This window comes from Mesorhizobium sp. M0119 (assembly GCF_040322615.1).
Taxonomy (GTDB): domain Bacteria; phylum Pseudomonadota; class Alphaproteobacteria; order Rhizobiales; family Rhizobiaceae; genus Mesorhizobium.
Map to the genome: position 1 here is coordinate 54,126 of NZ_JAMYTU010000010.1, position 115,017 is coordinate 169,142.

103 protein-coding genes and 17 pseudogenes (2 of these 120 running past the window's edge) are annotated in these 115,017 nt (G+C 59.9%); 77 read left to right on the forward strand and 43 right to left on the reverse strand.

Translation table 11 applies throughout. The features are described from left to right. On the reverse strand, positions 1-690 hold the 5' portion of the coding sequence (locus tag NKJ40_RS12325) for a universal stress protein (protein WP_352452007.1). The gene continues 141 nt to the left of window position 1, outside the view; only the first 690 of its 831 coding nucleotides appear in the window; its start codon is at positions 688-690; the stop codon falls past the left edge of the window. Positions 691-1,158: 468 nt separating this feature from the next. On the opposite strand from NKJ40_RS12325, the pseudogene NKJ40_RS12330 reads away from it, so the two are divergent. From NKJ40_RS12330 to NKJ40_RS12345, 4 genes and pseudogenes are all read left to right on the forward strand, one after another. Beyond that, positions 1,159-1,341: pseudogene (locus tag NKJ40_RS12330) on the forward strand (helix-turn-helix domain-containing protein); the annotation flags it as partial. A 12-nt stretch (positions 1,342-1,353) separates the two neighbouring features. Then, entirely contained in the window at positions 1,354-1,887 is a 534-nt protein-coding gene (locus NKJ40_RS12335) for an IclR family transcriptional regulator (protein ID WP_352452075.1), read from the forward strand. Positions 1,888-2,074: 187 nt separating this feature from the next. Beyond that, positions 2,075-2,341, forward strand: a complete 267-nt coding sequence (locus tag NKJ40_RS12340; protein WP_352452008.1) for a hypothetical protein — start codon at positions 2,075-2,077, stop codon at positions 2,339-2,341. A gap of 151 nt (positions 2,342-2,492) precedes the next feature. Next, positions 2,493-2,969: a tetratricopeptide repeat protein gene (locus NKJ40_RS12345; protein WP_352466304.1), complete on the forward strand. Its 477-nt coding sequence runs from the start codon at positions 2,493-2,495 to the stop codon at positions 2,967-2,969. On the opposite strand, the gene NKJ40_RS12350 is transcribed toward NKJ40_RS12345, so the two are convergent. From NKJ40_RS12350 to NKJ40_RS12360, 3 genes are all read right to left on the reverse strand, one after another. Next, positions 2,907-3,338: a hypothetical protein gene (locus tag NKJ40_RS12350; protein ID WP_352452010.1), complete on the reverse strand. Its 432-nt coding sequence runs from the start codon at positions 3,336-3,338 to the stop codon at positions 2,907-2,909. The genes NKJ40_RS12345 and NKJ40_RS12350 overlap by 63 nt on opposite strands. A 48-nt stretch (positions 3,339-3,386) precedes the next feature. Beyond that, positions 3,387-3,596 carry a hypothetical protein gene (locus NKJ40_RS12355; protein WP_352466305.1) on the reverse strand — a complete coding sequence of 70 codons (210 nt, stop codon included), beginning with the start codon at positions 3,594-3,596 and terminating at the stop codon, positions 3,387-3,389. Positions 3,597-3,942: 346 nt separating this feature from the next. Beyond that, the gene (locus NKJ40_RS12360) at positions 3,943-5,289 is read right to left on the reverse strand and encodes a hemolysin family protein (RefSeq protein ID WP_352452012.1); all 1,347 of its coding nucleotides are present in this window, start codon (positions 5,287-5,289) and stop codon (positions 3,943-3,945) included. 416 nt (positions 5,290-5,705) lie between these two features. On the opposite strand from NKJ40_RS12360, the gene NKJ40_RS12365 reads away from it, so the two are divergent. From NKJ40_RS12365 to copD, 12 genes and pseudogenes are all read left to right on the forward strand, one after another. After that, the gene (locus tag NKJ40_RS12365) at positions 5,706-6,380 is read left to right on the forward strand and encodes a response regulator transcription factor (protein WP_023722098.1); all 675 of its coding nucleotides are present in this window, start codon (positions 5,706-5,708) and stop codon (positions 6,378-6,380) included. Next, complete coding sequence (locus tag NKJ40_RS12370; RefSeq protein ID WP_352466306.1) at positions 6,367-7,773, forward strand: sensor histidine kinase; 1,407 nt, start codon at positions 6,367-6,369, stop codon at positions 7,771-7,773. Before NKJ40_RS12365 ends, NKJ40_RS12370 begins: the two co-directional genes overlap by 14 nt. After that, positions 7,770-8,873, forward strand: a complete 1,104-nt coding sequence (locus tag NKJ40_RS12375; protein WP_352452015.1) for an ABC transporter substrate-binding protein — start codon at positions 7,770-7,772, stop codon at positions 8,871-8,873. The genes NKJ40_RS12370 and NKJ40_RS12375 overlap by 4 nt, the downstream gene beginning before the upstream one ends. Before the next feature lie 208 nt (positions 8,874-9,081). Continuing rightward, positions 9,082-10,185 carry an ABC transporter substrate-binding protein gene (locus tag NKJ40_RS12380; RefSeq protein ID WP_352452016.1) on the forward strand — a complete coding sequence of 368 codons (1,104 nt, stop codon included), beginning with the start codon at positions 9,082-9,084 and terminating at the stop codon, positions 10,183-10,185. A 120-nt stretch (positions 10,186-10,305) separates the two neighbouring features. Further along, on the forward strand, positions 10,306-11,976 hold the full coding sequence (locus tag NKJ40_RS12385; RefSeq protein ID WP_352452017.1) for an ABC transporter permease: 1,671 nt from the start codon (positions 10,306-10,308) through the stop codon (positions 11,974-11,976). Continuing rightward, positions 11,969-13,033, forward strand: a complete 1,065-nt coding sequence (locus NKJ40_RS12390) for an ABC transporter ATP-binding protein (protein WP_352466307.1) — start codon at positions 11,969-11,971, stop codon at positions 13,031-13,033. Before NKJ40_RS12385 ends, NKJ40_RS12390 begins: the two co-directional genes overlap by 8 nt. A gap of 333 nt (positions 13,034-13,366) precedes the next feature. Next, positions 13,367-14,374, forward strand: coding sequence for an AI-2E family transporter (locus tag NKJ40_RS12395; RefSeq protein ID WP_352466308.1), 1,008 nt, complete (start codon positions 13,367-13,369; stop codon positions 14,372-14,374). Positions 14,375-14,649: 275 nt separating this feature from the next. Continuing rightward, positions 14,650-15,685 (forward strand): annotated as a pseudogene (locus NKJ40_RS12400) (IS110 family RNA-guided transposase). A gap of 103 nt (positions 15,686-15,788) precedes the next feature. Next, positions 15,789-17,099 (forward strand): annotated as a pseudogene (locus tag NKJ40_RS12405) (ISNCY family transposase). 483 nt (positions 17,100-17,582) lie between these two features. After that, a complete protein-coding gene (locus tag NKJ40_RS12410; RefSeq protein WP_023722110.1) occupies positions 17,583-18,125 on the forward strand; it encodes a hypothetical protein in 543 nt (180 codons plus the stop codon). A gap of 277 nt (positions 18,126-18,402) precedes the next feature. Beyond that, a complete protein-coding gene (gene copC, locus NKJ40_RS12415; RefSeq protein WP_023722111.1) occupies positions 18,403-18,744 on the forward strand; it encodes a copper homeostasis periplasmic binding protein CopC in 342 nt (113 codons plus the stop codon). 2 nt (positions 18,745-18,746) lie between these two features. Further along, positions 18,747-19,604: a copper homeostasis membrane protein CopD gene (copD, locus tag NKJ40_RS12420; protein WP_023722112.1), complete on the forward strand. Its 858-nt coding sequence runs from the start codon at positions 18,747-18,749 to the stop codon at positions 19,602-19,604. 778 nt (positions 19,605-20,382) lie between these two features. Here copD and NKJ40_RS12425 read toward each other — a convergent pair. Continuing rightward, complete coding sequence (locus NKJ40_RS12425; RefSeq protein ID WP_352466309.1) at positions 20,383-20,562, reverse strand: hypothetical protein; 180 nt, start codon at positions 20,560-20,562, stop codon at positions 20,383-20,385. A gap of 359 nt (positions 20,563-20,921) precedes the next feature. On the opposite strand from NKJ40_RS12425, the gene NKJ40_RS12430 reads away from it, so the two are divergent. Together NKJ40_RS12430 and NKJ40_RS12435 are read left to right on the forward strand one after the other, a co-directional pair. Further along, positions 20,922-21,566 (forward strand): DUF1007 family protein, encoded by a 645-nt coding sequence (locus NKJ40_RS12430; protein WP_502896188.1) that lies wholly within the window; start codon positions 20,922-20,924, stop codon positions 21,564-21,566. 21 nt (positions 21,567-21,587) lie between these two features. Next, positions 21,588-22,301 carry a HoxN/HupN/NixA family nickel/cobalt transporter gene (locus NKJ40_RS12435; RefSeq protein WP_352466347.1) on the forward strand — a complete coding sequence of 238 codons (714 nt, stop codon included), beginning with the start codon at positions 21,588-21,590 and terminating at the stop codon, positions 22,299-22,301. 164 nt (positions 22,302-22,465) lie between these two features. On the opposite strand, the gene NKJ40_RS12440 is transcribed toward NKJ40_RS12435, so the two are convergent. The 3 genes from NKJ40_RS12440 to NKJ40_RS12450 are packed head-to-tail and all read right to left on the reverse strand — an operon-like array spanning position 22,466 to position 24,447. After that, positions 22,466-23,263 carry a hypothetical protein gene (locus NKJ40_RS12440; RefSeq protein ID WP_352466310.1) on the reverse strand — a complete coding sequence of 266 codons (798 nt, stop codon included), beginning with the start codon at positions 23,261-23,263 and terminating at the stop codon, positions 22,466-22,468. 11 nt (positions 23,264-23,274) lie between these two features. After that, positions 23,275-24,012 carry a HupE/UreJ family protein gene (locus tag NKJ40_RS12445; RefSeq protein WP_352466311.1) on the reverse strand — a complete coding sequence of 246 codons (738 nt, stop codon included), beginning with the start codon at positions 24,010-24,012 and terminating at the stop codon, positions 23,275-23,277. Between the two features lie 48 nt (positions 24,013-24,060). Beyond that, on the reverse strand, positions 24,061-24,447 hold the full coding sequence (locus NKJ40_RS12450; protein WP_352466312.1) for a hypothetical protein: 387 nt from the start codon (positions 24,445-24,447) through the stop codon (positions 24,061-24,063). A 105-nt stretch (positions 24,448-24,552) separates the two neighbouring features. Here NKJ40_RS12450 and NKJ40_RS12455 point away from each other — a divergent pair, with 105 nt between their 5' ends. The 8 genes and pseudogenes from NKJ40_RS12455 to NKJ40_RS12490 all read left to right on the forward strand — a co-directional run. Then, the gene (locus tag NKJ40_RS12455; protein ID WP_352466313.1) at positions 24,553-24,834 is read left to right on the forward strand and encodes a metal-sensing transcriptional repressor; all 282 of its coding nucleotides are present in this window, start codon (positions 24,553-24,555) and stop codon (positions 24,832-24,834) included. A gap of 8 nt (positions 24,835-24,842) precedes the next feature. Beyond that, on the forward strand, positions 24,843-26,180 hold the full coding sequence (locus NKJ40_RS12460; RefSeq protein ID WP_352466348.1) for a cation diffusion facilitator family transporter: 1,338 nt from the start codon (positions 24,843-24,845) through the stop codon (positions 26,178-26,180). A 67-nt stretch (positions 26,181-26,247) separates the two neighbouring features. Then, positions 26,248-27,570, forward strand: coding sequence for an MFS transporter (locus NKJ40_RS12465; RefSeq protein WP_352466314.1), 1,323 nt, complete (start codon positions 26,248-26,250; stop codon positions 27,568-27,570). Positions 27,571-27,579: 9 nt separating this feature from the next. Next, on the forward strand, positions 27,580-28,020 hold the full coding sequence (locus tag NKJ40_RS12470; RefSeq protein WP_352466315.1) for a YqaA family protein: 441 nt from the start codon (positions 27,580-27,582) through the stop codon (positions 28,018-28,020). Between the two features lie 160 nt (positions 28,021-28,180). Next, entirely contained in the window at positions 28,181-29,743 is a 1,563-nt protein-coding gene (locus tag NKJ40_RS12475) for an ABC transporter substrate-binding protein (protein ID WP_352466316.1), read from the forward strand. A 28-nt stretch (positions 29,744-29,771) separates the two neighbouring features. After that, complete coding sequence (locus NKJ40_RS12480; protein WP_352466317.1) at positions 29,772-30,713, forward strand: ABC transporter permease; 942 nt, start codon at positions 29,772-29,774, stop codon at positions 30,711-30,713. 4 nt (positions 30,714-30,717) lie between these two features. Beyond that, entirely contained in the window at positions 30,718-31,515 is a 798-nt protein-coding gene (locus tag NKJ40_RS12485) for an ABC transporter permease (protein ID WP_352466318.1), read from the forward strand. 37 nt (positions 31,516-31,552) lie between these two features. Next, positions 31,553-31,657, forward strand: a pseudogene (locus NKJ40_RS12490) (YqaA family protein); the annotation flags it as partial. A gap of 222 nt (positions 31,658-31,879) precedes the next feature. Here the strand turns inward: NKJ40_RS12490 and NKJ40_RS12495 are convergent. From NKJ40_RS12495 to NKJ40_RS12510, 4 genes are all read right to left on the reverse strand, one after another. After that, complete coding sequence (locus tag NKJ40_RS12495; protein ID WP_023722131.1) at positions 31,880-32,653, reverse strand: sulfite exporter TauE/SafE family protein; 774 nt, start codon at positions 32,651-32,653, stop codon at positions 31,880-31,882. Positions 32,654-32,869: 216 nt separating this feature from the next. Then, positions 32,870-33,757, reverse strand: coding sequence for a DUF1259 domain-containing protein (locus tag NKJ40_RS12500; protein WP_023722132.1), 888 nt, complete (start codon positions 33,755-33,757; stop codon positions 32,870-32,872). A 39-nt stretch (positions 33,758-33,796) separates the two neighbouring features. Further along, positions 33,797-34,024 carry a chromate resistance protein ChrB domain-containing protein gene (locus NKJ40_RS12505; protein ID WP_023722133.1) on the reverse strand — a complete coding sequence of 76 codons (228 nt, stop codon included), beginning with the start codon at positions 34,022-34,024 and terminating at the stop codon, positions 33,797-33,799. Continuing rightward, positions 34,021-34,266 carry a chromate resistance protein ChrB domain-containing protein gene (locus tag NKJ40_RS12510; protein WP_023722134.1) on the reverse strand — a complete coding sequence of 82 codons (246 nt, stop codon included), beginning with the start codon at positions 34,264-34,266 and terminating at the stop codon, positions 34,021-34,023. Before NKJ40_RS12510 ends, NKJ40_RS12505 begins: the two co-directional genes overlap by 4 nt. A 125-nt stretch (positions 34,267-34,391) precedes the next feature. Between NKJ40_RS12510 and NKJ40_RS12515 the strand changes: the two genes are divergently transcribed. The 3 genes from NKJ40_RS12515 to NKJ40_RS12525 all read left to right on the forward strand — a co-directional run bounded on the left by NKJ40_RS12515 (position 34,392) and on the right by NKJ40_RS12525 (position 38,171). Next, positions 34,392-35,369, forward strand: a complete 978-nt coding sequence (locus tag NKJ40_RS12515) for a chromate resistance protein ChrB domain-containing protein (protein ID WP_023722135.1) — start codon at positions 34,392-34,394, stop codon at positions 35,367-35,369. Positions 35,370-35,378: 9 nt separating this feature from the next. Beyond that, positions 35,379-36,788, forward strand: a complete 1,410-nt coding sequence (gene chrA / locus NKJ40_RS12520; protein ID WP_352466319.1) for a chromate efflux transporter — start codon at positions 35,379-35,381, stop codon at positions 36,786-36,788. Positions 36,789-36,869: 81 nt separating this feature from the next. Next, entirely contained in the window at positions 36,870-38,171 is a 1,302-nt protein-coding gene (locus NKJ40_RS12525; RefSeq protein ID WP_502896190.1) for an MFS transporter, read from the forward strand. Here NKJ40_RS12525 and NKJ40_RS12530 read toward each other — a convergent pair. Together NKJ40_RS12530 and NKJ40_RS12535 are read right to left on the reverse strand one after the other, a co-directional pair. Continuing rightward, positions 38,118-38,660, reverse strand: coding sequence for a hypothetical protein (locus NKJ40_RS12530; RefSeq protein WP_352466320.1), 543 nt, complete (start codon positions 38,658-38,660; stop codon positions 38,118-38,120). The genes NKJ40_RS12525 and NKJ40_RS12530 overlap by 54 nt on opposite strands. A gap of 359 nt (positions 38,661-39,019) precedes the next feature. Continuing rightward, entirely contained in the window at positions 39,020-40,090 is a 1,071-nt protein-coding gene (locus NKJ40_RS12535; protein ID WP_352466321.1) for an NAD/NADP octopine/nopaline dehydrogenase family protein, read from the reverse strand. A 209-nt stretch (positions 40,091-40,299) separates the two neighbouring features. Between NKJ40_RS12535 and NKJ40_RS12540 the strand changes: the two genes are divergently transcribed. From NKJ40_RS12540 to NKJ40_RS12575, 8 genes and pseudogenes are all read left to right on the forward strand, one after another. Next, positions 40,300-41,271: a LysR family transcriptional regulator gene (locus NKJ40_RS12540; RefSeq protein WP_352466322.1), complete on the forward strand. Its 972-nt coding sequence runs from the start codon at positions 40,300-40,302 to the stop codon at positions 41,269-41,271. Next, positions 41,268-42,737, forward strand: coding sequence for an NAD(P)-binding domain-containing protein (locus tag NKJ40_RS12545; RefSeq protein ID WP_352466323.1), 1,470 nt, complete (start codon positions 41,268-41,270; stop codon positions 42,735-42,737). The genes NKJ40_RS12540 and NKJ40_RS12545 overlap by 4 nt, the downstream gene beginning before the upstream one ends. A 94-nt stretch (positions 42,738-42,831) precedes the next feature. Continuing rightward, positions 42,832-43,071 (forward strand): hypothetical protein, encoded by a 240-nt coding sequence (locus NKJ40_RS12550; RefSeq protein WP_352466324.1) that lies wholly within the window; start codon positions 42,832-42,834, stop codon positions 43,069-43,071. Beyond that, a complete protein-coding gene (locus tag NKJ40_RS12555) occupies positions 43,068-43,631 on the forward strand; it encodes a peroxidase-related enzyme (RefSeq protein WP_352466325.1) in 564 nt (187 codons plus the stop codon). The genes NKJ40_RS12550 and NKJ40_RS12555 overlap by 4 nt, the downstream gene beginning before the upstream one ends. 55 nt (positions 43,632-43,686) lie before the next feature. Next, the gene (locus NKJ40_RS12560; RefSeq protein WP_031212966.1) at positions 43,687-44,427 is read left to right on the forward strand and encodes an amino acid ABC transporter ATP-binding protein; all 741 of its coding nucleotides are present in this window, start codon (positions 43,687-43,689) and stop codon (positions 44,425-44,427) included. 24 nt (positions 44,428-44,451) lie between these two features. Continuing rightward, positions 44,452-45,278: pseudogene (locus NKJ40_RS12565) on the forward strand (transporter substrate-binding domain-containing protein). Positions 45,279-45,337: 59 nt separating this feature from the next. Then, the gene (locus NKJ40_RS12570) at positions 45,338-46,054 is read left to right on the forward strand and encodes an amino acid ABC transporter permease (protein WP_031194726.1); all 717 of its coding nucleotides are present in this window, start codon (positions 45,338-45,340) and stop codon (positions 46,052-46,054) included. Between the two features lie 18 nt (positions 46,055-46,072). Continuing rightward, positions 46,073-46,765 carry an amino acid ABC transporter permease gene (locus NKJ40_RS12575; protein ID WP_352466326.1) on the forward strand — a complete coding sequence of 231 codons (693 nt, stop codon included), beginning with the start codon at positions 46,073-46,075 and terminating at the stop codon, positions 46,763-46,765. 185 nt (positions 46,766-46,950) lie between these two features. Here NKJ40_RS12575 and NKJ40_RS12580 read toward each other — a convergent pair whose 3' ends face one another. After that, a complete protein-coding gene (locus NKJ40_RS12580) occupies positions 46,951-47,433 on the reverse strand; it encodes an Lrp/AsnC family transcriptional regulator (protein WP_352466327.1) in 483 nt (160 codons plus the stop codon). A gap of 78 nt (positions 47,434-47,511) precedes the next feature. Here NKJ40_RS12580 and NKJ40_RS12585 point away from each other — a divergent pair. Together NKJ40_RS12585 and NKJ40_RS12590 are read left to right on the forward strand one after the other, a co-directional pair. Then, positions 47,512-49,032: pseudogene (locus tag NKJ40_RS12585) on the forward strand (aminotransferase class V-fold PLP-dependent enzyme). Beyond that, positions 49,019-49,875: pseudogene (locus tag NKJ40_RS12590) on the forward strand (MBL fold metallo-hydrolase); the annotation flags it as partial. The pseudogenes NKJ40_RS12585 and NKJ40_RS12590, both read left to right, overlap by 14 nt. A gap of 690 nt (positions 49,876-50,565) precedes the next feature. Here the strand turns inward: NKJ40_RS12590 and NKJ40_RS12595 are convergent. Then, positions 50,566-50,820, reverse strand: a pseudogene (locus NKJ40_RS12595) (IS5/IS1182 family transposase); the annotation flags it as partial. A 727-nt stretch (positions 50,821-51,547) separates the two neighbouring features. On the opposite strand from NKJ40_RS12595, the pseudogene NKJ40_RS12600 reads away from it, so the two are divergent. Continuing rightward, positions 51,548-51,813 (forward strand): annotated as a pseudogene (locus NKJ40_RS12600) (ABC transporter permease family protein); the annotation flags it as partial. Positions 51,814-52,191: 378 nt separating this feature from the next. Here the strand turns inward: NKJ40_RS12600 and NKJ40_RS12605 are convergent. After that, positions 52,192-53,067 (reverse strand): LysR family transcriptional regulator, encoded by an 876-nt coding sequence (locus tag NKJ40_RS12605; protein ID WP_031194727.1) that lies wholly within the window; start codon positions 53,065-53,067, stop codon positions 52,192-52,194. 135 nt (positions 53,068-53,202) lie between these two features. On the opposite strand from NKJ40_RS12605, the gene NKJ40_RS12610 reads away from it, so the two are divergent. From NKJ40_RS12610 to NKJ40_RS12665, 12 genes and pseudogenes are all read left to right on the forward strand, one after another. Then, positions 53,203-53,604 (forward strand): DoxX family protein, encoded by a 402-nt coding sequence (locus NKJ40_RS12610; RefSeq protein WP_023721570.1) that lies wholly within the window; start codon positions 53,203-53,205, stop codon positions 53,602-53,604. A 154-nt stretch (positions 53,605-53,758) separates the two neighbouring features. Further along, a pseudogene (locus NKJ40_RS12615) lies at positions 53,759-54,309 on the forward strand (isochorismatase family protein). 196 nt (positions 54,310-54,505) lie between these two features. Next, positions 54,506-55,083 (forward strand): annotated as a pseudogene (locus tag NKJ40_RS12620) (acetoacetate decarboxylase family protein). A gap of 13 nt (positions 55,084-55,096) precedes the next feature. Beyond that, positions 55,097-55,582 carry a cupin domain-containing protein gene (locus NKJ40_RS12625; protein ID WP_352466328.1) on the forward strand — a complete coding sequence of 162 codons (486 nt, stop codon included), beginning with the start codon at positions 55,097-55,099 and terminating at the stop codon, positions 55,580-55,582. 358 nt (positions 55,583-55,940) lie between these two features. Beyond that, positions 55,941-56,543 carry an FMN-dependent NADH-azoreductase gene (locus tag NKJ40_RS12630; protein WP_023721575.1) on the forward strand — a complete coding sequence of 201 codons (603 nt, stop codon included), beginning with the start codon at positions 55,941-55,943 and terminating at the stop codon, positions 56,541-56,543. Between the two features lie 25 nt (positions 56,544-56,568). Next, positions 56,569-57,495: a pirin family protein gene (locus tag NKJ40_RS12635; protein WP_023721576.1), complete on the forward strand. Its 927-nt coding sequence runs from the start codon at positions 56,569-56,571 to the stop codon at positions 57,493-57,495. Between the two features lie 22 nt (positions 57,496-57,517). After that, positions 57,518-58,600 (forward strand): LLM class flavin-dependent oxidoreductase, encoded by a 1,083-nt coding sequence (locus NKJ40_RS12640; RefSeq protein WP_023721577.1) that lies wholly within the window; start codon positions 57,518-57,520, stop codon positions 58,598-58,600. Next, positions 58,584-59,453: an SDR family NAD(P)-dependent oxidoreductase gene (locus NKJ40_RS12645; RefSeq protein ID WP_031194731.1), complete on the forward strand. Its 870-nt coding sequence runs from the start codon at positions 58,584-58,586 to the stop codon at positions 59,451-59,453. The genes NKJ40_RS12640 and NKJ40_RS12645 overlap by 17 nt, the downstream gene beginning before the upstream one ends. 42 nt (positions 59,454-59,495) lie before the next feature. Then, positions 59,496-59,954, forward strand: coding sequence for a nuclear transport factor 2 family protein (locus NKJ40_RS12650; protein WP_023721579.1), 459 nt, complete (start codon positions 59,496-59,498; stop codon positions 59,952-59,954). Positions 59,955-60,019: 65 nt separating this feature from the next. Further along, positions 60,020-60,613: an NADPH-dependent F420 reductase gene (locus NKJ40_RS12655; protein WP_023721580.1), complete on the forward strand. Its 594-nt coding sequence runs from the start codon at positions 60,020-60,022 to the stop codon at positions 60,611-60,613. Between the two features lie 48 nt (positions 60,614-60,661). Further along, entirely contained in the window at positions 60,662-61,066 is a 405-nt protein-coding gene (locus NKJ40_RS12660) for an ester cyclase (RefSeq protein WP_352466329.1), read from the forward strand. A 583-nt stretch (positions 61,067-61,649) separates the two neighbouring features. Further along, positions 61,650-62,846, forward strand: coding sequence for an ROK family transcriptional regulator (locus NKJ40_RS12665; RefSeq protein WP_352466330.1), 1,197 nt, complete (start codon positions 61,650-61,652; stop codon positions 62,844-62,846). A 24-nt stretch (positions 62,847-62,870) separates the two neighbouring features. Here the strand turns inward: NKJ40_RS12665 and NKJ40_RS12670 are convergent, their stop codons facing one another. Continuing rightward, positions 62,871-64,109, reverse strand: a complete 1,239-nt coding sequence (locus NKJ40_RS12670) for an ROK family transcriptional regulator (RefSeq protein ID WP_352466331.1) — start codon at positions 64,107-64,109, stop codon at positions 62,871-62,873. On the opposite strand from NKJ40_RS12670, the pseudogene NKJ40_RS12675 reads away from it, so the two are divergent. After that, positions 64,000-64,918, forward strand: a pseudogene (locus tag NKJ40_RS12675) (aminotransferase class III-fold pyridoxal phosphate-dependent enzyme); the annotation flags it as partial. The gene NKJ40_RS12670 and the pseudogene NKJ40_RS12675 sit on opposite strands and share 110 nt — an antisense overlap. On the opposite strand, the gene NKJ40_RS12680 reads toward NKJ40_RS12675, so the two are convergent. The 7 genes from NKJ40_RS12680 to NKJ40_RS12710 all read right to left on the reverse strand — a co-directional run bounded on the left by NKJ40_RS12680 (position 64,821) and on the right by NKJ40_RS12710 (position 70,465). Further along, positions 64,821-65,543 (reverse strand): hypothetical protein, encoded by a 723-nt coding sequence (locus NKJ40_RS12680; protein WP_352466332.1) that lies wholly within the window; start codon positions 65,541-65,543, stop codon positions 64,821-64,823. The pseudogene NKJ40_RS12675 and the gene NKJ40_RS12680 sit on opposite strands and share 98 nt — an antisense overlap. 337 nt (positions 65,544-65,880) lie before the next feature. Further along, a complete protein-coding gene (locus NKJ40_RS12685; RefSeq protein ID WP_023721587.1) occupies positions 65,881-66,405 on the reverse strand; it encodes a hypothetical protein in 525 nt (174 codons plus the stop codon). 202 nt (positions 66,406-66,607) lie between these two features. After that, positions 66,608-67,009 (reverse strand): adenosylmethionine decarboxylase, encoded by a 402-nt coding sequence (gene speD / locus NKJ40_RS12690; RefSeq protein WP_084642945.1) that lies wholly within the window; start codon positions 67,007-67,009, stop codon positions 66,608-66,610. Between the two features lie 88 nt (positions 67,010-67,097). After that, positions 67,098-67,997, reverse strand: a complete 900-nt coding sequence (locus NKJ40_RS12695) for a class I SAM-dependent methyltransferase (protein WP_352466333.1) — start codon at positions 67,995-67,997, stop codon at positions 67,098-67,100. Positions 67,998-68,033: 36 nt separating this feature from the next. Beyond that, the gene (locus tag NKJ40_RS12700) at positions 68,034-68,705 is read right to left on the reverse strand and encodes a class I SAM-dependent methyltransferase (RefSeq protein ID WP_352466334.1); all 672 of its coding nucleotides are present in this window, start codon (positions 68,703-68,705) and stop codon (positions 68,034-68,036) included. 10 nt (positions 68,706-68,715) lie between these two features. Continuing rightward, positions 68,716-69,840, reverse strand: a complete 1,125-nt coding sequence (locus NKJ40_RS12705; protein ID WP_352466335.1) for an NAD(P)-dependent oxidoreductase — start codon at positions 69,838-69,840, stop codon at positions 68,716-68,718. A 361-nt stretch (positions 69,841-70,201) separates the two neighbouring features. Next, on the reverse strand, positions 70,202-70,465 hold the full coding sequence (locus NKJ40_RS12710) for a hypothetical protein (RefSeq protein WP_031194737.1): 264 nt from the start codon (positions 70,463-70,465) through the stop codon (positions 70,202-70,204). Between the two features lie 343 nt (positions 70,466-70,808). Here NKJ40_RS12710 and metH point away from each other — a divergent pair, with 343 nt between their 5' ends. After that, a complete protein-coding gene (metH, locus tag NKJ40_RS12715) occupies positions 70,809-74,618 on the forward strand; it encodes a methionine synthase (RefSeq protein ID WP_352466336.1) in 3,810 nt (1,269 codons plus the stop codon). A gap of 313 nt (positions 74,619-74,931) precedes the next feature. Here the strand turns inward: metH and purU are convergent, their stop codons facing one another. The 6 genes from purU to NKJ40_RS12745 form a co-directional block, all read right to left on the reverse strand. Then, complete coding sequence (gene purU / locus NKJ40_RS12720) at positions 74,932-75,816, reverse strand: formyltetrahydrofolate deformylase (RefSeq protein WP_031194740.1); 885 nt, start codon at positions 75,814-75,816, stop codon at positions 74,932-74,934. 10 nt (positions 75,817-75,826) lie between these two features. Continuing rightward, the gene (gene folD / locus NKJ40_RS12725; protein ID WP_023721594.1) at positions 75,827-76,714 is read right to left on the reverse strand and encodes a bifunctional methylenetetrahydrofolate dehydrogenase/methenyltetrahydrofolate cyclohydrolase FolD; all 888 of its coding nucleotides are present in this window, start codon (positions 76,712-76,714) and stop codon (positions 75,827-75,829) included. 165 nt (positions 76,715-76,879) lie between these two features. Next, entirely contained in the window at positions 76,880-77,701 is an 822-nt protein-coding gene (locus tag NKJ40_RS12730; protein ID WP_023721595.1) for a 3-methyl-2-oxobutanoate hydroxymethyltransferase, read from the reverse strand. Between the two features lie 45 nt (positions 77,702-77,746). After that, positions 77,747-78,052 (reverse strand): putative quinol monooxygenase, encoded by a 306-nt coding sequence (locus NKJ40_RS12735; protein ID WP_023721596.1) that lies wholly within the window; start codon positions 78,050-78,052, stop codon positions 77,747-77,749. A gap of 12 nt (positions 78,053-78,064) precedes the next feature. Beyond that, positions 78,065-78,379 (reverse strand): MocE family 2Fe-2S type ferredoxin, encoded by a 315-nt coding sequence (locus NKJ40_RS12740; RefSeq protein ID WP_036245547.1) that lies wholly within the window; start codon positions 78,377-78,379, stop codon positions 78,065-78,067. A 37-nt stretch (positions 78,380-78,416) separates the two neighbouring features. Next, positions 78,417-79,427, reverse strand: coding sequence for a sterol desaturase family protein (locus NKJ40_RS12745; RefSeq protein WP_023721598.1), 1,011 nt, complete (start codon positions 79,425-79,427; stop codon positions 78,417-78,419). 339 nt (positions 79,428-79,766) lie between these two features. Here NKJ40_RS12745 and NKJ40_RS12750 point away from each other — a divergent pair, with 339 nt between their 5' ends. Both NKJ40_RS12750 and NKJ40_RS12755 read left to right on the forward strand, forming a co-directional pair. After that, entirely contained in the window at positions 79,767-81,005 is a 1,239-nt protein-coding gene (locus tag NKJ40_RS12750) for an ROK family transcriptional regulator (RefSeq protein WP_023721600.1), read from the forward strand. A gap of 13 nt (positions 81,006-81,018) precedes the next feature. Then, complete coding sequence (locus tag NKJ40_RS12755) at positions 81,019-82,200, forward strand: NAD(P)/FAD-dependent oxidoreductase (RefSeq protein ID WP_352466337.1); 1,182 nt, start codon at positions 81,019-81,021, stop codon at positions 82,198-82,200. A gap of 109 nt (positions 82,201-82,309) precedes the next feature. On the opposite strand, the gene NKJ40_RS12760 is transcribed toward NKJ40_RS12755, so the two are convergent. From NKJ40_RS12760 to NKJ40_RS12785, 6 genes are all read right to left on the reverse strand, one after another. After that, positions 82,310-83,293: a Gfo/Idh/MocA family protein gene (locus tag NKJ40_RS12760; RefSeq protein WP_023721602.1), complete on the reverse strand. Its 984-nt coding sequence runs from the start codon at positions 83,291-83,293 to the stop codon at positions 82,310-82,312. 70 nt (positions 83,294-83,363) lie between these two features. Beyond that, positions 83,364-84,428 carry an ABC transporter ATP-binding protein gene (locus NKJ40_RS12765; protein ID WP_352466338.1) on the reverse strand — a complete coding sequence of 355 codons (1,065 nt, stop codon included), beginning with the start codon at positions 84,426-84,428 and terminating at the stop codon, positions 83,364-83,366. A 2-nt stretch (positions 84,429-84,430) separates the two neighbouring features. Next, the gene (locus tag NKJ40_RS12770) at positions 84,431-84,763 is read right to left on the reverse strand and encodes a Clp protease/crotonase-like domain-containing protein (protein ID WP_031194746.1); all 333 of its coding nucleotides are present in this window, start codon (positions 84,761-84,763) and stop codon (positions 84,431-84,433) included. 1 nt (position 84,764) lies between these two features. Beyond that, positions 84,765-85,598, reverse strand: coding sequence for a carbohydrate ABC transporter permease (locus tag NKJ40_RS12775; protein ID WP_023721605.1), 834 nt, complete (start codon positions 85,596-85,598; stop codon positions 84,765-84,767). Beyond that, a complete protein-coding gene (locus tag NKJ40_RS12780) occupies positions 85,595-86,482 on the reverse strand; it encodes a carbohydrate ABC transporter permease (protein ID WP_031194747.1) in 888 nt (295 codons plus the stop codon). Before NKJ40_RS12780 ends, NKJ40_RS12775 begins: the two co-directional genes overlap by 4 nt. A gap of 66 nt (positions 86,483-86,548) precedes the next feature. After that, positions 86,549-87,778 (reverse strand): ABC transporter substrate-binding protein, encoded by a 1,230-nt coding sequence (locus NKJ40_RS12785; RefSeq protein ID WP_023721607.1) that lies wholly within the window; start codon positions 87,776-87,778, stop codon positions 86,549-86,551. 402 nt (positions 87,779-88,180) lie between these two features. Between NKJ40_RS12785 and NKJ40_RS12790 the strand changes: the two genes are divergently transcribed. From NKJ40_RS12790 to NKJ40_RS12825, 8 genes are all read left to right on the forward strand, one after another. Then, a complete protein-coding gene (locus NKJ40_RS12790; protein WP_023721608.1) occupies positions 88,181-89,227 on the forward strand; it encodes a LacI family DNA-binding transcriptional regulator in 1,047 nt (348 codons plus the stop codon). 153 nt (positions 89,228-89,380) lie between these two features. Beyond that, the gene (locus NKJ40_RS12795; RefSeq protein ID WP_023721609.1) at positions 89,381-90,994 is read left to right on the forward strand and encodes an acyl CoA:acetate/3-ketoacid CoA transferase; all 1,614 of its coding nucleotides are present in this window, start codon (positions 89,381-89,383) and stop codon (positions 90,992-90,994) included. After that, positions 90,987-91,721: an enoyl-CoA hydratase/isomerase family protein gene (locus tag NKJ40_RS12800; protein WP_023721610.1), complete on the forward strand. Its 735-nt coding sequence runs from the start codon at positions 90,987-90,989 to the stop codon at positions 91,719-91,721. Before NKJ40_RS12795 ends, NKJ40_RS12800 begins: the two co-directional genes overlap by 8 nt. Further along, positions 91,715-93,274, forward strand: a complete 1,560-nt coding sequence (locus NKJ40_RS12805; RefSeq protein ID WP_023721611.1) for an aldehyde dehydrogenase family protein — start codon at positions 91,715-91,717, stop codon at positions 93,272-93,274. Before NKJ40_RS12800 ends, NKJ40_RS12805 begins: the two co-directional genes overlap by 7 nt. After that, positions 93,271-93,969 carry an SDR family NAD(P)-dependent oxidoreductase gene (locus NKJ40_RS12810; protein WP_023721612.1) on the forward strand — a complete coding sequence of 233 codons (699 nt, stop codon included), beginning with the start codon at positions 93,271-93,273 and terminating at the stop codon, positions 93,967-93,969. The genes NKJ40_RS12805 and NKJ40_RS12810 overlap by 4 nt, the downstream gene beginning before the upstream one ends. A 13-nt stretch (positions 93,970-93,982) precedes the next feature. Next, positions 93,983-95,638 carry a GMC family oxidoreductase gene (locus NKJ40_RS12815; RefSeq protein WP_352466339.1) on the forward strand — a complete coding sequence of 552 codons (1,656 nt, stop codon included), beginning with the start codon at positions 93,983-93,985 and terminating at the stop codon, positions 95,636-95,638. Between the two features lie 203 nt (positions 95,639-95,841). Then, a complete protein-coding gene (locus NKJ40_RS12820; RefSeq protein ID WP_031194753.1) occupies positions 95,842-97,923 on the forward strand; it encodes an FAD-dependent oxidoreductase in 2,082 nt (693 codons plus the stop codon). 152 nt (positions 97,924-98,075) lie between these two features. Beyond that, a complete protein-coding gene (locus NKJ40_RS12825; RefSeq protein WP_245278698.1) occupies positions 98,076-98,966 on the forward strand; it encodes a sugar kinase in 891 nt (296 codons plus the stop codon). A gap of 1,240 nt (positions 98,967-100,206) precedes the next feature. Here NKJ40_RS12825 and NKJ40_RS12830 read toward each other — a convergent pair. The 3 genes and pseudogenes from NKJ40_RS12830 to NKJ40_RS12840 all read right to left on the reverse strand — a co-directional run. Continuing rightward, positions 100,207-100,401 (reverse strand): site-specific integrase, encoded by a 195-nt coding sequence (locus NKJ40_RS12830; RefSeq protein ID WP_023721618.1) that lies wholly within the window; start codon positions 100,399-100,401, stop codon positions 100,207-100,209. A 633-nt stretch (positions 100,402-101,034) separates the two neighbouring features. Beyond that, a complete protein-coding gene (gene wecB, locus NKJ40_RS12835) occupies positions 101,035-102,177 on the reverse strand; it encodes a non-hydrolyzing UDP-N-acetylglucosamine 2-epimerase (RefSeq protein ID WP_023721620.1) in 1,143 nt (380 codons plus the stop codon). Between the two features lie 473 nt (positions 102,178-102,650). Further along, a pseudogene (locus NKJ40_RS12840) lies at positions 102,651-103,116 on the reverse strand (IS6 family transposase); the annotation flags it as partial. 268 nt (positions 103,117-103,384) lie between these two features. Here NKJ40_RS12840 and NKJ40_RS12845 point away from each other — a divergent pair. The 4 genes and pseudogenes from NKJ40_RS12845 to NKJ40_RS12860 all read left to right on the forward strand — a co-directional run bounded on the left by NKJ40_RS12845 (position 103,385) and on the right by NKJ40_RS12860 (position 106,370). Then, positions 103,385-104,110, forward strand: coding sequence for an FkbM family methyltransferase (locus NKJ40_RS12845; RefSeq protein WP_023721622.1), 726 nt, complete (start codon positions 103,385-103,387; stop codon positions 104,108-104,110). 194 nt (positions 104,111-104,304) lie between these two features. Continuing rightward, positions 104,305-104,501: pseudogene (locus NKJ40_RS12850) on the forward strand (IS21 family transposase); the annotation flags it as partial. 450 nt (positions 104,502-104,951) lie between these two features. Beyond that, positions 104,952-105,581: pseudogene (locus NKJ40_RS12855) on the forward strand (TCP-1/cpn60 chaperonin family protein); the annotation flags it as partial. Positions 105,582-105,599: 18 nt separating this feature from the next. Then, positions 105,600-106,370 carry a GntR family transcriptional regulator gene (locus tag NKJ40_RS12860; RefSeq protein WP_352466340.1) on the forward strand — a complete coding sequence of 257 codons (771 nt, stop codon included), beginning with the start codon at positions 105,600-105,602 and terminating at the stop codon, positions 106,368-106,370. Between the two features lie 55 nt (positions 106,371-106,425). Here the strand turns inward: NKJ40_RS12860 and NKJ40_RS12865 are convergent. Continuing rightward, positions 106,426-107,066: pseudogene (locus NKJ40_RS12865) on the reverse strand (IS630 family transposase); the annotation flags it as partial. A gap of 12 nt (positions 107,067-107,078) precedes the next feature. Between NKJ40_RS12865 and NKJ40_RS12870 the strand changes: the two are divergent. Continuing rightward, on the forward strand, positions 107,079-107,687 hold the full coding sequence (locus NKJ40_RS12870; RefSeq protein WP_023721626.1) for a S46 family peptidase: 609 nt from the start codon (positions 107,079-107,081) through the stop codon (positions 107,685-107,687). 27 nt (positions 107,688-107,714) lie between these two features. Here the strand turns inward: NKJ40_RS12870 and NKJ40_RS12875 are convergent, their stop codons facing one another. Both NKJ40_RS12875 and NKJ40_RS12880 read right to left on the reverse strand, forming a co-directional pair. Next, a complete protein-coding gene (locus NKJ40_RS12875; protein ID WP_084642947.1) occupies positions 107,715-107,906 on the reverse strand; it encodes a hypothetical protein in 192 nt (63 codons plus the stop codon). Positions 107,907-108,017: 111 nt separating this feature from the next. Further along, positions 108,018-108,167 (reverse strand): hypothetical protein, encoded by a 150-nt coding sequence (locus tag NKJ40_RS12880; protein WP_023721628.1) that lies wholly within the window; start codon positions 108,165-108,167, stop codon positions 108,018-108,020. Positions 108,168-108,405: 238 nt separating this feature from the next. On the opposite strand from NKJ40_RS12880, the gene tnpA reads away from it, so the two are divergent. The 8 genes and pseudogenes from tnpA to NKJ40_RS31890 all read left to right on the forward strand — a co-directional run. Beyond that, complete coding sequence (gene tnpA / locus NKJ40_RS12885) at positions 108,406-108,759, forward strand: IS66-like element accessory protein TnpA (protein WP_352466341.1); 354 nt, start codon at positions 108,406-108,408, stop codon at positions 108,757-108,759. Between the two features lie 29 nt (positions 108,760-108,788). Next, on the forward strand, positions 108,789-109,103 hold the full coding sequence (gene tnpB, locus NKJ40_RS12890; RefSeq protein WP_352466342.1) for an IS66 family insertion sequence element accessory protein TnpB: 315 nt from the start codon (positions 108,789-108,791) through the stop codon (positions 109,101-109,103). A gap of 66 nt (positions 109,104-109,169) precedes the next feature. Beyond that, complete coding sequence (tnpC, locus tag NKJ40_RS12895) at positions 109,170-110,846, forward strand: IS66 family transposase (protein ID WP_352466343.1); 1,677 nt, start codon at positions 109,170-109,172, stop codon at positions 110,844-110,846. A gap of 2 nt (positions 110,847-110,848) precedes the next feature. Continuing rightward, the gene (locus NKJ40_RS12900) at positions 110,849-111,082 is read left to right on the forward strand and encodes a hypothetical protein (RefSeq protein WP_023778258.1); all 234 of its coding nucleotides are present in this window, start codon (positions 110,849-110,851) and stop codon (positions 111,080-111,082) included. A gap of 666 nt (positions 111,083-111,748) precedes the next feature. Next, positions 111,749-112,048 carry a Y4lK-related protein gene (locus tag NKJ40_RS12905; protein WP_023722911.1) on the forward strand — a complete coding sequence of 100 codons (300 nt, stop codon included), beginning with the start codon at positions 111,749-111,751 and terminating at the stop codon, positions 112,046-112,048. 479 nt (positions 112,049-112,527) lie between these two features. Further along, a pseudogene (locus tag NKJ40_RS12910) lies at positions 112,528-112,824 on the forward strand (nicotinate-nucleotide diphosphorylase); the annotation flags it as partial. 352 nt (positions 112,825-113,176) lie between these two features. Beyond that, entirely contained in the window at positions 113,177-113,371 is a 195-nt protein-coding gene (locus NKJ40_RS12915; protein WP_023722909.1) for a hypothetical protein, read from the forward strand. 451 nt (positions 113,372-113,822) lie between these two features. Continuing rightward, positions 113,823-115,017: the 5' portion of a peptidase M16 family protein gene (locus NKJ40_RS31890; RefSeq protein WP_502896266.1), read on the forward strand. It continues 14 nt past the right edge of the window; only the first 1,195 of its 1,209 coding nucleotides appear in the window; its start codon is at positions 113,823-113,825; the stop codon falls past the right edge of the window.

Below are 115,017 nucleotides of genomic sequence, written 5' to 3' on the forward strand. Positions count from 1 at the left end.
AAGCGTAACGCCAATGGGGCGATCTTCCGTATCGATTGAGACTCCCTCAGCGGGAAGGCCACGCATTCTCAGGCTTAAAGCAAGGCTTTCGCCAATATCGCGCAGCGGCTTTTCGATTGTCACCGTCAGTACGGTTATCTTTGCCGCACATTGCAGAAACTCATACGCGTCGGCAACGGCCCGGGCCGCAACGCGACTCCCATCCCAAGCGATGATAACATGATCGATTGCACCAACATTTGCGCTTTCCGGCAGAATTATGGTCGGTCGGCCCGAACCAAACAGAACCGCGTCAACGGTCATGCGCGCAGTCTGGTTATTTGGCTCCAACCCAATCAAAGCAAAATCGAAATAGCGTGACTTCACTGCCGCAACATCGCTGACAGATGCCGGCTGAACAGCAATCTCCTCGGTTGTCAGGGACGATCCGACACGTGCCGCTTCAGCTTTCAATGCCTCCAGCAAATCGAGCCCGTGCTTGCGGCTGGTCGCTTCTGTCTCCCGGATCATTTCGGGAAGGTTGATCAAGTATCTCGACACCGGGTTGGAAATACCCGGGATATCGACATTGATCGTTAATGCGTGAAGCGCCGCGCCAATGTGCTTGACCACCGCGATTGCGTTTAAGGCGATTTTGGTGGAATTCGCTTCCGGATACGTCACCAGAGGAAGTAAGGCAATCTTATTCATCAAACCTCAGCTCCATGATTTCGGCCGCTGTCGAGCGACCAATGGCCCAACGCGTGTTACACACCTCAAGCCTCCTAGTTCAGCCCGCCAAAATACTCAGACGACCGAGGTTCGCTATCGCCTACCTCGATATTCCAAGGCGATCTTGCGCCGCATCGATTCCGTCCTGAACGGTCGTGGCTATAATGGCAGGCATCGATGACGAGAAATGTCAACAAAGATTAGCCCGTTTGTTGCCATGAGCGCAGTGGCGCCCGCAAGCATTGTTTTGACAGTAGCGGCAGCCGAGGATGTGGCGGAAACTCCGCTGTTCACGATCCGCGCCGGGGACCATCGGGGTTTGACATCTGGAGATCCGCGTTCTGCGATCATCCTTCCTGAATCCGGATACCGGCCAAACCTGGATGCCTAGCGAAGCTGTAACGCAGCCTGCCGCAACCGACGCGCCAGTGTTGTGCTCCCTACATTATGTCCGGCAGGCTCCAAGCAGACACAAGAGCGGGAGGGGTTGAAGCTGTCGATCGCGCGCTTTCGATCCTCGGGTGCTTCACAGAGCGCGACGAAGGTTTAAGCTTGGCCGAGATTTCTTCTAGACCAGGCCTCTACAAAAGCACGATCCTTCGGTTAACGGAATCCCTTGTCCGGAGTGGCTACATTGTTCGCATGGCGGACAAGCGCTTTGCTGCCGGCCCTACGCCGATGATATTGGGCTCATTCTACCGTCGTCGTTTTAAGATGGAGGCCTTCGTTCGGCCTCTCCTTTTGAGCCTTGTTGAACGGGCGAATGAAAGCGCATCGTTTTTTCGAAAGGAGGGAAATCGCAGCATTTGCCTGTTTCGTGCAGACTGTCGCCATTTGATCCGGGATCAAATCCGAGAGGGCGATGTGCTTTCGCTTGACCATCATGCAGCTGGCCAAGTGCTTGCTCGGTTTAGTCTCGCTAAGCCTAGAATGCGAATAGCTCTTATGGCGAAGATTCCGTTTGTATCGCTCGGGGAGGGAGATTCTGAAACAGCGACGATGGCCGTACCGGTTTTTTCAGGCAGCGAGGGCTTGGCCGGAGCGCTGGCTGTTTCTGGACCGCTGACCAGATTTACACCGGAAAAGCTGGTCAACATGAGACCGCTTTTGCTGGAATTTGACGAACGCCTATGGACATCCCTTGCGAGTAGCCAATATTTACAAGCGCGCTCATAGAATGGTCGTCACTAGAGCGTGTGTGCCCAAGGGCACGGGAGCAGCAGTTGGGGCGGATTGTGGCCTTCTTGCCTTTGGAAGCGGTTAAGCGTGATGACAAGCGAGGCTCCAAATCGGCTACTCTGCTCGATTCATGGCAAGCGGCCCCGCCAAACATGATTGGAATCGACATCGGGCGCTTGAGGACATGACTGCCAGTGAGCGTCCGAGCAACAACGCGCACAATCAAAGCGATAGTGGCGATCTGATCCGCCGGGCGGTGGCTGCTTTCAATTCCGGTAATCACGACCAAGCGATGCATCTGTGCGCATTGGGCCTGGGGCAGCACCCGGGCGATCCAGCGCTTTGCCATCTTCTGGCGGCGTTCCTGTTCGCAAGGGCAGACATGCCGGGGGCTCGTGCGCGCGCATCGAAGCGAGCCTTGCCGTTCGCCCGGACAATGTGCCTGCCTTGATTCTGGCATGCAGGATTGCCCGGGCCGAAGGCAGGTTTGAAGCGGCGTTGCAACAGCTGGATCGCGCAGCCAAGCTATCATTGCAGGCGGAAATCCTCATCGAGCGAGCACGTACCCTTGATCAGGCAGGCGACGCCCCGGCCGCGCGCGAATGCTGGACACTTGTCTTGCAGCGGGATCCGAAATCCTAGGAGGCAGCGCGCGCCTCGGGCGCCTTGCCTGGCAACGCGGTGCGCCTGCCGAAGCGGAGGGCTTCCTCGAACGCGCTGTCGCCGGCGGTGGGCATCCGGCTGCGTGGTTTGACCTCGGGCTGGTGCGTCAGGACATGCGCAAGTTCGGCAGCGCCGCTCAAGCCTATCGGCGGGTGCTGAAGATGAGCCCGGACGCCCCGGAAGCTGCCGTCAATCTGGGTGTCGTCCTGCAGGAAGTCGGCGACCTCGACGGGGCCATGGCTGCGTATTCGATTGCCTACAGTCTGCGCCCATCCACGTTCGGCGTCATCGCCATGGCACTCACATCGGCGTCCAGCGGCCGGCTATGGCTTGATGAGGAAGCGCTGCGTCGCTCACTCGCTGGTGGAGCGTCCCCGCCTGGCGCGAAACCGCTTGCGGTACACACCGGGCGTTGACAGGACATCGGCGACCGTCTGCGCATACGATGCCTGCCGCTTTTCATCGAACACCTCGTATTCCAGCTGCGGCTCAACCCGTGGAACCGCAAAGCACTGCGCGACCGGGGTTCCTTTCCTGAGCAAGCCAGAAAACTCGGGCTCAGTCCAGACCGCCGGGAAATTAATGCCTCCATCGTTGAACCGGTCGGAATCCACCAGGCCCGTCACCAGCCTGAAGGGCAGATCGTCGCGATTGACCGGATGCGTCGCGAACAGCGACCAGCCGTCCTCGACCTGTATGGTCCAGAAGCTGTTGAATTTGAGGGCGGCCTGACCGGGAGTGGCAAACGGGCTGCCTGCGAGTTGCCCCGGCGTGTGGAAGCTCAAAGGCGCTCGGGGGTGGTTCCCGGTGACCGGGTCCGGAATCTGCCAGTCCTAGGAAAAGGTCCCTTTGTCGGCGATGACGTCGCACGGCAGGAGGATCATGAAGCCATAGGTCATCGCATCGATAACGGGCGGGCACTGCTTGAGCGTGCGAATGTCGCGGCCGTGGATCGCCGAAAAGGAAGTAGCGGGCATTGTGCGCAGCCAATCCGGCAACGCGCCGCGCGCGAGGATCGGGCGTGGCAAATGCTCGACCAACATTGGATCACATCGGAAAATGACACGCATCGTCGCCTCCCGGCATTGCGATACCACGATTGCCGATCACACTCCAAGCGGCGATAAGGCAAGGGCAATGCTCCGTTGACACTTTGGACAAGTTGGCGAGTTTTTTTAATACAGGCGAAACCCATCCGTCCGGTAGCCCAAGCCGTTCCAAAGGCCATCAGGGAAGGGAGCCACGCAGGCAACCAACTGTCGCGTCATCATGACTAACGGCAGAATCACCACCACGACTGCCGGGTTTGCGGGATAAAGGAAGGGCCCCGCCGAGCAACCACGCAAAAATGAAAATGACGACGCCTGTCTTGCAGGAATCCGGGCATTCTTACTCCGATGTTTCTTGCCGCCCCGTGGGAGAGTTCCTTCGTGCGAGCAGTTTGTCGATCCGCCGGCCATCCATGTCCACGATCTCGAAGTGCCAGCCGCCATAATCAAAATGTTCCCCGATCTCAGGCAGATGCCCTAGTCGAAACAGGGCAAATCCTGCGATCGTATGGAAGTCGCCTTCAGTTGGCCGTGCTCGAAAACCAAGGCGATCGAACGCGTCCTGGGCCGACATCATACCATCCACGAGAAGGGAGCCGTCTTCACGCTCGACGATATCCGGCTCTTCGCCTTCGATGTTGGGCAGGTCGCCGGCGATGGCTTCGAGCAAATCGGTCTGGGTAACAATTCCTTCCAGACTTCCGTACTCGTCGAGGACCATTGCTATGCGGACGGGCGCCTTCCTGAACTGCTCCAGCACTTTGAAAATCGGCGTTGATTCATGAACGACGAGCGGCTCACGGATGATCGCCATCGGATCGAGAACCTGCCCGTCAAGAACCTGGTCGAGCATGTCCTTCTTCAGAACCATGCCGAGCAGTTCATCGATACCGCCCTTGCCGACAAGGAGCTGCTCATGGCGGCAATCGCGGATCGTACGAAGAATCTCGGTTCGGTCATCATTCACGTCGATCCAGTCGATATCCGGCCGAGGCGTCATGATGTCACTGATGCGGCGCTCGCCGATATTGAAGACCCGCTCGACCATCTCCCGCTGCGCCTGCTGCAACAGCCCGCCTTCCTGACTGGCCGAGATCAGAAGCTTCAGCTCGTCTGGCGAGTGCAATGAATCCTCACCGGTTCCCGGGCGCAGGCCGCAGAGTCGCAGAACGAGGTTGCCGAGACCATTCAGCATTAGAATCGCCGGCCTGAGCAGAAAGAGGAACAGACCGAGCGGACGCACGACCCAGAGCGCAGTGTCTTCGCTGCGCTGGAGCGCCAGACTCTTTGGTGCGAGCTCGCCAAGCACGATGTGAAGCGCGGTGATGATGATGAAAGCGATCGCGACGGCGACAGTGTGTGAGCCCGCAGTCGCCAACGACCCGAGCAGCCCGATCAAGAGAGGCTCGACGAGATGCGCGAGAGCAGGTTCGCCGATCCAGCCGAGCGCGAGCGATGAAATGGTGATGCCGAGCTGGGTCGCCGCCAGATTGGCATCGAGATTGTCGACGGCCCGCTGGAGCGCTGCCGCGTTCAGCCGCCCAGCCGCAGCGAGTTCGGCAACTCGGCTTCGGCGCACGGCGACCAGGGAAAACTCGGCGGCGACAAAGAAGCCGTTTGCGGCCACGAGTAGGAGAACCGATAAGATACCAAGAATGTCGCTCAAACTGCCATCGCCTGTCGGCATGATATCCTCTTAATGACGCAATTGGATACGTCTCTGAAGCGCAAATGATGGCATTGCGCAATCGCTGTCAGCATCACGATCGCCAGAAGCATAATCCCCTGATGGCGATGGTGGTGCATCTACTAGCGACTGATCACGGTGCGGTCGAATACGTTGAATGCGGCAAAGTGCGTGGTCCAGCCGTGGCTTGCAGCGCGGGTCATGTACCGACGCGCCGCGTTCTTGGCGTGGATGCGCAGATCACATGAAGGCAGACGCCATCACGCAGCCCGTCGATAAAGCTCAAATGATTGGATAGCTTGAACTGCTGACGGTAACAGGGCTGAAGCCAACGCGTGATCTGCAGATGATGTCAAGCGCCTCTCCGCAAAGAGGTGACGCTTGATAGGCGGCTGCTTCCGTGCAAATGCTCCGGCATGCGAATTCTCCTCGTCGAAGACACGCGCGACGTTGGCGAGGCTATCAGCCGCCGCTTCGAAACGATCGGCCACGCAGTCGATTGGGAGACGGACGGCCGTGCTGCCGCAGAGATCCTCGATTTCACCTGCTACGATCTCGTCATCCTCGACGTCATGCTGCCCAGCCTCGACGGGTTCGAAATCGTTCGACGGCTCCGGCAGGCAAGGAATACGACCCCGGTTCTGATGTTGACGGCCCGTTCCGAGATAGAGGACCGCGTTGGCGCGCTTGATCTCGGCGCCGACGACTATCTGGTCAAACCGTTCGATTTCCGGGAATTGGAAGCGCGCGCCCGTGTTCTGCTCCGGCGGAAAAGCGGCGAGGCGACCAACATCGTACAGTGTGGCGATGTCGTGCTCGACCGCGGCAGCCGCTCAGTGCGAGTAGGCAGGCGCGAGGTGCAATTGAAACGACGCGAGATGACGTTGCTTGAGATACTGGCGTCGCGGCCAGGCCGCGTCTTCAGCAAAGATGAACTTATCGATCAGCTTTTCGGGTTTGACGAGCCGGCCAATCAGAACGCGATCGAACTTTATGTCGGGCGGCTGCGCAAGAAGCTGGAAGGCGCCAAGGCGCAGATCGTTACCGTGCGGGGCGTGGGATATCAGCTGGCTTCCGATGATACCGGCTGAGCCTTCCCTTTTCACGCGCCTGGCGGTCCGCATCTCGCTGGTGCTGGGCCTGGGTGCGGCTCTTCTGGTGAGTGCGGCGTCGTACTACGCACGTACCGCCGCCGATGACGCCTATGACCGGCTTCTGCTTGGTGCGGCCATCCAGATGGCAGACAGCCTTACGGTTGAATCCGGTTCGCTCATCATCAACCTGCCGGTATCAGCTTTTGAACTTCTGGGCCTCGCCAGCCGCGATCGCATCTTCTATCGCGTGATCGGCCCTTCCGGCGCGACGCTGACAGGTTATGCCGATCTGCAAACAGAAGTTGATCTGGCCGCAATACACGATGTCCCGGTATTGGAATCGGCGCATTATCGCGGCGAACCGGTTCGGATTGCGGTGGTGGCGCGCGCACTGTCCGATCCAGCCGTATCCGGTTGGGCGCATGTCATCGTTGGGCAGACCACGGAAGCCCGCCGCGCGCTCGCGGGTGAATTGACTCTCAGGGCGACCGTCCTCCTGGCGGTCATGAGCATATTGGCATTGGCTGGAGCGATGATTGCTATTCGCTATTCTCTGCAACCGGTCAAGCATCTCGGAGCGACGCTCCGCCGTCGCGATCCACAAGACCTGACGCCGGTAACGGTCGTCGTACCGAGAGAATTGCGGCCCTTCGTTACTTCCATCAATTATTTCATGAGTCGGCTCGACGAGCGCGTGAAACTCCTGCAGCGCTTCATCGCCGACGCGGCGCACCAGATCAGAACGCCGCTGACAGCGCTAACGGCGCAGCTCGATCTGTTGAGTCAAGCCAAGCTGGACAAGTCGAGCCGCCAGCATCTCGATCGCGTACAGCAGCGCGCCAGCGAACTTGCGCGCCTGACCAACCAGTTGCTCAGCCACGCCATGGTCATCCATCGTGCCGATTCCGTGCAGCTTCAGCCGCACGGTCTGGCAGATGTCGCACGGCGCGCTTTCCGTGCGGCGGTTCCGATAACTATCGATCCGGACATTATCGTCTCCTTCGAGGCGCCTGACGACGAGCCGGTCGTGCTTGCGGACGCCGTCAGCCTTCGCGAAGCGATCGTCAATATCATCGACAATGCCTTGCGTCATGGAGTGGTGTCGCGCCTTGAGGTCAGAGTACGCAGGGACGGTACGCGTGCCCATCTCGAGGTCGAAGATGACGGACCGGGCATTCCGCCGGGCGAGTGGGAGCGGGTCACGCAGCGCTTCGAAACGTCCAAATCTCATGACGGCAGCGCAGGTCTTGGTTTCGCCATCGCGTCGGAGGTTGCGGCGGCTCACGGTGGCGCGCTGACCTTTCGCGAGACAAGCAAGGATGGCGGGAAGGGCACGCAAGGGTTCACCGTCACCTTGACGTTGCCCATCGCCACGGAGAAGACCGGATGATAACGGGAACATTGCCGACATTCGGTTTGATGGCTGCCGTCCTCCTATGCATCGGTCACGCGGCAAGAGCTGCTGAAGGAAGCAGCGCATTTTTCCCTTCGTCTCAGCCGGAGAAGGACCGACTGTCGATCCACGCCGCGACCGATCTGGCGGCTATGGAACCACTGATCCGGGATTTTCAGTCCGTTTTCCCCAACGTGGCCGTCGAGTATGTTGAATATGTCACCAACGACTTGCAAAGGAGTGCCAGTGAAGCCTGTCGGACGGACGCGGTGCTGGGCGACATCTTGTTGTCTCCGTCGGTCGACCAACTCGTGAAGCTCGCCAATGACGGCTGCGCGGCGCCGCACGTGTCGGCCGAAACCGCGCATGTCGCCAATTGGGCAAACTGGCGCGACGAGGTATTCGGCTTTACCTACGAACCGGCCGTCTTCGTCTATAATGCCCGCCTCGTGCCGTCCGGCGACGTACCGCGCACCCACATCGAACTCGCCGATCTTCTCAGGCGGCGGATCGATTTTTATCGCGGACGGGTCGGAACGTTCGACATCCGACTTTCGGGCATCGGCTACCTATTGGCGTTCAGTGATGCGCGGCAGACGACGGCGGTCTACGGTCGGCTTCTGGAAAGCATGAGCCGAGCGGAAACTGTGGTGCGTTGTTGCACCGCGGAGACCCTTCAGGACGTTGCAAACGGGAGCCTGTATATAGGCTACAATATGATCGGGTCATATGCCTACGCCGCGGCCAGGGGCAATTCCGATTTGAGGGTCGTTGTCCCGCGGGACTATGCGCTGATACTCAGTCGTGGCGCGCTCATTCCGAAGACGGCGCCGAATATGGGCGTTGCCAAACGATTTCTCGACTACCTTCTGTCAGCCCGAGGACAGAAGGTTGCCAGGGATAGCGCCTTCTTCTTTGCCGAGAACGGGCAATTGCCTGAGGGAGCGGACGGCCCGGAAAAACTTGGGGAGTCTGGTATCGCGCGCGCCATACGCATCGGCCCTGCGTTACTTGCCGTACAGGACGAGGCGTTGCGCCGCCGCTTCATCGAGGATTGGAGCAAGTCCATGATCGATGCGCAGGGCCAGCGACCGTGACGCGTAGGATGCCGTCCCAAGATTTCAAAAATTCGGCAATACGTCGATGTGGCCGATCCGGCTGTCGTCGACAATCTGATCACGACCCATCGGGCCTAGTCGGCTGAGCAAACCTCGACATCGCCGTGACAGGTTGGTGACAGGTCAGGATGATACTCGCCTTTGTGCCTGGAGGAGTACGATTTAGGCGAACTTGGAGGAGACCCTAATGAAAAATCGTCTTGCGACGATGATGGCCGCGTTTTCGCTGTCAGCCGCTTTCGCGACGCTTGCCGCCGCTGCCGAGATCCCCGCCGGGTATCCGGACGACTACAAGGATCTGGTGGCCGCCGCCACCGCGGAAGGACACCTAAGCATCTATTCAACGACCGATGCGGCGCTGGTCCAGCCCTTGCTCAAGGACTTCGAAGCAGCGTTCCCCGGCATCGCCGTCGAATATTCCGACCTCAATTCCACCGAACTCTACAATCGCGTCATTGCCGAAACCGCTTCGGGCCAAGGCACGGCAGATGTCGCATGGTCTTCGGCTCCGGATCTGCAGATCAAACTTGCCTCAGACGGCTATGCGCAGGAATACAAATCCGTGGAGGCGGCCCACCTTCCGGCCTGGGCGTCCTACAAGGACATGGTCTATGGTACCACCGCCGACCCGGTGACTTTCGTCTACAACAAGCGTCTCGTGCCTGAAGGCGATGTTCCCGCAACCCACGCCGATCTTCTCAAGCTGATGACCGGGAAAACCGCAGAATATGATGGCAAGATCGCGTCCTACGATCCGGAAAAATCCGGTGTCGGCTTCTATTTCTACAACCAGGACGCCAAGAACTGGACCGATTCCTGGGCGCTTAACAAGGCTTTTGGCAAGGCCCATATCAAGCTCTACAGCTCCGCCGGCTCGATGATCGAGAAGGTCACGTCTGGCGAACATTCCATCGCCTATGGCATCTTCGGCTCATATGGCCTCGCCAAGCAGGCCAAGGACGAGAACCTCGGTGTGATAATCCCGAAGGACTATGTCCTGGTGACCACCCGCGCCACCGTCATTCCGGCGGAAGCCCAGGATCCCAATGCTGCGAAGCTATTCGTAGACTATCTGCTGTCGGCGCGCGCGCAGAAGCTGATCGCCGACGACATCAAGCTCTATGCCGTTCGTGATGACGTTGAAGGGGCAACCACGCTGGCGTCCATAAAGGCCGCCGCCGGTGAAAACGTTCACCCGATCGCGCTCGACGACGAGCTGCTCGAAGGTCTCGACGAGACGACACGGCTGGCGTTCCTCAACGAGTGGCAGAAAGCCATGAAGGGCGAGTAATCGCTTGATCGGGAGTGCCTCCACAGTCGGCTCTCTCACCCTTCTTGCTATTGAGAACCATCGGAACGGCGCGCTTGCGCTCTTGCTAGCGGACGGCCCCCGGCTTTGTTCGAGGCGATCATGCCCTTCCGTGTCTTTCGTGTCAGCACCAACCTCCTCGCCATCCTGGTGGTGCTGGCACCGGTCACCCTGATCATTTATCAGAGTTTTCTGTCCGCGCCTTTCTTCCAGAAAACCGCGCATCTGTCGCTGAACGCCTACAGCTTCATCCTCGCGGACGCGGATTTCTGGCTAGCGCTGACGACTTCGCTCAAGCTCGCGGTGGGCATGACGGTGATCGCAGTTCCGGTGGGAATCCTGCTGGCGTTCATCATCGTGCGCACCGACGTGCCGGGCAAGCGCTGGCTGGAGCCGATCATCCTGATCCCGGTTTTCATGTCGGCGGTGGTGCTGGCCTTCGGCTATGTGATGACACTGGGACCAGTCGGCTTCGTCTCGCTGGCGGTCAAGTCGATGATCGGCTACGTGCCCTGGAATGTCTATTCGGTGACATCGATCGCGATCATTGCCGGGCTCACCCATGTCCCACATGTCTATCTCTATGCATCGGCGGCGCTCCGCAACGTTGGCGCCGACCTCGAAGAGGCGGCACGCACCGCCGGCGCTGGCCCTTGGCGCGTCGCCGCCAGTGTGTCGCTGCCCATGGTGATGCCGGTGGTGCTCTATGCGGCGGTTCTGGTGTTCTTCCTCGGTTTCGAACTTTTCGGCCTGCCGCTGGTGCTTGGCGATCCGGAAGGCGTGCTGGTTCTCGCCACCTATCTCTACAAGCTCACCAACAAGCTCGGTGTTCCTTCCTATCAGTTGATGGCCGTAGTGGTGGTGGCGATCATCATGATCGCGCTGCCGCTGGTGGTGCTGCAGCGCTACATGCTGCGCAACGCCAGCCGCTATGTGTCCGTCAAAGGCAAGGGCAGTCGGCACAACCCCATCCGGCTGGGCGCTCTTCGCTGGCCGGCCTTCGCGCTTGTGGTGGCCTGGTTCGCGGCCACCGTGATCATACCGGTGGGCGGCGTCGCAATTCGTTCACTGGTGACAAGCTGGGGCGTCGGGGTGAATATCTTCCAGGTGCTGACGTTGGATCACTATCGCGATCTCGCTGACTATCCGAATGTCGTCAGCGCCATTGTCAACACGGTCGGCGTCGCGGTGGTCGGCGGCGCGGCTTCGATCGCGGCCTATACTGCCGTGGCACTCGCCGGTCATCGCTCGAGCGCACCCCTGACCAAAGTCGTCGACTACGTGGCCATGATACCGCGGGCGATGCCGGGCATTGTGGCTGGCCTCGCCATGCTGTGGATATTTCTGTTCTTCAAGCCGATCGCACCCCTGCGCGCCACGATGATCTCGGTATGGCTCGCCTACACCATTGTCTGGTTCGCCTATGGCATGCGGCTGATTTCCGGAACGCTCCTGCAGATCGGCAAGGAGCTCGAGGAAGCCGGCCGGTCAGTTGGTGCCAGCGAGGGCCAGGTTGCCAGGGACATCACCCTGCCGCTCATCCGCGGCGGCATGTTCTCGGCCTGGCTGTTGATCTTCCTGATCTTCGCCCGTGAATATTCGACGGGCGTCTATCTGCTCGGACCGGGAACCGAAGTGATCGGCTCGCTCATGGTTTCCCTTTGGGGCACCGGCGCGATCGATCTGGTCTCGGCTCTCGCCGTCATCAACACCGTCATCATCGTGACCGGTCTTGCCCTCGCGATGCGCTTTGGAGTCCGCCTCAATGACTGACATCGTCATAGACGGCCTGCGCCTCAGTTACGGCAACCTTGAAATCCTGAAAGGTGTGTCCTTCTCGGTCGAACCGGGTCAGATCGTCGCCTTGCTCGGCGCGTCCGGGTCCGGCAAGACGACGCTCTTGCGAGCGGTCGCCGGTCTGGAGACACCCAACAGCGGCAAGATACTGCTCGGTGACAAGCCGCTTTTCGATGCCGGGCAGAACATCAATCTGGCGCCGGAAACGCGCGGTCTCGGGCTGGTATTCCAGTCCTATGCGCTGTGGCCGCATCGGACGGTGTCCGAGAATGTGGGTTATCCCCTGAAGCTGCGCAAAGTATCCCAGGCAGATGTTGCGAGCCGCGTCCAGAAGGCTTTGGACAGCATCGGCCTCGGCAAACTGGGCGAGCGCTATCCGCATCAGCTCTCCGGCGGACAGCAGCAGCGCGTGGCGTTGGCCCGTGCGCTGGTCTACGAGCCGAACGTGATTCTGCTCGATGAGCCGCTCTCAAATCTGGACGCCAAGCTACGCGAAGAAGCGCGGATCTGGCTGCGCCGCCTCATCACCAATCTCGGGCTATCGGCGCTGTGCGTCACCCATGATCAGGTGGAAGCGATGGCGCTCGCCGACCGCATCCTGCTGCTCAACGGCGGCCAGATCGAACAGGACGGAACACCCAAGCAAATCTACAACAAGCCGGAGAGCCTGTTTGCAGCAGAGTTCATGGGTGCCAGCAATCGCCTTGACGGCGTGGTCACCGCCATCAACGGCAACCGTGCGGAAATTGTCGCCAACGGCATCCATCTTGTGGGCAGCGCCCAGCAGGAGCTGACCGTCGGCGCCAAAGTCACCGCACTCGTCCGGCTTGAGCGGGTGACGTGGTCCGGGGAGGACGGCCCTGGACGTATCGCCATGACCTGCGTCGAGAGCCTTTTCCTTGGCGATCGGCATGAAGTCATTTTCGAAAGCAATGACCTGACCATCCGGACCTATTCCCGGGACGCCCTTCCGTCCGGCCAATACTATGTCGAGTTCCCCTTCGAGGATCTGATGGTCTTCGCGGCGGAATGAACTTCGGCTTCACCACGAAGAGGATCATTCTTGCCAACGGCATAAACATCCTCGAGCGGCTGACCTGCCACGGGCAATTTCCTCCATCTGAGATTAAAGTCCGGCCTCGATTGAAGGGCGGACTGATGAAGAGAATGCGGTTTACGGAAGAGCTGATCATCGCGGTCCTGCGTGAGCATGAGGCGGGGCAAAAACGGGCGACCTGGCGCGCAAGCATGGGATCTGCGAGGCGGTTAGCCTTACACACGTGTTGAACGCGTGTTCGCTTGCGCATCACCGGGTATCAAAGCTAATGAAACCCGGAGAGGACTTGGCTGCTTCTGCAGGTGAAAAGTGCTGACTTTCTCATGGTTCTATCTCGCGTCGTGCCTGCTTGCGCTTATAGCGCTCGTCGCCGTTCTCGAACTCGGACTGCTTCCGGCACTGCTTTCGGGCCTTCTCGTGTTCAACATCGTTCATTTCGCCGCACCGATGCTCCATCGAATCGGCGTCTCCAACAGCCTGACGAAAAGCCTTGCGCTGACCTTGGTGGCATTGATCTTCACGCTCCTGATAGCCGCCGCTATCTTTAGCGGCATGTCGCAATTGACTGGCGGTTCGGAGAACGTCGTGACGCTCCTCAAGAAGATGGCCGAGATCATCGATACCGCGCGCGTCCATCTCCCGACCTGGGCGATGGCCTATTTTCCGTCGAACATCGAGGAACTGGAAGTCTTCGCGGCCCGGTGGCTCCGCGAACATGCCGGCCAGCTTCAACTCGTCGGGCGGGATGTCGGCGTCCTGGTGGTCCACATTGTCGTCGGCATGGTGATCGGCGGCTTGATCGCGGTGAGCTCGGCGGCGCCATCGCGCGAGCCCGGCCCACTGGCGGTCGCGCTGGCGGATCGTGTCAACATTCTGAGCAAGGCCTTTCGCAACATCGTGTTCTCGCAAATCCGGATTTCGGCGTTGAATACGTTTCTGACGGCGGTCTATCTCGTCGTTGTTCTGCCGTCCTTCGGCATCGATCTGCCATTCATCAGGACAATGATAGCGCTGACTTTCGTCACCGGCCTTCTGCCGGTCATCGGCAATCTGATCTCCAACACGGTGATCGTGGTTGTCAGCCTCAGCATCTCCTTCCTTGCAGCACTCGGCTCGCTTGCCTTTCTCATCATCATTCACAAGCTCGAATACTTCGTAAACGCCAAGATCATCGGTTCGCGGATCAATGCGCGTGCCTGGGAGCTTCTTCTGGCGATGGTTTTCATGGAAGCCTGGTTCGGTATGCCGGGTCTTGTCGCCGCGCCGATCTATTATGCCTATCTGAAGGCTGAACTGACGATGCGCGGGCTAATCTAGTTTCCGTCCATAAACGGCAAACGATTGATTCTGTTGGATGAATCGCGGCTTTGCGCGAGCAAGGCCCGGCGGTTTCAGGTATCTTGGATCATGCCACTGATTCCAAAGCCTTGCCACCGCCGGAGCCGACAATGCGCCAAGAACGCACCGTCCAAGATGGGGTATTCGGCTTGCGCCCCATCTTGGCGGAGCGGCATGGAGGTGCTGCGCTTCGAGCTGATGGTAGAACGTGGTCTGTCCGAAACAGCCACAAGCATCAGGAAAGGAAGCGCAGCATGAAACATTATGCAGGATTGGACGTCTCGGTGAAAGAGACGGCAGTGTGCATCGTCGACGAAACAGGCACGGTTTGCCGCGAGATGAAAGTTCCCAGCCATCCGGAGGATCTTGCGCGGGTGCTCAAGGATCCTGCCTGGAACTTTGAGCGGATCGGTCTTGAAGCCGGGCCCTTATCGCAATGGCTGTTCGAGGCCCTTGCCAAAGCCGGCCTGCCGTTGATCTGCATTGAGACGCGTCACACCAAGGCATTCCTGAAGGCGCAGGTGAACAAGACCGACCGCAATGACGCGCGCGGCATCGCACAGATGATGCGGGTCAACCTGTTCCGCCCGGTGCGTGAAGACCCTGACGAGCCAGAAGCGTCGGGCGTTGCTGACGGCGCGCAAGCTGCTGCAGGAAAAGGCGATTGCCATCGAGAACGACATCCGCGGGCTGCTGCGCAACTTCGGGCTCGAGGTCGGCATCGTCGGTACGGGCAAATTCGAGCAACGCATCCACGAACTGGTTGAAGGCATGCCTGATCTGGCCGAAATCGTCGAACCGCTTCTCGACGCTCGCGGCAAGCTGCGCCAGCACTTTGCCACCCTTCACCGCAAGCTTTTGGCGATCGTCCGGGATGAGGAAGTTTGCCGCCGACTGATGACGACACCAGGTGTAGGCCCGGTCGTGGCTCTGGCCTATACCACCACCATCGACATTCCGGCCCGCTTCCGCAATTCGAAAGCGGTCGGACCGGTTTTGGGTCTGACACCTGTGCTCCATGAGTCGGGCGAAAGCCGCCGGGTCGGCCGGATCTCGTTATGCGGTGACGATATGATGCGAACGCTGCTCTACGAAGCCGCGCAGGTCCTACTGACGCGCGTGACGAAGTGGTCCTGGCTGAAGGCCTGGGCGATGAACGTCGCCAAGCGGCGTGGTCGGCAGAGGGCCATCGTTGCGCTCGCCCGTAGACTAGCGGTGATCATGCATCGCATGTGGAGCGATGGCACACGGTTCCACTGGACAAAGGAAAGCACACCGGTCGCCGTCTGAACTGGGCCGTTAAGAAGGAGACAACAAAGTTCCACTTGCCGGTGGAAAAACGTCCTTCGCGGGACGAGGGATGAGGTGAGTTCGCTATGCTGGCGGTGCCAGCATATTCGATCTTTTCGCCACGCACGAGATCGGTCACGAGTTGAAGGCGATGTCGCAATGGCTGGATGAGCATCGCGACCTTCTTGGCTTGGTGGCGCGCGATTTGGTGCGGGTCGACGTCAAGGCCACCGGACGGCAGGGCCTGCCTGCCGAAGCGGTGTTGCGCTGCGCGATCCTCAAGCAATACCGGCAACTGAGCTACCAGGAGCTGGCGTTCCATCTTGAGGACTCCGCTTCGTTTCGCGCCTTTGCTCGCCTGCCTTTGTCATGGAGCCCGCACAAGTCGGTGCTGCAAAGGACCATCAGTGCGATCCGGTCCGAGACCTGGGAACAGGTCAATCGGGTACTGCTGTCGAGCGCTCGGCAGGCGAAGCTCGAAGATGGCGCAGTCGTGCGGCTGGACAGCACCGTGACCTCGGCACTCATGCACGAGCCGAGCGACAGCAGCCTGCTTTGGGATGCCGTGCGGGTCATGGTGCGCCTGCTGAAGCGGGCTGACGCCTTGGTCGGCGGTGCCGGCTCAGCATGGCGGATCATTGCCGCGCAGCCAAGAAGCGGGCTCGCAAGATCCAGTTCACGCGGGGTCGACCCAATCGGGTCCAACTCTACCGCGAGCTGATCGCAATCGCCCGTGCGACCTTGACTTATCTGGAGCAGGCGAGCGAGCGATTGGTAGTGGCGAGCACACCGTCCATCGCACTGTGGCAGCTCCAGGTCCGTCACTATCGGCCGCTGGTCGAACGCATCATCAGACAGAGCGAGCGGCGGGTATTGGCCGGCGAGCCGGTGTCGGCCGGCGAGAAGCTGGTCAGCCTGTTCGAAGAGCATGCCGATATCATCGTCAAAGGCAGCCGCGACACCGAGTATGGCCACAAGCTCAACCTGACCACCGGCAAGAGTGGAATGATCCTCGATCTGGTGATCGAGAAAGGCAACCCGGCCGACAGCGACCGATTGCTGCCGATGCTGGAGCGTCACATAGGCATTTGGGGTCAGGCGCCACGGCAGGCAGCAGCCGATGGTGGCTTCGCCACGCGCGACAACCCTGGCCACGGCGAAGGCGTGGGGCGTCTCCGACATGGCCTTCCACAAGAAAGCCGGCCTCAAGATCGAGGATATGGTCAGAAGCAAGTGGGTCTATCGCAAGCTGCGCAACTGTCGCGCCGGCATCGAAGCTGGCATCTCGTGCCTCAAACGCGCTTACGGCCTGGCGCGCTGCACTTGGCGCGGCCTTGATCACTTCAAAACCTACGTCTGGTCCTCGGTCGCGGCCTACAACCTCGTCCTCTTCACCCGCCTCAGGCCGACCTGATATCAGCTCGGCATCGCAGCCGTCCCGCCGGCAGAGCCGCCGGCAATGGCGTGCGTCCGATCGTTGCCAAGCACTGCATTTTGTCGATCATCAACTATTCCTGACCTGTCCATGCCCGTCAACGGCGCTTCCGGTCGGATCCAAGCGATTGCAAATGCTGCGAAATACCGGCGTTTATGGACGGAAACTAATCTAGGGTTAGGGCAGGTGGCGATTTGACGACGCAAGCAAGGTTGCTGGGAAACCGCGCAAATTTGGCCACTCGCTGAACAGCACCATCTTGGTTAGTGAACCCTCAGGAGTTTCGTGACCGATTTGAAGGCCCCCGTTTAATAGCACACCCCCTGCAAAGACATTAGACAGCGCTAAAACGTAAATTGTCCGGAGGCATGTAATCTGCTACTGCTTAATCACCGACAAACGGCTCTGGAAAGCCGTGCGTCGGACATCATGCACAAGATCAACTCAAACCGGAGAACGGCCATGAAACGGCTGCTGACGGTCGCTGCCCTTTTGGCGGCAGGCAGTTTGGTTACGATGCAAGGCGCAGCCGCCGACGACGCTGCGATGATCAAGAGCGCTGAATCTGCTGCACCCCCTGCCGTGGCAAGCGGCGCTGCGGTCTACGCCGCGGATGAAAAGGGCGCCATGCGCACCTTGCGCGAGGGCAAGAACGGCTTCTGGTGCATGCCGGACAGCCCGTCCACGCCCGGCCCGGACCCAATGTGCGGCGATGCCAACGCGATGGAATGGGCGATGGCATGGATGGAAAAGAAGGAGCCGCCCAAGGGCAAGGTCGGCTTCATGTACATGCTGTCCGGCGGTACCGATGGCAGCAACACCGATCCCTATGCGACGAAGCCCGAGGAAGGCAACAATTGGATAGAGACCGGCCCGCATGTGATGATCGTCAACGCAATGGACATGATGCAGGGCTATCCGACGGACCCCAAGCCTGACACATCCAAGCCCTATGTGATGTGGCCGGGCACTCCATACGCACATCTCATGATCCCGATTAAGTAGCTGAAATGGAGTCACGCGGGCGCAAACGCTTGTTTCGCCCGCGCTTGTCCTGATAATTACAAACGCTTGCGGCGTCCGTGACCTTCAATCGAGAGTCTCGGCGGTCGGTAGCGTGTTGGCCTGATCTCCCATCACTTTTCCGGCAAATGGAAAATTTCGTGACAGCTCGAACGGTGGCGGCCCTGCAACACCAACAAATTCGTATACTCGTCAGAAAGTGCATAGTCTTTGATGACCGTCGCCGCGGGAGGAGTTCGCGTTGAATCGGACTATCGGAATGATCGCCACACTTGCGCTGTGGAGCGTGCCATTATCGGGCCAGGCGCTTGCGCATGCTCGATTGGTCGAGGCTACTCCAGAGATCAATAGCACCATTGCCGCTCCGCCCACCGAGATTGGACTGCGGTTTAGCGAATCCATTGAGGCTCGATTCTCGGGCATCGATCTGTCGGGGCCGGATGGTGCGAAGATCACCACGGAGATCGCGGTGCGCGATAAGGACATGGTGGCACCTGTATCAAGGTCCCTTGCGCCGGGTGTTTATCAAGTTGATTGGCACGTGCTGTCAGCAGACGGGCACAAGGTGAAGGGCAATTTCAAATTTGAAGTCAGACCGTAGAAATGGACGTTGATGGCACTCTGGCCTTCGCCCGGTGGGTCTACTTCCTCTCAGTGATGATTCTATTCGGGTCGGCACTCTTCCCTTTCTATGCGCTAGACAGAACCGCGGCTCCCGCGCTTGCGCCTCTACCCCGTAACATCAATCCTGCCCTCGCACTTGCGGCCGCAATCTTCGCGGCAATTTGGCTGCTGTGCTTTACGGCCGGGCTCTCCGGACGCGAGGGTATGGTTGACACCTTGCGCGGCGTTCTCATGGAAAGCGACTTCGGAACTGTTTGGTTTGTTCGCCTTTCGCTCGTTCTCCTGCTCCTGGTGATCAGTTTCTCGGGGCGGCCCGAATTGATCGTCGGGCCGGCTTTCTTGCTACTGACCTGCGAGGGTTGGCAGGGCCACGCGGCGGCGTTGGGCCTTCTAGGCTCACTGACTCAAGCTCTCCATGTTGCAAGTGCCGGGGCGTGGATAGGTGGCCTCCTGCCCCTCGGCCTGCTTATCGCGGCAGCACAGCGGCATCCATCCGAAGTCGCAGGCGTGGAAACCGTCCTGTGGCGCTTCTCCCGCTTTGGTATGGTGGCGGTTGCGCTCATTTTTTTGACGGGTGCCATGAACACTTGGCTCGTGCTTGGCTCGTTCCCCGATCCGCGCAACAGCTACGGTCGAGTTCTCCTGTTCAAGATCAGCCTATTCGTCGCGATGGTCGGTTTGGCGGTCTACAACCGATATGCCCTGGTCAGCCGCATGAAGTCCGAACCGGCCAAAAGCTTGGGCACATTGTCTCGCAACGTTGCGCTGGAGCAGATCATCGGGTTTGGGGTGCTTATGGATGTAAGCGCGCTGGGGCTTATGGATCCGTACGCGTGACGCGCTGACTTTGCAATTATCCGCTGGCAACGTTTCTGCAATTCGCGATCGACACTCACCTCTATCCGCCTGGCGCACAGAGTGGCTGGCCGGTCTGGCTGCCGATCTTAACCAACGTCGGGACGTGTGGAGCGCGGATATATGCCTGCGACCTAGACACGATTCCATGCGTAAACGAGTAACTGCCAGCACCAGCCGGCCAGCGTTCATCGCTCCTTTGATCCCCACCCTGGTGGAGAAGCCTCCCGAGGGCCGAGGGATGGACACACAAGTTCGACGGCTATCGCGGGTCTTCAATGCGGACCGCGTTGGAGAATAACTGGCGAATGATACTACGGGGCGACGGCGCAGCCGCCGACAGTCGGATGCAGGTCGATCTCGTCGCAGCCGCTGGGCCCGCTAAATGGCACTCTTGACTAACGTGCCAGAGGGTCCATTTTTTGACCCTGCGGTGTGCTGATGTCGAAGCCCCTCTTTATCCCGGCGCTCGCTGCTATATGCCTGAGATCGCCGCTGGTGCGTGCCGATAATGTCGATCTGGCGTTGGAAGCTTTTCACGGTATTTGTCTTGCCCATGGACCTGACTTCGAACGAACCGTCCTGCGGCCAGGAGACGCGGATGGACTCCGTTGTCCGGCGACGCAGCACTTGCCCCCGTCGGTGACGTAGGCGCCTTCCAGGACTGGGAGGCGACCGGTGACGACCTCCCGGCCAAAACCATGATCGCGGTGACAAAAGCCACTTGAATGGCAAGTCCGTGCAACCTTGCTCCATAAAGCTATTCGATGTCGACGGCGCGCCATTCGAGGAGCGTTTCTTCGCCCGGACGGATGCCGAAACAATCGGCGAGGACAGAAACGGAATGCAAGTTTCCAAACTCTGCATATTGACAGTCGGCAATCGCAAGCACTTGTCCATTTGACGTTCCCGAGGTCCGGATCACATCGAACACGGTCATTGCAAGCTCGATCGCCGACGACTAGGGCGGATCAGCTGGTGTTATCAGCACGGGACGCGGGGCTTTTTGCGTTTGCAAGGAACTCGCGATAGGAATGCTCTGAATCGATCAGGAGCAGGAAATTGAGCGATCGGCAAAAGATCATCTGGATGATAGTGCTGGCAATCCTTGCTGGTATCGCGGTGATCATGCTCAAACATTGGCTGAAGGGCGACCTTGGGTAGCTGCCTCCTTAGATGAAGCAACACAGCCCTGATCGATCAAGGTTGGTATGGGCTTTGGCCCGTCCCATTTCGGCCTGCTTGCAATGGCAGGTGTCCTGCCTGATGCGGAATCGACGAGCGAAATGTGAGCGAAGAATGCAACTGACAGGCATGGTATCCGGCGCGGCGCTGTTGCTCGCTTCCACCGCGGCAGCGAACGCCCATCCGCATGTCTTTGCCGAAGCGAAGCTGGACCTGACCGTCGGTCCAGACAGGACGGTCAAGTCGCTTCGGCATCTCTGGCGTTTCGACGACCTCTTTTCCAGCACTGTGCTGATGGAATTCGACAAGAATTCCGACCTTGTCCTTGATGCGAAGGAACTCGATGAAGTCGCTCTCACCGTCCATGCGTCGTTGGCCGAGTACAACTACTTTCAGATGGTGACCTTGAACGGCAAGGACGTGACGATGGCGCCACCGCCGAAGTTCAGCGTCAGCTATGAAAACGATCAACTCGTCGTCCAGTTCGAAACGCAGCCGAAGGACCCGTTGGCCCTTGCTGGAAAAGTCAGTATCGGTGTCTACGATCCGACCTTCTACACGGCAATCGATTTTACCGAGGACGAAAAGCTTGCGGTGGCCGGTCTGCCGCAAGGCTGCTCACGTTCCGTCGTCCGTCCAGATCCGGACACGGCCATCGCGCAGAACCAGAAGAGCCTGACAGGCGCGTTCTTCAGTGACCCGACGGGGACCGATCTCGGCAAGATTTTCGCGACGCGCCTCGAATTGACGTGCGGCTGACCCGGAGCCGGTTCGATGGCCATGTTCCAGACGCTGGTCGAGTTCCAACGCACGATCTACCTGGCGTTGGCCGAGCAGATCAAACTGCTTGCGGCTGGCGGCGGTTGGCTGGCGTTCACGGCCTTTCTGCCCATGGGCATTCTGTTCGGTGCGGCGCATGCGCTGACGCCGGGCCATAGCAAGGCTGTCCTGGCCACCTATCTGGCAGGATCGGACGCCAGCGTCCGGCGTGGGCTTCTGGTGTCGCTGACACTCTCCTTCACGCATGTAACGATTGCCGTGCTGATCGCGGCGCTCTCGTTGCCGTTGGTATCGATTGCCCTGGGCAGTGTTGGCCGAGCCCCACTGCTGGAAGACGTCAGTCGGGGCCTGCTTGGCCTGATCGGCATTTGGATGCTCTGGCGCGCATTGAGCCACGGCCATCACCACAAGCATGAGGGCGAGGCCGTCGGCGTCATGGCCGGCCTGATCCCATGCCCGCTGACGCTTTTCGTGATGACCTTTGCGATATCCAGAGGCGTTCCGGTCGCCGGCATTCTTTTCGCAATCACAATGATGGCCGGCGTGGCGCTGACGCTGTCTTGCGTTGCGGTGCTGTCGATCCTGTTTCGTGAACGTCTGGTGCATTTTTTCGATAGCCGGCCACGCCTGTTCGATGCCATTTCCCGAGCCATTGAGGGCGCTGCCGGCTTGGCGCTTGCCGGCGTAGCCGTTTGGCAAATCTCGTCGGGCTGAAATGCCGTGAACCAGATCGAGCGATGGATCAAGACCCGTTTACCTGAAGGTCAGCCGTGTCTTCGTCGCGGCGCAAAGCTTCGACGCGCATCTGCGCTCGTCGGTGGAACAGACGGATAGGTGACGCCCGAGGCTCGAAGTGGCGCCGGGCGACCCTGTATGCGCTAGATCATACGCTTGATGTCGATGTAGTCGCCTTCAGCCTGGATCGTCAGGGTCACGTCGCTGCCACCGCGGTTGCGCCAGAACCAACCATGATTTCCATCGAAGGCGGCTTCAATGGCACCTTCGTCAGCTGGAACGCTGCGGCCCTTTTCGTAGCTTACGGACTGACCGCCGCCATCGCCGTGCGTCTCGAAGTTCACCACGCCACCGTCCGCTGTCCAGGAAAAGTTTGCCTTGGCACCCTGCCGCATCACGAGCTTGACCTCAATGCCCTGACCCGGTGTCAGTGTGAAGGACATTTCATCTCGCCTTCCGGTGGTCGGGGCCGGCGCTTCCGCGGGGATTTCTGCGACCTGCGGCGCCGCACTCGGATTGACTGGCAGGGCTTCGGCAGGAGCAATCTCTCCAACTGTCACATTGTCTTGGGCAATGGCCTCCCCAGTTGGGGATGGCTGCGACGCGGGCTGTTCGGCGGTAAGGGCAACGAGGAGGTTTTCAATTCGGTCCATGCGCGCCATCAACTCGGCTGGAGGGACCATTTGCGTCATCCGCTCGGCCGAAGCCTTCGCGCTGGCCATTTCGTCCGCTGCCGCCTCGGCTGCCAACTGCGTTTTGATTTCGCCCATTCTGGTGAGGCCGAGCAATCTGCCCGCCCCCGTCGGGTCGATTGCATACTCGGACGGCATAACGACCGTGACAAGCAAGGCGAGCGCCGTCAGCGCGGCAATGAAGGTGGAGCGCTTCAGCTGCGCTGAAGTGGGCAATTCGGCGCGAGTGGGCAAGTCAGTATTGTACATTGTTGCGGTTCCTATGCTGCGACGAACAGGCCGGTGAGCTGATATCCGATCAGCAGGAACCCGGCCGTCATCATGATGACGTTTGCGGTATAGGCGTGACGCCAGAAGCTTCGTGTCCGGCGCCAGTAGCCCATCACGATCAGGATGGCGCCAAGAGCCAAGAGCTGCCCGATCTCGACGCCGACATTGAAGGCCAGCAGGTTCGGCACAAGGCCGTCAGGCGAGATGTTGTATTCGATGATCTTCGTCGACAGGCCAAAACCGTGGAAGAAGCCGAAGACCAGCGTCGCGACCTTGGTGTTCGGCTGGAAGCCGAGCCATCTCTGGAAAGCGCCCATATTGTCGAGCGCCTTGTAGACCACGGACAGGCCGATGATGGCGTCGATGATGTAGCTGTTGATGCCGACGTTGAAGTAGACGCCAAGCAGCATGGTCGTCGAGTGACCGAGCGCAAACAGGCTGACGTAGATGCCGATATGCTTCATCCGGTAGAGGAAGAAGATCACGCCGAACAAGAACAGGATGTGGTCGTATCCGGTCACCATGTGCTTGGCGCCGAGATAGATGAAGGGCAGCACGTTGATGCCCGAGATTTCCTGGATATAGCCCTTGTCGCCGGCGGCAACGGCATGGGCAAAGGCTGCTCCTGCCAGCAGCGGCAGGGTCAGCAGAGCGATAAGCAGGGGCAGGGCGGGTCGCCAACACGTGCGACGCGCGCGTGATCGGCCCTGATCGAAGGGTCCTTGCATGAAATTTCCAATCTTCGTCGTTGAGGGTGGCCGCGTGAGCGGCCGCGATCATGCTGCGAGGAACGGTCTCGGCGGTCGATCAAGCCGGAATGTCGTGTCCGGATCGACGAAAGTCGGCTGATACTTTAGCCAGCCCCGCTCGATCTGTGGAACGGTCGGCGCGAAGTCGGCGGGCGTACTCGCCGTTTCGTGCGAGTGGTCGGCCGCATTGTGCCCGTGAAAATGGCCAGCGCTCTGCTCGTCGGCTACGCCGTCATCATTTGCATGGTCATGATTTTCGATCTGCGCGGCGGCTTCGACTTGGCGCTCGATTGTGGCGGCGGCAAGTGCGACCGGATCGTGCGAGGCCGAATAGCCGACGGGGCGCAGCACGCCGAACGTCATCGCCAAGGCGATGACGAGACAAAAGGCTGAGCTGTGGATCCGATTCGGCATGAACGGCGATTATTCTCCAAAATCCTAAGGAATGGTTGTTGCATGCACCAGAATCGAGGCCTCTTTGAGACTTGCATATCCCCTCCGGGAGGATAGTATCAACATATGAGCGAGCAACCTCACATCCACGAAACCCATCCCGATATCGTCAAGCGCCTGAAACGGGCTGGCGGACATCTCAAGGGTGTCATCGAAATGATCGAAGCGGGCCGGCCCTGCCTCGACCTCGCCCAGCAGCTTCATGCTGTCGAGAAGGCCATTTCGCAGGCCAAGAAGACCTTGATCCAGGATCATCTCAACCATTGCCTTGAAGACGTCGTCGGGCCGCTGGCGCGCGAGCAGCGCCGTTCGATCGACGAGTTCAAAGATATCACCAAGTACCTGTGAGAAGCGCCATTATGGACAAAGTTCGCGACTGGTTTGGGTTTGGCCCGATGACGCATGGCATGGGCAGCCACGGACATGATCACGGTGATGGCGGCCATGGCCACACCCATGGCGTCATCGATCCGACGATCGCCACGACGACACGCGGCATCTGGGCGATCAAATGGTCGTTCGTCGTTCTGGCTATCACGGCAGCGCTCCAGCTTGTGGTTGTGTTCCTCTCCGGCAGCGTGGCGCTGCTGGCCGATACGATCCACAATGTCGGCGACGCGGCCACTGCCATTCCGCTGTGGATCGCGTTCGTGCTGGCCCGCCGCAAGCCGAGCAAGACGTTCACCTACGGGCTGGGCCGGGTCGAGGATCTGGCTGGAATCGTCATCGTTCTCATCATCCTCTTCAGCGCCGTCGTTGCCGGCTATGAGGCGATCGACCGGTTGATCAATCCGCGTCCCATCACGTTTCTTGGCTGGGTCGCCATCGCCGGCCTCATAGGCTTCATCGGCAATGAAGCGGTCGCCGTATTTCGTATCCGCGTCGGGCGAGAGATCAACAGCGCGGCGCTGATCGCGGACGGCTACCATGCCCGCACCGACGGCTTTACCAGCCTGGCGGTTGTCCTGGGCGCTATCGGCGTCTGGCTGGGCTTTCCGCTTGCCGATCCGATCGTCGGGCTGCTGATCACCGTGGCGATCTTCGCCATCGTCTGGCAGTCGTCGAAAGCCGTATTGACCCGCATGCTCGACGGAGTCGAGCCCGGCGTCATCGATGAAATCCATCATGCCGCCGAACACGTGTCGGGCATCGGGCGCGTTGAAGGCGTGCAGGCACGCTGGATCGGACATCGTCTGCATGCCGACGTCGCCATCAGTGTTCCGGAGACGGCGACGGCCAAGAACGTGCTGGGCGTAACCGAAGCCCTCAAGGAGGAGCTGTTCGCCCACTTGCCGGCGTTGGCGGAAGCCAATGTCCGCCTGGTGAGTCCGGCCGGGCCGACCGCCACTGGAAGGGAACCCTCTCATGCTCACCATCATGCGCCGGAGCCCTTCAAGGTCGCCTGCGATCTGGCTGAAGGGACGTTGGAAATCGTCGACACGGCGGCCGGCGAGCGGATGCGGCTGACCATAGAACGGCACGCCGATGATTTGACAGCGACTGTGATCATCGACCGACCCGAAGGGCCAGAGACGCTTCGCCTCGAGCCCGCCGCTGACAACCATCATCGGCTTGAGAGCACCGTCGCCCCTGCCGAGCCGCATGAGTTCCAGGCGAGGTTGATCCTGGCCGCGAAGGGTCGCGAGCAGGTGCTGCCGTTCAAGATGGTCGAACCCGAAGGTCACCACCACTGAGACAGGCGGGCTGTTTGCGCTACGTTCCTGGCTCGACGAACCCCAATCCGCTGCAAGAACGCAAAATATGCTTCAGGTCCTGGCCAATCGCACCTACCGTCATCTCTTCCTGGCCCAGGTCATCGCCCTGATCGGCACTGGCCTTGCCACCGTAGCACTCGGGCTGCTGGCCTATGATCTTGCCGGCGCCGATGCCGGCGCGGTGCTCGGCACGGCGCTCGCTATCAAGATGATCGCCTATGTCGGCGTGGCGCCTGTCGCCGCTGCGTTCGCCGAGCGCCTGCCGCGCCGCACCATGCTGGTTTCGCTCGACCTCATCCGGGCTGCGGTCGCGGTGTTCCTGCCCTTCGTTACCGAAGTCTGGCAGGTATATGTTCTCATCTTCGTCCTGCAGTCGGCGTCGGCAGGCTTCACTCCGGCCTTCCAGGCCTCTATTCCTGACGTGCTGCCCGAGGAGAAGGACTACACGCGGGCCCTGTCGCTGTCGCGACTGGCCTATGACCTGGAAAGCGTCGTCAGTCCCATGCTGGCGGCGGCGCTGCTTTCCGTCATCAGCTTCCACAGCCTGTTCGCCGGTACGGTTATCGGCTTTCTCGCCTCGGCGGCGCTGGTGGTGTCGGTGGTCCTGCCGAGCCCTAAACCGTCGCAGCCGCGCGGCGTTTACGATCGTACCACGCGCGGAATCCGCATCTATCTGGCGACGCCGCGATTGCGCGGGCTGCTGGCCCTTAACGTTGCCGTCGCGGCGGCAAGCGCGATGGTGATCGTCAACACGGTCGTCCTGGTGCAGGCGCAGTTCGGCCTCTCGCAAAGCGACACGGCGCTGGCGCTCGCAGCGTTCGGCGGCGGATCGATGATTGCAGCCCTTGCCCTGCCGCGGCTGCTGGAGAACGTCCCGGACCGGGTTGCGATGCTCTCGGGCGCCGCGATCCTGGTCGCGGGCGTGCTGGTGGGACCGCTCGCCGGCAGCTATTATCTGCTGCTGCCGCTCTGGTTCGTGCTGGGGCTCGGCTATTCGCTGGCGCAGACGCCTTCGGGCCGATTGATCAGACGTTCTGCCGATGCCGTCGACCGGCCCGCTCTGTTTGCTGCCCAATTCGCGCTTTCGCATGCCTGCTGGCTGATGACCTATCCCATTGCCGGCCGCGTCGGTGCCGCGATGGGATTGCCCTTCACCTTCGTTCTGCTCGGCGTTATAGGCGCCGCTGCCCTGCTTGCCGCGATCTGGCTATGGCCGAAACACGATCCCGACGTGCTTGTGCATACGCATGTCGACCTGCCTGAGGACGACCGTCATATCGGGGACGCAGTATGGTCGGAAGCGGGCTATGAGCATTCGCATGGCTACGTCGTCGACGATCGGCACCCGAAATGGCCCAAGGCAAGCTGAGGGCTCGAGATGCCTGGCGAGCTCGCCATCTATGGCGGTCTATTTCTGACCGCGTTCGCGGCGGCGACCATACTGCCGATGCAATCGGAAGCAGCCCTTGCGGGACTGCTTCTGACAGAAAGCTATGCTCCGGCTCTGCTCATCGCCTCCGCAAGCGCAGGCAATGTGCTCGGCTCGATCGTCAACTGGTGGCTCGGCCGGGGCGCCGACCGCTTTCGCAACCGCAAATGGTTCCCGGTGAGGCCCTCTGCGCTGACGCGCGCGACGCTATGGTATCAGCGCTATGGACGATGGTCGCTGCTGTTGAGCTGGTTTCCTCTCGTTGGCGATCCGCTGACGGTTGTGGCGGGAGCGCTGCGGGAGCCATTCTGGAGCTTCCTTGCGATCGTCACGATCGCGAAGGTCGGCCGCTACCTCGCGCTGGCGGCGATGACGCTGAGCTGGATTTAGCCCTTGTCGAGACCCGCGCCGGCATGGCGACATTACGCGAGACGGCGCTTTCCTATGCCAAACGCAGCGCTGCGCGCCAACTTGGATTTGCGCCGTATATGTCTATACAAATGGGAATGCATGTGTACAATCGCTACCAATCAAAAAATGGGGAACTGAAATGATCACTCTCGACCGCCGCAATTTTCTCGCTTCCACCGCTGGCCTCGCCTTCGTCGCCGCCCTTCCGCGCAGCGCCTTCTCCGAAACGAATGACACGTTGAAAATTGCTATCGCCGCGGAGACCGGCGATCTCGATTTGCTGCAGAACGTTTCGACGCTGAGCACCTACACCATCGTCTTCGACGCGCTGATCCACTACGGCCAGAATGGCGCGCTGGAGCCGGGGCTTGCTACCAAATGGGCCGTCGCCGACGATCAGCTTTCGATCGCTTTCGATCTGCGCGAAGGCGTGACCTTCAGCGACGGCACACCGTTTGACTCGGCCGCAGCCGAATGGAATCTCAAGCGCTGGATGGGGGTGAGCGACTTCTCCTGGATTGGCGTCTCCGACGCGTTCGACAGTATCGTCACCGATGGGCCGAACAAGCTGACGGTCAAGCTGAAGCGGCCGGTGCCGGCCGCATTGCTTGAACTCACCATCGTCCGCCCAGTTCGTTTCCTGTCGCCAAAGGCAGTCGACAAGGATGGCAAGCAGACGGCGCCGATCGGAACCGGTCCGTGGATCGTCGAAAAATACGATGCGAGCGGCACCAGCCTCGTTCGCAACGACAAATACTGGGGCGAGAAGCCGCTCTTCAGCCGCATGGAATTGAAGGTCGTTCCGGACGAGCTCGCTCGCGCCAACGGTCTGCGCTCAGGCGACCTCGATGTCATCGGTGGCGACTGGGTAGCGACGCTGTCGCCACGCCGCGCTCGCGCGCTGGAAAGCGACGGCATGAAGGTCGTGGCCGAGCCGGGCACGGCGACGATGCTGCTCGGCTATTCGCCGAAGTCGAAGATCATCGCCGACAAGGCCGTCCGCGACGCTGTCTATGCATCGATCGACCGGGCGGCGATCGCCAAGGTCCTATTCGAAGGCTTTGCCGACCCGGCCGCCGATCTGTTCCCGGCGAACGTGCCTTCGTCGGGCAAGCGGCATGACGTGCCGGTGCGCGACGTGGCGGCGGCCAAGAAGATCCTCGCCGATGGCGGCTGGGTCGACAGCGGCGGTGCTTGGACCAAGGCTGGCTCTCCTCTGACCATCGACTTTCTGGTTTCCGAAGAGTCCCTGCCGGGATCGCGGCGAATCGCCGAAATGATCCAGGGTCAATTGTCCGAGGTCGGTTTCCAGGTCCAAGTCTCCTCGGTGGACAATGCCACCATGCATGAACGGCGTCCGGCCTTCGACTATGATCTCGCTTTCTTCACCACCTATGGCGCTCCCTATGACCCTCACGGGACCCTTGGCAATGCCTTCGTCTCGACGGCGGACAGCGGGCCTGACGGCAAGATCTATGTCTCGGACGCGCTCGACGGCGTAGTCAAGGCTGCGCTCGAGGCGAGCGGCGCCGAACGCGACCTGAAGATGCAGGCTCTCTACGATTGGCTGCACGACAACACCGCCATCTGTCCGCTTGTCGTCAGCCAGCGGCTGTGGGCTCACAATCCGCGCGCAGAGAACTTCTCGCTTCCGGCGACTGACTACGACTTGCCGTTCAAGGCGATCACGCTGAAGGCCTGAAGACTTCGAGCCCGAGTGAGGCCTGACGATGAAACGCACGATCCTGCGACGGATGCTGCTTGCCTGCCTTTTGATCCTGGCGGCATCCGCGCTGACATTCGCCCTGGTTGCGGCGGCTCCGGGCAATGTTGCGGCGCTCATTGCCGAGCGTGCGGCAGGTCCTGGTGCTGACGCGCAAATGATCGCCAAGATCGGCAACGAGCTCGGTCTCTACGACCCGTTGCCGATCCGCTACGGACGCTGGCTTTCCGGCGCGCTGGCCGGGGATTTCGGCATCTCACTGCGAACGGGAAAGCCGATCTCGTCGGAGTTTGCCGCCCGCATCCCGATGACGGCGGCTCTGCTTGCCGGCGGCGGCGTTCTCGCCTTCATTTTCTCGATCACGCTCGGCATTGCCGGCGCCGTCAGCAACGGCGGCATGATGGACAGGTTCCTGCATGCATTTTCGCTGATCGGCGCGTCGACCCCGAACTTCTTCGTGGCGGCGCTGCTGGTCATCGCGTTTTCGGTGATGCTCGGCTGGGTGCCCACCTTCGGCACCAGCGGCTTCACCTCATGGCTTCTGCCGTGGGTGACGATCGCGCTGTTCCCGGCCTCCGTTCTCAGCCGCGTCGTTAGGGTCAACCTCCAGGAAGCGATGTCGCGGCCGTTTGCGACAACGGGCTTCGCAAAAGGCTTTACCAGAACGCAGGTGCTGCTGCGCGAGGCGCTGCCCAACATCGCCATTCCGTTCCTGACGACATTCGGGGCGCAATTCACGCTGATGATCATCGGGTCGATCGTCGTCGAGACGGTATTTGCATTGCGCGGCGTCGGTGCCTTTTTCATCGAGGCGATACGCTTCCGCGACTTCATCGGCATGCAGTCGGTGCTGCTGCTGTTTGTCGTCTTCTTCGTCATGGTCAATTTCATCGTCGACATGATTTGCATCGTCGCGGATCCGCGAATGCGCCGGGCGCGGGGAGCATGAGGCGATGAACATTTCTGCTATCAGGGACATCAAGGACTGGCCGTGGCTGGTGCTGCTCCCCGTAATCGGCTTTGTGCTGATCGGCATCTTCGCTCCTGCGATCATGCCTTACGATCCGAGTGCGCAGGACTATTCGGCGACACTGGAGGGCATGAGCTGGAGCCACTGGCTCGGCACCGACTATCTCGGCCGAGACGTCTTCAGCCGCATCGTTGGTGGCGCCCGCATTTCCCTGGTGGCGATGGTCATCGTGCTTGTCGCTGCCTTGGCAATCGGGGTGACGATCGGCTCCTTCGCCGGCTATGTCGGCGGTCGCGTCGAGCTTGTCCTGATCAGCATCATCGACATTGCGCTGGCACTTCCGAGCCTGGTGATCGCGCTGGCGCTGATCGGCATTCTGGGCACGGGCTATTGGTCGATGATCACGGCGCTCACCCTGGCGTGGTGGGCGAACTATGCCCGCATGAGCCGCGCCGTCGTCACCGCCGAGCTGCAACAGCCCTATATCGAGGCGGCGAGAGTCATGGGCGCCGGTCATCTGTGGATATTTGTCCGCCATATCCTGCCGCATGTGCTCGCTCTCGTCGTCGTCTACGCAAGCGCCGACGCCGGCGCCCTTGTGCTGGCCATCGCGACGCTCAGCTTTCTCGGACTTGGCGTCGCACCGCCGACACCGGAATGGGGCCAGATTCCGGTGGCGATCGATGTCTGCCGGGTCGAGGAACCGATGCTGCGATCGGTGCCGCATGGCGGCGTTGCAGCCTGTCATCTGGCCGATAGCGGCCGCCGCCCGGTTATCTGAAAAGATGGCGTTTCTGCCCCCAACGCGTTTCGCGAGGCTGACCGTCATTGCCGGTGTCCTGCGCGAGCTTTTTTTGCTGGTCACTGCCGCCAAGGTTGGCCGTTATCTTGTTCTTGCCGCCGTGACGCTGAGCGTCATCTGACCTCGCGAAGCTTCTCCAACCTGAGCGGGTTAGGCCCGACTGGTTCGAAGGAGCCAGCCCAAGAGCCACGTCTGATACAGGCGGTCGGGAAGCCTAGCCTTTCTTGACGGCGACCTTGTCAAGGGGCCGCGCGCAGTCCTTTCGCCAGCTGCTGCGCGTCGCGGGACCGGCCAACCAAGCTAAGGCACAGCGCGCGAAGGGCTTCAGCCAACGTCGACATTGTTAAGACATTCCTGTGGCCGCGCGCCAGGCCTGCACAACAAAGCTGTGCTGGTTCCAGACCATCAGCGCTCCACTGACAGCCATGAGCGCGACCACAAGGCCGCGGAACTGTCGTCCACTCAGGCGCTCGAGCCAGCGCTTGGCCAGCAGATTGGCAAGCGCAGCGCCCAAACCCGCGGCTGCGCCGTACATGGCCGCCTGACCCCCGAGCGCGCCAAGTCCGGTGAATACCGCGATCTTGACGACATCGGTCACAAACGAGTTCACCGATTTCGTGGCGACCAACGTCTCCTTCTCCGAACCGTAGTTCAGATAGAGCGAATTCAAGACGGGTCCCACCGTGCCCATCAGCGCCGACAACAGCGCGACGATCAGGCCGGCCGGGAGGAACCACCAGCGGCGGGCTCGGTAGCTCCGCTCGCGCGCCCCGCCGCGAAATTCCCAGACTGCACTGATCAGATAGATCCCTATGAGTATCTGGAGCCATTCCGCCCGACTGTTGGCGAAGAGCCAGGAGCCCGCAGCGGCACCGGCGATGGCGCCGGGCAGGTACCAACGGACGAGGCTCCAATCGATGTCGCGCCGGAAGGCCAGGGCGCGGATGGGATTGCCGATGAGCTCGGTCAAGGTGATGACCGGCGCAACCGCCGCGCTCCCTGTGATGAAAGTCACGGCGGGGATCAGCAATAGACCTCCGCCTCCGGCCGAGAGGGTGTTCAGCGTCCAGGTGAGGAACCCCGCCAACGCCAGGAGGCCTAGTCTAATCCAGTCCATCGGATCAGAACGAAGCGGGCCTCCGATCGTTCCGAACGCATCGGTTCGCAAAAACCCGGCCCGCCTTTTGAGTCTCGTGTGCGGTGGAAAGGCGATCTCCGGCGGAATGCTGGTGGCAGAAAGACGCCCTGCCAGAGAACAATTCCCGAGGCGGCGGGAAGAAGGCCGGCGATCGCTCCGAGCCGGCCGAACTCCGCCGTTGGACGGGCCACCAATCTAGCTCTTCTTGACGGCGACCTTGTCGAGGGCTGCGCGCAGGCCTTTCGCCAGCTTCTGCACATCGTCGTTCGCCCAGAAATGCATGAAGAAGAGCCGCGGCTGCTCATCGAGCATGTGGCTATGCAGTGCGGTGATCTCGATGCCGTTGTCCTGCATGGCTTTGATAACCAGATTGACCTCCTTTGCGGTCAGCACAAAATCTCCCGTGATCGCCGCCTTGCCGCCACCTGTCGATTGGAAGTTGATCGCTATTGCCGAGCCCATGGCCGCCGGCACTTCCATTCCATTTTCCTCGACCGGCTTAGCGCGCGGGATCGTGAACTGGTAGATCGCGCCATTGGCTTTGCCCTTATAACCGATGGTTTGGTCGACACCGGCTGCGTCGAAGTCGATCTGCGGAGCGGCTTGCGGCTGGGCGCCGCCTCCCATCGGTGTTTTGCTCAGCGCCAATCCGGCATGAAGCGCTGTGGCGAGCGTAACCGGGTCGCCCTGGCCGAACACGTGCATGTAGAGCGTCATCGGCTCCGCGCGCAGCAGGTGGTTGTGCACCGCGGTGATCTCGATCCCGCCTTCTTCCAACTTCTTCATGACCGGGTTCACCTCGTCCTGCGTCAGAACGATGTCGCCCATGACCATAGTCTGATTTCCCATGGGTTCGAACGCGACCCAGCCTCCGAGCGCAAAGCCGGGTTTCAGGGCCACGCCGTCGAGCGACACCTTCAGGTCCGTTCGTGGCAAGCCCACTCGATAGACGCCATCAGGCGTCTCTGCTCCGGATTTGCCGAGCGCCTTTGCGATTGTTTGCCAATCGGGTGCCGCCGATGCCGGTTGGAGCAGCGCCGACATCGCGATCAGCATTGCTCCGGTCACGAGTTTTGCATGCATGGGGTTTCTCCTTGTGATCTGCCCCCATTGCCCAATTCGTCATGCGGCTGCTGGCTTCGTGGCGGGAGGCCAGCTGTGCGTTTCCGCTTTGCGGCCCGAAGCCCACGCGTAGAGCGCGTCATAGATGACGAAGCCGTGGTTCAGCACCTCATGGTCGTCGGGCGTCAGGTCCCGCAGACCCATGGAGATCGCCAGCAACCCGGCCGATTGCGGCGTCAGGTCATGCCGGTCGGTGTCGGCACCGCGCACGATCGCGGCAATGGTCACGATCGCCGGGTGCGCTCGAGGCCGTATTTCGAGACGAAGGTGTCGACACTGCAGCCGTCGCCGACATGCGTGAATTCGACGCCGGGCACGTCATACGGCGTAGCGCCCGTCTCCTGTGCAACCCGGATCACCTGATCGGGTGGCACGAACAGGAATTCGGACTCCTTGTCGATGAAGCGGGCGATCAGCCAGGGGCAGGCAATGCGGTCGATGACCGGACGTTCGCGGGTAACCCATTTCACGGCCTTGTCTCCCTTGATTTGGCAACAAGCCCAGGCGGCCCACTGCCATAAGGAGGTCAACGCTACGCCCGAATGTGAAATGATACAAGTGTTGCATTTATTTGTGCACGTGATACGGTTCACTTATGAGTGAGGGGGAAACGACGGAACAGCGCTGGCTGCTCCTTATCCATCGGCTGCCGAGCAAGCCGGCCTATTTCCGGGTGAAGATCTGGCGGCGGCTGCAAGGCATCGGCGCGGTCGCGGTGAAAAGCACCGTCTATGCACTGCCGGCCAATGCCGAGACGCAGGAGGATTTCGAGTGGCTCCTGAAGGAGATCGTCGCGGGTGGTGGCGAGGCGATGGTGTGCGAGGCGCGTCTCGTCGACGGGCTGTCGGATGCCCAGGTCCAGGCGCTGTTCGATGCGGCGCGTGATGCCGACTATGCGGAGATCGCCAAAGAAGCGCGTGGTCTCGCCGCCGAGATCGGCGCGAACGCTGCGCCGGAGAAACGTGTGGAGACGCGGCCGCAGCTCAACCGAATGCGCAAGCGGGTCGCCGAAGTGGACACGATCGATTTTTTCGGCGCTACCGGTCGCCTCGCGGTTGAGGGGTTGCTCGCCGAGCTCGAAACGCATGTCGTGGAGGACCAGCCCATGACCGAGGAGTCGAAGGCGGCTGAGCCGATCACGGACCTCAAGGGCCGGATCTGGGTGACACGCCGTGACGTGCATATCGACCGGATTGCCTGCAGCTGGCTGATCCGCCGCTTCATTGATCCAGACGCCGTCATCCGCTTCGTCCCGGGCAAGAGCTATGCGGCGAAGCCGAGAGAGCTGCGCTTTGATATGTTTGACGGTGAGGTCACCCATGAGGGCGACCGCTGCAGCTTCGAGGTGCTGCTCACCCGGGCCGGGCTTGACGACCCGGCGCTGCAGGCCATCGCCGAGATCGTCCATGATATCGACCTCAAGGACGGCAAGTTCGGGCGCGACGAGACGACGGGCATTGCCAGCCTAATCGCGGGCATCGCCATGACGAATAAGGGCGACGAGCAGCGGATCGCGCAGGGCGGCCCGGTCTTCGACAATCTCTACCAGTATTTCCGCCAGAAGCGCGGGTGAGGGGAACCAATGACCAGCGTCCATGCCGTCCATCCGAATGCGCTGGGGGATGAACCTTCGCATTGCATCCCCTTCCGCGAAGCAGTGCGGGTCTGGGCGCGAGTCGCTGCGTTGAGTTTTGGTGGCCCGGCCGGCCAGATCGCGGTAATGCATCGCATCCTCGTTGAGGAGAAGCGCTGGATCGGCGAGACGCGGTTCCTGCATGCGCTGAACTACTGCATGCTGCTGCCAGGACCGGAGGCCCAGCAGCTCGCCGTCTACATCGGGTGGCTCCTGCATAAAACCCGAGGCGGGCTCGTGGCCGGCACGCTGTTCGTACTGCCGGGCGTCATCGCCATCATGGCGCTGAGCTGGATCTATGCGATTTTAGGCAATGTCGGCGCGGTGCAGGCGCTTTTCTTCGGCCTGAAGGCCGCTGTCCTCGCCATCGTGCTCGAGGCGGTTATCCGGGTCGGCAAGCGAGCGCTCAAGAACAAGGTCATGACAGGCCTCGCCGCCGCCGCCTTTATCGGGCTCTTCCTGTTCCATCTCCCGTTCCCGCTCATTGTCCTGACGGCCGGAGTGATCGGGTACGTCGGCGGGCGGGCCGGGCTGGCAGCGTTCATGGCGGGCAACGGCCATGGCAAGGTCGGCGGCAAGCAGGTCGCCGACGCGGAATCGGCGCTCGGCGAAGGCATTCCTGCCCATGCTCGCCCGCCGGTCAGCTGGTCGTTGAAGATCGGAGGTGTGTTTCTGGTGCTATGGCTGGCACCTGTCCTCGGCCTTTTCGTGCTGTTCGGGTCCGGCAATGTCTTCGCCGATATCGCGGTCTTTTTCTCGAAGATGGCGGTCGTGACCTTCGGAGGCGCCTACGCCGTCCTCGCTTACGTGGCGCAGCAGGCTGTCGATACATATGGCTGGCTGAAGCCAGGCGAGATGCTGGACGGCCTCGGCATGGCGGAGACGACGCCTGGCCCCTTGATCATGGTGACGCAGTTCGTCGGGTTCATGGGCGCGTATCGAGCGCCGGGATCGCTTAATCCGCTGCTCGCTGGAACGTTGGGCGGCCTGCTCACCACCTGGGTCACCTTCACACCTTGCTTCCTCTGGATATTTGTCGGTGCGCCGTTCGTGGAAACGTTGCGCAGCAACAAGGCCTTGTCCGCCGCGCTGGCGACCATAACGGCAGCCGTGGTGGGCGTGATCCTGAACCTGGCGGTGTGGTTCGCGCTTCACGTTCTGTTTGGAGCACTGCGCGAGGTCAAAGGGTTCGGCATGACGGTCGATGTGCCCGCATTCAGCTCCGTCAACGTCCCGTCCCTCGTCCTGACATTGGGTGCGCTGCTAGCGGTGTTTCGCTTCAAGATCGGCATGCTCCCGGTGCTCGTCGGCTGTTCGATCCTCGGGCTGCTCTACGGGATGGCAACGGGAGCGATCTAACCCGTGCAGCCAGCGCCGCTTACCAGTGGTGAGGAGGCATTGTTGACGTTACAGTGGCTCGCGCACGGTTTGCGCAAAGCTATTTCGAAGCGGCGCTTCAGGCTCCTTCCTGCCGGTGCTGAGCCGACTGCTGCGAACCTGCTGATATCAAGGGGACTGCGGGCGTTCGGTGACGGTCTGGTCAGCATCCTGCTTCCCGCCTATCTGGCCACGCTCGGCTTCGACGCCTTCGAGATCGGAACCCTGTCGACGGCGACGCTCGCGGGCTCAGCCGTCCTCACCCTGGCTGTTGGGATCGTCGCGCACCGCTTCTCCCGTCGAGCGCTGCTGACCGCAGCGGCTGTCCTGATGATAGCAACGGGGGTGGTCTTCGCTGTCGTTCACGACTTCTGGCCGCTGCTTCTCATCGCGTTCGTCGGCACGCTGAACCCATCTTCAGGGGACGTCAGCGTGTTTCTACCGCTCGAACATGCGCAGCTTGCGCAGAGCGTCACCGACCGCGACCGCACGGCGCTCTTTGCGCGCTACAGCCTCATCGGCTCTCTCGCCGGCGCCGTCGGAGCGCTGGCCGCAGGAGCGCCCGACTTTCTCCGCGACGCCATCGGCCTGGAAATGAAGCAGGCCCTCCAGGCAGCTTTTCTATTTTATGCCTCACTTGGGTTGGCGGCGGTGCTCCTCTATCGGCGGCTGCCGAGTGACGCGCCTGATGCAGGCAAAGTGTCGGCACAGCCATTGCGCAGGTCTCGCTCCATCGTTCTGTCACTCGCAGCGCTCTTCAGCCTCGACGCTTTCGCAGGCGGCTTCATCGTCCAATCGTTGTTGGCCCTCTGGCTCTTTCAACGGTTCGGCCTGTCGCTGGCCGCGACCGGCGCAATCTTCTTCTGGACGGGTGTCCTTTCGGCTGCGTCCTATTTGGTCGCTGTGCGAATTTCCCAGCAGATCGGACTCATAAACACGATGGTGTTTACGCACCTTCCGTCGAGCCTCTGTCTGGTGCTCATCCCGTTCATGCCGAGCGTCGCTCCGGCTATCGCTCTTCTGCTGATTAGAAGCGCGCTGTCGCAGATGGACGTGCCGACCCGCACATCGTACGTCATGGCCGTGGTGACGCCCGAAGAGCGGGCTGCCGCGGCGAGCATCACCGCCGTCCCCCGCAGCCTCGCGGCGGCCGCCAGTCCGGTCCTCGCAGGGGCTCTCCTTGCCGTCTCCAGCTTTGGCTGGCCCCTGATCATCGCCGGTGGGCTGAAAATTATCTACGACCTTCTGCTGCTCGCGACATTTCGCAGTGTTCGCCCTCCAGAGGAGCACGGGGGCGGGAGGAATGACATGTCAGTCGGCCATGATCGAACTGGCAACGACGCGCGGGTTTCCTGGTGGCGTTGAAGGCAGGACCACCAGCCGGACAAATTGCTTACGTCCGCCGGCAACGAGGATGTAGAGACGCGAGAACTCCTCCGTATCGCGATCTTCGGCAATCTTCTCGGCATCCGTACGGGTGAAGAAACTCTTCCGAAATGCCTCTTGATCGATATCGGGAAATGCCAGCGTACACGTCTGCACCGGTTTGCCGCTCATCGTTGCCTTGGTGGTGCCGATGATGGTTCCTGCTGGCAATCCTTCCTCCGCTTCGGCCACCAGCCATGCCTCCAATGAGGTTGGATTAGCGATTGGCGCGAGTTCGGCGAAGCCTGCTTCGGCAATAAGTGTCCACCTGCGTTCGTGCGCGGTCTCTATCATGCGCTCGAAATTGGGACCCTCGGCCAGACAGGTACGGTGAAATTGTTCGACAGCCTGATCCGCATCACTGGCGGCCTGCGCCGGTGACATCGTCAGACCCAAGATGGTCCCTGCCCACGTTAGAAATCGGAACATGTCTATCTCGCGTAGCTGATTGTGGACGAACCACTTATCCTGAACGGGCTACGACACTCGTTGTTCCGGACTGTCGGCGCCTGCATGGCCGGTATCTTGATGGAGGCGCGAAGCGCCTGCGCAGTTGATGCAATGTTCAGGCATCTGGCAACTGATGGAACCATGCCGCACTGGGTTTCGATGACGGACCCTGCTACAGACCCACTCACACCGCCGGGCGGGACCATTTGATCTCGTGCTGAGTTCCTGGAGACATCTCCCGGCGCTCGCCGAGGAACCTGCATGTCGTGCTCGCCGGCAACCAGCCCCGGTGGTTTTTCGGGCACTTGGCCTATGTCCCAGTCCACTGTGGAAACTTGTTAAAATCCCTTACGGCAAAGGTTTTCGAGGTCCGCTTTTGCCATTCCCTCGAAGCCCAGCGCGGGAAGAATATCATTATCTCCCTTAAGATCGCGACCGTAAGCCGCCGAGAATATGGCAATTCCAGATTCATGGAGAATCGCTGAATTTCCGCTGATCTTCCCCAACAAAACGGTCGGCAGCAGCCCGAACGGAACGTCCTCGAGGATATAGCGGCTTTCGATGGTTGACGGGCCGAAGCCGCCGCGGCCTTGGCGATCCATCTCCTGGTTCATTTCCGAAACGGTGGCCATGGGGACGTGAAACGACAATGAAAAATGCTCTTCAACTGTGCGCACGGCAATTCCAAAACGGGCGGCGATCGCCAATCGTTCCGCGTCCAGAGCCTCGATAAAGCGGCCGACAGCCGGGGTGACGTTTCCGGCCTGGCTCCACTGTTCTCCCTTCTCCATGCGTGTGAGATTAAGAAGAGCGATCCCAAGATGGTTCTGCGGATTGAGGTTGCTGAGCGCGATAGCAAGCATGCCGTCGCGCTTGACGAAACGATCGCCGAACAAGCTCGTGCAAAGCTCGAACCCTTGGTCCTGAGCACTGAAAGGCAGCGTCGCGACATCCAGTTTCTGGCGAACGGTTGCAACATCGATTTCGGCTGGCCCGCGCTGTTGCCCAGTCACGAGCGTGGTACCCCAGACGACGATCGGCAGGCTAACCTTCCGGTCCGCAAGCTGCTTGGAGAGATACAGTGCCCCAAAGGAACTGTGCGAGCTGATGATAACCGGCGTTCCGTCGCTTAGATAAGGAGTGGCAGCGTCCATCACCATCTTGTGGCCGTAAGCCGGCAACGCGATTATGACGACGTCGGCATCGGCAATGGCGTCTTCGCAATCCTTGGCGATGCGCACCTTAGTCGTTGCCTTGATAGCTCCGGTAGCCTTCAGCAATCCACCGGCGGCCAGCGCCTTGGTGCGTTCTCCGGAAGGCGACCAAAGCATAGGGTCATGTCCCGCTTCGGCCAGATAGGCGGCAAGGCCGTAAGCAATCGCTCCGGCGCCAAGAATGCTTACGCGCATAAATTCCCTCCTGTTGCATTGCAGCCTCCATTTCTCACTAGGAGGTTCCACAAATCGGAGCCGCATCTGCCATCGTCGGCTTCTGGCGATGGGATTCCGGCCTGAGCCCGCGATTGCAACATGCCGCAGCGAATATTCGTTTCCCGCTTGACATATATCAAAAATGAATGAGACGATCTTATTCATACATAATACGCATGTAGGCGTAAATGGAAACACGAGATCTCCAGGCCTTTCTTGCCGTTGCCGCCAGTGGCAGCATCACCAAGGCTGCCGAGATGCTCGGGTGTTCCCAGCCTGCAGTGACACGCACCATTCAGGATCTCGAGGCAGAGCTCGGCTTCGAATTGCTGCACCGTGTCGGTCGGCGGGTGCAGTTGTCTGAAGAAGGTGCCGCCTTCGAGGAGGAAGCGCGGCGTTTGCTGATGTCCTTCACCGAGCTTGCCGCGCGGGCCAAGATGATTGCCGCCGGCAGACGGCGGATCCTGCAGATTGTTACCACTTCCGCGATCGGTACTGGCTTGATCCCGACGGCCATGGCCGAGCTCAAAGGTGTCGAACTTCCGCACGAGACGCATCTCGGGCAGTTTCTCCCCTCGATCGTCGCCCAGGAGGTGCGGAGCGGACGTGCCGAGATCGGGTTTTCAAGCCTGCCGCTCGATACGCCTGGTCTGGATGTCCTGCGGCTTTATTCAGCGCCTGATGTTGCTGCCGTGCGGGAGGACGATCCGCTGGCTGAACTTGACGTCATACCGCTTTCCGCTTTTGCCGGTCGCCGCGTCGCCACACTGCTCAACCCCCTACGTTTCCAGTTGCATGTCTCAAAGGCCTTGGCGGCCAGGGGCATCGACACAGGGCCAGTGATCCGGACGAATACTGCATATGGCGCGTTACAGATCGTGCGTCAGACTGGTGCGGCGGCCGTCATCGATCCCCTCACCGCTTATGGCGTCGCCCTGCCCGATGTCGTCATCCGCCCGATCGACGCAACCGTTCTTTTTTATTGGGGCGTTATGGCTGCCGAAAAACGCCCCCTTCGTCCAGTCGCGCAGGCGTTGATGGATGCGGTCGAGGCGGTGGCTGAACGGTCGATCGTCGGCTTCAAAAAACTGGATCCGACCCTCGCTGGCCAATTGGTGAACGATCCTGCATCCGGCACAAATCACGGAACAGGAATATGAAGCATACCCCCGCCGCGCCAACGCCGACAGGTCTTGCTGCGCTCGAAGCACAGCTCGCGCAGGATCTCGACTTTCTCGAACTGCCCGCCAAGCCATGGGTTCCCGCGCGTTCGCACGATGGCGTGCCGGTCCGTGACGTCGTGGTGATCGGCGCCGGCATGTGCGGACTTGCTGCCACGGCAAAGCTGGTGCTGACCGGGATAACCAATGTCGTGGCCTATGATGCGGCTCCGGCCGGGCTCGAAGGACCATGGGTCACCTTTGCCCGCATGCAAACGCTCCGGTCGCCGAAAACACTGCACGGTCCATCGCTCGGCCTGCCGCAATTGACGTTCCGCGCCTGGTTCACGGCGCAATGGGGCGTTGAGGCTTGGCGGTCGCTGGACAAAATCCCCAAGGGCCAGTGGATGGACTACCTTGTCTGGTACCGCAAGGTTCTTGGCCTGCCGGTGCGCAACAGCGTGCGCATGACCGGACTGGCACCCCTTGGAGATCTGATTGCGATCGATATCGAAGGCGCGGAAACCGGCCGGGTTCTCACCCGTCGCCTCGTTCTGGCCACCGGTCGGTCCGGGTTGGGCGGTTTTGCCGTGCCCGATTTCCTCAGCGGCGTCGATCGCGCCTATTGGGCCCATTCTGCCGACGACATCGATTTCGACGCGCTGAAAGGCAAGCGTGTCGCGGTTATTGGCGCTGGTGCCTCGTCCATGGACAATGCCGCAACGGCACTCGAGGCGGGAGCCGGCTCTGTTGACATGTTGATCCGGCGCAAGGAAATGCCGCGCATCAACAAGCTGACCGGCATTGGCAGCCCGGGTGTTGTACTCGGCATGCATCACTTGCCCGATGCCTGGAAGTGGAAATTCTTCGATTATACCGCCTCGACCCAGACACCGCCGCCGCGTTCCTCGACACTCCGCGTGTCTCGCCACTCGAATGCTCGGTTCCTTCTCGACTGCGTCATAGTTGCGGTGAGGGAAGAGGCAGGGACCCTGCTGGTGGAAACCACGCAGGGGCCGATACGCTACGACTTCCTGATCGCGGCAACCGGCTTTTCAAATGACTTCAGCGGCCGCCCGGAATTTGCGGCGATCGCCCCACATATCCGCACCTGGTCGGATGGCCGATATAGGCCGGATATGGGGCCGGCTCGTGCAGGCATGTCGGACGCGCCGGATCTCGGTCCGGCCTTCGAGTTTCGCGAACGCGTCCCCGGCTCCTGCCCGATGCTGGCGCATATCCATTGCTTCAACGACGCCGCGATGCTGACCCATGGCAAGGTCTCCGGCGACATCCCGGCCGTCAGCGCCGGGGCCGACCGTCTCGTCCGCGGCATTGCCGCATCGCTGTTTGCCGAAGATGTCGAAACCCACTTCGCCAATCTGATCGCTTACGACACGCCCGAACTTCTGGGCGACGAATGGGTCGATTCAACACCCTTGCTGCAGAAGGAGGCCGCGTGGTGATCGACGCGATGGACAAGGCCGCCGGTCTTTCGCCGGACGATGAGCTTTTCAGAGCGCGTCGGTTTCGGCCGGAATTCGTGCAAGGGGCCGAGGAATGTCGCATCTCCGGGCCGTGGCCCAGGGCGAAACGGCTCTGGAAGAACCATTGGCGACTATCGCCCGGCACGCCGACCTGGTCACGTTGATGCCGAAAAAGGCGGAGGCGAGCGACATCGCCCTGCTCGCCCAGGCTGGATTGAACAATCCTCAGATCGTCGCGCTCTCCGAACTGATTGCCTTCGTCAACTTCCAGACGCGGGTAGCGACCGGCTTGCGATTGATGAGGTCGGCATGATTTCCTCGGTGCGCCTGAAGCCGCTGAACTGGCAGCCATACATCGCGCCGGTCGAGTTGTCCGGGGCCACGCCGGAACAGCTCGATGCGATGAAGGTTACGCCCTCCGCCAAGAAAGTTTCGGAATATGTGCGAACCCTTGCGCATGACCCAGAGAGCTATCTTGCGCGTACCGTTTTGTTCAACGCGATCATGTATGTCGAAGGCGGGCTTGCCCGTCCCGACCGCGAACTTGGCGCATTGGGTGCCTCGATCGTCAATGGCTGCAAATTCTGCGCCGTTGTTCACGCCCGCCGCCATGCAGAGCTGACCAAGAGCGATGATGTGGTCACCGCGCTTTATCTCGACAAACCCGAGGCGCTCGGGCCGCGCGATGCGGCAATCTACAGCTTTGCCCGCCGTCTGTCGGCGGCGCCGTCGGAAGCAACGGTAGACGACATCGCCTCGCTGCGTGCCGTCGGCATGAATGATGCCGAGATCATCGACCTTGTCCACGCCATAGCGATCTTCGGCTGGGCAAACAGGCTGATGCACGTTCTCGGCCACGCGGAGAGCGGATGATGACGCCGCATACGGTCAAAGCAGTCCGTCCCCCACTCTGAAGGACCAACCAGAAATGCTTGAACTCAAAGATGTAAAGCTGTCTTACGGAAGCACGCAGGTCCTGAACGGCGTCAATCTCTCGGTAAAGCGGGGTGACGTGGTGTCGATCATCGGCCCCAGCGGCACCGGCAAGACCACGCTGCTGAAATGCATCAACTACCTGGCCAAGCCGTCGTCAGGAACCATCGCGTTCGACCAGATTCGGATGGACTACCAGCGCGCCGACAAGACCGCTGTCCAGGCGATCCGGCTTCGCACAGCGATGGTCTTTCAGCAGTTCAATGTCTTCAAGAACATGACCGTCCTCCAGAACGTGATGGATCCGCTGGTCGTCGTGCAGCGCAAGTCAACGGACGAGGCGCGTGAAATCGCGCTGCGAGAGCTTGACCGGGTCGGTCTCTCAGCGAAGCGGGACAGCTATCCGTCCCAGCTGTCGGGCGGCCAGCTCCAGCGCACCGGCATCGCGCGTGCGCTGGCGGTTCGTCCCAACGTGATGCTCTTCGATGAGCCTACGTCATCGCTGGATCCTGAACTCGTCGGTGAAGTTCTGAAGGTGATCAAGGATGTCACGTCGTCAGGGATCACTTCGCTGCTTGTGACCCACGAGATGCAATTCGCAAAGAACATCTCGAACCGGATCGTCTTCATGGATCGTGGCGTGGTTGCCGCCGATGGCAGTCCAGCTGAGATCTTCGATGCACCATCCAGCCCACGACTTGCTCAATTCCTGCAGTCAGAACTCGCTTTTCAATAGCTCAACAAGAAGGGAACCTAAGAAATGTCTGCAATCACATCCAGTTTTTCCCGTCGCGCTGCCCTGGCTGTTGCCGGCGGCATCGCAATTGCTCTTGCAACCGCGGGGATCAGCAATGGTCAGACCGTTCGCACGATCAAGATCGCAACGTCGGCAGAATCCAAGCCGCTGGCGTGGGGGGCGATCGGCGTCGAACCACAAGGATATGAACCCGAACTCCTCAAAGCGATCAACGCAAAGCTGCCGCAGTACAAATTCGAAATGGAAGGTGTCTCGGACATCGCGCAGGAAACCGGCCTTGCCACCGGGAAGTACGACATCGCGGTCGGTGGTTACTACAAGTCACCCGAGCGCGCCAAGCAGTTCTTCATTCCGGAAAACCCCATGGGCGCCAGCCTGATGAAGATCTATAGCAAAAAGGGCAGCGGCATCAAAGAAATGAAAGATCTGGTCGGCAAGAGGATCGTTCCGACCACGGCTGGCGGCGGAACCTATAAGTTCATCATGAACTGGCAAAAAGAAAATCCGCAATACAAGCTTGACGTGACGGCGTCGAGCGCCGGAATCCCGTATCCAAACCGTTTGGACGAAGTTCAGAACGGCAAGTTCGACGCGCTGGTCCTGCCTTCAAATCTTGGTGAGCAGACCGTCATCGATGAAAAGAAGCTCGACATCGTGGCGTCCGAACCAGTCTTCACCACAATACTTATATGCTTATTCACAAGTCAGATGAAAACAAGGTTCTGGTCAATGACGTGAACAAAGTTCTGAAGGAGTTGAAAGACGACGCTACGATCGAAAAGCTCTCGCAGAAGTGGTTTGGCGAAGGCATCGTCAAGTATATGAAATGATGCGATCTGAGTAGATATCGTCAGCGGCAAGGCTGAATTGCAAGAAGGAGTGTTTCAAAGTGGATGTTTCTGCTATGATTCCCGAGTTGCTCTCGGCATTGCCGCTGACGCTCGCTATCACGTTTACCGCCATGTTGGTCGGCTTTTGCTTGGCGCTCGTTGCGACAACATTGCGGATTCGCAGGATACCAGTGGTCAGCCACCTCACCGACCTCTACGTGTCCTATGCCCGCAGCGTTCCCGTCGTCCTCCAGTTGTTCGTCGCGTTCTACGGGCTCCCCCTATTGGTGGCCCTGTTCGGCTCCGCAGATTTCTTCTCGCCGACGATCGCTGCGATGGTCGGACTGAGCTTTTACCACGGCGGCTATCTGTCGGAAGTCCTTCGGCCCGCATACCTGGCCGTCGATCGCGGCCAGCATGATGCGGCCGACAGTCTAGGATATACCTTTCGCCAGAAGATCACCCGCATCGTGGGCCCGCAAGCGGTGCACTTCGCATTGCCTGGCTATGGAAATTCCATCATCTACCTGATCCATAACGTTGCGCTGGTCATGTACATCGGGGCGGCCGACGTGATGGCGACCGCGCACTTGATCATGGAGCGCGACTATAACCAGTACCAGTTCGAAACATACCTCGTCCTGGCCGTCATCTATGCGCTGATGTGCCTGATTGCCTGGTTCATCGTGCACTTGTTCGAGCTTCGCTCGCCGATGCAGGCGCCTGAGGCCACGACAACAGCTCAGATCAAGAACGCGGCCATCGCCAGCGTCTGACCTAAAGGGTATTAAACCATGTTCGATACCGAAATTTTGCTCCAGGACACCCAGGAAATTCTGGGCGCCGTACCTGTAACGCTTGGAATGGCGCTGACGATTTTCGTCTTGTCGACGCTAGTCGGCAGCATTTTCGCACTCGTCGAATATAGACGAGTCCCGGTGCTGCGAGAGCTCATCATGGCTTACAAGATCGTCTTCAAGGGCGTTCCGATGGTCATCGTGATTTTCCTCGCCTATTTCGGTCTGCCCCCGGCATTCCAGTTCCTGCTCTCGTTGCTCGGGGTCAACTTCAACGCCCACGAAACACCCAACTCGGTTATCCTTATTATTGCGGTGACAGGCTGTATCGCTGCGTTCCAATCGGAGATTATCAAGGGAGCCCTGAACGCCTTTGACACCGGTCAGTCAGACGCGGCCTATTCGCTGGGCTATACGAACGGCCAATTGTTCCGACGGATTCTGTTTCCCCAGGTGGCTCTCACGGCAATTCCCGACCTGACAACCTCGATGATGGTCATCATGAAGGCGCTTTCTCTCGGATTTGCCATCGAGGTTGTCGATATATTCGCCCAGTCCCAGCTGACCGCCGCGCTGAACTACTACTATCTCGAAGCCTTCGTGATTGCCGTCGTGATCTACATGGTGATTGCCTATATCGTCACCCAGATTGCCGATCGGCTGGAGCAAGCCCTTAGGGTACGGACCTGAGCGAAGCGTCGTCGGAACCCGCGCATCAAGGCGGAGGAACTCAAGGCTCTGTTGAGAGCCTGCAAACAGCCGACGTGCGGGGCCAGCTCGCAGCCAGATCTGTGGGCTTGTAATAGACACCTTGGCGGGGCCTGCGGCCGAAGGCTTGCTCGACGGCCAGCGGCGCGTCCCAATTGCGCGCCGGATTATCGCAGATTGGTCAGATCCACTGGACGATTGTTGATGATCGCTTCCATCGAGAAGAAGCCTGTCACCGTAGCCAGGTCGAAGTTCGTGATCAGTTTCTGGTAGAACGCATCGTAGCCGGACATGCCTTGCGTCACGACCTTGATCAGATAGTCCCAGTCCCCTCCGATCCGATAGAAATCGATCACCTCCGGCAACCGTTCAACATGGGCACGGAACGCCTCACTCCACTCCTTGGAATGGTGGCGAGTGCGGACCATTACGAAAACCGTCAGGTCGAGACCCAGCGCTCGCAGATCGATATTGCTGTGCGACCCCCGGATAAGACCTAGCGACTGCAGGCGCTGGATCCGCCGCCAGCACGCGTTCTGGGACAGGCCGACCCTCTCCGCCAAATCTCGCTGCGAAAGGCTTGCATCGATCTGCATGGCCGTCAAAATCTTCATATCAAATACATCGATTTTCGCCCGATCTTCGATCATCTGACACGCTCTTTGCAAGAAATTGCAGAAAATAGGTGAATTTTTTCGACCGTGGAGCAGGCTACAATCCGAGTCAACATCCGAGCCGGGGAGAATGACCGTGCAAGCAGCTCGCCCGACGACAGGGCAGACCGAGACCCCTCTGTCAAAGTTCCGCCAGGGGCTGAAGAAAAAGGCTGACGTCACCGCCGACCTCCGGGATGGGCTTGTGGGATCGACGGCGAAAATCGTGGGTCCCTACGGGCAAAAGGACCTGGTGTACGCCGACTATGTCGCGTCAGGCCGCGCACTCCGTCAGATCGAGCGCTTTGTGCTTGAGGAGGTCCTGCCGTACTACGCCAACAGCCACACGGAAGCCTCCTATTGCGGAGGCTTCATGACCCGCATGCGTCGGGAAGCGCGCGCCCTGGTCGGTCAATTCTGCGGGGCCACCGAACGGCATGCTGTGATCTTCACCGGCTCCGGCGCTACGTCGGGGATCAACCGCCTCGTCAAGCTATTCGGCGTCGCCGAAGCCGTGGCAGCGGGCAAGCGCGCTCGGATCATTATCGGTCCCTATGAGCATCACTCCAACATTCTGCCCTGGCGCGAGAGCGGAGCAGAAATCGTGGAATCGCCGAGGATCCGTCCGGCGGGCCTGACCTGTCTCACCTCAAGGACGCGCTTGCGGACCGGTCGCCAACTCTGACGATATGCACCATGTCCGCGGCCTCGAACGTAACGGGCATCACGAGCGATGTCGCGGCCGTCACCGCGATGGCGAACGCCGCCGGCGCAAAGATGATCTGGGACTATGCCGGCGCAGGTCCTTATCTGCCGATTTCCATGTCGCCCGCCCCTGATGCCGAGATCGACGCGATAGTCGTTTCGCCTCACAAGTTCCTCGGGGGCCCCGGTGCCTCCGGCATCTTGATCGTTCGACGCGATGGACTTTCAGAGACAAAGCCGTCGTGGCCAGGTGGCGGGACGGTGAAGTTCGTCTCACCCAAAACACACGATTACAGCGATAGCCTGGAATCACGCGAGGAAGCCGGCACGCCGAACGTGATCGGCGACATACGAGCCGCGCTGGCCTTCATCGTCAAAGATGCGATCGGACTTGATGCGACGGTAGCGCGCAATCGCGAGCTTGCGCGTCGTGCTTTTCGCGCATGGAAAGACGTGCCGCGGCTGGAGCTCCTCGGCCTGTCGGGTCCTGACCGGCTTCCGATCTATTCCTTTAGGGTCAAAAACGGAAAGGGCGGCTACGTCCACCAGCAGTTGATCACGCGCATGCTTAGCGACCGATTCGGGATCCAGGCTCGCGGTGGCTGCGCCTGTGCCGGCCCGTATGTTCACAGACTGCTGTCGATCGACGACGAGCAGTCCGAGGAAATCAGGCAAGCCATTCTCTCCGGCGACGAAATGAAAAAGCCGGGATTCACCCGGTTGAATTTCAGCGTTCTGCTGCCGGACGAGAAGGTGCAGTTCATACTCGATGCCGTGGCGCAGATTGCGTCCGACGCAACGGACTTCGAGCGTGACTACGACCTCGACCCTGGCCGGGCGATCTTTTTCCCGCGAGCCGCAGTCGAGGGCATCGCCCATGCAGCAGCCTGAAGTCGTCGGCTTCTACGATGCACGGACGGGCAGCATCCAATATGTCGTTGCATGCCCGAGTTCGCGAAGATGCGCCATCGTCGACCCAGTGCTCGATTTCGACGAAAAGTCTGGCTCGACGGCAACGACAAATGCGACACGATCCTCGACTACATCAACAGCCACAATTTGAAGCTCGAGTGGATCCTGGACACCCATCCGCATGCCGATCACTTTTCGGCCGCGGGTTATCTCAAGGCAAAAACCGGCGTGCCGACAGCGATCGGCGGGCGCGTGAAGCAAGTGCAGCGGATCTGGCAACGGATCTATAACTTCTCGGATCTCCCGTGTGACGGCTCACAATGGGATCGGCTGTTTTGCGACGGCGAGACCTTCAACATCGGCGAGCTGGAAGCGCGCGTCACGCACTCGCCAGGACACACCTTGGCGTCGATAAGCTATGTCATCGGCGATGCAGCGTTCATTCACGACACACTTTTCATGCCCGATAGCGGCTCCGCCCGTGCAGATTTTCCAGGCGGCAGCGCAGCTGATCTGTGGCAGTCCATCCAGGACATTTTGAGCTTACCCGGCGAGACCCGTCTCTTTACCGGTCACGACTACAGGCCGGGAGGGCGCCAGGCTCTGTGGGAGAGTTCGGTGGCGGAGCAGAAAGAGAAAAACCAGCACGTCGCCGGTCAATCTCGGAGTGCGTTCATCAGGCTTCGAGAGGCGCGAGACAGGGCATTGCCGATGCCAAGGCTCATGTTGCATGCCCTCCAGGTCAATATTCGCGGAGGAGAGCTGCCTCAGGTCGAGGAAAATGGCCTGCGTTATCTGAAAATCCCGCTCAACGCGCTGCCGCATCGCCGGATTAGCGACGAATTGGATGGCTCTCTCCAGCAGTTCCTGCGCGCGATCGCTTCAGGATCACTGATCGGATGTACGCTCGGTCCGATTGGCTGAGGCGAGTCGATCCTCGCCACGCCCTATTGATGTACGTCCTCGGGATCAGCAATCCTCGGAAGTGATCGCGGTAAGCAATTGCAGTGGCGCGTCTGCAACACTATTATCGATCGGAGGGGATATCTCGGATGTGGGATAGGATCATAAAGCTTCGGATATCGAGCCACACCTGGGAGGTAATTCTTTTGGGGACGAAAAGCTTGAGGCGAAGCTCAAGTAGCCGATGTATGTACTGGTGATTTGGCGCGATTCCAGTCGACTAGAGCAATTTGATAGGTGCTCCAGACAGGCCGGAACTACCGAAGGCTGATCGCGGCTTTCATGTTCCTCGCGCGCAACTAAATAGCCGGATTTGGCGCTCCTAACTCGTTCCCATGGCCGGCACAGTTGACTGCGGGCGACCCGGGCAGCGATCATAGCGATCGCCCACCAAAATCACCGCTTGTTCTCCCTTAGCGCTCTTGGTGTTTCAACGCGATGCCCTCAAACATAGATGCGACCGGTCTTGCCGCATTAAGGCGCGGACGTCTAAGTTACACGACGCGAATGCCAGTCCTATCCTTTCCACATCGTCGAGCGGAGAAGAGCCACCTCAAAGCCCTTGGCCGCGCCGGAGCGCTTGATAATTTCGATGGTCCATGTGCCGAGATTGGCCAGAGCCTGCGACAGTTTTTCTCCGGCATAGGCGCCGTCGGCGAACAGATGGCGTAACCAGGGATAAAGCCGTCGAATGGAGGCGCTGACGCCGACTGCCCCATCCCTGTCCTGGATGTTAGCCGTGTGCACCGTCAGCCCGACCAAGTGTCCCTCGGTGTCGGTAATGATGTGGCGCTTGCGGCCTTTGAATCAGAGCGATGGCCCCGCCGAAGAGCGCTGGCAAGAATGACACCTGGATCAGGTCCACAATCGGGATCAGGACGACGCCGACTGCCAGCCAGACCAAGAGGTAGGGAAACATGAACAGCAAACTTGCGTGCTACCGCGGAGGCCCAATGGTCTGCTGCCAAACATGGGCCAACGGCGCCGCCAGCAGCGGGGCCATCATCCCCATCAGCATAGCGCACCACGATAACGCGACCAGCGTCAGGTCACCCCTGCAACCGCCGCTTCAGCCCTAGCCGTAAGCGCCTGCGCGAATGTTCCCCTTAAACAAAGATCAGGTGTTGTGGGAACCATCTTTGACCAGACCATAAAAGCCCAGCCCAGCAGCGTGACGGACAGCAAGGGCCGTGGCAGTCGACGAAGCAAAATCCAAATGGCACTAACGACCCGCATGTTATCGTCCTGACAGTAAATTCGTCGCTAGAAACAGAAGCTTTTTGGCACTGGGAATATCAGTTCATCGATGGCACTCACGGAGTTGCCGTGATCGGCAAACAAGGCCCGCGCGTTTCCTCGAATGGAAGGCATAAACCCCATCCGAGAATTGCCGGCGTTACAGAGAAATTTAGATGATCAACTATACTTAAAGTTAAGCTAGCTACAATAGAAATTTGAGCGGCCAGTATCCGGCACCTCCATTTCTCACTAGGAGGTTCCACCAATTGGAGCCGCATCTGCCATCGTCGGCCAAATGTTCCGACGGATTCTGTTTCCTCAGGTGGCTCTCACGCAATTCCCGACCTGACAACCTCGATGATGGTCATCATGAAGGCGCTTTCACTCGGATTTGCCATCGAGGTCGTCGATATATTCGCCCAGTCCCAGCTGACCGCCGCGCTGAACTTCTACTACCTCGAAGCCTTCGTAATTGCCGTCGTGATCTATATGGTTATTGCCTATATCGTCACACAGATTGCCGATCGGCTGGAGCAAGCCCTTAGGGTACGGACCTGAGCGAAGCGTCGTCAGGACCCGCGCAGCAAGGGCGCGGTGGCGGCGTCTTCCTCGCCTCCGATGCCTGAAGGTTTTATCAACGGCCGTACGCTCTACGTCTACGTCTACGGCGGCATCACCGCATCGCCGTGACATTGGACTCGCATGAGCGATGCGAAATGTAGCGTTTGGCCCCTATGTCGCCCGATTCCTGACAGCTCTTGCCATCCAAGAACTTTAGATGAAGCGGAAGATCGGCAACTGCTTTTCGTCCTGAACACTCTGGAGACGCCTGTTGCAGTGCCGGCGATACTGTCGGGAGCTGACTTGTAATCGGCGCGCCGGTGGAGGCCGCGATCAATCTCGATGCTCACGGGTGCGCCTTGGTTCGCCTTTACCCTATCCCGGCGCCGAGCCGAAATGTTGGATCATCAGTTCGGTGAGCACCCGGATTTTCCGCGCCGGGTGCTGTCCCGGCGGTCGGACGACATATATGCCGGCCTCAGGAAACCGATAGCGTGTCATCACCGGGACCAAGGCGCCGGAAGCCAAATGGTCCTCGGTCAGGAAATCCGGCAGCGCGGCGATCCCTAGGCCCGCCACTGCCGCGGCGACGAGCGCGACGCCGTTGTCCGCCTTGAACCGTCCCTGCGGGTGAGCGGTAACAGTCTTGTCTGCGTCGATAAGTTGCCAAGCTTCCGTACCCTGCAACACGGCTTGGTGCATCGGAAGGTCGTCAAGCGTCTCTGGAGCTCCATGCTCCTTGATGTAATCCGGACTCGCGACGAGCCTTCCATAGATCGGCCCTATGCGACGCGCGATCAGGTCGGAGTCGGGAAGGTAGCCGACACGTATGGCGCAGTCGAAACCCTCTCCGACAAGATCGACGAAGCGATCACTGTAAGACGCATGCACGCTCAGCAGCGGGTGGCGCTTCGCAAGTTCTGCAAACACCGGCGCCAGATGTGTTGTTCCGAAGGAGAGCGGCGCTGCGATCCGCAGGCGCCCGCGCAGCTCGCCAGCGGGCAGGATGGTCTCCCGCGCGACATCTATTTCGGCGCAGACCCGGGCCGCGTGGTCGCGGAACGTGACGCCGGCTTCGGTCAGCGCGGCGCCCCGGGTGGTCCGTGCGAGAAGCTGCACACCAAGTTCCGCTTCCAGCCGGAACAGTCGCCGGCTGACGATGGATTTGGAGACCCCGAGCCGGCGGGCGGCCGGCGAGACGCCGCCAGCATCGGCCACTTCGACAAATGTTTGCAGGTCCTCAAGGTCCAACATGAGCGTTCCACTTTTCGCGACACAGCTTGCCTTGATGTAACACTACCACATCGCCTTCGGGAACGATGTGTGTGGATTGGTGGAGGCCGATGGGCCTCTGACCACCCTTTTCAGACAGCGCAGGTATCACGAATGCAAAATCAAACCACGACACTTGCGGCTGCCGGCCGTGTGCTGATCGCCGTTCTGTTTCTTCTGAGCGGCCTCGGCAAGATCGCGGCCCCCGCGATGACACAAGGCTATATCGCCTCGGCGGGTCTTCCGGCACCGCTTCTCGGCTACCTGATCGCGATCATCGTCGAGGTCGGAGGCGGGGTGTTGCTCGTGATTGGATATCAGACACGGATCATCGCCCTGGTCCTGGCGGGCTTTAGCGTGGCGGCCGCGTTGGCGTTTCACCATGATCTCGCGGACCAGAACCAACTGATCCATTTCCTCAAGAACATCGCTATTGCCGGTGGTCTGCTTCAGGTCGCTGCCTTCGGCGCGGGCTCGTTAAGCCTGGATGCCCGCCGGACCCAGCCCGTGCATTGAAGCAAACCAGCCGATGATTTGGGACGACCGGGCATCAGCAAACCCGGTCGCGTGTCCTACTCACGCCCAGACAAAGGAAATCGTTATGAGTGAAGCCCACGGTGTCTGGACTGCGGAACAGGTCGCGCTCATCCTGATCGACTATCAGAAAGAGATGTTCGAGAAGGTGAAGTCCGAGACGACACCGGACGAGATCGATCTGAACGTCCGGTTTCTGATCAGGGCCGCCAAAGCTTTCAATATCCCTGTGGTGCTGAGCACGGTCGGCGTTGAGATGGGCGTGAACGGTCCGACCCGAGCTTCGATCAGGGACGAACTGTCCGACGTCGAAGTCATCGACCGAAGCTCGATGGATGCCTGGGAAGATGCCGCATTCCGGGCCGCTGTCGAAAAGACGGGCAGAAGAGGCTGATCTTCGGCGCGCTCTACACCGAGATCTGTCTGGCATTCCCGGTCATCGACGCAATGGACGATGGCTACGAAGCCATGTTCGTCGTCGACGCGGTTGGCGGCATGTCACAGCTCGCCCACCGCACCGCGATCGAACGCCTGACGGCAGCCGGTGCGGTCCCGAATACGTCTCTCGCGCTAGTCACCGAGCTGTTCCGCGATTGGAAGTCGGCGCTCGCCGACCCGGCCCGGGACGTCATCAAGTGGTACATGCCCGAGGCTCAGAAGCTCGCAAGGCCGCAGCGTTTTCCCTGACGAGATGCGCCATGACTGGCTGCTGATGGCGAGTTGCGGGCGCCACCGAGTGATCTCCTCGCAGGCAGCCTCGGCTCTCTGAATGACGCCCCCGGGGCTCGCTTCTCGATGCAGGCTCGACCTGGGGATCGGAAACTTGGCGGAAGGAGCCACGTGACAATGCGTGGCAAACTGACTCGGGATCCTGGCACAAACGATGCCAGTACATGCAGACCCTCTGAGTTTCACAAACGCGTCGTTCAGGGGCGTGAACCAGGTGACGTTCAGCTATCGGACGAATGCGGAGGCGGCGGCGGCGTTGCTGCCTCCCGACCTGGAAATCGAACAAGACACCAAAGTGTCGGTGATGTTCCTGTCCTACGGGTTCAGCAGCGTCGGTCCGTTCCGGGAATACATCCACATCATCCACGCGCGTTTCCGCGGCGAAAATGTCGGATTTGTCCGCACATCTTCATTTCCAACGAACGAGGAATGCTCGCCGGGCGGGAGAGAGAGGGGTATCCGAAGCTGCTGGGCGAGATCGATTTCGACATGAACCAGTCCAATGTGTACGGGCTGGTCACGGCCCGGTTGTCGCGACCGGCCGACGTTGTGCTGGCGCAAGGGATTTTCCGCCCCAGCCAATTGGTCGGCGAAATCAGTGCGGACAATCCGCAGGTCGTCAAGGCGTTCGGATTGCGGGTCATCGGCTCGGCGGTTCCCGGCGGTCCCCTGGCCGTGTGCGAATTCGTGCGGTCGGCACTGGAGTTTTACGCACGACGTCCTTGCGCTTAGCGCGCGTGGAGCATTGAGCGCCGCTCTGCCGTTTGATGCGGCATTCGGTCAAACTCAAGAGCTGCCAAATCAGAGAACAAATGTGGGGAGCAATCCGATGCCTGGTAGATTCGTTATCGCGAATGAAGCCCAGCTCAAGGTCGATGACTTTGGATCGTCCCGGCGGCTCAGCGATCCGCCCAGTACGGGCGCCAAGCAACTCACGGTGATCGAGGTCAATTTCGATCCGGGCAAAGGACACAGTTTCCACAAGCATCCCGACCAAGAAGAGGTGGTGCTTGTCCTTGCCGGGCAGGTCGAGCAGTGGATCGATCGTGAGAAGCGCATCCTCGGTCCCGGCGATTCCGCCTTCATCCCGGCAGATGTCGTGCACGCCTCGTTCAATACCGGCGACCAGCCCGCGAAGATCGCCGCAATCCTCGGACCCTCCGTCAGACCGACAGGGTACGAGGTGGTCGATGTCTCCAGCGATGCACCGTGGAATACGCTGCGGAAGTAAAAAGCCGCGGACGAAACGACGGATCATGCGATCCGGTTCTGGCCTTCTTGGCTTCAGTGCAGTCGATGCCGTTGGGAGACATACGAGGCGCCGCACGCGGGTGATCATGGCCGTGGGCGGGAAGCGGAAAGCGAGCGGTGACCGCGCTCGATATACCGAAGCAACAGGCAGGCGAGGCTATACGGGCATAGTCATGCAGCCTTCGGCACGCCGCTGCGGTGAATACGCAGCCGCCTCGATCTAGGTTTACGTCCGACGCAGCCGTTCCAGTTTTCGCGACACAGCTTGGCGCTGTGCGAGGCTACCGTCGCGCGCCTTTGAACAGCATCTTGGATCGGTCAGTACCAAGGAGAGTGTTATGGCAAGTATTCTGGTCCTCAACAGCAGTGTTCTTGGCGACGGGTCCGTTTCCAAAATTCTGGTCGAGGAAGCTGTTCACCGCTTGCTGGAGGCCAGCCCCGGCGCAACCGTTATTCGTCGCGACCTTGGTACCGTGCCGGTTCCGCATCTTACCACCGCCGATGTGGCGGGTGTCCGCGGCGAGCCCGCGACCGACACGGAACTCGCCGCCCGAGCTCTTTCGGACGAACTGATTGCCGAACTCCGCTCCGCGGACGCCGTCGTGATTGGCGCGCCGATGTACAATTTCAGCATCCCGACCGGCCTGCGCGCCTGGTTCGATTACGTTCTGCGTGCTGGCGAGACGTTCAGCTATTCGGAGGCGGGTCCGCAGGGGCTGCTGACCGGCAAGCGCGTCTTCGTCATCGAGTCTCGGGGCGGTCTTTACTCTGAAGGTCCCGCTCAGGCGATGGATTTCCAGGAACCCTATCTGCGGACCCTTCTGGGCTTCATCGGGCTGACCGATGTCACTTTCATCCACGCCGAGAAGATCGGCTTCGGGCCTGAAGCGCGCGAGGCTGCGCTCTCGGGTGCAATGCAGGCGCTCGCTAAAGCCGCCTGACCCACGCCACGCACAGGAGGCGGCAATGACCATTTCGAGTGCGACGGTCGACCTAGCGGTGGAAGAGGTTCTGCTTCCACCTGTTCGGGATCTTGGTGATGGCTTCAAGGTTCGTCGCGCGCTGCCGTCTGCGCAGCGCCGGACGGTCGGTCCCTTCATCTTCCTCGACCATTTCGGACCGATCGTGTTCCGCGCCGGGGCCGGCCCGGAGATCCGGCCGCATCCGCATATCGGCCTTTCGACGCTGAGCTATCTACTCGAGGGCGAGATGGTTCATCGCGACAGCGCCGGCAATGTCGAGACAATCCGGCCCGGCGACGTGAACTGGATGACGGCGGGCAGGGGCATCGTCCATTCGGAGCGTTCGCCTGCGAAATTCCAGACGCAGGGCGGGGCGATGTTCGGCCAGCAGATCTGGGTCGCCCTGCCCAAGGCCCTGGAAGAGATGGAGCCGGGTTTCTCCCATCATGCCGAAGACTTCTTGCCTGCGCTCGAAGCGGACGGAGTCTCGCTCACCATCGTTGCGGGCGAAGCTTTCGGAGAACGCTCGCCGGTGCCGGTTTATTCGGACCTGATGTATGTCGATGTCGTGCTCAAGCCCGGCGCGCGCCTGCAGGTCCCAGCCCAGCATATCGAGCGCGCGATGTTTGTCGTCTCGGGCGAGATTGAAGTCGCGGGCCAGACGGGCAGCTTCGGCGAAGCGCAGTTCGTGGTCTTCAAGCCCGGCGCCGAGATCGTGCTGCAAGCGCGCAGCGGCGCCCATCTGATGATGGTGGGCGGAGAACCCTTTCCCGAGCCGCGCCACATCTACTGGAACTTCGTCTCGAGCTCCAAGCACCGGATCGAACAGGCGAAGGACGACTGGCGGCAGGGGCGCTTTCCCGAGATCGCTGGCGAGACCGAGTTCATCCCGCTGCCTCCTGACCCATTGCGCATTGCGCCCCGCGGCTGACAACACATTGCAAGGAGGTGTTATGGAAATCGGTGTCGACAGTTTCGCGGCAATCCTCCCTGATCCGGCGACGGGCAAACTGCCTTCGGCAACCGACCGCATGGCCGATCTCCTCGAGGAGGTCGAGGTTGCCGACGACGTCGGCCTCGACGTGTTCGGCATCGGCGAGCACCACCGTGCCGAATTCCTCGATTCCGCACCCGCGATCATTCTGGCGGCCGCGGCTGCCCGCACCAAGAGTATCCGCCTCACGAGCGCCGTCACGGTCCTGAGCGCCGCCGATCCTGTGCGGGTGTTTCAGGAGTTTGCAACCCTCGACCTGATCGCGAAGGGGCGTGCCGAGATCGTCGTTGGCCGCGGTTCCTTCGGTGAGGCCTATCCATTGTTCGGCTTTCGGATGGAGGACTATGACGATCTTTTTGCGGAGAAACTCGAGCTCTTCCTCAAGCTTCGCGAGAAGACCCACCTCGCGTGGGAGGGGCGCTTCCGCCCGGCACTCACCGGGCAAGGCGTTTTCCTCCGGCCGCATCAGCAGCGCCTGCCGGTGTGGCTCGGCGTCGGAGGTACGCCGCAATCCTTCGCACGCGCCGGAACGCTCGGCCTCCCACTGATGGTCGCGATCATCGGCGGCAGCTTTGAGCGCTTCCGCCCGCTCGTCGATCTCTACCGCGAGAGCGGACTGCGCGCCGGGCACGCGCTTGAGCAACTCACAGTCGGTGCCCATGCGATGGGCTTCGTCGGAGAGACCATCGCAAAAGCCAAGGATGCCTTCTTCCCCGGCTGGGCGCATCTGACAACGACGATTGGCCGCGAACGCGGTTGGTTTGCACCGTCGCGCCAGCAGTTCGAGGCGATGTGCGGCCCGGAGGGCGCCTTTCTGATCGGTGATCCGGACACTGTCGCCAGCAAGATGCTCGATGCCGACAGCGCACTCGGCGGCGTATCGAGGATCACCTTCCAAATGAGCACGGCATCCCTCGAAACCGCTGCGATGAAGCGCTCGATCGAGCTGCTCGGAACCGAAGTAGCGCCGATCGTCCGTGCGGCGCGGTCAAAGCACGGGGCACCGACTGAAAAGGAGACCTCAAATGCCGAACTCTTCTGAACACTTGAGACGCTCCGCCGCAGTCACCGGCGCTGGCGGTGGCCTTGGCCGCGACATCGCGCTCGGACTGGCGGCCAAGGGCTATACTGTTTTCGGCACGGCCATGTCCGCCGCAGAGGTCCAGGATCTGAAGGACGCCTCCGGTGGACGCGTCAGCCTGACCGTCTGCGACATGACCAAGGAACAGGCCGTGAAAGCCTGGGCTGACGACGTGTCCGACGCGCTCGGCGATGGCGCCCTCGATCTTCTGATCAACAACGCAGGGATCCTTACCCCCGGCCCGATCGAGATTTTGCCGCTCGACGCCATCCGGCGCGAATTCGACGTCAACGTGTTCGGCGCCCTCTCGGTCATGAATGCGTTCCTGCCCGCATTGAGGAAGGCGCGCGGTCGCATCGTCCAGGTGAGCACCTGGACCGCCAGCGTACCGCTCCCGTTCAATGGGCCATCAGGCGCATCGAAGGTCGCCCTGGAGGTATTTGCGGCCGTCTACCGTGCCGAGCTGAAGCGCTTCGGCATCGATGTCGTGGTGGCTGCGGCAGGCAATATGAAGACTGGGGGACCGGCGAAAACGGCTGCCGCTCTAAAGCGGGTCGCGGACGATATGACCTCTGAACAGCGCGAGTTATACGGTCAAACATTCGAAACCTTCGCGAACACGCTCAACGGCATGCAGAGCAGTGGGCTCGAGTCGGCTGCGGCCGCGAAGCGTATCGTCGAACTGGCCGAACAGGTACCTGCACCGAGCCGCGCGCCGGTGGGACAGGACGCCGACGAAATGCTCCGCGCAGCTCGCGAGAAGTCCGACGCTGAACTGGATGGGCTCCGGCTTCAAGTCGCCGGCCTGAGCTAGGGCCTTCCAGCAAATCCACACTTCATAAGAAGGAGATACCCCATGCTTGAGCTCGTAGACGGCAACGACAGCCGTGCCGTTCGCAATAAGGACAACATCCTTGGCTTCTATGATCTGGTGATCAACCAGAAGAAGGCGGAAGAATATGTGCCCAAGTTCATCGCGCCGGGTTACATCCAGCACAATCCCCTGATCGCAGATGGGCCAGTCGCCCTGGCGCAGTTTTTTGGCCAGATCAACAAGGAACGCGCTCTGGCGCGCGTCGTGGTCCACAAAATCATCGCCCTCGACGACTACGTCTGGGCCCATGTGAATTTTCTGAATCTTTTCAACGACGACCCGAATGACACCGGGATCGCCGGCGTCGACATCTACAAAATGGATGCCAACGGCAAAGCGATCGAGCATTGGGACACCTTGCAGGTGGTCGGCGATCCGCAGAACTCGGCCCCGTTGATCGCGCCAAACATTCCTCGCGCCAATGCAAATGGAATGTTCTGAAAGGGAAACGGTTACGCAAAGCCGCCTCCGACCGCGAAAGCTGACGAATCAGGAAGGGCGAAAAGATGAACTACGCCATCGTTGGATCGGGAGCGATCGGCACCGCGCTCGCTCGGCGTTTCGTTGCCAACGGAATCGACATCGCCATCGCCAACTCGAAGGGCCTAAAGAGCTTGGCTGGTTTGGTTAGTGAACTTGGGCCCATCGTAAAGCCTGTGACTGCCTCCGAAGCTCTCCGGGCCGACGTCGTCATTTTGGCTATCCCTTTCGACGCAGTACAGGATGCAGTGAAGGATGTTGAATGGGACAGCCGCATCGTGGTCGACGCCACGAACGCGATCGACTTCCCGGCGTTCTCGCCGCGCGACCTCAAGGGTCGTTTGTCGACGGAGATCGTTGCTGACGCCGTCCCGGGTGCGCGTGTGGTCAAGGCCTTCAACACGCTTCCGGCCGCAATCCTCGGGGCCGACCCGGCGGTGCTCGGCGGCCGTCGTGTGCTGTTCGTCTCGGGTGACGATCCATCGGCTCGGCTCGCTGTCGTGGACCTTGTCGAGCGCCTCGGCTTCGCCGCCGTCGATCTGGGCGGTATCGCTGAAGGCGGCCGTGCGCAGCAGTTCGGCGGTGGTGTTTCCGGCCAGGAATTCGTTCAACTCGGATGACCAGCACGCGCCACGATGGCAGCGAAAGGTTGAATTGGAGAAGGCGGTATGTCCTCAAACTTAGAAGGGAACAAAGCACTGGGGCGGCGATTCTTCGCCGCCATCGAAAGCGGGAATTTCAGCGTCTTCGACGAGATCGTTACGCAGGATTATGACGACCATCTGGCTGGGCAAGGTCGGGGGCGCGAGGCGCTCAAGCAGTACTTCGCGGGGCTTCACTCAGCGTTTGCTGATCTGAAGCTACCGATTTCGGCGATCGTCGCCGAAGGCGACCAGGTTGCTGTCCTGAATGCCGTCCGCCGGACGCACAAAGGCGATTTCGCCGGTGTCAAGGCCACTGGCAGAGAGATCAATACAATGGCGTTTCGGCTCTACCGAATTGAAAATGGGCATCTCGCCGAGCATTGGGAAGTTGCGGACTTCTCGACGCTTATGCAGCAACTTCAAGGATGATCGCGGATGTCAATGGTTCGCACGGGCGTACCTGCTAGCGAGACTGTTTGATATGATGGCCGAGGCGTTTCAGGCGGTGTTGGCAGTTCTCGTGTTGCTCGCGGTGCGGACGGCAAGCTACGAAGCGAACAGAGCGAGCCGCGATTGTCCTTCGAGCTTCGCCATCTTCGTTAACAGGTCGCGGCTGCCGAGTATTGGGACTTCCGCAAGGCGGCGTTGGCGTACATGGCTACAAGCATCGGATGGCGGCCTCATTCGCTTTCGCTGATTTGAACTTTGCAGATCTCGGCCATCGTGGCCGCAGACGACCAAGTGGCAGCCTTAAACGCCTTCTCCGGCAGGCACGGAGGCGATTTCGTTGGAATATGTCCACAAACAGAAGAATCGACGCGATGGCATCTCAGCTTTGCCGTATCCAGAATGGCCACCTTGCGGAGCATTGTGAAGTCGCGGACCTTGCCAGTTGTAGGGTGAAGCACGGTGAGGGCACTCCCTCCACATCATCGGTCAGGAGGCCTAAGCTTGGCTGGGAAATTTTTGAGACAAACGAATTGCGCAGAGGCGCCGGATGTGAGGCGAAATTTTGAATGAGAATGCGCTGAGATCGTTGCTGGGCAACGCAACGTCAGCTTTCGTCACCAGCCAAATCGTGAGGGCGCTATGTGAGCGCGGGCCACTGTCGGCCGCACAGGTTGCCCGGCTCACCGGACTTGCTCGCTCTACCGTGTCAACCGCGGTGGCGGAGCTGAAGCTCTTGGAAATTGTCATTGAGGGACCTGCGACCAATAGCACCCCTAGGGCAATCGGCCGACCGGCGACCCCGCTAACGCTCAATCCGCGTGCCGGCACGTGCGTGGGCGTTCACCTCAACCAGCAGGACATCCGCCTGGCGATCGCCGATGTCTCACATTCAGTAATTTTGGAGAAAAGTATCGAAGTTGAACCGGGCTATTCGCCCCAATGCGCGGCGGCCGTCGTGAGGGACATCGTGACCGTGGCTTACGGGGTTTGCGGGCTGGACATCTCGGCCCTGCTCGGCGTCGGCGTCTCGGTCTGCGGGCCGGTCAGCCCTGGGGGCATGGTGCAGCGCGCCAACGGCATGCCAACCTGGGCGGGAGTGAACATTTCGCAGATTTTCGGCGCCGTGTTGGAGAAGCCGGTCTTCGCGGACAACGAGAGCAACTGCTCGGCGCTGGCCGAAATGATGTGGGGTGCAGCCGCCGGTTATGAAGACTTCGTCCTGTTGAAACTCGATCTCGGTGTGGGCGGCGCGATCGTTCGCAACGGCAAAGTTATCACTGGGGTCGCCGGAGGGGGCGGCGAATTCGGTCACATGAGCATCGAGCCTAATGGCGGATTGTGCCGCTGCGGCAACCGTGGATGCCTCGAAGTTCAGATTGGCGTCGATCGCTCCCTGCAAGAGATGTCGAGGCTTTATGGGCGCATCATCACTATTTACGACGTGTCGGCGATGGCGTCCCAGGGTGATGTGGGCGCGCGTCGAATGATCGAGGACATGGCGGAACAGGCCGGCCGAGGGCTCGCCCTTATCGGCACGATCATCAATCCGCCGCTCGTCATCGTCAGCGGGCGTATGACGCGAGCAGGCGACATGCTGCTCAAGCCTCTCGTTGCGGTCTACGAAAAGCACACGCTGATGAAGGCACGCGATGTGCCTTCCCCGATGCGCACCCGCGTCATGATCGGAAAGCTGGCGGAGAATGATGCGGTGCTCGGTGCCGTCGGCTTGGCGCTTCGTGGGCTAGCTGCCTTACCTTGATCATGAGAGGGTCCTCAGGCTCGCTCATCTCGCGTTGGCTTTTCGTTCAAATCCGGCCGTGCTCTCAAAGTCGAAAAACTGCTGGATGGCCAGGGCTGCTGCCCCGCGTGACCACACATTGTTGTCCCAGTCGATTTCGACCGCTGGCGGTTTCTCAAACGAGGATTCTCTGACAGTGTTCACGAGGGGGTCGACGAGCGCAGGGCCGAAGCGGACCGCCTCGCCTCCAACGATGACAACTTCCGGATCGACCAGATCGATCATTGCGGTTACCCGACGCCCGATGTCACAACCGACTTCGCGCAGATACTCTAATGCGAGCCGGTCGCACTTCGCTGCGGCCTGCTGAAGGTCGACAGGGGTCTTGGGGGAGCGCTTGCGGATCTCCTGCCAAGCGCGGACTATCGCCGGTTCCGACAAGCGTCGATCCCAGCTCAGCCGCTCCTCGGTGGCGATCGAGCCGGCGTCTTCCTTGACCGGGAATCCGATCTCGCCAGCAGCGAAACGCGCACGGCGATGGATCTGACCGTTGAAGATAAACGCCGCCCCGACGCCGGTTCCAATGATCAGCACCAGCACTGAGTTGCGCCGACGCCCGTGGCCGAACAGCTGCTGAGCTATTGCGAATGCATTGACGTCGTTGTCGACCCAGACCGGCACACTGATGCGTGATGCAATAAGTGCCGCTATCGGCACGTCCCTCCAGTCGAAGCGCTGCGATACCAGGCAAATCCCTCTGTTCACGTCGATCAGCCCGGGCATCGCCATGCCAACACCGACAAGTTTCTGACGACCTTCGCGCCTATTCCGCAGGAGTGTGGAGACGCCCTTCTGGACCGCTGCAGCGACCGTGGCCGGCTCATGGTCAGCGAGCGGCAACTCGCAAGTGCCGATCGGTTGGGTGGAGAGGTCGGTGAGCGTACCCTCTAGCCGGTGCTGCGATAGCTTGAAGCCGATGGACCAATGCCTTGCGTAATTGATACTGAGCGGTATCGGGCGACGGCCGCCACTGCTTTGCGCGCTCTTGCCTTCAACAACGATGCCTTCCTCGATCAACTCGCCCGCAACGCCAGACACTGCGGCTGGGCTGAGGCCCGTCATCGCCGCTACTTCCATGCGGCTGAGCTCGCCCTCCCGCCGTAAACAATTGAGGATGAAGGCCTCGCTCAACGGCCGCCCGCGCGACAGGGATTGGATGGATGGCGCCGACGAGCTGGTGATCAAGCTGTCCTCGCCCGATCCTTTCCGCCGGCCGCAAGGCATGAGCCTTGCCGCCTTCACCGATTTCCTGGTCGAGCAGTTCCGCGACACGGTGGCCCGGGTCGGCGCCGACAGAATCGGCGCTTTCGTTGGTGAGCCCGTGCAGGCCTCGGGCGGTGTCATCGTGCCGCCCGACGGCTATCTCAAGCGCATCCGCGAGATCTGCCGCGACAACGACATCCTCTATGTCTCCGACGAGGTGGTGACGGGCTTCGGCCGGCTTGGCCATGTCTTCGCCTCGGGCGAGGTCTTCGGCATCGATCCCGATATGATCACTTTCGCCAAGGGCGTCACCTCGGGCTATTTTCCCGCTCGGCGGCGTCATCATCTCGGAACGGCTGCTGGAACAACTGCGCCGCTCGAACCATCCCGATGCGATGTTCGGTCATGGGCTGACCTACACCAGCCACCCCGTCGGCTGTGCGGTGGCGCTGAAAAACCTCGATTTGCTGGAAGAAAGCGTGCTTGCGCATACGCAGGCGGTCGCCCCCTATTTCCAGGCGCAGCTGAAGACGCTGGAAGAGTTGCCGCTGGTCGGCGAGGTGAGGGGCTTGGGACTGATGGGCTGTGTCGAATGCGTCGCCGACCGCGAAAGCAAGGACCCGCTGCAGCTCGACAAGGATGTCGGAAAACGTATCGATGCCCATTGCTATGAGCTCGGCCTCCTGGTGCGGCCGCTGATCAACATGTGCGTGATGTCGCCGCCACTGATCATCAGCCGAGAGCAGATCGACGACACGGTGGCGATCCTGCGCGAAGGCATTTCACGGACGATGGATGATCTACGCAAAGAGGGTGCTTGGCAGGGGTGAGGTGAGCTGTACAGGCGGCATCGAAGGCCGGCATGCCATAGCCCGGGCTTGCCCGCTCGATGACATCGAAACCGCCGAGACCCCAGGCATAGCCCAGCCAGCCCTGGTAGAGGGCACCTAGCTTGTTTCGGCGCGAAGAATCGTAGGTGAGCGCGATCGACGGCTCGATGCCATGGAAGTCCGAAAGGTCGATGCCAATGGCATAGCCCAGATTGCCGTTGCCAGAGTTCTTCGGCAGATCCACCTTCGGCGTGCCGATCGCCTCTGGATCGCCGCTTTCGGAGGTCGTCGTCGTCGCCAACGTCGTCGCGGCAGGCTCCTCGGGCGCGGCCTGGCTGTCGGTCGACTGATCTGTCGTTCCTACCTCGGCCGCCGCGTCGGGAGCCTCGGCCGCGGGCGCGGCATCTCCCGTGGCATTTGCCGCCGGCGTTGCACCAGCATCATCCGTACCGGAGGCTGTTCCCGAACTCAGCGCTGCCCCGCCATTACCAAAGCCGCCGTCCGATGGTGCGCCAACATCTGGCGAAGTCCCTTGCGCCTCCTGCGCAAAGGCCGCCATCCCTGCAGAGCTTCTAATATAAGAAACAAAAGATGTATCCGCGCCGAAGACGCCTGCGGCAAGCATTGCCGCACCAACAAGCAACTTGTTCATGATTCCCCCGAGCCCAAGTTGCTTATTTCTACTCAACATCCACCAAACGGGTACGACGCCAATTCGTCACAGAGGCAATATCCACAGGGAAATTTTCGAAAGGCACCAGTGGCACCCGTCAATCGTCTTCTGCTCAGCGAGTTAGGCAGCGTGAACAAAACTTTGCGATTGCCGCCTGCGAATCGCTGCGCTGCTCGGACTTCCCCTCCATCGTCGTATTTCAGGCGCGGCAGCAGCTGCCACCCTGCCGGCTAGAGCGCCGCTTACCGTGAAAGCCCCTGTTCGAGCTTTCCGAAGCGCACCAGATCGTTCAGCGCGGAACGGATTTGCGGCCAGGGGAATTCGGAGCATTCCTCCCAGCCTCGCCCTTACGCAATACAGCGTCGAGCTTGCCCGCCACACCAGCAAGAGTGGTGGCGGGGGGTCGTTGAGAACGCTTCCAGCAGATAGTCAGCCCGCTCACCTGTGGCGCCTTGTCACCACGGGCGAGACGGGCGCGCCGGTGCTCACGCGACACCGCAACGCTGGCGGGATGGATGGCATAGGCCTCGATGTCGCGCGCCCACAGCCAACGCGCCAGCCAAAAGCCGACGCCGGCCGCCTCACAGGTGACGGCGATGCGCTTGATCGTGTGCCCGGCTTCGTCGCGCCAGCGCTGCAGCAGCTTCAACAGTGATGGTGCGGCAGCATCGATCTTCTTGAGGGGCTGGCGCTTGAGACCCGGTACGAGCGCGGCGACGAGCCACTTCGCCTTGCTCATTTCGATGACGGCGATGACCGTGTTATCCTGTTCAAGAGCGGTAAGGGACCGGCTCGCGTCAAAAGACTGCGACATGGGGTGCCTCCTTCTGATGGTGGATCCAACAGCGCCTAAGGTGCCCCACTCTCGCCGCTCGCCCCATAGCGTCTACTCCCCACTTTTACGGTGATCGAGCAGCTCTGATCTTTCTTCGCCTTGGCGGCCGCCGGGATGCAGTGCCCGAAATCACGGGCGCCTGACGCACGAGATCGACGACGCGCGATTGATGAATCGAAAATTAGCGCTCAAGCCCCTTGAGCCAACGTTCGGAGTCGATCCGATCCGGTTGAGAGTATTGGTCGGCATTGTCGGCTCTGCCGCGGGCAAGCAAATACTCGACGACACGGATCGGCTTGAACTCTTCCTTCAGAACGGCAATAGCCTCTTTGGGGCGGGCCCGGCCACACATAACCACATCTAATGCCGCATAGCTGTGCTCTGGCCAAGTATGGATACTGATGTGAGATTCCGCCAATAACAGTACGCCTGAGACACCCTCGGGTGAAAACCGATGGAAGTTTGAAAAAAGTATAGTGGCTCCAGCGGACTGTGCGCTTTTCGTAATGGCTGTTTCGATAAAAGCGGGATTGCCAAACCTGTGCCGCCGAACAGATCGACAATATAATGGGCGCCAGCGCAGATCACGCCGTTAACTGAAACAAAGCTACCTGCACCGCCTTCGCGATTGTGCGACATGCTAAAAGCTCCAAAATATCGAAGGAGATCGCTCAGCTATTTTTCTGGCCGACCCAAACGAAAATGGCGTCGTAAAGTGGGTCCCGCTGTATCTCGATACGACGGCATTCCAGCGGGGTGAGCCCCGCATTCTTCATCGCGCTGGCTATCAGTTCGATGCTCAAATACGAATTGTCGTGCCCATCCTTCTGCGCAAATGACTGCCGCCTTGCCCAATCCGCTCCGATAGTTCGGCCCGTGGGTGCAAGGTGATCAGCGATGTGCTGGAAGCAATCGTCGTACGCGTCAGCTGTCCCCGAAATCGCTAGATTACCGAAGGCAGTGATCAAGTCGTATCGGTGGCTGTCCATCCAACTTGGCCACCGCTTCAGGCAGTCGAAAATCAAGAACTCGGCAAAGCGCTCGCGAAGCTGGTTGACCGAGTGATTGGATATTTTGAAATGATCGGCTACCCAACCGTAACACTCAGGAAGCGGTTGATTGCTCCGTACGAAGTTCGCTAGCACGCTAAGGGCTTCAGGCGCGATGTCGCAGCAAGAGAGGCGATTGACTCCCTTGGTTGGGAGATACCAGAACAGCGTCGAAGTTCCAGATCCCAGATCGAGAGCATTTCCCATAACGCCCCATTCCGCCATCGCCTTCAAAATATCCTCGGCCCCTTGGCCCTTGATGAAGGGGCCGGAGAAATACTCCGTCAGATAGGTCTCAAAATAAGCTCGGACGGACGGACGCATTGGAACCAACTGCAGGTCTTTCGTTCGAAAGGCATCACGGTCGTTCTGGAACCCTCGGCCGAGTTCCCACATAACCCCGGACGGGGGGAGCTGATCGTCCCGAATGTCGGTAGTTGCGCTGAGAAGAAAAATCATTCGGGCGTCGTTCGGCTGGTACCAGTTGCGTCCGTAGTCGCCGAACACCTTTTCAACCTTCAATCCAGCATCGACGCAGAGCGCCGTGAACTCGTCGACTCAGTAAGGCCTAAGTCGAATGGTCGTCTCGGTCTCGTCGATGGCCGTCTCAGTGTCACGAATGTGTCTGAACGACACGTCGACTGTGCCGTCACAATTGTGTTGCTGCATACGATGACGAGACAACGTGAGCCTGGCGGCTAGCGGGCGCGTCCACTCAAAGCGCCAACTGCCATCAGGGGCAGTAGGATCGAAATAGTCTGGCTGGAGGTAGGCCTGTTCTGGCCTGACCTTTGCGAAAGACGATAGGTCGATCATCAATGTCCCATCGTCCGAGAGGTGCCGTCGCAGCGCTTTGAGCGACTGCCGCGCCTGGGACAAGTCTACCAACAGCTGAAATGCCTCTCGGGGCACGAGGATAAGGTCGAACCGCTCTTCGAGGTCCAACGTCCGGAGATCCCGAACGAGTGCTGACACATTGTTGAAGCCGAGTTTTTCAGCCTTTTCTGTCAGCCGTTCGACCATAGCCGGTTCGTTGTCGACAGCGACTATCGAACATCCGCTTCGAGCCAAATTAAGCGCGTTACGCCCGACCCCACACGGAATCTCAAGGACCGAGCGCGTAGAACCACCAACAAGACTGGCGAGAAAAGCATGGTCTACAGTGTCCGTATATTCGACATCGTAGTACGCGGCCCGTTCTTTATATGATATCTTATGCCGCATCGCCATGGCCGCCCCCTCACGCGGATTTCTTGGCCAATGCCTCGATCAAGGCAAAGTCGCTAATCACGTGCGGATGGATGATCTCACCGTTTTCAACAAATTTGCCCTTTTGGGAAACCGAGTCCTGGAAATCCTTAAGGAAAATCGATTTGCCGAGACTAATAAGATAACGCGTATGGTTTGTGGTTGCCCCGATCGACGCCGTCTGATGCACGTGAGCTGGCATTACGGGATCCTTGTAGTGCCAAACGCCATGCACCTTATATGGTGCCGCGCCCATCCAGGTGAATGTATGGGCCGTCGGGATGTATCCTGCTCCATAGCCGCAAGTGACGTCGATGATCATCGAGCCTTCCTTCATCTTCTTGACGAGTTCGTCTGTGAGCATCGCTGGTGTATCGTAGGTCGAAATCAAAGTCGCTCCGATCACCAGGTCGGCGTCGGGTATCTCTCGCTCCAGGGCTTCTTGCGAGACAATCAGGCATTTGACGTTCGAGGGAACGGTCGCCTCAAATCGGCGGAGGCTTTCCTCGCGGTAGCCAAAGACAACAACTTCGTTTCCGAGACCTGCGGCTGTTCGAGCAGCTGCTGCGCCGACATTTCCATGCCCGATGACGACGACTTTCGGCGGCTTCATCCCCGGTAGGGAAGCCAGCATTATGCCGAGCCCTCCCTGCGTCGATAGCAGGTGATGGGCCCCAAAGAGCACAGCCAATTTCCCGCTGATCTCGCTATCGGGCGTCATGAGCGGAAACGAACCATCTGCGGCCTGAAAGTACTCATAGCTATAGGCTGTCACCCCATGCTCGCGCAGGTGGTGCGTTAGCTCGTAGTTTTCGCCTGGGTAAAAGTATGCGCCAATATGCAGCGGGCGGCACAGGTACCGCCGTTCGGCGACGCTCGGAAACTTATATTTCAAGAGGAATGGAGAAACTGTCCAAGCCTCGTCTGTTGAAACGATTTCGCCCCCTGCCGCCTTGTAGTCCCCATCAAACGCTCCCGAGGCGGCTCCGGCATCATGCTCAACGTAAACCTTAAAACCGGCCTCGACAAACTGTCGAACACCTTGCGGAAGCATGATAACCCGCTTCTCGTTGTCGCGGGTTTCTTTCAGGATAGAGACCGAGGGTTTATCCGTCATATTGGTACTCTTCATTTCGAGATTTTGTAGAAGTGTCGCGCTAGGCCCCTGACCTGCGTCCTGGTTAGATTCGAGCTGTTTCGTCGCGTTTTAGGAATAGCGTCAGCCGCACCAGCAGACTGAGAATTCCCACCTAACGCTGCGAAAGCGTTAGCGGACGATGCAGGGCTTTCATTCGGCAGGAGCCTGCAGCAGCGCTTCGTCTGATCTTCTCAACCTTCCGCATTCTCTTCCTCCCGAGCCCGCTCATAACGCTCAGCATTTCCTGACCGATCTCCGTCGCCTCGACGCTTGCGGTATGGGAAGCTCTGACCCGAGCTCTCGCCTGATATTCCCGCCCGCGGTCCCTTCACGTCCAACCTCAGACGGCGAGACAATGCCGACTATTGTGTTTCGCCCGATCGTCAATGAATTGCTTCAACTCGGCTCGCCACATAATCAGTCCCCGTGGCTCGGCATGGTACGCCTGCAGATCTTCAGCCATCTTCAGTTGCTCCGAGCAATTCAGGCGAATTGCCATCGTCATCTCCCTTGGTTTGCGGGCAATTGCCGTCACGATGGCTTCCCAAAGTTGATGTGCAAGTGACGTGCCATCCTGATGATGTAGCTCCGCGCTGATACTCAAGTTGGGCCGGCCGCCTTCTCCCCGCGCGCGTCTTCTTTTGTTGCTTTGAGGGCTTCGCACGAAATGCAAAACGTTCGACTATAATGCGTCCGTTCGATAGTGGACAGTTTGGGCCAAAGGCCACAATATTGTTTGCATCGGTCGAGACACATGGGAGCGGCGCCGGCTTGAGCGCTGCCGCCCAAGCCGCTTCGAGAGCATGCCGCTCATCCATCTCATCTGCTTTTGGACCGATTTTGACACAAAACTTTCTCTCCGGTGCGCGACACCCAGGCTGGAGCGCGTATGTTGACATAAAGATGTCTTTATGTGAATGGACACTACTGTCGTCTTGAGGATGAAAATGTCGCAGAATTCTGCATCGCTGGACGCATTGTTCGGCTCCGTCGCGGCAAAGCCCGACGAGTCGGAAGTGCTTGCGGCGCTGACGGCAGCGGCGCGTGAGCGCATCCTCATCCTCGACGGCGCCATGGGCACGCAGATCCAGGGGCTGGGTTTCGATGAAGATCATTTCCGTGGTGAGGCCTTCGCCGGCTGCGCCTGCCATCAGCAAGGCAACAACGATCTTCTGATCCTGACGCAGCCGAAGGCAATCGAGGAGATCCACTATCAATACGCCATCGCAGGCGCGGATATCCTCGAAACCAACACCTTCTCCTCGACGTCGATCACCCAGGCCGATTACGGCATGGAGGATGCCGTCTATGCGCTGAATCGCGATGGCGCGCGGCTGGTGCGGCGCGCCGCTGTTCGTGCCGAGCAGCAGGATGGCAAGCGCCGTTTCGTCGCCGGCGCGCTGGGGCCGACCAACCGCACCGCCTCGATGTCGCCCGACGTCAACAATCCCGGCTATCGCGCCGTGACCTTCGACGAATTGCGCCTCGCCTATGGCGAGCAGCTGCGCGGCCTGATCGATGGCGGCGTCGACATCATCCTGATCGAGACGATCTTCGACACGCTGAACGCCAAGGCGGCAATCTTCGCAGCAGAAGAGGTCTTCAATGAGAAGGGCGTGCGCCTGCCGGTGATGATTTCCGGCACCATCACCGATCTGTCCGGCCGCACGCTGTCCGGCCAGACGCCGACCGCCTTCTGGCATTCGGTGCGCCATGCCAGCCCCTTCACCATCGGCCTCAACTGCGCGCTCGGCGCCAATGCCATGCGCGAGCATCTGGCCGAGATATCAGGCGTCGCCAACACTTTTGTCTGCGCCTATCCAAATGCCGGCCTGCCCAATGAATTCGGCCGTTATGACGAGAGCCCGGAATTCATGGCCGCGCAGATCGAGGATTTCGCCCGCGAGGGGCTGGTCAATATCGTTGGCGGCTGCTGCGGTTCGACGCCTGAGCACATCCGCGCCATCGCAGAGGCGGTGCGGAAATATCCGCCGCGCACCATTCCCGACATCGTGCGCAAGATGCGCCTGTCCGGGTTGGAACCGTTCACGCTGACGGATGAGATTCCCTTCGTCAATGTCGGCGAGCGCACCAATGTCACCGGCTCAGCCAAGTTCCGCAAGCTGATCACGGCGGGCGACTATGTCGCCGCGCTCGACGTGGCGCGCGACCAAGTCGCCAATGGCGCGCAGATCATCGACATCAACATGGACGAGGGACTGATCGATTCGAAGAGGGCGATGGTGGAGTACCTCAACCTGATCGCCGCCGAGCCGGACATCGCCCGTGTTCCTGTCATGGTCGACAGTTCCAAATGGGAGATCATCGAAGCCGGCCTGAAATGCGTGCAGGGCAAGCCGCTGGTCAACTCCATCTCTATGAAGGAAGGCGAGGCGGCATTCCTGCATCATGCCAGACTCGTGCGCGCCTATGGCGCGGCGGTGGTCGTCATGGCCTTCGACGAGGACGGCCAGGCCGACACCAAAGCGCGCAAGGTCGAAATCTGCACCCGCGCCTACAAGCTTTTGACCGAACAGGCCGGCTTCCCGCCCGAGGATATCGTCTTCGACCCCAATGTCTTCGCCATTGCCACCGGCATCGAGGAGCACGACAATTACGGCATCGACTTCATCGAGGCGACGGGAGAGATCACCGGGACGCTGCCGCATGTCCATATCTCAGGCGGCGTGTCGAACCTGTCCTTCTCGTTCAGGGGCAACGAGCCGGTGCGCGAGGCCATGCATGCGGTGTTGCTTTACCATGCTATCCAGGCGGGCATGGACATGGGCATCGTCAACGCCGGACAGCTTGCCGTCTACGAATCCATCGATCCCGACCTGCGCGAAGCCTGCGAGGATGTCGTCAACAACCGTCAACCGAAAGGCGGCGGCACCGCCACCGAACGCATGCTGGAGATCGCCGAACGCTTCAAGGGCACGGCGGGCCAGGAAGCCAAGGAGCGCGACCTCGCCTGGCGCGAATTGCCAGTTGCGCAGCGGATCAGCCATGCGCTGGTCAACGGCATCACCGAATTCATCGATGCCGACACCGAGGAAGCGCGGCTGGCCGCCGAGCGCCCGCTGCATGTCATCGAAGGCCCGCTGATGGCCGGCATGAACGTCGTCGGCGACTTGTTCGGCGCCGGCAAGATGTTCCTACCGCAAGTGGTGAAATCGGCGCGGGTGATGAAACAGGCGGTGGCCGGCTTGCTGCCGCATATGGAGGCCGAGAAGCTGGCCAATACCGCCAATGGCATCGACAATGGCGAACGCCAGACGGCGGGCAAGATCCTGATGGCGACGGTGAAGGGCGATGTCCACGACATCGGCAAGAACATCGTCGGCGTCGTGCTGGCCTGCAACAATTACGAGATCATCGATCTCGGCGTCATGGTGCCGGCGGCAAAAATCCTGCAGACGGCGCGAGAGCAAAATGTCGACATCATCGGCCTGTCCGGCCTGATCACGCCCTCGCTCGACGAGATGGCGCACATGGCCGCCGAGATGGAGCGCGAAGGCTTTGACATTCCGCTTTTGATCGGCGGCGCGACGACCAGCCGCGTGCACACGGCGGTCAAGATCCACCCGCGCTATGCGAAAGGCCAGACCGTCTACGTCACCGACGCCAGCCGGGCGGTCGGCGTGGTGTCGTCCTTGCTGTCGAATGACAGCAAGGCGAAGTATGTCGACACGTTGCGCGCCGAATACAAGAAAGTCGCCGACGCGCATGCCCGGTCCGAAGCCGACAAGCAGCGGCTGCCGCTGGCCAAGGCGAGGGCCAATGCGCATCGGATCGATTGGTCTGAATATGAGCCGCCGAAGCCGTCCTTCACAGGTGTGAAGGTCTTCGAGAACTGGGATCTCACGGAACTCGCGCGCTACATCGACTGGACGCCGTTCTTCCAGACCTGGGAGCTGAAAGGGCGCTATCCCAAGATCCTCGAAGACGAAGCGCAAGGACCCGCCGCGCGCCAGCTGTTCGAGGATGCGCAGGCGATGCTGAAGCAGATCATCGCCGAAAAATGGTTTGCGCCACGCGGCGTCATCGGCTTCTGGCCGGCCAATGCCACCGGCGACGATATCAGGCTGTTCACGGATGAGGGGCGATCGCAGGAGCTGGCGACCTTCTTCACGCTGCGCCAACAACTGACCAAGCGCGACGGCAAGGCCAATGTCGCATTGTCGGATTTCGTCGCGCCGGTGGACAGCGGAAAGCCCGACTACATCGGCGGCTTCATCGTCACGGCCGGCATCGAGGAGGTGGCGATCGCCGAACGATTTGAGAGGGCCAATGACGACTATTCGTCGATCATGGTCAAGGCGCTGGCCGACCGCGTCGCTGAGGCCTTCGCCGAGCGCATGCACGAGAAGGTGCGCAAGGAGTTCTGGGGCTATGCGGTCGACGAAAAGCTGGCGCCGGACGAGCTGATCGGCGAGCCCTATCGCGGCATCCGCCCGGCGCCCGGTTATCCCGCCCAGCCCGACCACACCGAGAAGGCCACACTGTTCCGGCTGCTCGACAGCGAGCGCAATGCCGGGGTGAGCCTGACCGAAAGCTATGCGATGTGGCCCGGCTCGTCTGTGTCGGGGATCTATCTGTCGCATACCGAAAGCTATTATTTCGGCGTCGCCAAGGTCGAACGCGACCAGGTTGAGGACTATGCACGCCGCAAGGACATGCCGCTCGCGGAAGTGGAGCGCTGGCTCGGACCCATTCTCAACTATGTGCCAGCGCACTATGCCGAGGCTGCGGAGTAGTGGCGGCAAGCTCTGCCGTCTTACGCTCCGAGCCGCAACTGCCGTTTCTGTATCATGGAAATGAGGTCCCGGATAAACGCTCAGGTCATAGGAATGTCAGCTGAGGCACAATTTCCATTCACGCGTTTCCGGCCGCCTCAGCGATGGCCATATCCCTCGCGCGCAGGAAGACGCTCTCCATCCGCCAGTGCTCGTTGGTGTAGCGGGGGTCGTGTGCCCATTCGTCCCAGCCATGATTGCGGCGGAATTCGCCGAGCAGGCCGGAAGCTGCAAATGACCTTTCCGAAAAGTTTGCGACAGAACCTTTCTATCGCTACCCCATTCGTTCTGAGGCGAACGAACCGGGTGATGGTGGAAATACAACCGTCTTGTTCCCGTTTAGGAAAACTCGGCCATGGATGTGGGCGTGTATCGCCCGTGCCAAGGCCTGTGCTTCAACGTCACGACCCAAGCTGACGTAATCCTCATTGGACTGCGCATGTGTCACCCGAATGATGTCTTGCTCAATGATCGGCCCCTCATCTAGATCGGCAGTGACGTAATGAGAGGTCGCGCCGATCAATTTCACTCCGCGTTCATACGCTTGCTTGTAGGGATTGGCGCCCTTGAACGAAGGAAGAAACGAATGGTGGATGTTGATAATGCGGCCGGACATCTTCCGACATATTTCATCCGAGAGAACCTGCATGTAGCGAGCTAGAACGATCAGCTCGGCCTTGGTCTCGGTCACTACAAGCATCTGCTGGGCTTCCGCTTCGGCTTTATTTTCCTTCGTTACCATGATGCAGTGAAACGGAATGTCGTGATTCACCACGACCTTTTGATATTCCATGTGATTGGAGATCACCGCCACGATATCGATCGGGAGAGCGCCAATGCGCCAACGGTAGAGGAGATCGTTGAGGCAGTGGCCGAAGCGAGAGACCATGACGATAACTCTTCGCTTCACGGCCTCGTCAAAGAATTCTGAATCCATCGCGAAGCGCGATGCGATTGGATCGAAGCCGACGCGGAGCTCGTCCAGGTTTCGCCCACCTTCAGACCGGAAGCTCACTCTCATAAAGAAGTTGCCAGTATCAACATCGTCAAACTGCGCACTGTCCGTGATGTTGCAAGTTTGATCAGCGAGAAAGCTGGAGATCGCAGCCACTATGCCCCTGGTGGAACGACATTTCACGCGAAGTGCAAATTTCGACATTGTTCGTTCCTCAGTTGTTTCGCGCCGCCAAGGTGTGACGGAATGCGGAAAGGGTATTCGCGAGCAAACACGCGATTGTCATCGGACCCACGCCGCCTGGGACAGGTGTAATCGCTTGAACGTGAGCAGCCTCTGCAAATGCGACATCGCCAACAAGGCGCGGCTTTCCGCCTTGGGTCACCCGATTGATACCTATGTCGACGACAACCGCGCCTGGCTTGATCCAATCACCTCGGATCATTTCTGCGCGTCCGACCGCGGCGACTAGAATGTCGGCCATCCTGCAGAGAGCCGGAAGTTCGCGGGTCCGCGAATGAGCGACTGTTACAGTGCAATTCTCAGCCAGCAACAGTTGGGCCATTGGTTTGCCGACGATATTGCTTCGTCCAACTATGATCGCGTGGAGACCAGCTAAATCGCCGAGACGATGCTTCAGGAGCAATAGGCAGCCGCGAGGAGTGCACGGAACGAACCCTTCTTGGCCGGTCGCCAGCCTGCCGGCATTCTGGACATGAAACCCGTCGACGTCTTTGGTCGGATCAATCGCGTTGAGAACCATGTTCGGATCAATCTGAGACGGCAATGGTAGCTGTACCAAAATGCCATGCACAGAAGGGTCCTGATTCAATTCATTAACGATTGACAACAGGTCGTCCTGATTGGTGTCGGCTGGAAGTTTGTGTTCAAAGGACGCCATACCCACCGCAAGCGTCTGACGGTGTTTGTATGCGACATAGACAGCACTCGCTGGGTCTTCTCCCACTAAGATCACTGCCAAGCCCGGCACTTTTCCGGTTGCCGATCTCAGCGCAGCTACATCGGCGGCAATCTGCGTGGTAAGGGTGTTTGCGACTGCTTTTCCGTCGATGAGCTTGCTGGGTTGAATGCCAACGGTCATGATTTTGCCTTTCGGTCTCGCGGGCGTCGAAGAATGCTGGACGCCGTGCCGGTACGACCAGCGCGGCTGCGATGGAAATCCCTGCGGACCGAGGGACAATTAGTCTATCTCAACTGAGAATAGATCGAAAAAGTGGATACTGATATTGAGACGGAGCAAGTCTCACTATCGAGATCCCAAGTGACTAAGAAAGGTTTCAAATTCAGCCTCCGGGATCGCCGCAGTGTGTTCGGGTCCGGGATAGGCACCGGAATAGATGTCAGCCCGGAATTCCCGGAATGCCGCGACGCGTTCACTATTCAGTCGGTCGAACTCGGCCTTGAAGTTGCGATACGCCTTGGCGTGGCGCGGAAGGCGGTTCCGGCCGTAGCCGAGCACGTCCTCTGCGAACAGGTACTGGACATCGCCACCTGAGCCCGAACCGAGGCTGAAGTAGATCATCGATGTGTTTTTGGCGAAGAACTCGGCTATCCGGCCGGGAACGACCTCAAGCTCAACAGCGAAACAACCGATTTCCTCGAGCCGTTTTAGTCGCTTCCACATCGTCAGCGCCTCTGATGCGGTCTTTCCGACAGCGCGCCAGCCGGTCCAGGTAACGTAAGATGGAATAAGGCCCACATGAGCGACAATCGGAATGTGATTTTCGCACATTGTCCTCTGGATATCGAAAGAAGCGGCACAATAGAAACAATCGCCCCCAATCGCTGTGTAGCGGTAAGCCGCCTCCAGGAATTGCTCGGCGCTGACCAGCAGCTTTCCGTCCACGGTTCCTTTCGTTGGCGGCGTCAGGCCGATCTGCACGAAGCACGCCCCCGCCGCCTCACGCATTTCGGGGGTGAAGTCCTTTGCCTCGATTGACAGGAGATCGATCCCCGCAGCGGCGGCGGCGGCGGCTTCCTCCGTGCTGGTGACATAGAGCATCGAAAGCTTTTCGCCCCGTCGCTTCTTCGCGCGTATGTCTTCGACGTGAGGTCTGTTGTGGTACATGATCGTGGGTCTCCGCGAAATGCGACTCCCTTTAATGAGTCTCGCTTACTCAACGGGTATCAGGAAGGTCAGGACTGAACCGGCACCCTGAACGAGGGTCCCAAGCTTGGCGTTCAATCGAGCGTTCTCGGGTGCGGAAAGGTGCGTCTCGAAGGCCGCCTGGTCCGCGTAGACCTCGTAGACGACAAACTTGTCTGGTCGACCGTCGACTTGGCGGCAGGCAAACGCTCGGTTCCCAGGTTCTTGCCGAACAATGCGCCCGTAGTCGCATAGCAAGCCGCGGACCTTTTCAACCGTCTCCGGAAGAGCCGTGACTTCCGCGATTACGGCTTTCGCGTTGATGTCGGTCAACGGATGGTCTCCTCAGACATCGATTATCACGCGGCCGCCTTCGACCTTAACGGCGTAGGTGCGCAGGTTATCGCAGGCGGGAGGCGTCTCGACCTCGCCGGTTGTGAAGTCGAAGACCGAGGCATGCTTGGGGCATTCCACCGTATTCTCCATCACCAACCCGTCGGCGAGGTGGATATTCTCGTGGGTACAAAGCCCGTCCGTGCAGTAATACTGGTCCTGATGATTCCGGAAGATTGCGAACGTCTTACCTGCATGGTCGAACCGTAGGCCGCCTTCCTCTTCCAGGTCGTCGGCTCCACAAACGTCAATCCAAGGCATCGTCACTCTCGCTAGATTTTGAGGCAACAGGGTTCGAGCGGGTTCAGGCCGATTTGTCCTTGAGGCGCTCTTTCTTGGCGCGGAAACGCGCCTTCATCCGTTCGTCAGATTCCTTCGACCCGTCGTGATAGGTGCCGAACATCCGGTCCACGGGGACGAGCCCCTCGCCTCCGTAATTCACCTCGAAATACTTATGGTGGAGGTAGTGCATATAGGCGTGGGTATCGAACCCCTGCTCATCGCTGGTCTCAACCGTGTCGAAACCGATGTGCCCAGGCACGGCGCCGAAACCCGCGAAGTGTAGCTGGTAGAGTGCAATGACGGGGTTTGAGGGGATAACGAAGTGCCAGAAAACCACCCCGAAATAGAGCAAGTGCTCAATGGGATGCATCGATAGCGATGACCACGGGCTGGGATTTATGGAGTTGTGGTGCACCGAATGGACGTATTTGTAGAGCACTGGGACGTGGATCAGCCGGTGGATGCAATAGAAGTGGAAGTCGTGAATTATTGGCACCACGACAGCCACGACCCCGAGCCACACAGGGTGCTCGGCGAAGTTGAGCCAGGGTATGTATCCATTCGCGGAACTCCACAGCATCAAGACCTGCAGGCACGTCCATATCGGTACACCGATCAGCAGCGACCGCAGCATATTGTCGAGGGTCTGCTTATTGAACCAAAATACATTTGATTGCTGATCCGCCGGGAACTTGTGGTTGTACTTAAATCGGTTCCCCTGCCGACGGCGAACGTAAAGCGGCAACTCCCAGCTTTGGTACCAGAGAAAGGCCAGGATGAGGTTCACCGCCAGCATTTTCAGCGACCAACCCCATGCAAAGTTCTGCAGGACTGCGGCGTCAGGGACAACCAGCTGCCAGTAGGCGAGTGCCGAGACCATGAACAGCAGGTTGTACGGAAAGAAGTAAGATGGAAGCCACTTCAGAAGCTTCTTTGGATTGGGAGGGAAGAGCCATATTGGCGCCGGCTCCAACAGCTCGTTGGGAGCCCAATCGCCGCGCTTGCTGCGCGTTCCAAACTTAAGATCGTCCATCGGATGCTCCTTTCGATCTCGCCCCGAAAGGCCCGATCGGCCTACAACATGCCAATATTCCAACAAATGGTCAATAACTAAATCCGGTTGATTTACAAAAAAAATCATGCCAGATTTCGGCCGTCGATCCTACGGCAAGCTGACGGGTGGAAGACGAAGCACTACGACCGCATTCACGCGCTCAAAGGGAGCCTCAATTGGGATATCAGACGCGGCGGGCACTGGCGCGATGGCATCGCGGGCGTTCTGGACGTCAAGACCGGCCAGCAGTAACGAGAAGGGCGCCATGATAACCGGCGTTTCCGATCTTAACGCCCCTGAAAACGCGAGCTGTATCTAATGTCAGTCGACAGCACCTTCAACGCATTCGTAGGCAACGCGACGCACCGTGGCGGCAACCAGATAGGTGTCAAACACTACAATGAGCGCTTAATCCTTAGTCTGATCCAGGAGGCTGGCGCGCTTTCCAAGGCCGAGATCGCGCGCATTACACATTTGTCCTCGCAAACGGTCACGATTATCGTAAATCGCCTCCTCAAGGAAGGATACCTGCGGAAGAAGGACGTAATCCGCGGCCGGATTGGTCAGCCTTCTACTCCGATCGAGATTGCACCGGATGGAGCGATTTCGATCGGGGTCAAGATTGGCCGCCGCTCCTTGGATCTGCTGGCTCTATCGTTCGACCGCCGGGTGATTGCTAAGAAAAGCTTTGCCTACGATGCCCTCGACGCGGACGTCGTCTCGGGCCTGATGGGAACAGCGTTCGACAGCCTGAAGGATGATTTGAGCCGCGTCCAGAAATCCAGACTCGTGGGCGTAGGTATTGCTGCTCCAACGGCGATCGAGTCTGGCATAGCCGTCATCGGTGATCCTGGCGGTGCATCCCCACGCTGGCGGGAGGCCGACATGGTCGCCAGGGTCGAAGAAACCTCCGGCTTGAGCGCCGTGGTGCTCAATGACGCTGACGCTGCTTGCTTGGCTGAGATTGATTTCCGGAGAGAGAACCGGAATCGGTCAATCGTATACTTTTACATCAGCACCTTGATTGGCGGCAGTGTTGTTTTGGAGGGCAATCTAATTACCGGCCACACCGGCAACGCGGGCGCGGTGGGTGCAATCCCTCTTAAACTTGGATCGCACAATAGGAGTCCAGCGCCCGCGCGGTTGAGTCAAGCCGCCTCCCTCAATCGGTTGGAGGTCCTTGCGGCGCAGCACAAATTGCCAATGAAGACGTTCCGTGAAGATGGTGGATCCGTCGCCAAGCTTGATGAACCGGCACTTGCCTGTTTCGATGAGTGGTGCGATCTGGCGGCGGATGCACTTGCTTTTGCGGCCATCTCTGGCACGAGCTTCATCGAAGCCGATAGTGTCGTTGTTGACGGCGTCCTCTTGCGACCTCTCCTCGATCGTCTCATCGTGAGCGTCCGGGAACGAGTGGCAGGCTACGATCTGGAGGGCATCATCATTCCTGAGTTCCGTGTGGGCTCGATCGGGTTTAACGCCCGCGCGATTGGCGCTGCTCTGGTTCCATTGAACGAACAGTTTGCGCCAGACAACAAAGTCGTTCTCAAGAGCTGAAGTGAAGGACCGCATGGCAGAGATAGCTATTGTCGGCGCCGGAGAATGCGGTGTCCGCGCCGCATTCACGTTGCGGGAACTTGGTTTTCAAGGGTCGGTAACGTTGCTGACTGCAGAGAAAGCTCTGCCATATGAACGACCGCCGTTATCCAAGACGATGCTAGCCAATCCCAAGGCCATTCGTGCCGAAGATGCCTATCCCGGAGCAGGGATCGAACTCCGACGTGGTGCGCTGGTCGAGTCTCTGGTGCCTGAGAGGCGGGAGATTCACCTCGCCGATGGCACGCTCTTGACGTATGATCAGTTGCTCCTTGCGACGGGAGCCCGTGCCAGATTGTTTCCTGGCCTTGAAGGCTGTCTCACACTACGAACCGATGTGCAGGCGCGGCGCATTATGCTGGAGTTCAGCAGCAATGCGCGCATCGGGGTCATTGGTGGCGGATTCATTGGCCTTGAACTCGCCGCGACTGCGCGGCAGGCAGGTGCCGAGGTTACGGTGATCGAGACCGCACCGCGCATTCTCGGACGCGCCGTGCCCGGGGCGATCGCCCAAATCGTTCACGCGCGGCACGAAACCGCAGGGGTCAAGATTCTGACTGGTACTGTCGTCACCGAGGCTGGAACGAACCGCATTGTGCTGGCCAACGGGATTGAACTGGAGTTCGACGCCGTTATCGCTGGCGTCGGGGCGATCCCTAATACCGAGCTCGCCGAAAAGGCCGGTCTGCTCGTGGATAACGGGATTGTTGTCGACAGCGCATTCCGAACCTCCGAACCCAATATCTTCGCCGCAGGCGACTGCTGCAATTTCGAGTGGCGAGGAGCCCGTATGCGACTTGAAAGCTGGAAGGCCGCACAGGACCAGGGTGCCCATGCCGCAGCAGCCATGCTCGGTGCCAGTGGAGAGTACCAGAAAGTCCCGTGGTTTTGGTCGGATCAGTTCGATCTGACTCTGCAGGTCGCAGGGCAGTTCGATCTAACCCGGGATATACATCACCGCGCAGCCTCCGGTGGGGTCCGCATCGTCTTTCAGTGCGATCAAGATGCCCGGGTCTCAGCGGCCGCCGCAATAGGACAGGGGAACACGGTCGCGAGGGACATGAGTGTTCTCGAGAAGCTCATCGAGCGCGGAACTGTGGTTGCGGCCAGTTCGCTGATAGACCCTGACTTTAGGATCAAGGGCTTGCTCAAGTAATCAAGTAATAAAGCCGCCGGAGGTCTACCAGCCCAAGCCAAGGTGCGGTCCGCGGCCGTCGTCGCGGCATCCGCTCCAGCACTTCTCGACCGAAATCAACTAAAATGCTCTATTCGTTCGGATAGCGCAGTCCGATTTGCGCCCTGATCGTATCAAGTGATTGCATTATCGACACGGTCTCGTTAGCAGGCATGATCTCACCGGACAATTTTCCAGCCGTCACAAGCCTCTCCATTTCGGCAGCTTCATATTGCATGCCACGTCCTGCTACCGACGACGAATACTCTTCTATCACCCTGTCATTCTTGTCGATGTGGCGAAATGAAGTTGGCGAATACCAGGTAGATGCAATCTCAACTCTCCCCTCGGTGCCGAGGATCGATGCAACATTGGGTCCGGTGTTGTCGAGACTGGAGATGGTGGTAGACAAAGCCCCGCCGGCGTGTTGGAAGATAGTTGCTACCTCAGCGTCCACTCCTGTCTCCTTAATCCGAGCCATCGAAACGATGTGTTCAGGCTCTCCGAGCACGTCAAAGGCGAACGAAATGGGGTAAATGGCGAGATCAAGCAGGGCGCCTCCGCCGAGTTCCAGAGCGTTGAGCCGATGATTGGGATCGCCAGGAAGGTCACGAGTATGATCGGCGATCACCGAATAGATCTTTCCAAGCACTCCTGATGCGATGATCTCCCGGATGCGCACCATATGAGGAAGGAAGCGCGTCCACATCGCCTCCATCACGACCAGGTTTTTCGCAGAGGCGAAATCAACGACATTGCGCGCTTCCCGTGCATTGATCGTGAATGGCTTTTCGATAAGCACGTGCTTGCCGGCGGTCAGCGCCTTAAGCGCGTTGTCGGCGTGCATCGGATGGGGTGTAGCCACATAGATAATATCGACCTCCGGGTCCGACAAAAGGTCCTTGTAGCTGGCGTGCGCGTTGGGAATACTGAAACGATTGGCGAACTTGTCGGCTCCTGCCTGTGTTCGAGAGCCGACAGCCGAGACACGATGACCGGCAAGCTGCAAATCCTGGACAAAGAGATCAGCAATCCAGCCGGTCGCTAGAATCCCCCAACGCAATTCGGCGTTCATTATCTTACCTCAAGGCTCGACTGTGAATTCAACTTTGTAGGTGTCACGCTGCATGAGATATTGACTAGCCTCACCTACTTGCGTCGAACGCGACCCGCGTGCCGCTGGTCGTGTCGAAGAAATGCAGATGTTTCGGATCGAAGCGGATGCCGACGTTTTTTCCCATGTGCACCTTGGTATTTTTGTCGGTCTTCACGGCGACCAAGTTTTTGCCGACCTTTACGGTAACCAGCGTGCTGTCGCCCAATAGTTCGGTGGTATAAACCTCGCCGGCCATATTACCCGCGTCTGTTTCGCTGAGCCGCATATCTTCGGGTCGCTGGCCGACGGTGATCGCGCCGTTCACGCCGGCCGGAGCCGCAAGCGTCAACTCGGAGTCCTGCACCCGTCCGTCGGCAATTGCTATCGGAAGCAGGTTCATGGGTGGATTGCCGAGGAAGCCGGCAACAAAGACGTTTGCCGGCGTGTTGTAGATGTCGAGGGGTGTGCCGACCTGCTGTAGTTTGCCGTTCGCCATCACGGCGACACGGTCAGCCAGCGTCATCGCTTCGACCTGGTCGTGCGTCACATAGATCGTAGTGGTACCGAGGTCGCGCTGCAGGTGCTTCAATTCCGCGCGCATATAGACGCGCAGCTTGGCGTCGAGATTGGACAGAGGTTCGTCCATCAAAAACAGTTTGGGCGTGCGTACGATGGCACGACCGAGCGCCACGCGCTGTCTTTGCCCGCCGGACAGTTGACCGGGTTTGCGCTCTAGAAGCCCGCCGAGTTCGACGCGCTCGGCGGCGGCGCGTACCTGGCGCTCGCGTTCCTCACGGTTCACACCTGCGACTTTGAGCGGATAACCAATATTGTCCGCCACGGTCATATGCGGATAGAGGCCATAGTTCTGGAACACCATGGCGAGGTCGCGTTTACCCGGGGGCAAATCGTTGACCACACGATCGTCTATGCGAATCTCGCCAGCGCTCGGGTCGTCGAGCCCGGCGATCATGCGCATTGTGGTGGACTTGCCACAGCCAGAGGGCCCGAGCAACACGATGAACTCGCCATCGGCCATGGCGAGCGAGATCTTTTCCACGGCGACAAAGGAGCCCCAAAATTTAGATACGGATGACAACGTTACGGAGGCCAAGATCATATCCCTTCGTGGACGATGCTACGGACAGCAGTCATAGCTGTGGAGTATTTGTCACGATAAATCGTTGACGGCGATGGTCGGTTTTGGGAACGCCTCCGACGGTCGTTCAGCCCGCATCGAGCAAACTGAAACTCCATGAACTCCCGCTCAGGTCGGCCCATGTAGCCGGCGATGTCGGTGCCAAGTGCTAAGGCGCCAACGTCAGTACCGGTGAGAATATGCACATGCACGTCTGGATCAGAGGGCACTACGTTCAGCTTCTCCAGCCAGTCCCACGTCAGCAACGCGATGCTGGGCTCAGGAATATCCAAGAGCATGATATCCGACACGTCAGCCCTTCACCGCGCCGGCCGTCAGGCCTGCTACGAACTGTCGTTGCAGAAAGAAGAAGACAGCGACCACGGGCATGGAGATCATCACGGATGAGGCCATGAGCTCTCCGTAGCGGATGCCGTACTGGCCGATAAAGTCATTCACTCCAACTGGCAGCGTGCGCATCTCCTTGGTCGAGGTAAAGGAGAGCGCAAAGAGGAACTCCTGCCAGGTGACGATAAGCACAAAGACTGCAGTGGCGACTATCCCCGGCCGGCAAAGCGGCACGATTATCTCGAAAAACGTTCTGAACGGCCCGGCCCCATCGATCGCCGCCGCTTCTTCGAGTGTCAGCGGCAAATTGGCCATGAAGCCACGCAGCATCCAGATCGCCACCGGCAAGGTTACGGTGACGTAGGCGAGGATCAACGACGTATATGTGTTGAGTAGGTTGGCCCCCTTCATCATCTTGTAGATCGGGATGATGATGGCGCTGGCCGGGAACATCTGCGTGACGATCACCAGCGTCATGGCGATGATAAGTAGGCGGACGTGGGTGCGCGTAAATGCATAGGCGGCCAGCAGGGCTAACGAAACGGTGATGATGACGGTGGACAGTGAAACGATGACCGAATTCATAAAATAGGTTCGGAACTCCGGCCGGAATGCAGTGATGTAGTTGTCGAAGGTCGGGTTCTCCGGCCACAGCCTGGCGGGAATGGAAAAAGGCTCGGCCGCCGGCTTCAACGACACTGAAACCATCCAAAAGAAGGGCACCAGGATTATCAGCGCCAATACGACGTTGAGGGCCAGCAGTGCGGCTTGGCGGCTCCTGTGGGAACGGGTGTTCATGACGCCTTCCCCCTATGCCGGCCGCGCGACAAAACGCCGAAATAGACCATTATCAGCAGCGCCAGGACCAAGATTGAAAAAACGCCATATACAGCGGCTTCGCCAAAGCGAAATTGTCCGAAACCGAGTTCGTAGATCTGGGTTGGGAAGATGGCTGTGGCATTCTGTGGGCCACCGTTTGTCATCACCCAGATTATGTCGAAGTAATTGAAAGTGAGGATAGTGGTAAGGAGGAGATTGATGGCGATCACGTCTTTGATTCCGGGGAGCACAACGTCAAACAGGCGCCTAGTCGCTCCCGCTCCGTCTATCTTGGCGGCCTCGACCTGCTCTTGGTCGACCGTCTGCAGGGCCGCTAAGTAGACGATCGCCGAGAAGGGGAACCCTTTCCATACGGCCGCCATAATGATCGAGCCCATGGCTGTCGACGTTTCCGCCAGCCAAGCGGTACCGTGGTCGATCAGTCCCAGGCTAATAAGTAACGAGTTCACCAAACCGAGTTGCGGGTCATACATGAATCGCCAAAGGATGGCGGCCACTACGCCGGGGAGGACCCAAGGCAAAAGCACCAACGACCGCATAAGTCCCTGGCCAGGCATCTGCTGATTGAGCAGCAGTGCGACCAGCAAGCCGAACACATTCTGCAGTGCTACCACAAAGACAGTCCAAATGAGGGAGTTCCACACTACTTGGCCGAAGATCGGATCGGCCAAGATCTTGTAATACGCTGCAAGCCCCTGGAACTTCGGCACCGGGTTGATGAACGAGGTCGAATAAAGGCTTTCAATTATGGTGCCGATCATCGGGTAATACATAAGTGCGCCGACCAGCAGCAGCGCCGGAGCTACGAAAATCCAGGCCATCCAGCGTTCACGATGGGACATTGTGTCATTTCCCGATAGAGAGGGCCGGGCTCGGGGCAAAGCCCGAGCCCGGCTTAGTCCTGGTGACTAGTTAAGGGCGTCGATAGCAGTGCAGGCCTTGCCGGCTGCCTTCTGCGGATCCATTCCGGAAAATACATCCTGCGCTAGAGTCACCTCGATGTCGGCGACTTCGAGATAGCGAGGTGACAACGGCCGGGGTGAGGCATTCTCGAGATGAGGGATGATGAGATCCGCACCTTTGCGGTTTGCCGCCAAAAAGCTTTTTGCGGCCTTCATGTTTGCCGGGACAAGTTCGACAACATCGCCGTTCACGTCTTCGCGGGTTAGGAACTGGATGAGTTTCCAAGCGGCTTCCTTGTGCTGGGAAGCTTCAAAGATGGCAAGGTTCCACCCACCATACGTGCCAATCGCCGTCTTACCTTCGGGCGCATTCCCTACAACGAAATCCCAGTCAAGTTTGGACTTCTGCAGAGTCGGCTGCTCCAGCGCGGGCCAGAACTCCGTTGCAAGAGATCCGTTTAGAAAAAGTTCGCGCATCGTTGCGGAACTGGCGTTCATGATGCCCTGCGGCGCATATGGCACCAGTGACTGCAGGTAACTCAATGCCCCGACCGCTTCAGGGCTGGTGAGCGCGCATTTGCCCTTCTCATCCAAGACTTTACCGCCATTGGAGAAGATGAAAGTATCGAGAACGACGACCGTGTCTTCCCCCTTGTGGCCGAACAAGCCAATGCCGTAGCGGCCCTTGGACTTGTCCGTAAGCTTCGGCGCCGCTGCCTTCAATCCCTCGAAGGTCTTTAGCGAGGCAGGATCAACGCCAGCCTCTTTGAGGAGTGCCGTGTTGTAGTAAGTGAAGGACCAAACGTCCACGTTGATGGGGATTCCCCAGAGCTTGCCGTCAGAAACGTTCGAGTCCCAGGCTCCTTTGAAGAAAGTGTCGCCCGTAAGACCGGAAGTCTTGACTTGGTCGTCGAGAGCCGTAATTGCGCCGGCTTGAGCAAAGGCGCCCATCCAGATTTGATCCAGGGTGGCTACATCAGGCGCATTACCGCCCTGTACCGCCGTCAACAAGCGCTGTTGGTACTCCGAATATGGTATTGTGGTAAGCTCTACTTTGATTTCGGGGTTTTCCTTCTCGAAGCGCTTCAAGGCGTTCTGCTGATTCTGATTGAAATCGGATTCGGCCCGCTGGTTGTCCCAGAATTTTAGCACGACCTGCTCCGCGTTGGCCGAACCCGCGGCGAACATCGCTGTGGCCGCTGCGAGGACGGCCGACTTCATGACGTTGCGTATCATCCATTCACTCCCTGTTCAGTTTGTTTGGCTTGATATCCTCGCCGCCGGCCGTGCCGGCTTCGAATGGACCACCTCCTCCACCGACTACGATCAAGCGATGGATCGACACCGCTCCGGTGTTTGTGGACGCCGCGCGTGACCGGCGTGATCGCACGGATTAACTCAATAAATTGGAACGTTCTAAATTGCAACAACTATTTTCCCTCACCCATCGGGCCCAGATCTGCACCGCTTCAAGCTAGGTCTACCCAAAGGACTGCAAATATGGGGCTTTATGGCACACCATCGGGGCGCAATGACAAAAGCGGCGGGTGACAGGCGCTCCCATTACATAAAATTCCGCTTGACAAGCTAGGAACGTTCCAATTGTTTGAAGCCTAATTTGAGAAGACCGAGGTTGCGATGTCAAAGGCGAGACTGACTGTCATCGACATCGCCAAAGCCGCAGGCGTTTCCAAGTCCACGGTTTCGTTGGTCTTGCAGGGCTCGCCTCTGGTGAAGGAAGCGACGCGTTCCAAGGTCAACGCGACAATGCGCGAGTTGGGGTATGTCTACAACCGGGGTGCCGCAAACCTTCGACAGGCGAGCGCCAGATCGGGCATCATCGGTGTCGTGGTGAACGATCTTACAAACAGCTTCTTTGCAGAGTTGGCCGTAGGGGTCGACACGGTCGTCCAGTCGGCGGGCTTCGTCCAGTTCCTCTCAAATACGAGTGAAAATACCGACCGGCAGCGAGAGGTGGTTGCCTCGATGCGTGAGCATGGAATTTCGGGGCTTATCGTTTCGCCGGCCCGCGCCACCGATGCAGCAGACTTCAAGCCGCTCGTGGCGTCAGGAATCCCGGTGGTTGTGGTAGTCCGCAGCCTGCCCGGCGCGAGAATGTCGTCGATTGTGTCTGATAACGTTGGCGGCGTGGCGATGGCGGTCAAGCATTTGGTGTCGCTAGGGCATAGCCGGATCGCTTTTTTGGGAGGCTTTCCAGATACGGCTGTGTTTGCCGAGCGACGGTCTGGTTACCGCAAAGCGATGGACGAAAGTGGTCTTAAGTTCGATGAGGAGTTAGTTGTTCCGTCCATTCCCTCGAGAGCAGGTGGCGTGGAAGCCATCGGACGTGCGATGACCATCAGCGATCGACCGACCGGGGCCGTCTGCTTCAATGACGCGGTGGCGTTTGGCGTGTGTGATGGATTGCGCGCTCGGCGCATGGAACCGGGGCGGGACTTCGCGGTGGTAGGTTTCGACGACGTTATCGAGGCGAAAACGGCGGTTCCGGCCCTGACGACGATCTCGGTCGATCCGCAAGCTATGGGCAGGCGCGCCGCACACCTCCTTCTGAAGCAGATCAATGCGGGAAAAGCAGATGCGGAGAACATCATTGCGGCGGTCAGGCTGGTCGTCCGCCAGAGTTGTGGAACTGGCCAGAGCAAACCAGAGGGGAAGTTAGGATGACGGTTCGATGGGCATTGATCGGTGCGAGCATGATCGCGCGCGAATGGGTCACTGGTATGCGGGGAAGCCGAGGCAGGTCGTATCAGTCGTCAGTTCCAGTGTTGGGCGCGCCAAGACATATGCGCGTCGAACCAGGACTTTGAGCATCCCGCAATGAGCAAGCACATCACCCCCGCCCAAGCCGCCGCCCTCATTCCGGATGGCGCTGTCGTGTCGGTCTCGTCCTCGAGCGGGCTCGGTTGCCCGGACCTGATGCTGAAGGCGATCGGCGAACGCTTCGAGGCCGCCGGGCATCCGCGCGACCTGACCACGCTCCACCCGATTGCCGCGGGCGACATGAGCGGCATCAACGGCGTCGATTACATAGCCCAAAAAGGCCTCTTGAAGACCATCATCGGCGGCTCCTACCCTTCAGGTCCTTCCACCGCCGAGCCGCCCCTCATTTGGCAAATGATCGCAAGCAACGACGTGGCGGCGTACAACATCCCTTCCGGAGTGCTCTTCGACATGCACCGCGAAGCGGCCGCGAAGCGCCCGGGCGTTATCACCAAGATCGGGCTCGACACCTTCGCCGACCCGAACCGCCAGGGCTGCGCGATGAATGCGGCCGCGGAAGCCCGGCCCGTGGTGAGCAAAATCCAATTCTACGGTGAGGAGTACCTCTACTTCGAGGCGATCGCGCCGCAGGTAGCGATCATCCGTGCCACGACGGCGGACGAGCGCGGCAATTTGACCTACGAACACGAAGGCGCCTATCTCGGCGGCCTCGACCAAGCGCTCGCGGCCCACAACAATGGCGGCATCGTCATCGCCCAGGTGAAGCGCATCACCAAGGACGGATCGATGAGGCCGCATGACGTGCGAGTGCCCGGAATTCTCGTCGACTACGTCGTCGTCGATCCCGACCAGAAACAGACAACGCAGACGCTCTACGACCCTGCAATCTCGGGTGAGATTTTTCGGCCGCTCGAAAGTTTTCGCGTGCCGGAGTTCAACATCCAGAAGATAATCGCGCGGCGCGTCGCGCAGGAACTCGAGGCGGGCAGCGCCGTCAATCTCGGCTTCGGGATTTCGGCCAATGTCCCACGCATTCTCCTGGAGGAAGGGCTGCACGGCGCGGTCACTTGGGTCATCGAACAGGGGGCGGTCGGGGGCGTGCCGCTGCTTGACTTCGCCTTTGGCTGCGCCGCGAATGCCGACGCCTTCATGCCCTCGCCCTACCAGTTTACATATTTCCAAGGGGCAGGTTTCGACGCCTCGCTGCTGTCATTCCTAGAGATAGGCCGCGACGGCTCCGTCAACGTGTCAAAGCTCTCGTTCCGCCCTCATATCACGGCGGGCGCCGGCGGCTTCGTCGACATTACGGCAAGGGCGAGGAAGATCGTCTTCTCCGGCATGTTCAATGCCGGCGCCAAGCTCGCTGTCGAGGACGGCAAGGTCGTTGTAGAGAAGGAGGGCAAGCTTAGGAAGCTCGTCAAAGAGGTCGAGCACGTCACCTTTTCGGGCAGGCGAGCCATCGAACAGCGCCAGGATATCACCTATGTCACCGAGCGCGGCGTGATGAGACTGACGCCGGACGGCGTCGTGCTGACTGAAATTGCGCCGGGCATCGATCTCAACACCGGCATTCTTGAACAGTCGGAGTTCCCGCTGATCGTGTCCGACACCCTAAAAGTCATGGACGGCGCGCTCTTCGTCGACAGGCCGATCGGCCTGTCGCTTGCCGTGAAGCCGGCCCGTAGCTTGGCGGGGGCATGTAATGGCTGACGCGCACATGAGGCTTGCCGCCGAAGGCGCGGTCGCATCCGTCACGATCGCTCGACCCGAGAAGCTCAACGCCGTCGATATTGACATGCTGAAGGCATTGGCCGCCATCTGCGACGAGGTCGAGGCGATGATCGATGTCCGCGCGGTGGTGCTTACCGGCGAAGGCAGAGCCTTCAGCGCCGGTGGCGACATCAAAGCTTGGGGCGCCATGCAGGCGAACGAGTTCGGCCATGCCTGGGTCCGCTTCGGCCATCGCGTCTTCGAGCGTCTGGCGACCCTGCGCATGCCGGTGATCGCCGCACTCAACGGCCACGCGCTCGGCGGCGGCCTGGAACTCGCGGCCGCAGCCGACTTCCGCATCGCGGAACAAAATATCCGCATCGGCCTGCCGGAGACCGGGCTCGGCATGATACCGGGAGTTCGCCGCATGGTCCTGGGAGGTGAGACGTTCTCCGCCGAGGAAGCCCTCAAGTACGGACTGGTCGACGCCGTCGTGGACAGCGGCGCTGCCGTCATCGAGGCGAAGGCCTACGCGGCGCGGGTCGCGACGCGGGGACCGGCGGCCGTCGAGATATCGAAGCTAATGATCGCCGTCGCGAATGGCGAGGACAATGGTTCGGCGGTCGAAGCGCTCGGCTCGATTCTGGCCGCCAAGACTGGGGATCTCAAGGAAGGCGTCGCCGCCTTCTCGCAGAAGCGCGCGGCGGTCTTCAAGGGAGAATGGTGATGACGTTAGAGATCAGGCCAACAGCGCTTGCCGACGCGCCCGTGCGCGGCTTCGAGATGCTGATCGACGGCAGATGGACGGCCGGCGCAGAAGGCCGGACGATCGACCGGAACGCGCCGAGCCACGGCATCGTCGTGAGCCGCTACCAGGCGGCGACAAGGATGGATGCCGAGCGCGCCATCGCCTCGGCGCGAAAGGCATTCGACCACGGCCGGTGGCCGCACACGACGGCGTCGCAGCGCTCGCGGGTTCTGCTGAAGGCCGCCGATCTCATCGAGGCCCGCGCCGAAGACCTCGCCTATCTCGACTGCATCGAGGGCGGCAAGCCAATAACTCAGGTGCGCGGCGAGATCGCCGGCGCTGTCGACATCTGGCGCTATGCCGCTGCGCTTGCCCGCGACCTGCACGGCGAGAGCTACAATTCGCTTGGGCAGAACACACTAGGCGTCGTTCTGCGCGAGGGGATCGGCGTCGTGTCCATCATAACGCCGTGGAACTTTCCATTCCTGATCCTAAGCCAGAAACTGCCCTTTGCGCTGGCCGCCGGCTGTACATGCGTCGTTAAGCCCTCAGAGCTGACATCGGGTTCGACGCTCGTTCTCGGCGAGATCCTTGAGGAAGCGGGCGTTCCGGACAGCGTCGTGAACATCGTCACCGGCACGGGTCCCGAAGTCGGCGCGATCATGACGTCCCATCCTGCGGTCGACATGGTTTCGTTCACCGGCTCGACCGGCGTCGGAAAGCTCACCATGACGAATGCAGCGCAGACCCTCAAAAAGGTGTCATTGGAACTCGGCGGCAAGAATCCGCAGATCGTATTCCCGGATGCGGACCTCGACTCCTTCATCGACGCCGCCGTCTTCGGCGCTTATTTCAATGCGGGCGAATGCTGCAACGCCGGCTCGCGGCTAATCCTCCATAAGAGCATCGCGTCGGATGTGGTCAAGCGTGTTGCAGAGCTTGCGAAATACGTGAAGGTTGGCGATCCGCTGGACCCAGCGACGCAGGTCGGCGCGATCATTACGCCTCAGCATTTGGAGAAGATCGCGGGCTACGTCGCCAGTGCAAAGAATAGCGGCGCGAAGGTTGTTCACGGGGGCGATCAACTCGATCTCGGGATGGGGCATTTTATGTCGCCAACAATCCTCGAGGCGGTCATGCCGGATATGGAAATCGCACGTGAGGAGGTCTTCGGCCCCGTACTTTCAGTTCTCACCTTTGAAACGGCGGCGGAAGCCGTCGAGATCGCCAATTCCATCGATTACGGCCTTTCCGCCAGTGTGTGGAGCCGCGATTTCGATACGTGCCTGACATTCGGGCGCAGCTTGCGGGTAGGAACGGTGTGGATGAACACCTTCATGGATGGCGCCTCCGAGCTCCCGTTCGGTGGCTACAAGCAATCCGGGCTCGGTCGCGAACTCGGACGCCGCGCGGTCGAGGACTACACCGAAACAAAAACACTCAACATGCACATCGGAGGCCGCACCAATTGGTGGATGCCGCGACAGGAAAATTGGCCTGGCCAACGCACCGACCGGGACCTCGCCGAATGAAGACGACCACACGGCCCGTCGCCGTCGTCACTGGCAGCCACGGCATCGATCTCGGAATTGCGACCGCCTTTGCAAAAGCGGGATACAATGTGGCGATCACTGGGGTCGCGAGTCCCGACAACGGGCAGGATGCTGTCGCAAAACTAGAATCCTATGGCGTGGCAGCCGCCTATCTGCAGTCCGATATCGCTGATGTTTCCCGACATGAAGAAACGGTAACGGGCGTCCTTTCGCGATTTGGTCGTGTCGATTGCCTTGTTAGCAATGCCTCCATGGCAGTCGTACCAGGTGACTTCCTCGACCTGGTGCCGGCGGACTTCGATAAGACGATCGCGATGGACCTAAGGGGAACGGTGTTCTTTACGCTTGCTGTGGTCAAGGCAATGCTCGTGAGGAGCGCGGCGGATGTACCCAGGTCCATCATCAACATCACGTCGGTCTCACCCGAGGTAAGTTCGCCCGAACGCGCGGACTATTGCATCAGCAAGGCCGAGCTGGCGGCATTCTACCAGGGGGTGGCATTTCATATCATGGATACGGGAGTATCAGTATTTGAGGTGCGGCCCGGCATCGAGCGGGGGGAAGAAGCAGCAGACCTCGGCAAAATCTGCACGGCACTCGCTTCCGGCGATTTGGGTTTTGCGACGGGAACGATCATCGAAGCCGACGGGGGCTCTTCAATTCCACGCCTCTGAAGGGAGCAACAGAATGGGCTTCGACTACATCATCACCGGAGCCGGGCCTGCCGGCTGCGTGCTCGCGAACCGGCTTTCTGAAGATCCGGCCGTGCGCGTGTTGTTGCTGGAGGCTGGCGGCCGAGATTGGAACCCGCTGTTCCACATGCCGGCGGGCTTCGCCAAGATGACCAAGGGCGTGGCGAGTTGGGGCTGGGAAACCGTGCCGCAGAAGCACATGAAAGGCCAAGTGCTGCGCTATACGCAGGCGAAGGTGATCGGCGGAGGTTCTTCAATCAATGCACAGCTCTATACGCGCGGCAATGCAGCCGACTACGATCTCTGGGCTACAGACGACGGCTGCGAAGGCTGGAGCTATCGGGAAATCCTGCCCTATTTTAAGCGCGCTGAGGACAACCAGCGTTTTGCCGACGACTACCATTCCTATGGTGGGCCGCTCGGCGTCTCCATGCCAGTCTCGAATCTCCCGATCTGCGACGCGTATATCCGCGCCGGCCAGGAACTCGGCATTCCCTACAACCACGACTTCAACGGTCGCCAGCAGGCCGGCGTCGGCTTCTACCAGCTTACGCAACGCAATCGCCGTCGCTCCTCCGTCTCAATGGCCTATCTGTCGCCGATCAAGGGTCGGAGAAACCTTTCGATCCGCACCGGCGCTCGCGTCGCCCGCATCGTGCTGGAAGGCACCCGCGCCGTGGGCGTGGAGGTCGTGACTGCGAAGGGCATCGAAGCGATCCGGGCGGAACGCGAAGTACTCGTCTCCTCCGGCGCCATAGGGTCGCCTAAGTTACTCCTGCAGTCGGGCATCGGCCCGATCGATCATCTTAAATCTGTCGGAGTTCAGGTGAAACACGACCTACCGGGGGTTGGCTCGAACATGCAGGACCATCTCGACCTGTTCGTCATTTGCGAATGCACCGGCGACCACACCTATGACAACGTGGCGAAGCTGCACCGCACCCTCTGGGCCGGTATCCAGTACGTACTCTTCCGCACTGGTCCGGTCGCCTCCTCGCTCTTCGAGACGGGCGGTTTTTGGTATGCGGACCCCGAGGCCCGCTCGCCCGACGTCCAGTTCCACCTCGGCCTCGGCTCCGGGATCGAGGCGGGAGTCGAGCGGCTGAAGAGCGCCGGTGTGACGCTGAACTCCGCCTATCTGCACCCGCGCTCTCGCGGCACGGTTAGACTTTCTTCCGCCGATCCTTCGGCGGCCCCGCTGATCGACCCCAACTATTGGGAAGACCCGCACGACCGGAAAATGTCGATTGAGGGCCTGAAGATCGCCCGGGAGATCATGCAGCAGGCCGCCCTGGAACCTTTCGTGATGGCCGAGCGCCTGCCTGGACCAAAGGCCGTGACGGACGAAGACTTGTTCATTTACGGGTGCGCCAATGCCAAGACCGATCACCACCCGGTCGGCACGTGCAAGATGGGTTTCGATTCCATGGCCGTCGTCGGGCTCGATCTCAAGGTCCATGGGCTGGAGGGATTACGCGTTTGCGACTCCTCAGTCATGCCGCGGGTGCCGTCCTGCAACACCAATGCTCCGACGATCATGGTGGGCGAGAAGGGATCCGACATAATACGCAATCGTGCCCCGCTTCCGCCGGCTCTTTTCGAGCATGAACGCAACGACGCGCGCCCCCGCGCACGCAACAACATTCAATAGGTGCACTCATGATCCGCCGCCACGAAGTGAGCAGGGAAATGGGGCGAATGTTACGATTTCCGGCTGTTCTCGTCGGCCAAGATATCCCGCGCATGCACGCACTGATCGGCCAAATTCGTGCTGACACATCCGGTTGGCATTTCATGGTGATGAATCACTGGCAAAAATGCGCTCCCTGATGACACAAGGATCTTAGCAGTCTTATGACGATTGACGTCCCGCAGCACATTCTCGACGCCATGACCGATGTCGATATGCCGCGACTACGGTCGGAGACGGCTCCGTCCGGTACAATGGTCCACGGCGACCTTCAAGTCCCGGTCTATCGATGCGGTTGTGTAGTGGTCGGTTCCGGTGCGGCGGGGCTGCGTGCGGCGGTGGAATTAAGGCGGCGTGGGAAAGAGGTGGTTATCGTCAGTCAAAGCGCTTGGGGTGGAACGTCGGCCTGCTCCGGCTCTGACAAGCAGACGCTGCATACGGCCAACAGTGCGGATCAGGGAGATAACTACAAGGCGATGGCGCGAGCAATACGCGCCGGCGGCGCGATGGATGAGGATATTGCCTATGTGGAGGCCGTGGGCTCGTCTCGCATGATGGCCTCGCTACAGTTTCTTGGCCTTCCACTGCCTCAGGACGCGCTGGGCGGCACTCTCAGATACAAGACCGACCACGACGAGGTGGGTCGTGCCACCAGTTGCGGTCCACGCACGTCACGTCTGATGGTCAAGGTGCTTGCCGAAGAGGCGATCCGTCTTGATGTTCCGTTCTATAACCACACTACGGCTGCCAAAATCCTCACCTGCGGGGAGGGGACGGATCGGCACGTCGCCGGCATTCTTACGATGCGCCCCAACGACCGAACAACAACAAACCCCTTCGGCCTTGCCCTGTTCGAGTGCTCGGTCCTTGTGCTTGCCGCGGGCGGTCCCGGCGAACTTTATCGTGATAGTGTCTATCCCAACGGCTGCTTCGGGTCGCTCGGCCTTGCGCTCGAAGCTGGTATCGAATTGGTCAACCTTACGGAGAGCCAGTTCGGTATAGGCACGCGCCGGGAGGGTTTTCCCTGGAATCTGTCCGGCACCTATGTCCAGGCGATTCCGCATGTCTATTCGATTGACGCGGAGGGCAATGAGCACCACTTCCTTGCCCAGTATTATCGCAGCACACAGGAGATGGCCTCCAACCTGTTCCGCAAGGGATATCAATGGCCTTTTCATGCCACGCGGATGCTCGATTTCAGCTCGAGTCTCATAGATGTTGCGATCTATCGCGAGTCCGCAGCGGGGCGGCGCGTGTTCATGGACTTCAACCGGAATCCGCTGCCCATGCCCGGCGATCTGCCGTTCTCCCTCGAACGGTTGGACGACGACGTGAGTTCCTATCTCGGCAATGCCGGCGCGGGTCAACATTTGCCAATCGAGCGGTTGAAGCACATGAACCCGCTCGCGATCGAACTCTATCGTCGCTACAAGATAGACATAACCAAGGAACCGTTGGAGTTCGCCGTCAACAACCAGCACATGAACGGCGGCATCATGGTGGACGTTTGGGGGCGCAGTAGCCTTGCCGGCTGCTATGCGATCGGAGAGGCCGCTGGTACGCACGGCGTGACGCGGCCCGGCGGAGCCGCGCTTAATGCCGGGCAGGTCTTTGGCACCCGAGCGGCCGAGCACATTGCAGCCAGCGGCAAAGCAAAAGTAGCGCCGAAGGTCGACATTGCCCGAGCTGCGCAAGCGGGCATCGCGGCGCTCTTCACGATCATGCGCCCCGACAGCTCGCTGACGATCAAGTCGGCGCGTTCCACGATCCAGGCGCGGATGAGCGATGCGGCCGGTATGATCTGCGACGGCGAGCGGGTAAGCCAGGCCCTCGCAGAAGCTCGAAGACTCAATGTAAGCATTCGCGCAAATGGCATTAGGTACAAACGACCTGCTGAGGCGGTGCGGTCAATACAATGGCGGCAAATGGCGCTAGCTTCCGAAGCGGTGCTTACCGCTTTGGACCATTACATTGGCCAAGGCGGAGGGAGCCGCGGTTCCCGCGCAATATGCGATCGAGAAGGTGAATCGCTTCCGCTCGCGAGGACAGGCCCGCTGGAAGACTATCGCTTCCGGAGGGAGCGCGACGCCCAGCGGAGTGAACAGATCATTGTCCGATTGGACGGCGTCGAAATGGTGGTTTCAACACGTCCAATCCGTTCGTTCGACGAGAGTGCTGGGTCGTTCTTCGAACGCGATTGGCCAGATTGGCTGACCGGCCGGATCTTTGATCGCGGTTCTGACTAAGAAGATACCTAGTCGCGGTGCGCGTGATGTCGTCAACATCCGCATGGAATATCTGGAACTGAGGGAACCTGAGGCCTAAACGCCAGCCGAAGGGCGACCGGAGACGGACAATGAGGTGTGGTATGGGTGGTGGAGAGGCTGACATCGTTTGCATGGGTGAACCCCTGTTCGAGTTCGCGTGGCGGCGGGACGGAACGATCAAGCCGGGCATTGGCGGCGATGTGTCGAATTGCGCGGTCGCCGCAGCCAGATCCGGCGCGAAAGCAGGGATGATAACCCGCCTTGGGGAGGACAGCCTGGGCGAGCGTATCCGGTCGCTGTATCACGACGAAGGCATCGCAACGACGCATGTCATCCGTGATGCTGCCGCGCCAACCGGTATCTATTTCATAGAGTATGGTCCTGATGGTCATAGCTTTTCCTACCGGCGCGCCGGCTCGGCTGCCTGCCGCCTGGCAAGCAGTGATCTCGCACCAGGCATGTTCGCGGGAGTGTCATTTCTTCATCTTAGCGGGATATCACAGGCTATTTCCGAGTCTTGCCGGGACGCTTCGTTTACAGCGATGGAGATGGCCAGATCGGCAGGTGCCAAGGTTTCCTTTGATACCAATCTGCGGCGCAGTCTATGGACGCCGGCAGCGGCGTGGGAAACCTTGTCAGCTTCATTGCCACAAATAGACTTTCTCTTTCCGAGCATGGAGGACGCACAAGCCCTGCTCGGGCTATCGGATCCGGATGCCATTTGCGACGAATTCCTTCGACACGGCGTCAAAACGGTCCTTTTGACCCTAGGCGAAGAAGGCGCAATTGTAGCTGGTGGCGATATGAGAATTCGGATACCCGCTTACTCAGCGCAACTTGTGGATGCGACGGCTGCTGGTGACACTTTTGATGGTGCCTTTCTGGCTGAATTTTTGCGCTGCGGCGATCCAGAGGCGGCCACCCGGTTCGCTTGTGCTGCGGCGTCCCTCGCAGTTGAGAAGACCGGCGCGGTCGATTCCATCCCTTATCTGAGAGAAATCCGCACACGTATGGCTGCGTAGTCCTGTCGAGCTTGCACCACACCAGCATTGGAAAACAACGCTCGTATATGCCCACCGTCGCGACGCGACGGCCACCAGTGCGTCGCCGGCGAGACGGGATCCAGATACCGGCCGATGCCGTTGCGGCCTTCATCAGTCTCCTTCGTCTTCAGGTGACGAAGAAAGCTCAGAATGGCTTGAAGCCGTGAGCCCGTCGAAATTCGCCAGCTTTTCAACGATCGCCATAGGAGTTTCCGCTTCGGCCTGGTCTTCACCGCAAAGATGCAGCACGACGGGGTATAGGATCTCCACCGGTGAAATATTCAGCACCTCGCAAAAGTGGAGCAGTCGGCCGACGGTCAGCCGTGAAACCGCGTTTTCGTAACGATTATAAACCTAGTCGCTGAGCCCAAGCATGGGTGCTAGCTTTGAACGCGGGATTTTCCGTCGGTCGCGAGCGTTGCGAAGGCTGGTGCTGATCTTTTTTTCGATTTCGGCGCTTAACTCCAGTTCGCCGAAGCTGGTTTTCCGATAGACCGGCTTGTCAATTTATGGATCGTCGATCTGCTGTAAACCGAGGTGAGAAATCCATTCTTCGAAAGGTCCTGCCATTGCTCCTGCCAAAGTGACGTTGATCTTCTGTGTTCGTTCCAATCAATGTAACCGAATTGGTTGACTGGACGCCACCTTGGAATCTAGTGGGCCTGCCAGAATATGGGCGCGTCGCTTCGCGAAACCGCTCTATGCCTTCGGCACGGAGCCAACGCGGCCAGAACGCCGTCATCAATACACCAGATTGGGATATCGCCCGTTTACAGCACGGCCCGCAATCAGCATAGTGCGCCAGCTCGGGTAATACGAGTTGGTGATGGTAAGTCGCTAGCTCTTCTTGCCATTCACCGCGGGAGCCGTCCTGGCGCTAGCCGGTGACGACGGCTGCTTTCTATTCAAAGAGTGACGGCCGCGATCGCGGCCGACTTTGTCTGCCTCAGAGAGGGAAAGAGGGCCCTGCCTTCTCTCCCTCGCAAGCAAAAAAGGTCTCCCAGTCCTTCCTCCGCTACGCCTTCGGCTGCGCTACGTGCAGGATCGACGCGGATCCCATTACGCGGATCATGCTTTGCCTCGGGCGGGCGAACCCCCTCAGTTTGTCCCTCGCGCCGACCACGGGGCGTCTTTGGATCGGGCGCCGCGATGAGGGTGTCCACTTCGGCCTTGGTGAGGTGGTACGTCACCTCAATGTGCGTCCGTTTAATGCGAATCGTCAGCACGCGTTGGGCAACGCCGAAGAACGCCGGGTCGGCGGCAAGCGACGTCGGAAGAAAGATCGGATCGCGGCCAAGCGGGCGTTGCGCGTGGTGACGGAATTGTTCCGCTTCTCCTCGAGTTCGTCGAGAAAAGCGAGAACAAGGTCTCGATCAAGCTCTTCGAGCGTCAACGCCGCCGGCTTCTTCCGCAACCGGGCGGCGGCAAAAGGATCAGCATGCGCAAGGCGTCGCGATAGCTGGCCACGGTCGCGGGAGTCGCGTTCCGCTGCTTGGTCAGGCGCCGGCGGAAATAGGACTCCAGGAGCGGCGCTACGAGCAGGTGTGCGGTGTTCGCTCGTGCTGCGCCTCCATCGAGGGCGGCACGCTCAGGTAGTAGGCCGTGTCGGTGTAACTGGCGTGGCCGAGATATGTGGCCAGCGCCTGAACGTCTGCGCGCTGTTGGTGCCAGAGGCTGAGGCGGGTCACGGCAAACCGGTGATCGTGCGGCCTTAAACGGCTTACCGCCATCAAAGTCGGCGAGTTTACGGACCTCGGCAAAGCCATTTTGCAGGCCGGTCGCCGAGAGGCGGTTGCCCCGGGAACTGAGGACGAATCCCTGATCCTTGGGTATGGGCGCTTCATTTCGGAATCGGGGGCGGGCTTCATGGGAATAGGCACACCACAGCGTTGGAGAAATTGAGATCTCGTCGGATTGTTACTCCTAGCCATGACCTTCTCTCTTTTGTCGTCATCGCCCGGTCCGGTCAGTTCGATATGGTGGTGTTCTTCGGAGGGCGTGGAGGGCAGCGAACGGTCCCGCGCCACGCCGCTGATCTGGCGGCCCATCAGTTGGCCAGCTGCGACTCGCGCGCGGTGTGCGCAGCGAAATATCTCGCGATTGCACCGATGACCCGAGTTGTCGCCTTTCCATCGCCGTAGGCGTCCACGGGCTGGGCCATCCGTGAATATTCGTCCGGATCGCGCAGCAGCCGGGTCGCTTCACTCACGATGCGGGCGGTGCTGCGGCCCACAAGGCGCGCCGTGCCAGCTTCGACAGCCTCCGGCCGCTCGGTGATTTCTCTTAAAACGAGCGTCGGTTTGCCGAGTGAAGGGCCTTCTTCCTCTGCGCCGCTGCTGTCCGAGATGATGATGTCCGCGCGCAGCATAAGGCTGCAGAAGTTGCGGTACGGCAGAGGATCCACCACCGTAATATTCGCCTGGTTGCTTAAATAGGGCAAAATGACTTCGCGCACTGCCGGGTTCTGGTGCAATGGGATGATGACACGCACGTTCTCCTGACATGATAGCTGCACAAGAGCTTTTGCGATCTCGTGCATCGGTGCGCCCCACGATTCACGCCGATGTGCTGAGGCGACCACGATCCGCCGCGTTTCGTTCTTCAGGTCGGCAAGCGCTGGCTCGGCGAAGGCGGGGGCATTTTCGGCCGCCCAGTGAAGGGCGTCGACGACCGTGTTCCCGGTGACCGTGATACGATCCTCAGCGGCACCTTCGCGGAGAAGGTTCTCGCTGCTACGAATCGTCGGCGCCAGGTGGAGATCCGTTATCTGGGCGACCAGGCGCCGATTGGCCTCCTCTGGATATGGCGATGCAATGTTGCCGCTACGCAAGCCCGCCTCGATATGGATGATGGGGATACGGTGCTGGAAGGCGGCCAGGGCTCCTGCCAGGGTGCTCGCGGTATCGCCATGAACGACTACCGCGTCGATCCCCCATTGTTCTATTTGCCCGGAGAGCCTTTCCAGTATTCGATATGTGACCTGTGACAAGGTCTGGCGAGGTTGCATGACGCTTAGTTCGATGTCGGGTCGAATACCGAATTCCGCTAAAGCGATATCCAGCATCTCGCGATGCTGCCCCGTGGAAACAACGAGGGGCTCGAACCTGCGGTCGAGCTTCATCGCCTTAATTACTGTGGCGCATTTAATCGCCTCAGGACGAGTACCGAAAATGAATGCCACCTTGGGCATGATCGTCTCTCCAAATAAATGTGAGCGCGCTCTCTGCTAGTGTCTTGCGTGGCCTGGGGGCGTCGGAGACCGCAGTCGCCAAGGAATCGCCTAAGGGGCCATAGGCGCCATCATCAGGGCCGAAGCGAACCACGTCTTGTCCATTCACAGCGGACGACGAGGATGTACCCTTGCCATAGTACGCGATTTGACGCGGATCGCCTTCCTCCATCGCGACTGACCCCGGCATCAATGATGGCGGCAATTGCTGCCGCCACTCCTCAACGAGGAGGCACAAAACTCGTGCCACATTGGCTGATCGAGCTAAAAAACAATTTGTGATTGCTTACAGCTACTTAGCAAACAGAAAAAAGTTCGCCCAACCGAACTTCGTGTCACGGGCCCGACAAAGCCGACACACGACGCAGTCTTAGCGACGAAGAGCAAATCGCTGCGTCGGACAAGCTGGCCGGCTTTGCCAAATGCGGGTCGGCTTTCGACCGGCGCCGGGAGCAATCCTGCAATCGACTTGTGGCATCGCAGGAAACAATGGCTTCCCGGTTGGTCTGCCTGCGTCGATGACGATGCGATCAGCACGGTCATGGCGTGCCAACGCTCTTACGCTTGGCGGCCGGCAAATCCCGGGATTCACTGAACCAGAACTCGACGGTGTCGCCGACGCTGTCGATGGCGCGATAGAGGTCCATCCATCGCCAGCGGACCTTGATGTAGTTCTCGTCCGCATGCCATTTGCCGGTCACGAGGCGCTTGCGCCGGTTAAAGCGTTCCATCAGCAGCGGCGCGAAATGAACGACCCAGCGATGGATCGTTGAATGATCGACACTAATGCCACGCTCCGCCATCATTTCTCGAAGATCAGCGTAGGCTCAGTCCGTAGGCCAGATGCGAGCGAATGCAAAGCAAGATCACAGATTGGTCGAAATGGCGGCCTTCGAATATCTCAACTCTCCGAGGAACACCGGAGCCCAATGCGCTTGGTTACCAAAAACTTTGCAACACATCCTCGGGAAGTCGCCGGACGGTGGCGCTGATGTCGCGAACCCGACAAAAGTGTCGCGGCCATTCCAGCGGGCGCGCGTGTTTCACTCTTGTTGAGTAAGGAGCACCGCATTCGGCACGTGGCACGCTGATTGCGGGGATTATGAGCAGGGGCCGTCGCGACAACCGGTCGTAGCGGTCCCCTGTCCAATACATTGGAGGTCGAGCTATGTTGTCCCACTTCGAAAACCAGTCAATAAACCAAGAGGTCACTAGGCTCAATCTCCCGAACTCTCGGATAAAGCACTTCGCGCCGGCTAGTTACGCACAAGCCGGAGAAGACGTTATTGTCGAAGGAATTCTGGCTGCAAAACTCTGCAAGAGTCAAAGATCTTGGGCCAGTGTGTTTTATGTCGAGATCGGCGCTAATCACCCCATCTCGACCTCAAATACCTTTCTTATGTACCAACGGGGCGCGCGAGGTGTTCTGGTTGAACCCAATCCTGAATTGGAAGCGCTGATCAGGACTGCTCGCCCGGAAGACGTTCTCGTTCGATCCGTTGTCTTGCCCGCTCCGCAAGCGTCTGCGACGCTCTTCATCGGAAACGCCCATGAGCTTTCGTCGGTGGATAAAGCACACGTTGAAAGTTTCGGGGACTTCGACGGTATAGGAGGTATCCGAGAACATATCGAGGTGAGCGCGATCGGTATCAATGAACTACTGGCCCCTTATGCCAATAAGATCGATTTCTTATCGATCGATTGCGAAGGACTGGATCACGATCTCGTCAAGGCCATTGACTACGAGTGCATCAGACCTGCTGTCATCCAATGCGAGCCAAACGAGCATTATCTAAAGGGCAATAGGGATCGGATCATCAATGTAATGGAATGCAGATCATACCGGCTTGCTGCAATGACTGACATCAACGTCGTCTTCGAGCGATTGACTTGATGCAGCGGCCCAAATCGAACGCGTCATTGAACGTACACCAAGCCTGCCAACGTCCGTCCTCGGGTGCCGCGTGGCAATCAGATGAAGCGCATATCGCCGCATGTAGCGTAAGCGGGAGCTGAGGCCATTCAGCGCTGGGAATTCCATGGCATGAGGGCGTCGATACCGCTGTTTGGCCATGCATTGGGATCGGCCACTATCTTATCGAGCCGGTGGCCTGCACTTCAGCGTCGGGTTGGGAGAGGGGTCGGGTCGAGAACCAGGTCAGGCTGGGCGCGAGCGCTTTTTCACCCCAAGGCTGCGCTTCAAGAACCTGGAGGAACTCAACGCCTTGCTGCTGGAGACGGCCTCAGCTCCATGTCCCGCGAGCGCAGGCCCTGAACGCGCCGAAGACGTATTTCATAGGCTCAGGATAGGCCCTGTGAAACTTCGTCTCGTCCGCATCGAGACAACGGTCAATGCGTCCCATGGCGCAATCAACACAGCAGGGCATAAGGGTCGGAACTTCATAGGCCAGTCCACTCTTGGAGAACGGAGCAAAATTAATCCGCATGTGCGCGCGATGCCGAAAAAGGGTCGCGCGAGCCCTGCACCAAGCCCTGTCGGTCCGAATCGGGGTAGCCTGTTGCAATCTGTTTGTCCTGAAGGAGAACGACATGACGTTCCGTTCATTGGATGACCGCATCCTCGTCCGCCGCATCGAAGCCGACGAGAAGACGGCCAGCGAGGCATCACCATTCCCGACATCGCGAAGGAAAAGCTGCAGGAGGGCGAAGTGATCGCCGCCGGTCCTGACGCACGCAATGAAACCGGCCAGCCTAAGCCACTGGACCTCGAGGTCGGCGACCGCCGTAAATCGATGCTGGAGGATATCGCGATCCTGACTGGCGGCACCGCCATGAGCGAGGATCTCGGTATCAAGCTAGAGAATGTCGCGCTGGACATGCTCGGCCGCGCCAGGCGGGTGACAGTCGAGAAGGAGAACACCACGATCGTCGACGGCGCCGGCAAGAAGGAGCAGATCCAGAGGCGTGTCACCCAGATCAAGACGCAGATCGAGGAGACCATCTCCGACTGGATCGCGAGAAGCTGCAGGAGCGGCTGGCCGAGCTCGCCGGGGTGTCGCCGTCATCCGCGTCGGCGGCTCGACGGAGGTCGAGGTCAAGGAACGCAAGGATTGGGTCGGCGACGCCATTCATGCCACCCGTGCCGCGGTCGAGGAGGGCATCCTGCCCGGCGGCGTGGCGCTGCTCAGAGCCGCCAAGGCACTCGAGGCGGTCGCCGCCGACAACGCCGACCAGAGATACGGCCCCGATATCGTGCGGCGCGCCATCGAAGCTCCCGCGCGCCAGATCGCGGAGAACAGCGGGGCAAACCGCTCCATCGTCATCGGCAAGCTGCGCGAGGCTGTACCTATGGCTCGGACGCCCAGACCGGCGAATTCGGCGATCTCTTCGGCCAAGGCGTGATCTCGGCTTAAGGAGACCGCATGGTTCAGCCCGGTAGAACTCCATTTCATATTCAGCTCGCGGATATCATTCGGTCTCAGATCGAGAGCGGGGTCTTCAATGCTGGGGATCAGCTCCCCACTCAGATGGAGTTGATGAAACAGCACGAACTCAGCAGCAATACGGTGCGACAGGCGGTGCTTGCCCTTGTCGGTGACGGCTTGCTTTATCGACGCGCTGGCAAGGGGACGTTTGTTGCCAAGCGTCACATCGGCCGGGACCTGCTCACTTTTTCAGGATTTTCGGAAGAAGCGGTAGCGCGTGGCTTCCGGCCGGGTACCAGGCATGTGACGGTCGACTGGCGTTCCGCTGACGCCGTGGTTGCAACCGCACTTAATGTGCCAACCGATGAACGAGTACTAAACATCGAGCGCGTGAGAACGATTGACGACGAAGTCGTAGCTGTTGAGACGGTTTCGCTTCCTGCGGCAATAGGGCGCCAGATCGAAAAAGTGGACCTTGCCGACACCTCTCTCACCGAGATTCTCGAGCGGCAACTTGGTGTGACTCTGGCGCGAGCCAGGCAGGAGATAAGGGCCGGCACCGCGCGTGCCAAACTGGCAAAGGCACTCGACGTGCCTAGCGGCACTGCGGTACTGCAAATCGACCGTACCGCCTTCGACGCGACCGATCAGGTTATTTACTTTTCGTCCTCGTCCTACCGGGCCGATCGCTACATTTACACTGGCTGGATCGAGCGCAAGAGCGCCTCGATCGCTCAACCCCGCCAATTGATCGGCCGGAGCAGATGATGCCCAACTGCGAAGGGATGTGTTGCAAAGTTTTCAGCTAGCTAGTCATGTGAACCTAAAGTTCGCCACATAAGGTCTGCTCGGCCTAAACACCTGACGGACGAGAGAATTTCGTCCGCGGACTTGGTCCATCGATAGGGCTTTGGGTTCTCATTGTGGCGCTCGATGAAGGTGCGAATATCGGCCTCGAGCTGGCTGGTTGAGGTATGCACGCCGCGTCGCAGCTGCTTTCGGGTCAGTTCAGCGAACCAGCGTTCGACCTGATTGATCCAGGATGCCGATGTGGGCGTGAAGTGGACATGGTAGTGAGGCCGGCGCGACAGAAACCTGACCAGCGCGGTTCTGTGGTATCCATGATGACGTGGACATCGAGATCGGGCGGCACATTGGCGTCAATCTGCTTGAGGAAGTCCAGAAACTCGGTCGCCCTGTGCCGCTTGTAGCATTTGCCAATCACAAAGCCGGACGCCACATCGAGCGCCGCGAACAGCGAGTGGTGCCGTGTCGGACATAGCTATGGGTCCGGCGCTCCGGCACGCCCGGCATCATCGGCAGGACCGGTTGCTCCCGATCGAGTGCCTGGATCTGGCTCTTCTCGTCGACGCTCAAAACCATTGCCCTGTTGGGCGGTGACAGGTAGAGCCCGACGATGTCGCCAACCTTGTCGACGAACAGTGGATCGCTCGACAGCTTGAACTGGGTGAAGAATTGCCCGCGGCGCCCGGCAGCCGCATCTATGTGATCGAGGACATGCGGGATGTGACCGCCGAAATGCTCAAGAGCCTCTCAGACAAGCTGAACGGGTTTGCCCGCTGTGAGCGGCTCGCCACGAACAAAAAGGCCCTGATCGCCGCATGTGAAGGACAGCCCAATCACCGTTGCGACGTAGGGGCCCATTATGGCGGCGCCTCCTACTATCTCCTCCAGAAGCTCGAAATTGAGGACGTGCGCCTCGTCTATGCGCCCGCGCTCCGCATCGGCAACTTCGGCGGCCAAACGGATAACTGGATGTGGCCGCGCCACACGGGCCACTTCGGCTTTTGTCGCGCCTATGTCGCGCCTGATGGTTCCTCCCGGCCATATGCGCGCGACAACGTGCCCTACCGGCCCAAGAACTGGCTGCGCATCGCCGTTGAAGGCGCCAGGATGGACATTCTGCTGAATTTTACCTGCGGCGCTGTTTCATGGACGCGCTTGGGCACCCCATTTTCTATTGCCCGCCTCGGCTCATGCGGGGCGGGCTTCTTGGCCTTCTGGAGGATTTGCTCACCATGGTTCATAGTGGCGGCGCAACCGTCCGGTGAGCGCCTCACCTGAGGCTACATGGCGGCCGTGGAGATTGCCTCAGGAGCGGCGCCCAATCGGAAACCTTAGCACCTCCGCGTTTTGGCGTGGCTGCTTGAACTCTTCGACGGCAACCGCCTCAATTAGCAGGTCCAAGGCTTGGCGTCCCCTTCGACTCATCGGGTCATCGCCACAAAGGTAGTCATACGCTCGATCTAAATGCACTCGGGCGGCGGAAAAATCGCTTGTCATAGGACCCTCTCTAACCACCCCATTGCCGTCTACGAGGTGAAGGTCGCGCAATCGTCAATATTTACAGACAAATTTGAATTAATCGCGGATGATCGGGGAGTAGCTAGGCCGTCACCCACGGTGACTGAACCGGCCGACATCGGCGCCGAGGTCTCGGCATTCCTCGCGCGCCTGGAGGCCGTAGTCCCCTAACATGATGCCGCCGTCCAGCCCGCCGACGATCACTCGCTGGCGCTCGGTCGGATCATAAATGCCGAGCACCCCGTTCCGAGACCACCTCTAACCGGCGTCATTCGATGCGGACGCGGAACCGGCCCGATTTTGCGGCGCAGAGCCAGAGGCGGCGAGGCGGCCGCCCAGGTCCCAGGCCGGTTGGCTCCAAATCGCGCTAGGTCGTGTAGATCGTACGCCTCCGGCGAGGGCCGCCTTGCGCGAGCATGGCCCGGTAGCGAAGCTGCGCTCTTAAGGTCGTCCTTTCGAGCGTAGTTAGCAGCACAGCATGAGCCATGTGACGTTATTGACCGGGCCTGAGCGTCGTCGTCGTTGGCGTGAAGAGGATCAGTGCCGGATCCTGGCCGCGGCATTCGCGCCCGGGTCCACAGTGGCGGCGGTAGCGCGTCAGTACGATGTCGCAACCAGCCTGATCTATAAATGGCGCCGCACGGCGAGAGCCCGCGAGACGGGCTTTGCCGAAGTTGTCGTGGTTCCCGATGAGCCTGTCGCCGCTTCGGTGCCGGCGGCGCCCCTAGCGGTGATCGAGCTGGAGATCGCCGGCAAGGTGCGGCTGCGGATACCGCTGACCACGCCGCCGACACTGGCGGCGGCGATGGTGAAGGCGCTGGGCATTTCATGATCCCGGTTCCGAGCCAGGTGCGGATCTGGTTGGCGGTCGGCCGGACCGATATGCGTCGCGGGATGCAAGGCCTCGCTCTGCAGGTTCAGGAGACGTTGGGCCGGGATCCGCATGCCGGCGATCTTTATGTCTTCCGCGGCCGCAACGGCAACCTGATCAAGATTATCTGGCATGATGGGCTCGGCATGTCGCTATATGCAAAACGGCTCGAGAAGGGCCGGTTTCTATGGCCGTCGCCGGCGGACGGCACGGTTTCCATATCACCGGCGCAGCTCGCCTACATGCTCGACGGGATCGATTGGCGCAACCCGCGTCACACGTTCCGCCCTGAGCTCGCGGGCTGAGTTTTTCTTTGAGTTTGCGCGATTTTCCGCGAGTCAGCGGACGCGTTTTATGATTCACTCCAGGGCATGGTTGCCACCGCCCAGGATGCTGTTCCGGACGATATTGGCGCGCTGAGAGCAGCGCTGACCGCGGCGCTGGCCAGAGCCGAAGACGAGGCCGCACGCGCTGCGCTGGTCGAGGCCGAACTGGCGGTCGCCAGGGCCAAGGCATCGGATGATGCGGCGCTGATCGCACATCAGGATCTGACGATCCGGAAGCTGCAGCGGGCGCTGCATGGTCAGAGTTCTGAACGTGCCGCCCGCCTGCACGACCAGATGGAACTCACCTTCGAGGAACTCGAGAGCACGGCAACGGAAGACGAGATCGCCGCCGAACAGGCAGCGGCGCGGACCACCGAGGTGGCGCCTTATGTGCGCAAGCGACCGGCGCGCCAGCCATTTCCCGAGCACCTGCCGCGCGAACGCGTGGTCGAGCCGGCGCCGGCCGCTTGCCACTGCTGCGGCGGTCATCGGCTGCGCAGGCTGGGTGAGGATATCACCGAGACGCTGGAGGTGGTGCCGCGGCAATGGAAGGTGATCCAGCACGTGCGGGAGAAGTTCACCTGCCGCGACTGCGAGGCGATCAGCCAGGCTCCGGCGCCGTTCCACGCCACCCCGCGCGGCTGGGCCGGTCCCGGCCTGCTGGCGATGATCCTGTTCGAGAAGTTCGGCCAGCATCAGCCGCTCAACCGCCAGGCTGAACGCTATGCCCGCGAAGGCGTGCCGCTCAGCCTGTCGACGCTCGCCGACCAGGTCGGCGCCGGCGCCGCGGCGCTGATGCCGCTGTTCAAGCAGCTCGAAGCCCATGTGCTGGCCGCTTCACGTCTGCACGGCGATGACACGACGGTGCCGGTCCTGGCCAAGGGCAAGACCGATACCGGCCGATTATGGACCTATGTGCGTGATGACCGACCGTTCGGCGGCGCCGATCCGCCGGCGGTCGTGTTCTACTATTCCCGCGATCGCCGAGGCGAACATCCCGCGGCGCATCTCGCCGGCTGGAGCGGCATTCTGCAGGCCGATGCCTATGGCGGTTATGGCGATCTCTATGCGGCGGCCCGTCAGCCAGCGCCTATTCTGGAAGCCAGCTGTTGGGCTCACAGCCGGCGCAAAGTGTTCGAGCTAGCCGATATCGAGGCGGCGGCGCGCAAGAAGGCGCACGGCGAGAAGCCCAACCTGGTCTATCCGCTCGCGGTTGAAGCCGTGAAGCGCATCGATGCCCTGTTCGATATCGAGCGCGCGATCAACGGCCTGTCGCCGGCCCAACGCCACGCCGTGCGCCAGGAGCGGAGCGTGCCGCTGGTCACCGAACTCGAGCGCTGGATGATCGAGACGCGTGACAAGCTCTCGCGCGGACACGATCTGACCAAGGCCTTCAACTACATGCTGCGCCGCTGGTCATCCTTCGCCCGGTTCCTCGACGACGGGCGGATCTGCCTATCGAACAATGCAGCCGAGCGAGCCCTGCGCGGCATCGCTCTCGGCAGAAAGTCCTGGCTGTTCTGCGGTTCCGATCGCGGCGGACAGCGCGCTGCCGTTCTCTACAGCCTGATCGTCAGCGCCAAGTTGAACGATATCGACCCGCAGGCCTGGCTCGCCGATATCCTGGCGCGCATCGCAGCCCACCCAGCTCATCGGATCGATGATTTGCTGCCGTGGAATTGGAGATCCGCACAACTGCGGACCCAACCAGCGGCGGCCTGATCATGCAGCGCAATAAGGTGCATCACGTCTACACCGTCGAACGTGTCGCCAGGGACCTCGGCGTCAGCGAAGCGCTCATCCAGGACCTGACCCTCGGTCTCGAGCCCGAGGACGGCGTCATCTGGGTGTACGGCGCCAACGATGACGACGGAATCTTGGCCTTCACCGATGAAGGCATCGAGGAGGTCAAACTCCTCCTCGAAGAATATCATCGCGTCTCCCCATCGAAAGCTTGACCCCGGCACCGCGGTGCTCAGGTGCTCATGGCCGCCGGATACGCACGTCTGCGGTCTTCACCGGATGGGTACTGTAGATCAGGTTTGTACACACCACTTAGCTATACGCGGGGGGCGATAATGCCATCGAAGAACAAATGGCGCAGGTATTGGGTATCGATCCGTCGGAGCACCCAATCCCGCCCGCAACGCGGTTCGCAGCCATCTCGACCGATTGGTGGACTCCTGACTGCGGGATCTAAGGAGCTTTTCCTAGCCTATAGCTAAATGGAAAGACGCCCATCCCCTCGATTGAGCCAACCCAGACCCAACCTACTGGACTCCAGAGCGAAAAGAGCGCGTGCGGCTCGTGCGACTTGTGGGAAAAAGGAAATGGCGCCTCGGCATGACTGACTCCGACTGCCTGAGCGCCGGCTTTCAGTGCGCGCAAGGGGAGCGTTCCGGTGGCCAATGCTGCTGTTGGAACGGAGCAGGTGGGTTGTTCTAGCAACACGGTTGAGTGTCCGGGGTGCCAACAATGAACAAATGCGCAGGAACACTCGATCCGCGCCTTCTGCAGGCCTGCCTACAAGCTGTGCAAGTGCACAGGTAGCGAAGGTGCGCGCATTCAAGCACGTTTGAGCGTCGGCGCAATTTCCATGCCGACCACCAACGGAGATATCTGCGATGACCAGCAACATGCGGCTAATGAAAGCGAGCGAGATTCCCGCCTTCGTCGACAAGGTGATCGAGGCTGGCTGTGATATCTGTGCGATCGGTCACTTAGGCTATTCACTGGGCGATGTTGACGGGAAGGTACCCTGGCGCAAGGTAAAAAGAATCGTGGAAGAGTTTGGCGATCGTGATCACCTGCTACCGGAGATCGTTGCCTATCTTCGCTCGATAGGTCGGTACATAGAACTCACGTCGTCGACAAACGACGGCCGGAGACCGCACAAAACAGGCACTCGAAATTGGAACGCATAAAGGACGGGTCGGATACGATTGTCGAATCCGGCTCCTTCACCGACATGACGAGCTCGACTTCCGGACGGGTATTGACGCCAATGAGCTGTGGTTTGCCCAACAGGGCAATAACCTGGTCTTCTCGTACTGGGCACCACGGACAAGGGTCGGTCAGCCCCCCAGTGGCATTGCGATGTGCTGTCGTTTCTGACTCTGGCACCATAGTTCAACCCGATAACCGCAGTTTACTGAGAGAATCCACAACTTCGTAGCTGCGGCAGGAGAGAACCAAGCAACAGCTAGAAAACCGCCGCCGAGTTCCATAATAGCGTTATGAAATGTCCTGATCTGGCAAAATAGGAATGTCGCTCCTGCTTGTGCCTTGCCAGTCTCTCGCCTTCGAGAGCGGAGAGATTGCATCTTGACTGAAATCGCATTGAGGCCCTTGTCGAGGGTTATAGAGCGGCGGATGACGAGCGTTGCCGCCGCAAGCGTGGCTGGCGCGAGCAAGCGTAGCTCATCTCGTCAAAATCGAAGTGGAGGTCGATACGCTGATCCAGTTGGAGGAGGCACTTGGCTTCGCCCCCGACGCTATCCTGCTCGACAACATGTCGGTCGATGAGTTGCGCCACGCGGTGGCGATGGTTGCCGGGCGGGTGGTCACCGAAGCATCGGGCCGGATTACGCTCGATATGGCTGCGCAGATTGCTGCGACGGGCGTCGATCTGGTCTCCATCGGCTGGCTGACCCATAGCGCGCCGATCTTGGATATCGGACTTGATTATCGGGACTCATAATCGACTGATGGACGGCACCGGGCGGATAAGTTTTCCGGTCACCGTCAAGCGGCTAGCAGAGAAGCCGTAAAGGTCAGAAACCAGGGAACAGGATGGAAATGGACGCAACGATTTCGACGAAGACGATGCCGCCAGGTCAAGCACATGACTTGGCGCGAAATGCGCAAGAAAGGCTTTCGTGGCCAGATCGGCGTCGTCTCTGAATGGGCGCGGCGCAGACGCCTTGCTGAAAGGACCGATCAAAGCGCACTTGCCCGCACGCCTTCGGCACGAAGCATGGCCAAGCTCATGACGCTGGCGCGTGACGACCTGTCCAAATCGGACGCTGTACTGATCGGGGCAATCGAGAGCAATGTTCCTGACCTCGGTCATCGCGCGAACGCTGATCGACGACTTTCAGCAGATGATCCGATCAAAGGCGGCCGCAAAACTGGACACTCGGCTGGACGGCGCGAAGGCAAGCCTCGTCGGCTCCTTTGCAAACAGGGTCGAAAAGGACATCGCCGCAGTCCGCAACGCCATCATCTCTCCGTGGTCGAATGGCTAGACCGAAGGCCAGATCACCAAGCTCAAACTCATCAAGCGGCAAACGTACGGCCGCGCCAAGATTGATCTGCTCCAGGCGCACCTTGTCGGTGCAACTTAGGCTGTGGCCGCAGCGAGAGTGCCGAATGAGGACCCCGTTTAAGGGGTGATTCTCGTCCAAACGGTTCGGATGGGCGGTCGTCCGCCAGCAACTTCTCCTTGCTAAGAATCCGGCATCCTCGAAGGCCTCGCGCCAGTTCGAAGCGCATTCATATCCCCCTCCGCAGCAGCACGCGCAAGCATCGTCACAAGCCCCGAGCCGCTTCGCGTTCGGCGCTGTCCAATTTCCGACAATGTCGGATACGCAACGTAGCAGGGTCAGATCTACCAGACTGCGTATAAATGGTTTTCTCATTTGGCACGGTACATGCATCATCATCCGCAAACACGTGCCCGACCAAAGAAGACGTCGCATGATCACCTCACCAAAACATACCGCCGCCGCGGAACAAATCACTTCGCCCCGAACCTTGCTTATCGTCCGTCCCGTCACCACAACCGGAGCCATCCGCTTCGTCTTCGACGGCGGCACCACGCAGGACTCGGCTGACAAGGAGGGACTGGCCAATTTGATGACCGGCCTGTTCGACGAGGGCGCCGGCGATCTCGACAGCGATGCCTTCCAGGCGACGGTTGACCATGCCGGGGCCGAGATGAGCTTCGACGCGCAGCGCGACGGCATTTATGGCAGATGCGCATGCTGCCCGAACGGAAGGACGCCGCCTTCGATCTGCTCAGGCTCGCGCCTAACAGCCCCCGCTTCGACCAGGAGCCCGTCGACCGCATCCGCGCCAAGCGGCGCAGAATCTACGGCACGCATCCTTATTCGAGGCCGGACGAGGGGCACCAAGGAGAGCCTCGCCGGCATAACGCCGGTCGATCTAGGCGCCCTCCACAAGGCCGCTTTCGTCGGTGACGGGCTGCACGTAGCGGTCGTCGGCGACATTGATGCCAAAGGCCTGAGTGAAAGGCTCCACGACTCGGTCGGCGATTTGCCTCAGAAGCAGGCGATCGCGCCGGTGGCCGATGTCGCCCCGAGCTCGGCCGGCGTAATTGGTCGCCTACGACCCGCCGCAGACTTCGCTGCAGCTTGTTTTTCCCGGCATCGGACGCAGCGACTCGGAATTCTAAGCCGCACAGCTGATAAGCAAAATACTCGGAGGCTCGCCATTTACCTCACGTCTGTTCCAGGAAGTGCGCGAAAAGCGCGGCCTTGCTTACGGTATCCATTCCAGATTGAAAGACTACCAGCATTCCAATGCGCTTGTCGTGACCACGGCGACGCGCGCCGACAGGGCGGCCGAGACGCTCGGCGGATACGCCACGTGATCAGGGGGTTGGCGGAAACAGGGCCGACAGAGGCCGAGCTAAAAGCGAGCAAGAACTATCTGATCGGCACCTATGCTACCAACAATCTGGATTCCTCCAGTTCGATTGCAGCCACGCTTGTCGGGTCTTGGCATCGGCTACACCAGCGCCGCGCCGCCCTCATCGATCGACCAAGTCGAGGCAGCGGCAAAGAAGCTGCTTTCGGCCGAACCCGCCATTATGGTGATCGGCCCGCGCGTGGACGCCAAAGGATGGGCCCGGGCTCCAATTTCGCCATTC

Coding starts and splice junctions, on each gene's coding strand:
- NKJ40_RS12335 (WP_352452075.1), top strand. CDS start 1,354: ATGGCGGACAAGCGCTTTGCTGCCGGCCCTACGCCGATGATATTGGGC.
- NKJ40_RS12340 (WP_352452008.1), top strand. CDS start 2,075: ATGACTGCCAGTGAGCGTCCGAGCAACAACGCGCACAATCAAAGCGAT.
- NKJ40_RS12345 (WP_352466304.1), top strand. CDS start 2,493: ATGCTGGACACTTGTCTTGCAGCGGGATCCGAAATCCTAGGAGGCAGC.
- NKJ40_RS12355 (WP_352466305.1), bottom strand. CDS start 3,596: ATGTTGGTCGAGCATTTGCCACGCCCGATCCTCGCGCGCGGCGCGTTG.
- NKJ40_RS12360 (WP_352452012.1), bottom strand. CDS start 5,289: ATGCCGACAGGCGATGGCAGTTTGAGCGACATTCTTGGTATCTTATCG.
- NKJ40_RS12365 (WP_023722098.1), top strand. CDS start 5,706: ATGCGAATTCTCCTCGTCGAAGACACGCGCGACGTTGGCGAGGCTATC.
- NKJ40_RS12370 (WP_352466306.1), top strand. CDS start 6,367: ATGATACCGGCTGAGCCTTCCCTTTTCACGCGCCTGGCGGTCCGCATC.
- NKJ40_RS12375 (WP_352452015.1), top strand. CDS start 7,770: ATGATAACGGGAACATTGCCGACATTCGGTTTGATGGCTGCCGTCCTC.
- NKJ40_RS12380 (WP_352452016.1), top strand. CDS start 9,082: ATGAAAAATCGTCTTGCGACGATGATGGCCGCGTTTTCGCTGTCAGCC.
- NKJ40_RS12385 (WP_352452017.1), top strand. CDS start 10,306: ATGCCCTTCCGTGTCTTTCGTGTCAGCACCAACCTCCTCGCCATCCTG.
- NKJ40_RS12390 (WP_352466307.1), top strand. CDS start 11,969: ATGACTGACATCGTCATAGACGGCCTGCGCCTCAGTTACGGCAACCTT.
- NKJ40_RS12410 (WP_023722110.1), top strand. CDS start 17,583: ATGAAACGGCTGCTGACGGTCGCTGCCCTTTTGGCGGCAGGCAGTTTG.
- copC (WP_023722111.1), top strand. CDS start 18,403: ATGATCGCCACACTTGCGCTGTGGAGCGTGCCATTATCGGGCCAGGCG.
- copD (WP_023722112.1), top strand. CDS start 18,747: ATGGACGTTGATGGCACTCTGGCCTTCGCCCGGTGGGTCTACTTCCTC.
- NKJ40_RS12425 (WP_352466309.1), bottom strand. CDS start 20,562: ATGACCGTGTTCGATGTGATCCGGACCTCGGGAACGTCAAATGGACAA.
- NKJ40_RS12430 (WP_502896188.1), top strand. CDS start 20,922: ATGCAACTGACAGGCATGGTATCCGGCGCGGCGCTGTTGCTCGCTTCC.
- NKJ40_RS12435 (WP_352466347.1), top strand. CDS start 21,588: ATGTTCCAGACGCTGGTCGAGTTCCAACGCACGATCTACCTGGCGTTG.
- NKJ40_RS12440 (WP_352466310.1), bottom strand. CDS start 23,263: ATGTACAATACTGACTTGCCCACTCGCGCCGAATTGCCCACTTCAGCG.
- NKJ40_RS12445 (WP_352466311.1), bottom strand. CDS start 24,012: ATGCAAGGACCCTTCGATCAGGGCCGATCACGCGCGCGTCGCACGTGT.
- NKJ40_RS12450 (WP_352466312.1), bottom strand. CDS start 24,447: ATGCCGAATCGGATCCACAGCTCAGCCTTTTGTCTCGTCATCGCCTTG.
- NKJ40_RS12455 (WP_352466313.1), top strand. CDS start 24,553: ATGAGCGAGCAACCTCACATCCACGAAACCCATCCCGATATCGTCAAG.
- NKJ40_RS12465 (WP_352466314.1), top strand. CDS start 26,248: ATGCTTCAGGTCCTGGCCAATCGCACCTACCGTCATCTCTTCCTGGCC.
- NKJ40_RS12470 (WP_352466315.1), top strand. CDS start 27,580: ATGCCTGGCGAGCTCGCCATCTATGGCGGTCTATTTCTGACCGCGTTC.
- NKJ40_RS12475 (WP_352466316.1), top strand. CDS start 28,181: ATGATCACTCTCGACCGCCGCAATTTTCTCGCTTCCACCGCTGGCCTC.
- NKJ40_RS12480 (WP_352466317.1), top strand. CDS start 29,772: ATGAAACGCACGATCCTGCGACGGATGCTGCTTGCCTGCCTTTTGATC.
- NKJ40_RS12485 (WP_352466318.1), top strand. CDS start 30,718: ATGAACATTTCTGCTATCAGGGACATCAAGGACTGGCCGTGGCTGGTG.
- NKJ40_RS12495 (WP_023722131.1), bottom strand. CDS start 32,653: ATGGACTGGATTAGACTAGGCCTCCTGGCGTTGGCGGGGTTCCTCACC.
- NKJ40_RS12500 (WP_023722132.1), bottom strand. CDS start 33,757: ATGCATGCAAAACTCGTGACCGGAGCAATGCTGATCGCGATGTCGGCG.
- NKJ40_RS12515 (WP_023722135.1), top strand. CDS start 34,392: ATGAGTGAGGGGGAAACGACGGAACAGCGCTGGCTGCTCCTTATCCAT.
- chrA (WP_352466319.1), top strand. CDS start 35,379: ATGACCAGCGTCCATGCCGTCCATCCGAATGCGCTGGGGGATGAACCT.
- NKJ40_RS12530 (WP_352466320.1), bottom strand. CDS start 38,660: ATGTTCCGATTTCTAACGTGGGCAGGGACCATCTTGGGTCTGACGATG.
- NKJ40_RS12535 (WP_352466321.1), bottom strand. CDS start 40,090: ATGCGCGTAAGCATTCTTGGCGCCGGAGCGATTGCTTACGGCCTTGCC.
- NKJ40_RS12540 (WP_352466322.1), top strand. CDS start 40,300: ATGGAAACACGAGATCTCCAGGCCTTTCTTGCCGTTGCCGCCAGTGGC.
- NKJ40_RS12545 (WP_352466323.1), top strand. CDS start 41,268: ATGAAGCATACCCCCGCCGCGCCAACGCCGACAGGTCTTGCTGCGCTC.
- NKJ40_RS12550 (WP_352466324.1), top strand. CDS start 42,832: ATGTCGCATCTCCGGGCCGTGGCCCAGGGCGAAACGGCTCTGGAAGAA.
- NKJ40_RS12555 (WP_352466325.1), top strand. CDS start 43,068: ATGATTTCCTCGGTGCGCCTGAAGCCGCTGAACTGGCAGCCATACATC.
- NKJ40_RS12560 (WP_031212966.1), top strand. CDS start 43,687: ATGCTTGAACTCAAAGATGTAAAGCTGTCTTACGGAAGCACGCAGGTC.
- NKJ40_RS12575 (WP_352466326.1), top strand. CDS start 46,073: ATGTTCGATACCGAAATTTTGCTCCAGGACACCCAGGAAATTCTGGGC.
- NKJ40_RS12580 (WP_352466327.1), bottom strand. CDS start 47,433: ATGATCGAAGATCGGGCGAAAATCGATGTATTTGATATGAAGATTTTG.
- NKJ40_RS12610 (WP_023721570.1), top strand. CDS start 53,203: ATGCAAAATCAAACCACGACACTTGCGGCTGCCGGCCGTGTGCTGATC.
- NKJ40_RS12630 (WP_023721575.1), top strand. CDS start 55,941: ATGGCAAGTATTCTGGTCCTCAACAGCAGTGTTCTTGGCGACGGGTCC.
- NKJ40_RS12635 (WP_023721576.1), top strand. CDS start 56,569: ATGACCATTTCGAGTGCGACGGTCGACCTAGCGGTGGAAGAGGTTCTG.
- NKJ40_RS12640 (WP_023721577.1), top strand. CDS start 57,518: ATGGAAATCGGTGTCGACAGTTTCGCGGCAATCCTCCCTGATCCGGCG.
- NKJ40_RS12645 (WP_031194731.1), top strand. CDS start 58,584: ATGCCGAACTCTTCTGAACACTTGAGACGCTCCGCCGCAGTCACCGGC.
- NKJ40_RS12650 (WP_023721579.1), top strand. CDS start 59,496: ATGCTTGAGCTCGTAGACGGCAACGACAGCCGTGCCGTTCGCAATAAG.
- NKJ40_RS12655 (WP_023721580.1), top strand. CDS start 60,020: ATGAACTACGCCATCGTTGGATCGGGAGCGATCGGCACCGCGCTCGCT.
- NKJ40_RS12660 (WP_352466329.1), top strand. CDS start 60,662: ATGTCCTCAAACTTAGAAGGGAACAAAGCACTGGGGCGGCGATTCTTC.
- NKJ40_RS12670 (WP_352466331.1), bottom strand. CDS start 64,109: ATGCCTTGCGGCCGGCGGAAAGGATCGGGCGAGGACAGCTTGATCACC.
- NKJ40_RS12680 (WP_352466332.1), bottom strand. CDS start 65,543: ATGCTTGCCGCAGGCGTCTTCGGCGCGGATACATCTTTTGTTTCTTAT.
- NKJ40_RS12685 (WP_023721587.1), bottom strand. CDS start 66,405: ATGTCGCAGTCTTTTGACGCGAGCCGGTCCCTTACCGCTCTTGAACAG.
- NKJ40_RS12700 (WP_352466334.1), bottom strand. CDS start 68,705: ATGGCGATGCGGCATAAGATATCATATAAAGAACGGGCCGCGTACTAC.
- NKJ40_RS12705 (WP_352466335.1), bottom strand. CDS start 69,840: ATGACGGATAAACCCTCGGTCTCTATCCTGAAAGAAACCCGCGACAAC.
- metH (WP_352466336.1), top strand. CDS start 70,809: ATGTCGCAGAATTCTGCATCGCTGGACGCATTGTTCGGCTCCGTCGCG.
- purU (WP_031194740.1), bottom strand. CDS start 75,816: ATGTCGAAATTTGCACTTCGCGTGAAATGTCGTTCCACCAGGGGCATA.
- folD (WP_023721594.1), bottom strand. CDS start 76,714: ATGACCGTTGGCATTCAACCCAGCAAGCTCATCGACGGAAAAGCAGTC.
- NKJ40_RS12730 (WP_023721595.1), bottom strand. CDS start 77,701: ATGTACCACAACAGACCTCACGTCGAAGACATACGCGCGAAGAAGCGA.
- NKJ40_RS12745 (WP_023721598.1), bottom strand. CDS start 79,427: ATGGACGATCTTAAGTTTGGAACGCGCAGCAAGCGCGGCGATTGGGCT.
- NKJ40_RS12750 (WP_023721600.1), top strand. CDS start 79,767: ATGTCAGTCGACAGCACCTTCAACGCATTCGTAGGCAACGCGACGCAC.
- NKJ40_RS12755 (WP_352466337.1), top strand. CDS start 81,019: ATGGCAGAGATAGCTATTGTCGGCGCCGGAGAATGCGGTGTCCGCGCC.
- NKJ40_RS12760 (WP_023721602.1), bottom strand. CDS start 83,293: ATGAACGCCGAATTGCGTTGGGGGATTCTAGCGACCGGCTGGATTGCT.
- NKJ40_RS12775 (WP_023721605.1), bottom strand. CDS start 85,598: ATGAACACCCGTTCCCACAGGAGCCGCCAAGCCGCACTGCTGGCCCTC.
- NKJ40_RS12780 (WP_031194747.1), bottom strand. CDS start 86,482: ATGTCCCATCGTGAACGCTGGATGGCCTGGATTTTCGTAGCTCCGGCG.
- NKJ40_RS12785 (WP_023721607.1), bottom strand. CDS start 87,778: ATGATACGCAACGTCATGAAGTCGGCCGTCCTCGCAGCGGCCACAGCG.
- NKJ40_RS12790 (WP_023721608.1), top strand. CDS start 88,181: ATGTCAAAGGCGAGACTGACTGTCATCGACATCGCCAAAGCCGCAGGC.
- NKJ40_RS12795 (WP_023721609.1), top strand. CDS start 89,381: ATGAGCAAGCACATCACCCCCGCCCAAGCCGCCGCCCTCATTCCGGAT.
- NKJ40_RS12800 (WP_023721610.1), top strand. CDS start 90,987: ATGGCTGACGCGCACATGAGGCTTGCCGCCGAAGGCGCGGTCGCATCC.
- NKJ40_RS12805 (WP_023721611.1), top strand. CDS start 91,715: ATGGTGATGACGTTAGAGATCAGGCCAACAGCGCTTGCCGACGCGCCC.
- NKJ40_RS12810 (WP_023721612.1), top strand. CDS start 93,271: ATGAAGACGACCACACGGCCCGTCGCCGTCGTCACTGGCAGCCACGGC.
- NKJ40_RS12815 (WP_352466339.1), top strand. CDS start 93,983: ATGGGCTTCGACTACATCATCACCGGAGCCGGGCCTGCCGGCTGCGTG.
- NKJ40_RS12820 (WP_031194753.1), top strand. CDS start 95,842: ATGACGATTGACGTCCCGCAGCACATTCTCGACGCCATGACCGATGTC.
- NKJ40_RS12825 (WP_245278698.1), top strand. CDS start 98,076: ATGGGTGAACCCCTGTTCGAGTTCGCGTGGCGGCGGGACGGAACGATC.
- wecB (WP_023721620.1), bottom strand. CDS start 102,177: ATGCCCAAGGTGGCATTCATTTTCGGTACTCGTCCTGAGGCGATTAAA.
- NKJ40_RS12845 (WP_023721622.1), top strand. CDS start 103,385: ATGTTGTCCCACTTCGAAAACCAGTCAATAAACCAAGAGGTCACTAGG.
- NKJ40_RS12860 (WP_352466340.1), top strand. CDS start 105,600: ATGGTTCAGCCCGGTAGAACTCCATTTCATATTCAGCTCGCGGATATC.
- NKJ40_RS12875 (WP_084642947.1), bottom strand. CDS start 107,906: ATGACAAGCGATTTTTCCGCCGCCCGAGTGCATTTAGATCGAGCGTAT.
- tnpA (WP_352466341.1), top strand. CDS start 108,406: ATGAGCCATGTGACGTTATTGACCGGGCCTGAGCGTCGTCGTCGTTGG.
- tnpC (WP_352466343.1), top strand. CDS start 109,170: ATGGTTGCCACCGCCCAGGATGCTGTTCCGGACGATATTGGCGCGCTG.
- NKJ40_RS12900 (WP_023778258.1), top strand. CDS start 110,849: ATGCAGCGCAATAAGGTGCATCACGTCTACACCGTCGAACGTGTCGCC.
- NKJ40_RS12905 (WP_023722911.1), top strand. CDS start 111,749: ATGACCAGCAACATGCGGCTAATGAAAGCGAGCGAGATTCCCGCCTTC.
- NKJ40_RS12915 (WP_023722909.1), top strand. CDS start 113,177: ATGTTCCTGACCTCGGTCATCGCGCGAACGCTGATCGACGACTTTCAG.